Origin of the sequence: Aeromonas sp. 55A, assembly GCF_051919665.1 — a bacterium.
In the GTDB taxonomy this organism is placed as follows: Bacteria; Pseudomonadota; Gammaproteobacteria; order Enterobacterales; family Aeromonadaceae; genus Aeromonas; species Aeromonas veronii.
The window spans coordinates 1,160,001-1,274,102 of the sequence record NZ_JBQBEH010000008.1; the positions used below are offsets into that span (position 1 = coordinate 1,160,001).

The 114,102-nt window shown below is 58.8% G+C and carries 107 protein-coding genes, 4 tRNA genes and 2 pseudogenes (1 of these 113 cut by a window edge); 36 read left to right on the plus strand and 77 right to left on the minus strand.

Going from position 1 to position 114,102, the window contains the following annotated elements:
* Positions 1–81: 81 nt before the first annotated feature.
* The 22 genes and pseudogenes from gmhB to ACTG2G_RS09505 form a co-directional block, all read right to left on the minus strand.
* Positions 82–624, minus strand: a complete 543-nt coding sequence (gene gmhB, locus ACTG2G_RS09400; protein ID WP_421386837.1) for a D-glycero-beta-D-manno-heptose 1,7-bisphosphate 7-phosphatase — start codon at positions 622–624, stop codon at positions 82–84.
* A gap of 113 nt (positions 625–737) precedes the next feature.
* On the minus strand, positions 738–1,922 hold the full coding sequence (tuf, locus tag ACTG2G_RS09405) for an elongation factor Tu (RefSeq protein ID WP_005339879.1): 1,185 nt from the start codon (positions 1,920–1,922) through the stop codon (positions 738–740).
* A 54-nt stretch (positions 1,923–1,976) separates the two neighbouring features.
* Positions 1,977–4,082 (minus strand): elongation factor G, encoded by a 2,106-nt coding sequence (fusA, locus tag ACTG2G_RS09410; protein ID WP_021229318.1) that lies wholly within the window; start codon positions 4,080–4,082, stop codon positions 1,977–1,979.
* Between the two features lie 75 nt (positions 4,083–4,157).
* The gene (rpsG, locus tag ACTG2G_RS09415) at positions 4,158–4,628 is read right to left on the minus strand and encodes a 30S ribosomal protein S7 (protein WP_005339911.1); all 471 of its coding nucleotides are present in this window, start codon (positions 4,626–4,628) and stop codon (positions 4,158–4,160) included.
* 93 nt (positions 4,629–4,721) lie between these two features.
* Positions 4,722–5,096: a 30S ribosomal protein S12 gene (gene rpsL, locus ACTG2G_RS09420; RefSeq protein ID WP_005306278.1), complete on the minus strand. Its 375-nt coding sequence runs from the start codon at positions 5,094–5,096 to the stop codon at positions 4,722–4,724.
* 182 nt (positions 5,097–5,278) lie between these two features.
* Positions 5,279–5,557 (minus strand): sulfurtransferase complex subunit TusB, encoded by a 279-nt coding sequence (tusB, locus tag ACTG2G_RS09425; protein WP_005339909.1) that lies wholly within the window; start codon positions 5,555–5,557, stop codon positions 5,279–5,281.
* A gap of 7 nt (positions 5,558–5,564) precedes the next feature.
* A complete protein-coding gene (tusC, locus tag ACTG2G_RS09430; RefSeq protein ID WP_421386833.1) occupies positions 5,565–5,924 on the minus strand; it encodes a sulfurtransferase complex subunit TusC in 360 nt (119 codons plus the stop codon).
* An 8-nt stretch (positions 5,925–5,932) separates the two neighbouring features.
* Positions 5,933–6,325: a sulfurtransferase complex subunit TusD gene (tusD, locus tag ACTG2G_RS09435; protein WP_421386831.1), complete on the minus strand. Its 393-nt coding sequence runs from the start codon at positions 6,323–6,325 to the stop codon at positions 5,933–5,935.
* 84 nt (positions 6,326–6,409) lie between these two features.
* Positions 6,410–6,790, minus strand: a complete 381-nt coding sequence (locus ACTG2G_RS09440) for a RidA family protein (RefSeq protein ID WP_005339904.1) — start codon at positions 6,788–6,790, stop codon at positions 6,410–6,412.
* Between the two features lie 24 nt (positions 6,791–6,814).
* Positions 6,815–7,531: a helix-turn-helix transcriptional regulator gene (locus ACTG2G_RS09445; protein WP_005339902.1), complete on the minus strand. Its 717-nt coding sequence runs from the start codon at positions 7,529–7,531 to the stop codon at positions 6,815–6,817.
* A gap of 194 nt (positions 7,532–7,725) precedes the next feature.
* A pseudogene (gene rpoC, locus ACTG2G_RS09450) lies at positions 7,726–12,028 on the minus strand (DNA-directed RNA polymerase subunit beta').
* 91 nt (positions 12,029–12,119) lie between these two features.
* The gene (gene rpoB / locus ACTG2G_RS09455) at positions 12,120–16,148 is read right to left on the minus strand and encodes a DNA-directed RNA polymerase subunit beta (protein WP_005339897.1); all 4,029 of its coding nucleotides are present in this window, start codon (positions 16,146–16,148) and stop codon (positions 12,120–12,122) included.
* Positions 16,149–16,372: 224 nt separating this feature from the next.
* A complete protein-coding gene (gene rplL, locus ACTG2G_RS09460) occupies positions 16,373–16,738 on the minus strand; it encodes a 50S ribosomal protein L7/L12 (RefSeq protein WP_005306304.1) in 366 nt (121 codons plus the stop codon).
* Between the two features lie 51 nt (positions 16,739–16,789).
* Positions 16,790–17,290 carry a 50S ribosomal protein L10 gene (rplJ, locus tag ACTG2G_RS09465; RefSeq protein ID WP_005339895.1) on the minus strand — a complete coding sequence of 167 codons (501 nt, stop codon included), beginning with the start codon at positions 17,288–17,290 and terminating at the stop codon, positions 16,790–16,792.
* 256 nt (positions 17,291–17,546) lie between these two features.
* Positions 17,547–18,248 (minus strand): 50S ribosomal protein L1, encoded by a 702-nt coding sequence (rplA, locus tag ACTG2G_RS09470; RefSeq protein WP_005339888.1) that lies wholly within the window; start codon positions 18,246–18,248, stop codon positions 17,547–17,549.
* 4 nt (positions 18,249–18,252) lie between these two features.
* A complete protein-coding gene (gene rplK / locus ACTG2G_RS09475) occupies positions 18,253–18,681 on the minus strand; it encodes a 50S ribosomal protein L11 (RefSeq protein ID WP_005339887.1) in 429 nt (142 codons plus the stop codon).
* 134 nt (positions 18,682–18,815) lie between these two features.
* The gene (nusG, locus tag ACTG2G_RS09480; RefSeq protein ID WP_005306318.1) at positions 18,816–19,367 is read right to left on the minus strand and encodes a transcription termination/antitermination protein NusG; all 552 of its coding nucleotides are present in this window, start codon (positions 19,365–19,367) and stop codon (positions 18,816–18,818) included.
* Between the two features lie 9 nt (positions 19,368–19,376).
* Positions 19,377–19,748, minus strand: coding sequence for a preprotein translocase subunit SecE (secE, locus tag ACTG2G_RS09485; RefSeq protein ID WP_005306322.1), 372 nt, complete (start codon positions 19,746–19,748; stop codon positions 19,377–19,379).
* A 60-nt stretch (positions 19,749–19,808) separates the two neighbouring features.
* A tRNA-Trp gene (locus ACTG2G_RS09490) sits at positions 19,809–19,885 on the minus strand.
* A gap of 53 nt (positions 19,886–19,938) precedes the next feature.
* Positions 19,939–21,123 (minus strand): elongation factor Tu, encoded by a 1,185-nt coding sequence (tuf, locus tag ACTG2G_RS09495; protein WP_005341825.1) that lies wholly within the window; start codon positions 21,121–21,123, stop codon positions 19,939–19,941.
* A 168-nt stretch (positions 21,124–21,291) separates the two neighbouring features.
* A tRNA-Gly gene (locus ACTG2G_RS09500) sits at positions 21,292–21,366 on the minus strand.
* A 38-nt stretch (positions 21,367–21,404) separates the two neighbouring features.
* A tRNA-Tyr gene (locus ACTG2G_RS09505) sits at positions 21,405–21,489 on the minus strand.
* Between the two features lie 263 nt (positions 21,490–21,752).
* Between ACTG2G_RS09505 and coaA the strand changes: the two genes are divergently transcribed.
* Complete coding sequence (gene coaA / locus ACTG2G_RS09510) at positions 21,753–22,691, plus strand: type I pantothenate kinase (RefSeq protein WP_005339877.1); 939 nt, start codon at positions 21,753–21,755, stop codon at positions 22,689–22,691.
* A gap of 80 nt (positions 22,692–22,771) precedes the next feature.
* Here coaA and birA read toward each other — a convergent pair whose 3' ends face one another.
* The gene (birA, locus tag ACTG2G_RS09515; protein ID WP_245097273.1) at positions 22,772–23,737 is read right to left on the minus strand and encodes a bifunctional biotin--[acetyl-CoA-carboxylase] ligase/biotin operon repressor BirA; all 966 of its coding nucleotides are present in this window, start codon (positions 23,735–23,737) and stop codon (positions 22,772–22,774) included.
* Complete coding sequence (murB, locus tag ACTG2G_RS09520) at positions 23,734–24,771, minus strand: UDP-N-acetylmuramate dehydrogenase (RefSeq protein ID WP_158113535.1); 1,038 nt, start codon at positions 24,769–24,771, stop codon at positions 23,734–23,736. Before murB ends, birA begins: the two co-directional genes overlap by 4 nt.
* Positions 24,772–24,898: 127 nt before the next feature.
* On the opposite strand from murB, the gene ACTG2G_RS09525 reads away from it, so the two are divergent.
* Both ACTG2G_RS09525 and ACTG2G_RS09530 read left to right on the plus strand, forming a co-directional pair.
* Positions 24,899–25,552: a potassium channel family protein gene (locus ACTG2G_RS09525; RefSeq protein WP_005339863.1), complete on the plus strand. Its 654-nt coding sequence runs from the start codon at positions 24,899–24,901 to the stop codon at positions 25,550–25,552.
* Positions 25,549–26,903: pseudogene (locus ACTG2G_RS09530) on the plus strand (TrkH family potassium uptake protein). Before ACTG2G_RS09525 ends, ACTG2G_RS09530 begins: the two are co-directional and overlap by 4 nt.
* Before the next feature lie 40 nt (positions 26,904–26,943).
* Here ACTG2G_RS09530 and ACTG2G_RS09535 read toward each other — a convergent pair.
* Positions 26,944–27,774: an AraC family transcriptional regulator gene (locus tag ACTG2G_RS09535; RefSeq protein WP_421386826.1), complete on the minus strand. Its 831-nt coding sequence runs from the start codon at positions 27,772–27,774 to the stop codon at positions 26,944–26,946.
* Positions 27,775–27,875: 101 nt separating this feature from the next.
* On the opposite strand from ACTG2G_RS09535, the gene ACTG2G_RS09540 reads away from it, so the two are divergent.
* Both ACTG2G_RS09540 and ACTG2G_RS09545 read left to right on the plus strand, forming a co-directional pair.
* Positions 27,876–28,409 (plus strand): carboxymuconolactone decarboxylase family protein, encoded by a 534-nt coding sequence (locus ACTG2G_RS09540; RefSeq protein ID WP_421386824.1) that lies wholly within the window; start codon positions 27,876–27,878, stop codon positions 28,407–28,409.
* Between the two features lie 14 nt (positions 28,410–28,423).
* Positions 28,424–28,864 carry a DUF417 family protein gene (locus ACTG2G_RS09545; RefSeq protein ID WP_005357613.1) on the plus strand — a complete coding sequence of 147 codons (441 nt, stop codon included), beginning with the start codon at positions 28,424–28,426 and terminating at the stop codon, positions 28,862–28,864.
* A 40-nt stretch (positions 28,865–28,904) separates the two neighbouring features.
* Here the strand turns inward: ACTG2G_RS09545 and ACTG2G_RS09550 are convergent, their stop codons facing one another.
* The 3 genes from ACTG2G_RS09550 to ACTG2G_RS09560 all read right to left on the minus strand — a co-directional run bounded on the left by ACTG2G_RS09550 (position 28,905) and on the right by ACTG2G_RS09560 (position 33,466).
* Entirely contained in the window at positions 28,905–30,878 is a 1,974-nt protein-coding gene (locus tag ACTG2G_RS09550; RefSeq protein ID WP_439985387.1) for a DNA topoisomerase III, read from the minus strand.
* A 67-nt stretch (positions 30,879–30,945) separates the two neighbouring features.
* Complete coding sequence (locus tag ACTG2G_RS09555; RefSeq protein ID WP_042054822.1) at positions 30,946–31,443, minus strand: response regulator; 498 nt, start codon at positions 31,441–31,443, stop codon at positions 30,946–30,948.
* Between the two features lie 55 nt (positions 31,444–31,498).
* The gene (locus tag ACTG2G_RS09560; RefSeq protein ID WP_421386821.1) at positions 31,499–33,466 is read right to left on the minus strand and encodes an ATP-binding protein; all 1,968 of its coding nucleotides are present in this window, start codon (positions 33,464–33,466) and stop codon (positions 31,499–31,501) included.
* A 276-nt stretch (positions 33,467–33,742) separates the two neighbouring features.
* Here ACTG2G_RS09560 and ACTG2G_RS09565 point away from each other — a divergent pair, with 276 nt between their 5' ends.
* Both ACTG2G_RS09565 and torA read left to right on the plus strand, forming a co-directional pair.
* Complete coding sequence (locus ACTG2G_RS09565) at positions 33,743–34,873, plus strand: NapC/NirT family cytochrome c (protein WP_421386820.1); 1,131 nt, start codon at positions 33,743–33,745, stop codon at positions 34,871–34,873.
* A gap of 23 nt (positions 34,874–34,896) precedes the next feature.
* Positions 34,897–37,377, plus strand: coding sequence for a trimethylamine-N-oxide reductase TorA (gene torA, locus ACTG2G_RS09570; protein WP_439985388.1), 2,481 nt, complete (start codon positions 34,897–34,899; stop codon positions 37,375–37,377).
* Positions 37,378–37,462: 85 nt separating this feature from the next.
* On the opposite strand, the gene ACTG2G_RS09575 is transcribed toward torA, so the two are convergent.
* The 4 genes from ACTG2G_RS09575 to ACTG2G_RS09590 are packed head-to-tail and all read right to left on the minus strand — an operon-like array spanning position 37,463 to position 40,328.
* Positions 37,463–37,924 (minus strand): hypothetical protein, encoded by a 462-nt coding sequence (locus ACTG2G_RS09575; RefSeq protein WP_439985389.1) that lies wholly within the window; start codon positions 37,922–37,924, stop codon positions 37,463–37,465.
* A 41-nt stretch (positions 37,925–37,965) separates the two neighbouring features.
* Positions 37,966–39,315, minus strand: a complete 1,350-nt coding sequence (locus ACTG2G_RS09580; protein WP_439985390.1) for a sensor histidine kinase — start codon at positions 39,313–39,315, stop codon at positions 37,966–37,968.
* Positions 39,312–39,968 carry a response regulator transcription factor gene (locus ACTG2G_RS09585; protein ID WP_005339826.1) on the minus strand — a complete coding sequence of 219 codons (657 nt, stop codon included), beginning with the start codon at positions 39,966–39,968 and terminating at the stop codon, positions 39,312–39,314. Before ACTG2G_RS09585 ends, ACTG2G_RS09580 begins: the two co-directional genes overlap by 4 nt.
* Positions 39,969–39,989: 21 nt before the next feature.
* The gene (locus ACTG2G_RS09590; protein WP_005339825.1) at positions 39,990–40,328 is read right to left on the minus strand and encodes a PepSY domain-containing protein; all 339 of its coding nucleotides are present in this window, start codon (positions 40,326–40,328) and stop codon (positions 39,990–39,992) included.
* A 63-nt stretch (positions 40,329–40,391) separates the two neighbouring features.
* Here ACTG2G_RS09590 and ACTG2G_RS09595 point away from each other — a divergent pair, with 63 nt between their 5' ends.
* Positions 40,392–40,640, plus strand: a complete 249-nt coding sequence (locus ACTG2G_RS09595) for a PepSY domain-containing protein (protein ID WP_128834747.1) — start codon at positions 40,392–40,394, stop codon at positions 40,638–40,640.
* On the opposite strand, the gene msrQ is transcribed toward ACTG2G_RS09595, so the two are convergent.
* Entirely contained in the window at positions 40,637–41,263 is a 627-nt protein-coding gene (gene msrQ, locus ACTG2G_RS09600) for a protein-methionine-sulfoxide reductase heme-binding subunit MsrQ (protein ID WP_439985391.1), read from the minus strand. The two genes, ACTG2G_RS09595 and msrQ, sit on opposite strands and share 4 nt — an antisense overlap.
* Positions 41,254–42,255: a protein-methionine-sulfoxide reductase catalytic subunit MsrP gene (gene msrP, locus ACTG2G_RS09605; RefSeq protein WP_107683261.1), complete on the minus strand. Its 1,002-nt coding sequence runs from the start codon at positions 42,253–42,255 to the stop codon at positions 41,254–41,256. Before msrP ends, msrQ begins: the two co-directional genes overlap by 10 nt.
* Positions 42,256–42,623: 368 nt before the next feature.
* On the opposite strand from msrP, the gene ACTG2G_RS09610 reads away from it, so the two are divergent.
* Positions 42,624–43,106, plus strand: coding sequence for a DUF1097 domain-containing protein (locus ACTG2G_RS09610; RefSeq protein WP_005339809.1), 483 nt, complete (start codon positions 42,624–42,626; stop codon positions 43,104–43,106).
* Position 43,107: 1 nt separating this feature from the next.
* On the opposite strand, the gene ACTG2G_RS09615 is transcribed toward ACTG2G_RS09610, so the two are convergent.
* From ACTG2G_RS09615 to cydH, 4 genes are all read right to left on the minus strand, one after another.
* Positions 43,108–44,388 carry a sigma 54-interacting transcriptional regulator gene (locus ACTG2G_RS09615; RefSeq protein ID WP_005339807.1) on the minus strand — a complete coding sequence of 427 codons (1,281 nt, stop codon included), beginning with the start codon at positions 44,386–44,388 and terminating at the stop codon, positions 43,108–43,110.
* Positions 44,385–44,912 carry a hypothetical protein gene (locus tag ACTG2G_RS09620; RefSeq protein ID WP_409010897.1) on the minus strand — a complete coding sequence of 176 codons (528 nt, stop codon included), beginning with the start codon at positions 44,910–44,912 and terminating at the stop codon, positions 44,385–44,387. The genes ACTG2G_RS09615 and ACTG2G_RS09620 overlap by 4 nt, the downstream gene beginning before the upstream one ends.
* Complete coding sequence (locus ACTG2G_RS09625) at positions 44,909–46,309, minus strand: sensor histidine kinase (protein WP_042657344.1); 1,401 nt, start codon at positions 46,307–46,309, stop codon at positions 44,909–44,911. Before ACTG2G_RS09625 ends, ACTG2G_RS09620 begins: the two co-directional genes overlap by 4 nt.
* Before the next feature lie 103 nt (positions 46,310–46,412).
* Complete coding sequence (gene cydH / locus ACTG2G_RS09630) at positions 46,413–46,505, minus strand: cytochrome bd-I oxidase subunit CydH (protein WP_005339800.1); 93 nt, start codon at positions 46,503–46,505, stop codon at positions 46,413–46,415.
* A 124-nt stretch (positions 46,506–46,629) separates the two neighbouring features.
* Here cydH and ACTG2G_RS09635 point away from each other — a divergent pair, with 124 nt between their 5' ends.
* Positions 46,630–47,205, plus strand: a complete 576-nt coding sequence (locus ACTG2G_RS09635; RefSeq protein WP_421386814.1) for a 2-amino-4-hydroxy-6-hydroxymethyldihydropteridine diphosphokinase — start codon at positions 46,630–46,632, stop codon at positions 47,203–47,205.
* On the opposite strand, the gene ACTG2G_RS09640 is transcribed toward ACTG2G_RS09635, so the two are convergent.
* The gene (locus ACTG2G_RS09640) at positions 47,131–47,835 is read right to left on the minus strand and encodes an SDR family oxidoreductase (RefSeq protein WP_266135208.1); all 705 of its coding nucleotides are present in this window, start codon (positions 47,833–47,835) and stop codon (positions 47,131–47,133) included. The two genes, ACTG2G_RS09635 and ACTG2G_RS09640, sit on opposite strands and share 75 nt — an antisense overlap.
* 162 nt (positions 47,836–47,997) lie before the next feature.
* On the opposite strand from ACTG2G_RS09640, the gene ACTG2G_RS09645 reads away from it, so the two are divergent.
* The gene (locus tag ACTG2G_RS09645) at positions 47,998–48,402 is read left to right on the plus strand and encodes a CBS domain-containing protein (protein WP_021231463.1); all 405 of its coding nucleotides are present in this window, start codon (positions 47,998–48,000) and stop codon (positions 48,400–48,402) included.
* Here the strand turns inward: ACTG2G_RS09645 and ACTG2G_RS09650 are convergent.
* Entirely contained in the window at positions 48,399–48,935 is a 537-nt protein-coding gene (locus tag ACTG2G_RS09650) for a DUF2301 domain-containing membrane protein (protein ID WP_005357578.1), read from the minus strand. The genes ACTG2G_RS09645 and ACTG2G_RS09650 overlap by 4 nt on opposite strands.
* 87 nt (positions 48,936–49,022) lie before the next feature.
* Here ACTG2G_RS09650 and ACTG2G_RS09655 point away from each other — a divergent pair, with 87 nt between their 5' ends.
* Entirely contained in the window at positions 49,023–49,787 is a 765-nt protein-coding gene (locus ACTG2G_RS09655; protein WP_421386811.1) for a substrate-binding periplasmic protein, read from the plus strand.
* 8 nt (positions 49,788–49,795) lie between these two features.
* Here ACTG2G_RS09655 and asnC read toward each other — a convergent pair whose 3' ends face one another.
* Complete coding sequence (gene asnC / locus ACTG2G_RS09660; RefSeq protein ID WP_005339783.1) at positions 49,796–50,257, minus strand: transcriptional regulator AsnC; 462 nt, start codon at positions 50,255–50,257, stop codon at positions 49,796–49,798.
* 154 nt (positions 50,258–50,411) lie between these two features.
* Here asnC and asnA point away from each other — a divergent pair, with 154 nt between their 5' ends.
* Positions 50,412–51,404 (plus strand): aspartate--ammonia ligase, encoded by a 993-nt coding sequence (gene asnA, locus ACTG2G_RS09665; RefSeq protein WP_421386809.1) that lies wholly within the window; start codon positions 50,412–50,414, stop codon positions 51,402–51,404.
* A 300-nt stretch (positions 51,405–51,704) separates the two neighbouring features.
* Here asnA and clpB read toward each other — a convergent pair whose 3' ends face one another.
* From clpB to rluD, 3 genes are all read right to left on the minus strand, one after another.
* A complete protein-coding gene (gene clpB, locus ACTG2G_RS09670; protein WP_421386808.1) occupies positions 51,705–54,278 on the minus strand; it encodes an ATP-dependent chaperone ClpB in 2,574 nt (857 codons plus the stop codon).
* A gap of 202 nt (positions 54,279–54,480) precedes the next feature.
* On the minus strand, positions 54,481–55,218 hold the full coding sequence (pgeF, locus tag ACTG2G_RS09675) for a peptidoglycan editing factor PgeF (protein ID WP_216952251.1): 738 nt from the start codon (positions 55,216–55,218) through the stop codon (positions 54,481–54,483).
* A gap of 112 nt (positions 55,219–55,330) precedes the next feature.
* Entirely contained in the window at positions 55,331–56,311 is a 981-nt protein-coding gene (gene rluD, locus ACTG2G_RS09680) for a 23S rRNA pseudouridine(1911/1915/1917) synthase RluD (protein WP_005339771.1), read from the minus strand.
* 117 nt (positions 56,312–56,428) lie between these two features.
* On the opposite strand from rluD, the gene ACTG2G_RS09685 reads away from it, so the two are divergent.
* Entirely contained in the window at positions 56,429–57,184 is a 756-nt protein-coding gene (locus ACTG2G_RS09685; protein ID WP_019446583.1) for an outer membrane protein assembly factor BamD, read from the plus strand.
* A gap of 143 nt (positions 57,185–57,327) precedes the next feature.
* Here the strand turns inward: ACTG2G_RS09685 and ACTG2G_RS09690 are convergent, their stop codons facing one another.
* The 8 genes from ACTG2G_RS09690 to yqhD all read right to left on the minus strand — a co-directional run bounded on the left by ACTG2G_RS09690 (position 57,328) and on the right by yqhD (position 67,999).
* A complete protein-coding gene (locus ACTG2G_RS09690; RefSeq protein WP_421386806.1) occupies positions 57,328–58,656 on the minus strand; it encodes a CoA-disulfide reductase in 1,329 nt (442 codons plus the stop codon).
* 98 nt (positions 58,657–58,754) lie between these two features.
* Positions 58,755–60,155, minus strand: coding sequence for an L-cystine transporter (locus ACTG2G_RS09695; protein WP_005341918.1), 1,401 nt, complete (start codon positions 60,153–60,155; stop codon positions 58,755–58,757).
* 133 nt (positions 60,156–60,288) lie between these two features.
* Positions 60,289–61,590, minus strand: a complete 1,302-nt coding sequence (locus ACTG2G_RS09700) for an L-cysteine desulfidase family protein (protein WP_203119773.1) — start codon at positions 61,588–61,590, stop codon at positions 60,289–60,291.
* Positions 61,591–61,611: 21 nt separating this feature from the next.
* On the minus strand, positions 61,612–62,280 hold the full coding sequence (locus ACTG2G_RS09705; RefSeq protein ID WP_421386804.1) for a helix-turn-helix transcriptional regulator: 669 nt from the start codon (positions 62,278–62,280) through the stop codon (positions 61,612–61,614).
* A 147-nt stretch (positions 62,281–62,427) separates the two neighbouring features.
* Entirely contained in the window at positions 62,428–63,207 is a 780-nt protein-coding gene (locus ACTG2G_RS09710; RefSeq protein ID WP_139747685.1) for a substrate-binding periplasmic protein, read from the minus strand.
* Between the two features lie 98 nt (positions 63,208–63,305).
* Positions 63,306–64,790, minus strand: a complete 1,485-nt coding sequence (pntB, locus tag ACTG2G_RS09715; protein WP_069526987.1) for a Re/Si-specific NAD(P)(+) transhydrogenase subunit beta — start codon at positions 64,788–64,790, stop codon at positions 63,306–63,308.
* A gap of 11 nt (positions 64,791–64,801) precedes the next feature.
* Positions 64,802–66,328: a Re/Si-specific NAD(P)(+) transhydrogenase subunit alpha gene (gene pntA / locus ACTG2G_RS09720; protein WP_005357557.1), complete on the minus strand. Its 1,527-nt coding sequence runs from the start codon at positions 66,326–66,328 to the stop codon at positions 64,802–64,804.
* Positions 66,329–66,835: 507 nt separating this feature from the next.
* A complete protein-coding gene (gene yqhD, locus ACTG2G_RS09725) occupies positions 66,836–67,999 on the minus strand; it encodes an alcohol dehydrogenase (RefSeq protein ID WP_421386803.1) in 1,164 nt (387 codons plus the stop codon).
* A 157-nt stretch (positions 68,000–68,156) separates the two neighbouring features.
* On the opposite strand from yqhD, the gene ACTG2G_RS09730 reads away from it, so the two are divergent.
* Positions 68,157–69,059, plus strand: a complete 903-nt coding sequence (locus ACTG2G_RS09730) for an AraC family transcriptional regulator (protein ID WP_421386802.1) — start codon at positions 68,157–68,159, stop codon at positions 69,057–69,059.
* 17 nt (positions 69,060–69,076) lie between these two features.
* Positions 69,077–69,589, plus strand: a complete 513-nt coding sequence (locus ACTG2G_RS09735) for a lipocalin family protein (protein ID WP_439985392.1) — start codon at positions 69,077–69,079, stop codon at positions 69,587–69,589.
* A gap of 65 nt (positions 69,590–69,654) precedes the next feature.
* On the opposite strand, the gene ACTG2G_RS09740 is transcribed toward ACTG2G_RS09735, so the two are convergent.
* Both ACTG2G_RS09740 and ACTG2G_RS09745 read right to left on the minus strand, forming a co-directional pair.
* Positions 69,655–71,547, minus strand: a complete 1,893-nt coding sequence (locus ACTG2G_RS09740; RefSeq protein ID WP_005357549.1) for a methyl-accepting chemotaxis protein — start codon at positions 71,545–71,547, stop codon at positions 69,655–69,657.
* Positions 71,548–71,754: 207 nt separating this feature from the next.
* The gene (locus ACTG2G_RS09745; protein ID WP_005357546.1) at positions 71,755–72,252 is read right to left on the minus strand and encodes a lactoylglutathione lyase family protein; all 498 of its coding nucleotides are present in this window, start codon (positions 72,250–72,252) and stop codon (positions 71,755–71,757) included.
* Positions 72,253–72,352: 100 nt separating this feature from the next.
* On the opposite strand from ACTG2G_RS09745, the gene ACTG2G_RS09750 reads away from it, so the two are divergent.
* Positions 72,353–73,225, plus strand: a complete 873-nt coding sequence (locus tag ACTG2G_RS09750) for a LysR family transcriptional regulator (protein WP_421386801.1) — start codon at positions 72,353–72,355, stop codon at positions 73,223–73,225.
* Positions 73,226–73,370: 145 nt separating this feature from the next.
* On the opposite strand, the gene ACTG2G_RS09755 is transcribed toward ACTG2G_RS09750, so the two are convergent.
* Positions 73,371–73,447, minus strand: a tRNA-Trp gene (locus ACTG2G_RS09755).
* Between the two features lie 201 nt (positions 73,448–73,648).
* Here ACTG2G_RS09755 and ACTG2G_RS09760 point away from each other — a divergent pair.
* The 4 genes from ACTG2G_RS09760 (at position 73,649) to ACTG2G_RS09775 (ending at position 76,562) form a co-directional block, all read left to right on the plus strand.
* Positions 73,649–74,191 (plus strand): hypothetical protein, encoded by a 543-nt coding sequence (locus ACTG2G_RS09760; RefSeq protein ID WP_421386800.1) that lies wholly within the window; start codon positions 73,649–73,651, stop codon positions 74,189–74,191.
* Between the two features lie 277 nt (positions 74,192–74,468).
* A complete protein-coding gene (gene pyrB, locus ACTG2G_RS09765; RefSeq protein ID WP_041209522.1) occupies positions 74,469–75,389 on the plus strand; it encodes an aspartate carbamoyltransferase in 921 nt (306 codons plus the stop codon).
* Positions 75,390–75,405: 16 nt separating this feature from the next.
* Positions 75,406–75,870, plus strand: a complete 465-nt coding sequence (pyrI, locus tag ACTG2G_RS09770; protein ID WP_041209521.1) for an aspartate carbamoyltransferase regulatory subunit — start codon at positions 75,406–75,408, stop codon at positions 75,868–75,870.
* A 200-nt stretch (positions 75,871–76,070) separates the two neighbouring features.
* Positions 76,071–76,562: an arginine repressor gene (locus ACTG2G_RS09775; protein WP_005339728.1), complete on the plus strand. Its 492-nt coding sequence runs from the start codon at positions 76,071–76,073 to the stop codon at positions 76,560–76,562.
* 131 nt (positions 76,563–76,693) lie between these two features.
* On the opposite strand, the gene ACTG2G_RS09780 is transcribed toward ACTG2G_RS09775, so the two are convergent.
* The 4 genes from ACTG2G_RS09780 to arcA form a co-directional block, all read right to left on the minus strand.
* Positions 76,694–78,100: a YfcC family protein gene (locus tag ACTG2G_RS09780; protein WP_346197690.1), complete on the minus strand. Its 1,407-nt coding sequence runs from the start codon at positions 78,098–78,100 to the stop codon at positions 76,694–76,696.
* A gap of 123 nt (positions 78,101–78,223) precedes the next feature.
* On the minus strand, positions 78,224–79,228 hold the full coding sequence (gene argF / locus ACTG2G_RS09785; protein WP_005339721.1) for an ornithine carbamoyltransferase: 1,005 nt from the start codon (positions 79,226–79,228) through the stop codon (positions 78,224–78,226).
* Positions 79,229–79,307: 79 nt separating this feature from the next.
* Complete coding sequence (gene arcC, locus ACTG2G_RS09790) at positions 79,308–80,234, minus strand: carbamate kinase (RefSeq protein ID WP_005339719.1); 927 nt, start codon at positions 80,232–80,234, stop codon at positions 79,308–79,310.
* A 62-nt stretch (positions 80,235–80,296) separates the two neighbouring features.
* Positions 80,297–81,517, minus strand: coding sequence for an arginine deiminase (gene arcA, locus ACTG2G_RS09795; RefSeq protein ID WP_005339718.1), 1,221 nt, complete (start codon positions 81,515–81,517; stop codon positions 80,297–80,299).
* A gap of 747 nt (positions 81,518–82,264) precedes the next feature.
* On the opposite strand from arcA, the gene ACTG2G_RS09800 reads away from it, so the two are divergent.
* The 3 genes from ACTG2G_RS09800 to ACTG2G_RS09810 all read left to right on the plus strand — a co-directional run bounded on the left by ACTG2G_RS09800 (position 82,265) and on the right by ACTG2G_RS09810 (position 83,556).
* Positions 82,265–82,441 carry a hypothetical protein gene (locus tag ACTG2G_RS09800; protein ID WP_421172631.1) on the plus strand — a complete coding sequence of 59 codons (177 nt, stop codon included), beginning with the start codon at positions 82,265–82,267 and terminating at the stop codon, positions 82,439–82,441.
* A 97-nt stretch (positions 82,442–82,538) separates the two neighbouring features.
* Positions 82,539–83,186, plus strand: a complete 648-nt coding sequence (locus ACTG2G_RS09805; protein ID WP_421250915.1) for an AAA family ATPase — start codon at positions 82,539–82,541, stop codon at positions 83,184–83,186.
* 1 nt (position 83,187) lies between these two features.
* Positions 83,188–83,556, plus strand: a complete 369-nt coding sequence (locus ACTG2G_RS09810) for a hypothetical protein (protein ID WP_005339715.1) — start codon at positions 83,188–83,190, stop codon at positions 83,554–83,556.
* Between the two features lie 738 nt (positions 83,557–84,294).
* Here ACTG2G_RS09810 and hemN read toward each other — a convergent pair.
* The 4 genes from hemN to ACTG2G_RS09830 all read right to left on the minus strand — a co-directional run bounded on the left by hemN (position 84,295) and on the right by ACTG2G_RS09830 (position 88,193).
* On the minus strand, positions 84,295–85,668 hold the full coding sequence (hemN, locus tag ACTG2G_RS09815; RefSeq protein WP_368193739.1) for an oxygen-independent coproporphyrinogen III oxidase: 1,374 nt from the start codon (positions 85,666–85,668) through the stop codon (positions 84,295–84,297).
* 31 nt (positions 85,669–85,699) lie between these two features.
* On the minus strand, positions 85,700–86,140 hold the full coding sequence (locus tag ACTG2G_RS09820) for a DUF2489 domain-containing protein (protein ID WP_005339712.1): 441 nt from the start codon (positions 86,138–86,140) through the stop codon (positions 85,700–85,702).
* An 11-nt stretch (positions 86,141–86,151) separates the two neighbouring features.
* Positions 86,152–86,739, minus strand: a complete 588-nt coding sequence (gene yihI / locus ACTG2G_RS09825; protein ID WP_421386798.1) for a Der GTPase-activating protein YihI — start codon at positions 86,737–86,739, stop codon at positions 86,152–86,154.
* Between the two features lie 836 nt (positions 86,740–87,575).
* Positions 87,576–88,193 (minus strand): c-type cytochrome, encoded by a 618-nt coding sequence (locus ACTG2G_RS09830; RefSeq protein WP_005339710.1) that lies wholly within the window; start codon positions 88,191–88,193, stop codon positions 87,576–87,578.
* A 142-nt stretch (positions 88,194–88,335) separates the two neighbouring features.
* On the opposite strand from ACTG2G_RS09830, the gene yihA reads away from it, so the two are divergent.
* Positions 88,336–88,992, plus strand: coding sequence for a ribosome biogenesis GTP-binding protein YihA/YsxC (gene yihA, locus ACTG2G_RS09835; RefSeq protein WP_043823173.1), 657 nt, complete (start codon positions 88,336–88,338; stop codon positions 88,990–88,992).
* Positions 88,993–89,768: 776 nt separating this feature from the next.
* Here yihA and ACTG2G_RS09840 read toward each other — a convergent pair.
* The 9 genes from ACTG2G_RS09840 to ACTG2G_RS09880 all read right to left on the minus strand — a co-directional run bounded on the left by ACTG2G_RS09840 (position 89,769) and on the right by ACTG2G_RS09880 (position 96,536).
* The gene (locus ACTG2G_RS09840) at positions 89,769–90,029 is read right to left on the minus strand and encodes a DUF1488 domain-containing protein (RefSeq protein WP_421386796.1); all 261 of its coding nucleotides are present in this window, start codon (positions 90,027–90,029) and stop codon (positions 89,769–89,771) included.
* A complete protein-coding gene (gene aroE, locus ACTG2G_RS09845) occupies positions 90,026–90,847 on the minus strand; it encodes a shikimate dehydrogenase (protein WP_421386795.1) in 822 nt (273 codons plus the stop codon). The genes ACTG2G_RS09840 and aroE overlap by 4 nt, the downstream gene beginning before the upstream one ends.
* A 103-nt stretch (positions 90,848–90,950) precedes the next feature.
* A complete protein-coding gene (gene hemF, locus ACTG2G_RS09850) occupies positions 90,951–91,859 on the minus strand; it encodes an oxygen-dependent coproporphyrinogen oxidase (protein WP_421386794.1) in 909 nt (302 codons plus the stop codon).
* 112 nt (positions 91,860–91,971) lie between these two features.
* A complete protein-coding gene (locus ACTG2G_RS09855) occupies positions 91,972–92,532 on the minus strand; it encodes a Sua5/YciO/YrdC/YwlC family protein (protein ID WP_005356244.1) in 561 nt (186 codons plus the stop codon).
* A gap of 135 nt (positions 92,533–92,667) precedes the next feature.
* Positions 92,668–93,171, minus strand: coding sequence for a 5-(carboxyamino)imidazole ribonucleotide mutase (gene purE / locus ACTG2G_RS09860; RefSeq protein ID WP_005339704.1), 504 nt, complete (start codon positions 93,169–93,171; stop codon positions 92,668–92,670).
* 74 nt (positions 93,172–93,245) lie between these two features.
* Positions 93,246–93,803, minus strand: coding sequence for a DNA topoisomerase family protein (locus ACTG2G_RS09865; protein ID WP_421386792.1), 558 nt, complete (start codon positions 93,801–93,803; stop codon positions 93,246–93,248).
* A 55-nt stretch (positions 93,804–93,858) separates the two neighbouring features.
* Positions 93,859–94,332 (minus strand): DUF494 family protein, encoded by a 474-nt coding sequence (locus tag ACTG2G_RS09870; protein WP_005339699.1) that lies wholly within the window; start codon positions 94,330–94,332, stop codon positions 93,859–93,861.
* On the minus strand, positions 94,325–95,440 hold the full coding sequence (dprA, locus tag ACTG2G_RS09875; protein WP_042054852.1) for a DNA-processing protein DprA: 1,116 nt from the start codon (positions 95,438–95,440) through the stop codon (positions 94,325–94,327). Before dprA ends, ACTG2G_RS09870 begins: the two co-directional genes overlap by 8 nt.
* 1 nt (position 95,441) lies before the next feature.
* On the minus strand, positions 95,442–96,536 hold the full coding sequence (locus ACTG2G_RS09880) for a LysM peptidoglycan-binding domain-containing protein (protein WP_421206321.1): 1,095 nt from the start codon (positions 96,534–96,536) through the stop codon (positions 95,442–95,444).
* Positions 96,537–96,644: 108 nt separating this feature from the next.
* Here ACTG2G_RS09880 and def point away from each other — a divergent pair, with 108 nt between their 5' ends.
* The 5 genes from def (at position 96,645) to ACTG2G_RS09905 (ending at position 102,470) form a co-directional block, all read left to right on the plus strand.
* Positions 96,645–97,157, plus strand: a complete 513-nt coding sequence (def, locus tag ACTG2G_RS09885; RefSeq protein WP_216952294.1) for a peptide deformylase — start codon at positions 96,645–96,647, stop codon at positions 97,155–97,157.
* A gap of 12 nt (positions 97,158–97,169) precedes the next feature.
* Positions 97,170–98,114 carry a methionyl-tRNA formyltransferase gene (gene fmt, locus ACTG2G_RS09890; RefSeq protein WP_421172637.1) on the plus strand — a complete coding sequence of 315 codons (945 nt, stop codon included), beginning with the start codon at positions 97,170–97,172 and terminating at the stop codon, positions 98,112–98,114.
* Between the two features lie 60 nt (positions 98,115–98,174).
* Entirely contained in the window at positions 98,175–99,467 is a 1,293-nt protein-coding gene (rsmB, locus tag ACTG2G_RS09895; protein ID WP_069555587.1) for a 16S rRNA (cytosine(967)-C(5))-methyltransferase RsmB, read from the plus strand.
* Positions 99,468–99,554: 87 nt separating this feature from the next.
* Entirely contained in the window at positions 99,555–100,931 is a 1,377-nt protein-coding gene (trkA, locus tag ACTG2G_RS09900; RefSeq protein WP_005339689.1) for a Trk system potassium transporter TrkA, read from the plus strand.
* Positions 100,932–101,027: 96 nt separating this feature from the next.
* Positions 101,028–102,470, plus strand: coding sequence for a TrkH family potassium uptake protein (locus tag ACTG2G_RS09905; RefSeq protein ID WP_421386790.1), 1,443 nt, complete (start codon positions 101,028–101,030; stop codon positions 102,468–102,470).
* A 239-nt stretch (positions 102,471–102,709) separates the two neighbouring features.
* Here the strand turns inward: ACTG2G_RS09905 and typA are convergent, their stop codons facing one another.
* The gene (gene typA / locus ACTG2G_RS09910) at positions 102,710–104,521 is read right to left on the minus strand and encodes a translational GTPase TypA (RefSeq protein WP_201981586.1); all 1,812 of its coding nucleotides are present in this window, start codon (positions 104,519–104,521) and stop codon (positions 102,710–102,712) included.
* A 351-nt stretch (positions 104,522–104,872) separates the two neighbouring features.
* Between typA and glnA the strand changes: the two genes are divergently transcribed.
* The 5 genes from glnA to add all read left to right on the plus strand — a co-directional run bounded on the left by glnA (position 104,873) and on the right by add (position 110,689).
* Positions 104,873–106,282 carry a glutamate--ammonia ligase gene (gene glnA, locus ACTG2G_RS09915; RefSeq protein WP_005339672.1) on the plus strand — a complete coding sequence of 470 codons (1,410 nt, stop codon included), beginning with the start codon at positions 104,873–104,875 and terminating at the stop codon, positions 106,280–106,282.
* A gap of 115 nt (positions 106,283–106,397) precedes the next feature.
* Entirely contained in the window at positions 106,398–106,976 is a 579-nt protein-coding gene (locus tag ACTG2G_RS09920; RefSeq protein ID WP_021231489.1) for a DUF4124 domain-containing protein, read from the plus strand.
* Positions 106,977–107,062: 86 nt separating this feature from the next.
* Positions 107,063–108,118 (plus strand): nitrogen regulation protein NR(II), encoded by a 1,056-nt coding sequence (gene glnL / locus ACTG2G_RS09925; protein ID WP_005356202.1) that lies wholly within the window; start codon positions 107,063–107,065, stop codon positions 108,116–108,118.
* A 9-nt stretch (positions 108,119–108,127) separates the two neighbouring features.
* A complete protein-coding gene (gene glnG, locus ACTG2G_RS09930; RefSeq protein WP_005339666.1) occupies positions 108,128–109,546 on the plus strand; it encodes a nitrogen regulation protein NR(I) in 1,419 nt (472 codons plus the stop codon).
* 141 nt (positions 109,547–109,687) lie between these two features.
* Positions 109,688–110,689, plus strand: coding sequence for an adenosine deaminase (add, locus tag ACTG2G_RS09935; protein ID WP_368166708.1), 1,002 nt, complete (start codon positions 109,688–109,690; stop codon positions 110,687–110,689).
* Between the two features lie 150 nt (positions 110,690–110,839).
* Here the strand turns inward: add and rmuC are convergent, their stop codons facing one another.
* Entirely contained in the window at positions 110,840–112,180 is a 1,341-nt protein-coding gene (gene rmuC, locus ACTG2G_RS09940) for a DNA recombination protein RmuC (RefSeq protein WP_421386787.1), read from the minus strand.
* A complete protein-coding gene (locus ACTG2G_RS09945; RefSeq protein WP_075116079.1) occupies positions 112,177–112,392 on the minus strand; it encodes a hypothetical protein in 216 nt (71 codons plus the stop codon). Before ACTG2G_RS09945 ends, rmuC begins: the two co-directional genes overlap by 4 nt.
* Before the next feature lie 140 nt (positions 112,393–112,532).
* Between ACTG2G_RS09945 and ACTG2G_RS09950 the strand changes: the two genes are divergently transcribed.
* Entirely contained in the window at positions 112,533–113,054 is a 522-nt protein-coding gene (locus ACTG2G_RS09950; protein ID WP_005339657.1) for a ferredoxin-type protein NapF, read from the plus strand.
* Positions 113,055–113,126: 72 nt separating this feature from the next.
* Here the strand turns inward: ACTG2G_RS09950 and ACTG2G_RS09955 are convergent, their stop codons facing one another.
* On the minus strand, positions 113,127–113,579 hold the full coding sequence (locus ACTG2G_RS09955) for an Rrf2 family transcriptional regulator (protein ID WP_005339654.1): 453 nt from the start codon (positions 113,577–113,579) through the stop codon (positions 113,127–113,129).
* A gap of 344 nt (positions 113,580–113,923) precedes the next feature.
* Positions 113,924–114,102: the final stretch of a PfkB family carbohydrate kinase gene (locus ACTG2G_RS09960; RefSeq protein ID WP_421386785.1), read on the minus strand. The gene runs 661 nt beyond the window's last position; 179 of the gene's 840 nt are visible here — the last part of the coding sequence; the start codon falls outside the window, past its right edge; the stop codon is at positions 113,924–113,926.

The following is a 114,102-nucleotide window of genomic DNA, read 5'->3' on the forward strand; positions in this document are numbered from 1 at the left end:
GCAAGCAGATAATTGCAAAAAGATGGCTTCCGCTGTTTGTTCGCTCACAAAGCCACCAATTGGCATATTAAACCGGCGAAATCAGCTCACTGCAGGCACCGCAACAGCAAAATCGTGCAGATTGTCATAGAGAGCATCGGCCAGCGCACTACCCGTTTCGGTCACCGGTTTACCGGTTCTGACCATGATCTTGTGACCGACCCCGGCATTGACGGCAGCTTTTAGATCGGAAGGCTTGTCACCCACCATATAGGAACGACTCATGTCGATCCCCAGTTCCTGTTGCGCCAACAGCAGCATGCCTGGTTCCGGTTTGCGGCAATCACAGGGGGCGCCGTGATCCGGATGATGGGGGCAGAAGTAGATGCCATCGAGATCCACATCCCGATCAGCCAGTGACCAATCCATCCATTCAGTCAGATTCATGAAGTCATCTTCACTGAAGTAGCCGCGGGCGATTCCGGACTGGTTGGTGACGACGACCAGCAGATAGCCTTTCTTTTTGAGGAGCTGCAGGGCGTCTATGACTCTGGGCAGAAAATGGAAATCATCGACCTGGCTGACATAGCCAGTGTCTTCATTGATGACACCGTCACGATCCAGAAAAATGGCGGGGTTGCTCACGGAAACTACCTCTATCAATGGTTTTGCCCAGTATCTCACAGGCCATAAATAGCCCCAAAAATAAAAGGGGTGGCCGAAGCCACCCCTTTTCATGTTTGTATATAACGAATCGATTAGGCGATTACGCTAGCTACAACACCAGCACCTACGGTACGGCCACCTTCACGGATAGCGAAACGCAGGCCGTCGTCCATCGCGATCGGAGCAATCAGGGTAACAACCATTTTGATGTTGTCGCCCGGCATTACCATCTCTACGCCTTCCGGCAGTTCGATGGTACCGGTCACGTCGGTAGTACGGAAGTAGAACTGCGGACGGTAGCCTTTGAAGAACGGGGTATGACGACCACCTTCTTCTTTGGACAGTACGTACACTTCAGATTCGAACTTGGTGTGCGGCTTGATAGAACCCGGCTTGGCCAGTACCTGACCACGCTCTACGTCTTCACGCTTAACACCACGCAGCAGCGCGCCGATGTTCTCGCCTGCACGACCTTCGTCCAGCAGCTTACGGAACATTTCAACACCGGTACAGGTGGTAGAAACGGTATCTTTGATACCAACGATTTCTACAGTCTCACCTACTTTAACGATACCGCGCTCTACACGACCGGTAACTACGGTACCACGGCCAGCGATAGAGAATACGTCTTCGATAGGCATCAGGAACGGCTGGTCAATCGCGCGCTCCGGCTCCGGGATGTAGGTATCCAGGTGGCCAGCCAGCTCGATGATCTTCTCTTCCCACTGAGCGTCGCCTTCCAGCGCTTTCAGTGCGGAACCACGAACTACCGGCAGGTCATCACCCGGGAAGTCGTACTCGGTCAGCAGTTCACGAACTTCCATTTCAACCAGTTCGAGCAGCTCTTCGTCATCAACCATGTCACACTTGTTCATGAACACGATCATGTACGGGATACCAACCTGACGACCCAGCAGGATGTGCTCACGAGTCTGCGGCATCGGGCCGTCAGTCGCTGCTACTACCAGGATCGCGCCGTCCATCTGGGCAGCACCGGTGATCATGTTTTTAACGTAGTCGGCGTGACCCGGGCAATCTACGTGGGCGTAGTGACGGGTAGCGGTGTCGTATTCTACGTGGGAGGTGTTGATGGTGATACCACGCTCACGCTCTTCCGGTGCCTTGTCGATCTGGTCGAAGGCGAAAGCTTTACCACCGAAGTGCTTGGCCAGCACGTTGGTGATAGCTGCAGTCAGGGTGGTTTTACCGTGGTCAACGTGGCCGATGGTGCCGACGTTTACGTGCGGTTTATTACGCTCAAATTTTTCTTTAGACACGACGTAGTCCTTCTAGGTTAAACCCGCCTACCGTCGTAGGCGGGGAATCTTAAATTACTTGGATTTGCGCTCTTCGATCACGGCTTGTGCAACGTTGGTCGGTGCATCGTGATACTTGGCGAATTCCATGGCGTAGGAAGCACGACCCTGGGTAGCGGAACGCAGTGCAGTTGCATAACCGAACATTTCGGCCAGCGGCACCAGAGCACGTACGATCTTGCCGGACGGGCCATCTTCCATACCTTCGATCAGGCCACGACGACGGTTCAGGTCACCGATAACGTCGCCCATGTAATCTTCCGGAGTTTCAACTTCTACTTTCATGATCGGTTCGAGCAGAACCGGGTTGGCTTTCATGAAGCCAGCCTTAAAGGCCATGGAAGCAGCGATCTTGAACGCCAGTTCGGAAGAGTCGACATCGTGGTAAGAACCGAAGTGCAGACGCACACCCAGATCCATAACCGGGTAACCAGCCAGCGGACCAGATTTGAGCTGCTCACGGATACCTTTATCAACACCCGGGATGAATTCACCAGGAATGACACCACCTTTGATGTCGTTGACGAATTCGTAGGCTTTGCCTTCTTCCAGCGGGTACATGTCGATAACAACATGACCGTACTGACCGCGACCACCAGACTGCTTGGCATGCTTGCCTTCGATGTCTTTAACGGTGGTACGGATGGTTTCACGGTAGGCAACCTGCGGCTTACCTACGTTGGCTTCAACCTTGAACTCGCGACGCATACGGTCAACGATGATGTCCAGGTGCAGCTCACCCATACCAGCGATGATGGTTTGACCTGACTCTTCGTCAGTCCATACGCGGAAGGACGGATCTTCCTGAGCCAGACGGCCCAGAGCCAGACCCATCTTCTCCTGGTCAGCCTTGGTTTTCGGCTCAACCGCGATAGAAATTACCGGCTCCGGGAATTCCATACGCTCGAGGATGATCGGTGCGTTCGGGTCACACAGGGTGTCACCAGTGGTCACGTCTTTCAGACCGATAGCAGCAGCGATGTCACCAGCGCGTACTTCTTTGATCTCTTCACGCTTGTTGGCATGCATCTGAACGATACGGCCAAAACGCTCGCGCTTGTCCTTGACGGAGTTCAGCACGGTGTCACCGGAGTTGATCACGCCAGAGTAGACACGGAAGAAGGTCAGGTTACCAACGAACGGGTCGGTAGCGATCTTGAACGCCAGAGCAGAGAACGGCTCGTCATCAGAAGCGTGACGCTCGTCCTTGGTCTCGCCGTCCATTTTCAGGCCGTCGATAGCAGCAACGTCGGTCGGAGCCGGCAGGTACTCGATCACGGCATCCAGCATTGCCTGTACGCCCTTGTTCTTGAACGCGGAGCCACAGGTTACCAGGATGATTTCGTTGTTCAGCACGCGCTGACGCAGAGCACCCTTGATCTCTTCCTCGGTCAGCTCTTCGCCGCCCAGGTATTTTTCCATCAGGTCTTCAGACGCTTCAGCAGCGGCTTCAACCAGATTCATGCGCATTTCTTGCGCCTGTTCCAGCAACTCGGCTGGGACGTCTTCGTAATCGAAGGATACGCCCTGATCAGCTTCATTCCAGTTGATGGCTTTCATCTTGACCAGGTCAACAACGCCCTTGAAGTTCTCTTCAGAGCCGATGTTCAGCTGAAGGGGAACCGGAGTACCTTTCAGACGGGTCTTGATGTGCTCAACACAGCGCAGGAAGTTGGCGCCGGTACGGTCCATCTTGTTGACGAACGCGATACGGGGAACCTTGTACTTGTTAGCCTGACGCCATACGGTTTCAGACTGTGGCTGTACGCCACCTACGGCACAGTACACCATCACGGCACCGTCCAGAACACGCATTGAACGCTCTACTTCGATAGTAAAGTCAACGTGGCCCGGGGTATCGATGATGTTGATACGGTGCGGTTGGAACTGTTTACCCATACCGGACCAGAAAGCGGTGGTCGCGGCGGAGGTGATGGTGATACCACGCTCTTGTTCCTGTTCCATCCAGTCCATGGTGGCAGCGCCATCGTGAACTTCACCGATCTTGTGACTTACACCGGTGTAAAACAGTACGCGCTCGGTAGTAGTAGTCTTACCGGCGTCAATGTGAGCGGAGATACCGATGTTACGATAACGCTCAATGGGGGTTGTACGAGCCATTGTCATCCTCTTACTAAGGCGCTTGTCCCTAGATAATTAAAGGTGCGCAGAGTCAAAAGACCCTGCGCAAGCGGATTACCAGCGGAAGTGAGCGAAGGCTTTGTTCGCTTCAGCCATACGGTGAACGTCTTCACGTTTCTTGACAGACGAACCCTTATTGTCAGCGGCATCCAGCAGCTCGCCAGCCAGACGCTGAGCCATTGATTTTTCACCACGTTTACGAGCGGCATCAACCAACCAGCGCATTGCCAGGGCATTGCGACGTACCGGACGAACTTCTACCGGCACCTGATAGGTTGCACCACCGACGCGACGAGATTTAACCTCGACCGCCGGACGAATGTTATCCAGAGCTTCTTCGAATACGGCCAGGTGCTCTTTGCCAGATTTGGTGGCAATGATGTCCAGGGCGCCATAAACAATGGCTTCTGCAACAGATTTCTTACCGTCAACCATTACTACGTTGACAAATTTAGCCAGCAGCTCTGATCCGAACTTGGGATCTGGCAGGATTTTACGCTGACCAACAACACGACGTCTTGGCATTTCAAATTCTCCGTAACTTCAGGGATTACCCAAAACTAGAAAGCTATCTAACTAGAAACGAATTAACGTTTGGCCTTACTTAACGGAGAACCATTAAGCTTTAGGACGCTTCACGCCATACTTGGAGCGAGCCTGCTTACGGTCTTTAACACCGGCACAGTCCAACGCACCACGAACGGTGTGATAACGAACACCTGGCAAGTCTTTTACACGACCGCCACGGATCAGAACAACAGAGTGCTCTTGCAGGTTGTGACCTTCACCGCCGATGTAGGAGGTGACTTCGAAGCCGTTGGTCAGACGTACACGGCACACTTTACGCAGTGCAGAGTTAGGCTTCTTCGGGGTGGTGGTATATACACGAGTGCATACGCCACGCTTCTGAGGGCACGCTTCCAGCGCCGGCACGTTGCTTTTCACAACGAGCTTGATGCGTGGCTTGCGAACCAACTGGTTAATAGTTGCCATCAAAAGGCTCCTGATAATGACTTCATAAACGTGTGGAAAATCCTCCCCGCAGATACGGGGACGCGAAATTTTATGCCCTGTTGTCTGGGGAGTCAAGATTTATACAATTTGCGTCACAAAAGGGCAATTCGGATCCGTTTGCTTTCACGACATCACCTTGAATTTTCTTGAAAATATGCTTCTCAGCCACCCCAGGTGCGCGGGGAACCTTTTTGCGCAATCAGTGCCACCAGACCCGCCATATCGAGCACATTGCCCACCCGATGCTGCAAACCGCGAGCTTGCAGATCTTCCTGCATCACATAAAGCGGGATACCCGCCAGCCGCGCGCTCCACTGGGGAGCCGATGCCGCAATCACGGCATCCTGCATCAGTACCAGCTCATCCTCGGGCTGAAGGTATGAGAGCGCCTCTGCCAGAGCCTGACTCTGAAAGGGGGAGTTCAATATCAGATGCAACATGGAGACCTCAAAAGCTGATGTGAGTCGAACACTGTGCCCAGCGCTGAGCCAGTTCCTGGCGCGGCAGACTCTCAACGGGGATCAGCAGATCATCCACTGTCACGCCACGCTCTGCCAGCGAGTCAGCACAAACATAGACCTCTTCAATGTCGTAGAGTTCCAGCATTTTGAAGGTGGGCGCGTAGTGGCGCTGCAAAATGGCAGCTGGTTGCTGATCCTTGAGCAGTTGCAGCACGCCGTCCCCAATCAGGAAGAGGGCCAGCTCATCGGTCATGGCAGAGGTGGCCAACAAGGCATCCAGTCCTTCCCGGCCGGCGGCATGGCCATGGGGGCCACGACTGCAGATAAAGGCGATTTTCTTGCTCATGACTCCCCCTAGAACTGAACCAGCCGATCGGCGGTGAGCGCCGCCTCGGCCAACTGGCCCAGACCGCTCAGACAAAATGGCGGTTGCAGATTGAAGTGTACCTGCCCTGCCCCCTTGGCTTCCTGTTCATCGAGCACACCGCGTCGCATGGCGGCAGCGACGCAGACGTCGATACGGATCCCCTGCTCTTCTGCCAGCTCTCGCCACAGACGCACCAGGTCGGTCTCATCGGATGCAGGCAGATGCAAACCGTTGCCGTTGCAGACCCCGTCCTGATAGAAGAACAGGTGGGACAAGGTCTGCCCCTGTGCCAACAGGGTGCGGGCAAAACGATAGGCGGTGCTGGCCGATTGGGTGCCATAGGCAGGCCCCGTGACCAGGATGGCAAAACTCAGACTCATAGCAGGACTCCTGTGCTGACCCGGTCCATTTTACGCCAAAAACAAAAAAGCCCCTGCCAGGAGGGGCTTGATTCGATCTGTTGATCAGAGATGGGCAATCGCCTCGACCTCGACCAGCACATCTTTCGGCAGACGGGCCACCTCCACGCAGGAGCGGGCTGGCGCAGCATCGCCAAAGTAGCGGGCATAGACCTGGTTGAAGGCAACGAAGTTGTTCATGTCACTCAGGAAGCAGGTGGTTTTGACCACTTTGCTGGCATCGGCACCCGCAGCGTGCAACACGGCAACCAGATTCTTCATCACCCGCTCGGCCTGCTCTTCAATGCCGCCAGCCACGATTTCCATGGTGGCAGGATCGAGCGGGATCTGCCCGGAGGTGAAGATCATCTCGCCAACCTTGGTAGCCTGAACATACGGACCAATCGCGGCAGGCGCCTTGTCGGTTGCAATCACTTCTTTAGCCATTCATCTATCCCCTTCTGGAATGAGTTACTCGTTCTCGTCTTCACCCTGCTTGCGCTGTCGGATGTAAAGATAAACAGTATGTTTTGAAATATTGAGTTTGTCCGCCACCAGATTGATCGAATCCTTGATGTCGAAAATGCCCTTCTCGAACAGCTGGGTCACGATGAAGCGGTTCTTGGCATTGTTGGCCACGGTGGGATCGCGATTGATCTCGTCGATGGTGTTATCCACCGTCTGGGCAACCAGCTCTTCGACACTGTTGGCGAAGGTCTCTGGTGACTGACGCGCCGCCTGCTGGGGCGTTGGGAAAAATTCGGCCACGAACTCGTGGAAAGGCGCATTGATGTGCAGGTTGATGCAGATAAGCCCCACAACTTGCCGCTCGCTGTTGCGAATGGCGATGGTGCTCGACTTCATCAGCGCGCCGGTACGGCTGCGAGCGAAATAGCTCTGGGTGTAATCCTGGCCGGTGCTCTCGATATCCTTGAGCATGCGCAGGGCGAGATCGGTGATGGGCGCCCCGAGGGTGCGTCCGGTATTGAAGCCGTTGGCGATCTTGATCACCGACTCGTGCAGATTTTCCAGGGAGTGGAGAACCACTTCACAATGCTTGCCGAACAGCTCGGCCAAGCCATCGATGAGCCCATCGTATGAGCGCAACAATTCCCTGTCTTCATCTGTAAAAGTGCGGCTGATCAGCTGTTCTTCGGGAAGCATGGCTTCCTCGATACCGACAGTCATGTTCTACCCCTGTAATAACCATTCAACTTTCCCGAGTTTTAAATTGCAGGGAAGTAAAGTCAACTTTTTTTGATTTTTTACTCTACAACTTTGCTCTGGATCATCCTGAAACCCGCGCTGCGTCTACCTTTGCCGAGGAATTGGCCAACAAAAAGGGCTCCTTGAAGGAGCCCTTTTTAATCACGGATGACGAGTTACTCTTCGTCGAAGCTACCGGCTGCGTTCAGCAGATCCGCCAGGTTCTGCTCCGCTTCATCAGCGGTCACCTGCGGGGTACCAACAGCACGAGCTGCGGCAGCACGCTGGTTGATCCGGCTGTGGTGGTAGGCAAAGCCGGTACCAGCCGGGATCAGACGACCCACGATGACGTTCTCTTTCAGACCACGCAGTTCATCACGCTTGCCACCTACGGCGGCTTCGGTCAGAACGCGAGTGGTTTCCTGGAAGGAAGCCGCGGAGATGAAGGACTCGGTGCTCAGAGATGCCTTGGTAATACCCATCAGAACATGACGGTAGGTCGCAGGGGTCTTGCCCTCGGCAACCAGCTTACGGTTGGCAATCTTCACACGAGCCACTTCAACCTGTTCGCCTTCGATCAGATCGGTATCGCCAGCGCTCAGGATCTCGCACTTGCGCAGCATCTGACGAACGATGACTTCGATGTGCTTGTCGTTGATCTTAACGCCTTGCAGACGGTAAACGTCCTGCACTTCGTTGGCGATGTAGTTGGCGACCGGGCTGATACCGCGCAGACGCAGGATGTCGTGAGCAGACTCAGGACCGTCCGCCAGCACTTCACCCTTCTCAACTTTTTCACCTTCGAACACGTTCAGGTTACGCCACTTCGGAATCATCTCTTCGTAGACGTTGCCACCATCGGTCGGGGTGATGACCAGACGGCGTTTGCCCTTGGTCTCTTTCCCGAAGGAGATGGTACCGGAGATCTCGGAGAATTGCCGGTTCCTTCGGTTGACGTGCTTCGAACAGATCCGCAACGCGCGGCAGACCACCGGTGATGTCCTTGGTACCGCCGGACTCTTGCGGGATACGCGCTACCGCGTCACCCACGCCCACGTTGGCACCATCTTCCAGGTTCACGATCGCCTTGCCCGGCAGGAAGTACTGGGCGGCTACATCGGTACCCGGGATCATCACGTCTTTGCCGTTCAGGTCGACCAGTTTCACGGTCGGACGCATCTCTTTACCGGCGCTCGGACGCTCGTTGACGTCCAGAACAACGATAGAAGAGAGACCGGTCAGTTCGTCGGTCTGACGAGTGATGGTCACGCCATCGATCATGTGTTCGAACTGCAGGCGACCTGCCACTTCGGTGATGATCGGGTGGGTGTGCGGATCCCAATTGGCAACGGTCTCGCCAGCGCTCACGGCCTGGCCGTCCTTCACTTCCAGCACGGAACCGTAAGGCAGCTTGTGGCTTTCTTTGGTACGGCCCATGTCGTCCATGATGGTCAGTTCGGTAGAACGTGATGTGATAACCAGTTTGTCATCGCTGTTGTGAACGAACTTGGCGTTCTGCAGCTTGATGGTACCGGTGTTCTTGACCTGGATGCTGCTTTCAGCAGCAGCACGAGATGCAGCACCACCGATGTGGAAAGTACGCATCGTCAGCTGGGTACCCGGTTCACCGATGGACTGGGCGGCGATAACACCTACAGCCTCACCCTTGTTAACCAGGTGACCACGGGCCAGATCACGGCCGTAGCAGTGAGCACAGTTACCGAAGTCGGTTTCACAGGTGATGGCAGAACGTACCTTCACACGGTCAACGGAGTTACGCTCCAGCAGGTCACACAGCTGCTCGTCGAGCAGGGTGTTGCGAGCAACCAGGATCTCGTCCTCGGTACCCGGCTTGATGACATCTTCTGCCACCACACGACCCAGCACGCGCTCACGCAGCGGCTCGACCACGTCGCCACCCTCGATCAGCGGAGTCATCCACAGACCGTCGGTAGTGCCGCAATCGTCCTCGGTGATCACCATGTCCTGCGCCACGTCTACCAGACGACGAGTCAGGTAACCGGAGTTCGCAGTCTTCAGTGCGGTATCCGCCAGACCCTTACGAGCACCGTGGGTAGAGATAAAGTACTGCAGTACGTTCAGACCTTCGCGGAAGTTCGCGATGATCGGGGTCTCGATGATGGAGCCATCCGGCTTGGCCATCAGGCCACGCATACCGGCCAGCTGACGGATCTGGGCGGCGGAACCACGCGCACCAGAGTCGGCCATCATAAAGATGCTGTTGAACGAGGCCTGCTCTTCTTCTTCACCCAGCGAGTTGACGTTACGCTCTTTGGACAAGTTCTCCATCATGGCCTTGGAGACGCGCTCGTTGGCGCTGGCCCAGATATCGATAACCTTGTTGTAACGCTCGCCCGCAGTTACCAGACCTGACAGGAACTGGTCCTGGATCTCGGCAACTTCGGCTTCGGCTGCCGCGATGATGTCTTTCTTGGCATCCGGGATGACCATGTCATCGATACCAACGGAAGCACCGGACAGGGCCGCGTAGTGGAAACCGGTATACATCAGCTGGTCAGCGAAGATAACGGTGTCCTTCAGGCCCTGCTTGCGATAGCAGGTGTTCAGCAGACGGGAGATGAGCTTTTTGCCCAGCGCCTTGTTGGATACGCACTTGATCCAGTTCTGCGGATTGGCATCCAGATCAGCCTGTTCTGCAGCAGTCAGCACCTTCGGCTCGTCGATCAGGGCGTATTCCATACCTTTCGGCAGGATCAGGCTCAGGATCGCACGACCAACGGTGGTGTTCTTCATCTCGGTGTGTTCACGCAGAGAACCGTCTTCCTGACGCAGGTATTCGGTAATGCGTACTTTCACACGAGCATGCAGATCGGCCAGACCGGCGCGATATACTTTCTCGGCTTCTTTCGGGCCGGCCAGCACCATACCTTCGCCTTTGGCGTTGATACGGGCACGGGTCATGTAGTACAGACCCAAGACCACGTCCTGAGAAGGAACGATGATCGGCTCACCGGAGGCAGGCGACAGGATGTTGTTGGTAGACATCATCAGCGCACGCGCTTCCAGCTGGGCTTCCAGGGTGAGCGGTACGTGGACCGCCATCTGGTCACCATCGAAGTCCGCGTTATACGCAGCACAAACCAGCGGATGCAGCTGGATTGCCTTGCCTTCGACCAGAGTCGGTTCGAATGCCTGGATACCCAGACGGTGCAGAGTCGGTGCACGGTTCAGCAGAACCGGGTGTTCGCGGATCACTTCGTCCAGGATATCCCAAACGACAGCTTCCTCGCGCTCCACCATCTTCTTGGCGGCCTTGATAGTGGTCGCCAGACCGCGGGTTTCCAGCTTGCCATAGATGAACGGCTTGAACAGTTCCAGCGCCATCTTCTTCGGCAGACCGCACTGATGCAGACGCAGAGTCGGGCCTACGGTGATAACGGAACGACCGGAGTAGTCGACACGCTTACCGAGCAGGTTCTGACGGAAACGACCCTGCTTACCCTTGATCATGTCGGCCAGGGATTTCAGCGGGCGCTTGTTGGAACCGGTGATGGCGCGACCGCGACGGCCGTTATCCAGCAGCGCATCGACGGACTCTTGCAACATACGCTTTTCGTTGCGCACGATGATGTCCGGAGCAGCCAGATCCAGCAGACGCTTCAAGCGGTTGTTACGGTTGATCACGCGACGGTACAGATCGTTCAGATCGGAAGTCGCGAAACGGCCGCCGTCCAGCGGTACCAGCGGACGCAGGTCCGGCGGCAGCACAGGCAGCACTGTCATGATCATCCACTCCGGCTTGTTGCCGGACTGCAGGAAAGCTTCCATCAGCTTCAGACGCTTGGTGGTCTTCTTGCGCTTGGTCTCGGAGTTGGTTTGATCCAGCTCCTCACGCATGGTTTTGACTTCACCTTCCAGATCGATAGCGCGCAGCAATGCCAGGATTGCTTCGGCACCCATCTTGGCGTCAAATTCGTCGCCCCACTCTTCCAGCGCATCCAGGTACTGCTCTTCAGAGAGCATCTGGCTGCGTTCGAGGTTGGTCATACCCGGCTCGATTACGACGAAAGATTCGAAGTAGAGCACGCGCTCGATGTCGCGCAGGGTCATGTCCAGCAGCAGACCGATACGGGACGGCAGGGACTTCAGGAACCAGATGTGGGCAGTCGGGCTGGCCAGCTCGATGTGGCCCATACGCTCACGACGGACCTTGGTCTGGGTCACTTCAACGCCGCACTTCTCACAGATCACGCCACGGTGTTTCAGGCGCTTGTACTTGCCGCACAGACACTCGTAGTCCTTCACCGGTCCGAAGATGCGGGCGCAGAACAGACCATCACGCTCCGGCTTGAAAGTCCGGTAGTTGATGGTCTCAGGCTTTTTGACCTCACCGAATGACCAGGAGCGGATCATGTCAGGAGAGGCCAGACCGATCTTGATACTGTCAAACTCTTCGGTCTTGGTCTGAGCCTTCAAAAACTTGAGTAAGTCTTTCACGTGTTTCCCCTGTCAGGAGTCTAACCTCGGCGCCCCGGCTGCCAAAACAGCGGGGCGCCCACGTCAATTCTCGAACAATAAGAGCGAGCTCTTACTCTTCGTCCAGCTCGATGTTGATACCCAGAGAGCGGATTTCCTTCAGCAATACGTTGAAGGATTCGGGCATGCCCGGCTCCATACGGTGGTCGCCATCCACGATGTTCTTATACATCTTGGTACGGCCATTCACATCGTCAGACTTGACGGTCAGCATTTCCTGCAGGGTATATGCCGCACCGTAAGCCTCCAGGGCCCACACTTCCATCTCACCGAAACGCTGACCACCGAACTGAGCCTTACCACCCAGCGGCTGCTGGGTAACCAGGCTGTAAGAACCGGTAGAACGCGCGTGCATCTTGTCGTCGACCAAGTGGTTCAGCTTGAGCATGTACATGTAACCAACGGTTACTTTACGCTCGAAGCGGTTACCGGTACGGCCATCGAACAGATCAATCTGACCGGATTCCGGCAGATCGGCCAGCTTCAGCAGGGCTTTGATTTCGCGCTCTTTGGCACCATCAAACACTGGAGTAGCAACCGGCAGACCCTTACGCAGGTTACCCACCAGGGTACGTACGTCGTCATCAGACAGTTCGGCGATGTTCACTTGCTGGGTGTCCTTCTCGCCCAGGTCATAGACCTGTTGCAGGAAGTTGCGCATCTCGTGCAGCTCACGCTGCTCTTTGACCATGCGATCGATCTTCTCGCCGATACCCTTGGCCGCAAGGCCCAGGTGCACTTCGAGGATCTGACCGATGTTCATACGGGATGGTACGCCCAACGGGTTCAGTACGATGTCGACCGGACGGCCGAACTCGTCATGAGGCATATCCTCGACCGGACAGATCTTGGAGATAACACCCTTGTTACCGTGACGGCCCGCCATCTTGTCACCCGGCTGGATGCGACGCTTGACTGCCAGATAAACCTTGACGATTTTCAGTACGCCCGGTGCCAGATCATCACCCTGGATAATCTTGCGACGCTTGTTCTCGAATTTCTTGTCGAACTCGGCTTTCAGCTCAACGTGCTGTTCAGCAATCTGTTCCAGTTCGGTCTGCTTGCCTTCGTCTTCGATGGCCAGTTCAAACCACTTGGAGCGATCGAGCTTGTTCAGACGATCTTCGCTGTAACCGGCGGCCAGCAGCAGGTTGCGGGAGCGGCCGAAAATGCCGTCTTCCAGGATCTTGAACTCTTCGGTCAAGTCCTTCTTCGCTTCCTTCAGCTGCATCTCTTCGATTTCTTTGGCGCGCTTGTCTTTTTCCACGCCATCGCGGGTAAAGACTTGCACGTCAACCACGGTACCGTACACACCGTTCGGCACACGCAGGGAGGAGTCCTTCACATCGGACGCCTTCTCACCGAAGATGGCGCGCAGCAGCTTCTCTTCCGGCGTCAGCTGGGTTTCACCTTTCGGGGTTACCTTACCGACCAGAATGTCGCCGCCCTTCACTTCGGCACCCACGTAGACGATACCGGACTCGTCCAGCTTGGACAGAGCGGCTTCACCCACGTTCGGGATGTCAGCAGTGATCTCTTCCGGACCCAGCTTGGTGTCACGGGAGATACAGGCCAGTTCCTGGATATGGATGGTGGTCAGGCGATCTTCCTGAACAACACGCTCGTTCACCAGGATCGAGTCTTCGAAGTTGTAACCGTTCCACGGCATGAACGCGACGCGCATGTTCTGACCCAGCGCCAGTTCACCCAGATCGGTGGACGGGCCGTCAGCCAGTACGTCGCCAGCCATGACCGGCTCACCCAACATCACGCAAGGACGCTGGTTGATACAGGTGTTCTGGTTGGAACGGGTGTATTTGGTCAGGTTGTAGATGTCGATACCGGCTTCGCCTGGCATCAGCTCATCTTCATTGACCTTCAGGACGATACGGGAGGCATCGACATAGTCGATTACGCCGCCACGCTTGGCCACTACGGTTACACCGGAGTCAACGGCCACAGCGCGTTCCATACCGGTACCTACCAGCGGCTTGTCAGCACGCAGAGTCGGTACAGCCTGACGTTGCATGTTTGAACCCATCAATGCGCGGTTCGCGTCATCGTGTTCCAGGAACGGGATCAGAGCCGCTGCCACAGATACGATCTGCTGCGGGCTCACGTCCATATACTGGATCTGGTCGGCGTTCATAAAGGTGGATTCACCTTTGTGACGGCACGGGATCAATTCATCTTTCAGACGGCCATCTTCGGTGGTCGCGGCGTTAGCCTGTGCGATCACGTACTTGCCTTCTTCAATAGCAGACAGGTAGTCCACTTCGTCGGTGATCACACCGTCAATGACCTTGCGGTACGGGGTCTCGAGGAAACCGTACTCGTTGGTACGAGAGTACACGGACAGAGAGTTGATCAGACCGATGTTCGGACCTTCAGGAGTCTCGATAGGGCACAGACGACCGTAGTGAGTCGGGTGTACGTCTCGGACTTCAAAGCCGGCACGCTCACGAGTCAAACCGCCCGGGCCCAGCGCGGAGATACGACGCTTGTGGGTCACTTCGGAGAGCGGGTTGTTCTGGTCCATAAACTGGGACAGCTGGCTGGAACCAAAGAACTCTTTGACTGCGGCGGAGATCGGCTTGGCGTTGATCAGATCCTGCGGCATCAGGGTGTCCAGGTCGCCCAGGGAGAGACGCTCCTTGACCGCACGCTCGACACGCACCAGACCGACGCGGAACTGGTTTTCAGCCATTTCACCGACAGAGCGGATACGACGGTTACCCAGGTGGTCGATATCGTCCACTTCGTCGTTACCGTTACGGATGTCGATCAGGCGCTTCATCACATCGACGATGTCGTCTTTGGTCAGTACACCTGCACCAGTCTCGTCTTCACGACCCAGACGGCGGTTGAACTTCATCCGACCTACGGTAGACAGGTCGTAACGCTCGGCGGAGAAGAACAGGTTTTCGAACAGCTGTTCTGCAGCTTCGCGAGTAGGCGGCTCGCCCGGACGCATCATGCGATAGATCTCGACCAGCGCTTCCAAACGGTTGGAGCTGGAGTCGACACGCAGGGTCTCGGACATGTAGGCACCGTGATCCAGTTCGTTGGTGAACAGAACCTCGAAATGCTTGAAGCCGGCTTGGGACAGGTTGGCAATCGCTTCCAGGCTCAGCGCCTGGTTGGCGGTCACGACCATCTCGCCAGTTTGCGGATGTGCGTAGTCCTTGGCAGCAACTTTGCCAACAACATACTCAACCGGTACTTCAATCTGGGTAACGGCGTCTTTTTCCAACTGACGGATGTGACGCGCAGTCACACGACGACCGGTCTCAACCACCACGGCGCCATTGGCCACGATGTCAAAGGTCGCAGTTTCACCACGCAGACGCTCCGGCACCAGATCCATCATCAACTTGCCATCTTTTACTTCAAAACCGATGGTCTCGAAGAAGGTGGCCAGGATTTGTTCGGAAGTGAAGTCCAGGGCGCGCAGAATAATGGATGCTGGCAGTTTGCGACGACGGTCGATACGGACAAACAGGTTGTCTTTCGCATCGAACTCGAAGTCCAGCCAGGAGCCACGGTAGGGGATAACGCGAGCGTTATACAGTACCTTACCGGATGAATGAGTTTTGCCTTTATCGTGGTCGAAGAAGACGCCCGGGCTGCGGTGCAGCTGGGAGACGATAACCCGCTCGGTACCATTGATAACAAAGGTGCCGTTCTCGGTCATGAGCGGAATTTCGCCCATGTATACTTCTTGTTCCTTGATGTCTTTGACGGTGCCGGCAGCTGCTTCACGGTCGTACAGAACCATACGAAGCTTGACACGCAGCGGCGCGGAGTAGGTCACTCCACGGATCTGGCATTCTTTTACGTCAAATACCGGCTCACCCAGGCGATAGCTGACATACTGAAGCTCAGCACTACCGGAGTAACTGGTGATCGGGAAAACGCTACGGAAAGCGGCCTCTAGGCCATATTCACCTTCCGGGTCAGCCTCGATGAACTGCTTGAAGGAGTCCAGCTGAATGGACAACAGATAAGGCGTGTCCAGTACCTGGTCTCGCTTACCGAAGTCCTTACGAATGCGTTTTTTTTCGGTATAAGAGTAAACCATAGGGTTCCTCAGCTCGCTGATAAGTGACCCACTCTGTCCCGCGGGACAGCTCTGTCTCAACACCGTTTTGTGTTGGCCCGGACGAAAGAAGACAGTCCGGATTGCTGGTGCACCGAGAGTCGTAAACGGTGTGAAATGCTCTCAGTCTACAGCGCAAAAAGGCTGGTGAACAAAAATTCACCAGCCCTAGCCTGTTTTATCAGGCTAATCTACATAAATGCAGATTATTTGATCTCAACAGAAGCACCGGCAGCTTCCAGCTCTTTCTTCAGAGCTTCAGCTTCGTCCTTGGACACGCCTTCCTTCAGGTTAGCCGGAGCAGCTTCTACCAGATCTTTGGCTTCTTTCAGGCCCAGACCGGTAGCGCCACGAACGGCTTTGATAACGGCAACTTTGTTGGCGCCAGCAGCAGTCAGAACTACGTCGAACTCGGTCTTCTCTTCTACTGCTTCAGCAGCAGCCGGGCCAGCCATTACGGCAGCAGCGGCGGAAACACCGAACTTCTCTTCCATAGCTTCGATCAGCTCAACAACTTCCATTACGGACATGGAAGCAACGGCTTCGATGATTTGGTCTTTAGTGATAGACATGACAAAAATTCCTGATGTTGAATAAACTCAAACAGCCTAAATAGGCGAGAATCAAGCAGCAGCTTGTTTCTGGTCGCGAACAGCAGCGATAGTACGAACCAGCTTGCCAGCAGAGGCTTCTTTCATAGTCGCCATCAACTTCGCAATTGCTTCTTCGTAAGTCGGCAGCGTGGCCAGACGATCAATTTGTGCTGCGGCGATAAACTCACCGTTAAAAGCGCCAGCCTTGATTTCGAACTTTTGGTTCGCTTTGGCAAACTCTTTGAACAGACGAGCAGCAGCGCCCGGGTGTTCGTTAGAGAAAGCAATCAAGGTAGGACCGGTAAATGCGTCGTTCAGGCACTCGTATTCGGTACCTTCTACCGCGCGACGCAGCAGGGTGTTACGCACAACGCGCATGTACACACCGGCTTCACGAGCGGTTTTACGCAGGACGGTCATCTTGTCTACAGTTACACCGCGAGAATCGGCAACAACTGCAGAAAGAGCGCCTTTGGCAGCTTCGTTGACTTCAGCAACAATTGCCTTTTTGTCTTCGAGTCCCAATGCCATTGGCTTAACTCCTGGATTGAATCCGGGTCTATTGACCCAGTACTGACACATCCCCCCTACCTTTACAACAGAGGGGAACGATGCGGTAGCAGGATTCCAGAAGAGAAAGAATCTTTCTCGCTGGGTTTCCGGCACCGTCTACGCAGGAAACATTAAGGCTTTGCAGCCTCCTGCGGTCTTGGACGGAGGTCGAAACCCCCAACCAATCAAGGCGCAAAATTATAGATTAAATTTTGCGCCTTGTAAAACCCATCAATTAGGCCTGAGCTTCCAGAGAAGCTTGGTCTACGGCAACACCTGCACCCATGGTGGTGGAGATGCTGACTTTCTTGATGAATTGACCTTTGGCGGAAGAGGGCTTGCCTTTTTTCAGGGCAACCAGCAGAGCTTCCAAGTTTTCTTTCAGCTGAACTTCGTTGAAAGAAACCTTACCCAGAGTGGTATGGATGATACCATTCTTGTCGTTACGGTAACGAACCTGACCGGCCTTGGCGTTCTTGACAGCTTCGGCAACGTTAGGAGTTACAGTACCAACTTTCGGGTTCGGCATCAGGCCGCGCGGGCCCAGGATTTGACCCAGTTGACCAACAACGCGCATGGCATCCGGGGATGCGATAACTACGTCGAAGTTCATCTCGCCTTTCTTAACCAGATCGGCCAGGTCATCCATACCTACCAGGTCAGCACCGGCAGCTTTTGCTGCTTCGGCGTTGGCACCTTGAGTAAATACGGCAACGCGTACATCACGACCGGTACCGTGCGGCAGTACAGTAGCACCACGTACGTTCTGGTCAGATTTACGAGCGTCGATACCCAGGTTGACAGCAACGTCAACGCTTTCAACGAACTTGGCGGTAGCCAGTTCTTTCAGCAGGGCAATGGCTTCGTTGATGGAGTACTCTTTGGTACCGTCAACTTTTTCGCGAATAACGCGCATACGCTTGGAAAGTTTAGCCATTGTCTTAATCCTCCACTACCAGACCCATGGAACGAGCGGAGCCTGCGATGCAACGTACTTTTGCATCCAGATCGGCACCAGTCATATCCGGCTCTTTGGTCTTGGCGATTTCTTGCAGCTGGGCAACGGTCACCTTACCAACCTTGTCTTTGTTCGGCTTGGAAGAACCAGACTTGATGCCAGCAGCTTTCTTCAGCAGGAAGGAAGCAGGCGGAGTCTTGGTTTCGAAGGTGAAGGAACGGTCGCTGTAAACGGTGATCACGACCGGAGTCGGTGAACCTTTTTCCAGCTTCTCTGTACGAGCGTTGAACGCCTTACAGAATTCCATGATGTTAACACCGTGTTGACCCAGTGCAGGACCAACGGGAGGAGACGGGTTGGCTGCACCAGCAGCAACCTGCAGCTTGATATAAGCTGTGACTTTCTTAGCCATTAGGAAAATACCTCAAAAATGGGTTCTAGCGCCTCGGAGACTTGCTCCTGCAAACGGCTCCCCAACTAATAAAGGGGCAGCGAATTATAGAGATATTCGCTGCCCCTGACAACCGTTAAACGTACAGAATTCAATCAGCCTTTTTCGACCTGACCAAAATCCAGTTCAACAGGAGTAGAACGACCGAAGATCAGTACAGAGACCTTCACGCGGCTCTTCTCATAATCTACCTCTTCAACGGTACCGTTGAAGTCGGCAAAAGGACCATCGGCAACCCGCACCATTTCACCCGGTTCAAACAGGGTTTTCGGACGCGGCTTGTCGTGGGCATCCTGCAGACGGTTCAGGATGGCATCGGCCTCTTTGTCGGAGATCGGTGCCGGACGGTCGGAAGTACCGCCGATGAAGCCCATGACGCGCGGTACGTTACGCACCAGGTGCCATGTGGTTTCATCCATGATCATCTGGACCAGGACATAACCCGGGAAAAACTTGCGCTCACTCTTGCGCTTCTGGCCAGCACGCATCTCGACCACTTCTTCGGTCGGGACCAGTACTTCACCGAACATGTCTTCCATGCCATGCATCTTGATATGTTCACGCAGGGACTTGGCTACACGGCCTTCATAGCCGGAAAAAGCCTGCACGACATACCATCTCATACGTTGTTCACGTTGTTCAGTCATGGCTTATCCTTACACACCGGTAATCAGGTTGACCAACCAGACCAAGGCACCGTCCAGAACGAACAGCAGCAGCCCCATCACGGCGGTCACCGCCAGCACAATCAGGGTTGTCTGAATGGCTTCCTGACGGGTCGGCCATACGACCTTGCGGACTTCCAGGCGAGACTCACGGGCGAATGCCAGTGTTGCCTTTCCCTTGGTGGTTTGCAGGGCTACTGCACCAGCAGCAGCAATGACAACGACCACACCCAAGGCGCGGACGGCAGCGACAACATCGTTGAGCAGGTAATTACCCACTACAGCGGCCGCCAGGATAATGAAAACCAGGCCCCAAAGCAGGGTATCCTTGCTTCCGCCCTGGCTCTCAGAACTAACACTCATACAACCCACCTGTATCTGACGTAACCAAAGACACAAAAGCCCCGTACGAGACGAGGTATATGGCAGGGGCGGCAGGACTCGAACCCGCAACCATCGGTTTTGGAGACCGCTGTTCTACCAATTCGAACTACGCCCCTACACAAGAAAGCCCCTATTATAGGGGCTTTGCTTTATTTATGTAAGCCAAAGATTAAGCGATAACTTTAGCTACAACACCAGCACCTACGGTACGGCCACCTTCACGGATAGCGAAACGCAGGCCGTCGTCCATCGCGATCGGCGCAATCAGGGTAACAACCATCTTGATGTTGTCGCCCGGCATTACCATCTCTACGCCTTCCGGCAGTTCGATGGTACCGGTCACGTCGGTAGTACGGAAGTAGAACTGCGGACGGTAGCCTTTGAAGAACGGGGTATGACGACCACCTTCTTCTTTGGACAGCACGTACACTTCAGATTCAAACTTGGTGTGCGGCTTGATGGTGCCCGGCTTGGCCAGTACCTGACCACGCTCAACTTCTTCACGCTTCACGCCACGCAGCAGGGCGCCGATGTTCTCGCCTGCACGACCTTCGTCCAGCAGCTTGCGGAACATTTCAACACCGGTACAGGTGGTAGAAACGGTATCTTTGATACCAACGATTTCTACGGTCTCACCTACTTTAACGATACCGCGCTCTACACGACCGGTAACTACAGTACCACGGCCAGCGATAGAGAATACGTCTTCGATCGGCATCAGGAACGGCTGGTCAATCGCACGCTCCGGCTCCGGAATGTAGCTGTCTAGGTGGCCAGCCAGTTCCAGGATCTTCTCTTCCCACTGAGCTTCGCCTTCCAGCGCTTTCAGTGCAGAACCGCGAACTACCGGCAGGTCATCACCCGGGAAGTCGTACTCGGACAGCAGTTCACGAACTTCCATCTCGACCAGTTCCAGCAGCTCTTCGTCATCTACCATGTCACACTTGTTCATGAACACGATGATGTACGGAACGCCTACCTGACGACCCAGCAGGATGTGCTCACGAGTCTGCGGCATCGGGCCGTCAGTCGCTGCTACTACCAGGATCGCGCCGTCCATCTGGGCAGCACCGGTGATCATGTTTTTAACGTAGTCGGCGTGACCCGGGCAATCTACGTGGGCGTAGTGACGGGTAGCGGTGTCGTATTCTACGTGGGAGGTGTTGATGGTGATACCACGCTCACGCTCTTCCGGTGCCTTGTCGATCTGGTCGAAGGCGAAAGCTTTACCACCGAAGTGCTTGGCCAGCACGTTGGTGATAGCTGCAGTCAGGGTGGTTTTACCGTGGTCAACGTGGCCGATGGTACCCACGTTAACGTGCGGTTTATTACGCTCAAATTTTTCTTTAGACATGATCGTCCCTCTAAACTAACGCTGAGTACGCGGTGGCAAGCTAACCACAGAACAGTTTATATGATGGATTTGAATCTGGTGGGAAAGAGAGAGGTACTGATGGCTGGTTCGCTTGCCGAACTCACCCTAGGGTGCGGCTCTGCTAACGCCTGAGCCATATCAGCATCTTGGAGCGGGCAGCGGGAATCGAACCCGCATCATCAGCTTGGAAGGCTGAGGTAATAGCCATTATACGATGCCCGCATTTCTCTAACCCAAAGAACTCAAACCGCAGAGAAATATGGTGGAGGGAGAAGGATTCGAACCTTCGAAGGCAGAGCCGTCAGATTTACAGTCTGATCCCTTTGGCCGCTCGGGAACCCCTCCAGACGCCAGATTGTCACAACGGTAATTCTGCTTGCACCCGTTGTGTTTATCGCTTTTGCACGGCAAATAGACGACAGACAGTCAAGCGTCGCGCATTTTATTGTAAGGTTTTGGGGGATGCAACCATTGAACCCGGCAAAATATGCTTTATTGCTGGGAAGTTTGCAAAAAAGCGGGGGCAAACAAGCCAATCCTGCTGCGTCCCTTGTCGCTCCCCCACCCTTGGTGTATGGTCGCCGTGCCCAAGAAACAGTGATGACACCATGACGACAGAGCATAACCCCTATCTGCAATTCACCCGCGAACAATGGGCGTTATTGCGCGATTCGGTCCCCCTGACCCTGACCGAACACGATCTGCAGACCCTGCGCGGGATCAACGAGAAGGTGTCATTGCGGGAAGTGGAAGAGATCTATCTGCCTCTCTCCCGCCTGCTCAATCTCTATGTCAAAGCCAAACAGCGTCGCAGCCGGGTGCTGGAGCAGTTTCTCGGCCAGTCCCGCGGCAAGGGCACCTATATCATCAGCATTGCCGGCAGTGTGGCCGGGGGCAAAAGCACCACGGCCCGTATTCTGCAGGCCCTGCTGGAGCGCTGGCCGGAACACCCGCGGGTGGAGCTGGTCACCACCGACGGCTTCCTCTACCCCAACAAGGTACTGGAAGAGCGCGGCCTGATGCGCCGCAAGGGATTCCCGGAATCCTACGATATCCGCCATCTGGTGGAATTTGTCGCCAATATCCGCGCCGGTCACGAGAAGGTCGAAGCGCCGGTTTACTCCCACCTTATCTACGACATCATTCCCGATGAGAAGAAGGTGGTGGAGCAGCCGGACATCCTGATCCTGGAAGGGCTCAATGTACTGCAAAGCGGCATGGACTACCCTCAGGAGCCCCATCGGGTCTTCGTGTCGGACTTCGTCGACTTCTCCATCTATGTGGATGCCGATGCCGAACTGCTGCGCACCTGGTATATCGAACGCTTCCTGAAATTCCGCAGCGGCGCCTTCTCGGATCCCGACTCCTACTTCCATAACTACGCCAAACTGGCGGAGAGTGAGGCGACCCAGATCGCGAGCAACATCTGGCAAGATATCAACTATCTGAATTTGCAAGAAAATATCCTACCAACGCGTGAGCGAGCCAACCTGATCATGACCAAGGGCCATGAGCACGCCATCGAGCAGATCAAACTGCGCAAATGATGACAGCCATTGCCGGATAACGAAGAGGGGGCCCGCAGGCCCCCTCTTCAGTTTGGCATCATGAGCGGCCTTGCTGACCCTCAATCACCCCGGCGCAGGGAGAGTTCGCCACCCAGATAGAACTTGGTGCCCTCCTCCGTCTCCAGCCGCAGGGCGCCGCGATCGTCGATGCCACGGGCGATGCCGCGGATTTCCTGATCTCCCATCAGCAGGCGCACCGGGCGACCGGCAAAGTGATCGAGCCGGTTCCACTCATCGACAAAGCTTGCCAATCCCTGTTGCTCAAAGGTGTGCAGCGCCCGCTGCAGATGGACGATCATCCGGGCCGCCAACTGATTGCGATCGACCAGCTCGGGATTGATGTGGCGCAGCTCGGCCCAGGCCTGATCGATCTTCTCCCCTTCGCGGGCAGGCATCGCCAGATTGAGGCCGATGCCGATCACCAGATGACAGCTGGCCCCGGCGCTACCACTCATCTCTACCAGAATGCCCGCCAGCTTGCGGCCCTGATAGTAGAGGTCGTTCGGCCACTTGAGCTCGACCCCCTGATAACCAAGGGACTCCAGCGCTTCAACCACTGCCACGCCGACCGCCAGACTCAGCCCCATGGCCGCCGCCATCCCTTGTTCGAGTCGCCAGTACATGCTGAGGATCAGCTGGCAACCGAACGGCGAAATCCAGGGTTTGCCACGACGCCCGCGCCCGGCTGTCTGACACTCGGCCAGACAGCTCTCGCCGGAGCGCAGCTCATTGACCCGATCCAGCAGGTGTTGATTGGTCGAGCCAATTACAGGAAAACAGTGCACCGGCGCCATCGGGGCCAGTGCCTGCAAGGTAGCCTGATCATAGAGCGCCATCGGCACCGCCAGCCGGTAGCCCTTGCCGGTCAGGCTAAAGAGATCCAGCCCCAGCTCCTTGAGCGCCGCCATGTGTTTGCTTACCGCAGCCCGGCTGATGCCGAGCTGCTCGCCCAGCTGTTCGCCGGAGTGAAACTGGCCGTCGCTAAGCAAGGTGATCAGGGTCTGTCTGATGGGAGTCAACGTCATGAAAGCACCTCGTCGAGCCAGGTTTCACCGTGCGCGCCCATAAAGCGCACCTCATGCTCCAGTGCCACTCCAAACTTTTGTTCCACGCTATCGCGGACATGGGCCGCCAGCGCGATCAGCTCCATGGCACTGGCGCCCCCCAGATTGACCAGCACCAGCGCCTGCTCCTGATGAACGGTGGCACGGCCAATGGCGAAACCTTTCAGACCGCACTGATCGATGAGCCAGCCCGCCGCCAGCTTGGCCAGCCCTTCTCCGGCCGGATAGCAGGGCATCTGCGGGTAGCGCGACTTGAGCGACTCCGCCAGCGCGGCAGGCACCACCGGATTTTTGAAGAAGCTGCCCGCATTGCCGAGCACCGCAGGGTCCGGCAGCTTTGCCATGCGGGTGGCACAGACGGTATCGAAGATGGCCTGCGCCGAAGGCGCGTCACCGAGCGCCGCCAGTGGGCCATAGCCCAGCACAGGTTGCCACGCCTTGGGCAGTTTGAGCCCGACGGCAGTGATCAGGTGGGAATCCTGATACTCGTGTTTGAAGATACTGTCGCGATAACCGAAGCGGCACTCTGCCGCCGCGATCCGTTCAATCTCGCCACTCTGCCAGTTGAACGCCTCGACATAGGAACAGAAGTCGGCCAGCTCAACGCCATAGGCACCGATGTTCTGCACCGGCGCTGCACCGACCGTGCCGGGAATGAGCGCCAGATTCTCCAGCCCGAACCAGCCCTGTTGCAAGGTATGGCGCACCAGCTGATGCCAATCTTCACCGGCCGCCACATGGAGCAACCAGTGATCGCCACCATCTTCAGCGGTAATCCCCTTGAGCCGGTTGAGCACCACCAGGCCGAGAAAATCCGTGGTGAAGAGCATGTTGCTGCCGCCGCCCAGATTGAGGCGTGGCAACGGGTTGAGCTGTGGATCGGCACGCAGGGTTGCCAGATCGGCAACCTGCTCCACCTCGGCCAGCCAGAGGCAGTACGCATCGAGGGCAAGGGTGTTGAGCTTCAACAAGGAGGCGTTGGCATTCAGTTTCATCGGTCTATCCCGGCTTGGTGCAAGGGCGCAGTCTACCTCAAGTTGCCCCATGACGAAAAACCCGAGCCCTTTTCGGGGGAATAACAGTGGTTTAGAGTAGGCGACTTCAACTGCTGAGGAATAACTCATGAACAACCAGTTTGCCGTCATCGGCCTGGGCCTGTTTGGCAGCGCGCTGTGCGAAGAGCTGCAACGGCAAGATGCCGAAGTACTGGCCATCGATATCGACGAGAGCAAGACCCGGCAAATCGCCGCCCTCTGCAATCACGTCATCGTGGCGGATGCCACCGACGAGGCCACCGTGGCCGAGCTGGGACTGGCCAATTTCGATATCGTCTTCGTTGCCATCGGTGACAACCTGGAGACCAGCATTCTCACCACCCTCGTCTTGAAAGAGGCAGGCGTGAAGAAGGTGTGGGTCAAGGCGCGCGACAAGTTCCACGCCAAGATCCTGCAGAAAGTGGGCGCCGACAAGGTGATCAACCCGGAGTGGGACATGGGCCGCCGGGTCGCCCAGAGCATGCTGGACAACCGGCTGTTCGACTATCTGGAGCTGGGCCACGACATGGTGCTGACCGAGTTCGTGATTGGCCTGCAACAGAACGGCCGGGAACTAGGCGACTTCCACCTGCTGCAACAGAGCGATTTCCAGCTGCTCGCCATCAAGCGTGGTGATGTGCTGCACAACGTGCTGACCGGCAAGATGGAGCTGCAACTGGGCGACATCCTGATCCTGGCGGGCAACAAGCACGCTATCGACCACTGGCTCGAAACTCTATGATCAACTGGCGCAGCAGCTACGCCTTCGCCCTCCATCGGGAGCAGGACTCTCGCTGGAGCGAAGCCCGGCTGATCCTCGGCAGCTTTCTGATCATTCTGCTGATTGGCACCATCTTTCTGGTGCAACCCTCCAGCCACAATGGCGAGGTTACCTTCGTCAACGCCCTGTTTACCGCCACCTCGGCCATCAGCGTGACAGGTCTTGGCGTGGTGGATACCGGCACCGCCTTCACCCTGCAGGGGCAGATTTTCCTGTTGATGCTGATGGAGATCGGCGGTCTGGGCCAGATGACCATGACCCTGCTGCTGATCGCCATCTTCAGCAAGCGGGTCGGTCTGCGCCAACAGGTGCTGGCCAAGGAGGCGCTGGGACAGGAGGGCTCGGTCAACATCATCCAGCTGGTCAAACGGATCGTGCTGTTCGCCTTTATTGCCCAGCTGATCGGCACCGGCATCATGGCGATCCGCTGGGTGCCCGAGATGGGGTGGGTGCACGGCCTCTATGTCAGCTTCTTCCACGCAGTATCGGCCTTCAACAACGCCGGGTTTTCGCTGTTTGCCAACAACCTGATGGACTATAGGGACGACCCCATCATCAGCCTGACCATCGCCGGTCTGCTGATCCTGGGGGGATCGGCTTTACCGTCATCGTCGATCTGGTGCGCAACCGCCGCTGGCGCAAGCTGAAGCTGCACAGCAAGCTGATGCTGCTGATGACCCCGGCGCTGCTGCTGGCCGGTACCCTGATGTTCTGGCTGCTGGAACACAACAACCCCGGCACCCTCGGCAAGGCCGGTGTCGGTGGCCAGCTGCTGGCTGCCTTCTTCCAGTCTGCCAGCGCCCGTACCGCCGGTTTCAATACCATAGATATCGGGCTGATGACCCCGGCGGCGCTGCTGTTCCTGATGATGCTGATGTTTATCGGTGCCGGTGCCACCTCCACCGGTGGTGGTATCAAAGTCACCACCTTCGCAGTCGTGCTGCTGGCGACCAAGGCATTTCTGACCAAACGACCCCATGTCACCGCTTTTGGCCGCACCCTGTCGCCCCAGATCGTGACCCGCTCGCTGGCCATCATCATCGTCAGCACCATGGTGCTGATGCTGGCGATGTTCCTGCTGATGGTGACCGAGGATCTGCCGTTCGACAAAATCATGTTCGAGACTATCTCGGCATTTGCCACCGTCGGCCTATCCACCGGCATCACCGCCTCCCTGAGCGAGCCGGGCAAGCTGATCCTGGTGCTGGTGATGATCTGCGGCCGTCTCGGCCCGCTGACCCTGGCCTTTATGCTGGCCCGCCCGGTCGAAACTCGCATCCGTTATCCGGAAGAGAACGTCTATACCGGCTGACCGGTTATGAACACGGGGCAGCCACTGGCTGCCCCGTTTTTTATTCGGCTTGTTGCTGCGCCTTGAGCCAGCGCCCCGGGCTCACCCCCAGCTCCCGCTCGAATGCCCGACCAAAGGCGACACTGCTGCTGTACCCCGCTCCCAGCGCCACCTGTACCATGGGCTCCCCCGCCAGCAGTTGCTGGCAGGCGCGCGCCATGCGCCAGCGGGTCAGATAACCAAGCGGCGCTTGACCAACCCGCTCCTGAAACCTCGCGGCAAAGCGGGCCCGCGACATGCCGGCCTCCCGCGCCAGCGTGGCCACCGTCCAGGGTTCATCCCCACGCTGATGCATCACCGAGATCGCCTTGGCCAACTGGGGATCGGAAATACCTGCCAGCATCCCCTGCTGACACACCCCTTGCTCGACCAGATGACGCAGCAGCAGGATCAACAGTACCTCCAGCAAGCGGGAGATCAGCGGCTCCTGCCCATAGCGGGGGTGAAACGCCTCGTCAAACAACCGGTTCAGCACCGGCGTCAGGGCAGGCAACTCACGTAGCGGCAGCACCAGCGAGCCCGGTAATGCCAGTTGCAACGGCGATGCGCCCCCCTTGCCGAATGCGACATTGGCGCACACCAAATCACAACCCCCCAGCGTTCTGGGTTCAAGCTTGTGGGGACGTCCCCGAGGGAACAGGATCAGGGTCGGCTCCTCGAGCAGCAAGCTGGTTCCCCCCTCTTCACGCAGCATGACGGCACCGCTGCGCAGCAGATGAAGATGTCCGCCACTCGGATAATCATCACTGGAGGAGTTCTGGCACAGGTTGCCGGCGAAGAAGATCTTGGCTTCAGGGGAGGCATGAACCAACAGGGCAGAGAGCGGATCCATATTTGAGACGAATAGTATTTATTTGCAGACGATGAGTGATAAAACGTATCACGAATGACGGCACACTGTCTCCCGTACCTTCACTACCACAGGAGAAGATCATGAGCCGTATCCAACCCGTATCCCAACCGCAACCCGCAGCCGCCCAGACCCTGACCACCCTGCAACGCAATCTGGGTATGGTGCCCAACCTCTACGCCACCCTGGCCCACTCGCCAGCCCTGCTCAATGGCTTCCTGGGCTTTGCCGAGGCGCTTGGCAAGGGGCGCCTCACTGCCCCACAACGGGAATTGCTGGCACTGGCCATAGGTCAAACCAACGCCTGTCAATACTGTTTGTCTGCCCACACACTACTGGCGGGCAAGGCCGGATTCTCGGCCCAGGAGATCCGGGCTGCCCGGCTCGGCCAGTCCTCGGCTCCCCTTGATCACGCCCTGCTGCAACTGGCAACGGCACTGGTCAGTCAGCACGGGGTGATCAGTGACGAGCAGCTTGCTAGCGCCCGTGCCGCAGGCGTAGATGACGAGCTGCTGCTGGAGGTACTCGGCCAGGTGGTGGTCAATACCCTGACCAACTATGGCAACCACCTGGCAGCGACCGAGATCGACTTCCCGCCCGTCACTCTGACCCCTTAAACAAGGAGCCCCCCATGCAGCAACATGACAAAGGCTTTCTGGTCGCCCTGGCGGGCGTGGTATTGACCCTGCTCTGGATCGGGGTCTTCAAGTTTACCCCGACAGAGGCAGCCGCCATCAAACCACTGGTAGCCAGCCACCCCTTGATGAGCTGGCTCTATGGCCCCCTGTCGGAACAGAGCGTATCGAACCTGATCGGGGTGGTCGAGATAGTGATCGCCATCGGACTGGTCGTGGGTCTATGGCAACCTCGCATCGGTTACTGGTGCAGCATGGGGGCTATCGTCACCTTCCTGGCGACGCTGAGCTTCCTGCTAACTCTGACAGGTGTCTGGAAGATGGTTGACGGCGTGCCAGTCACCGAGTTCTTCCTGTTCAAGGATCTGGTGTTTCTCGGTGTGGTTCTGCACTACCAGCACAGGATCCGTGCCAGCTTGTCCACTCAGGCAGCCTGACAACAATGCCTTTGGCGCCCGGGATGGGCGCCTTTTTTCGTTATGCCGCCCTGGGCTGGCGCTTGCTGGCCGTCTTGCGCGGTCGGGGCCCGCCAGTCGTGCTGGCCGCCGGACTCTTGCGCTTGGTAAAACGCCGCTTGCCGGCACCCGGCGCCTCCTTGGGCAGGGCGCTGAAGCTGGCGCCGGAGTCCTGCCGCGCCCCTTCAATCAGGCCGTTGAGCTGCTCGGTGAGCGGCCCCATAAACTGCTGGTAGCTGCCGTGACGCTCGGCGATCTGGCCTAGGCTCTGCTCCCACAGCGCCGTCATATCCGGCGTGGTGGCCGTCGCAGGCAGCGCCTGCACCAGCGCCCGCCCGGTCGGGGTCGCCTTGATGCTCTTGCCCTGACGCACCAGAAAGCGGCGCTTGAACAGTAGGTCGATGATACCGGCACGGGTCGCTTCTGTGCCGAGACCATCGGTGTCGCGCAGGGTCTTCCGGATCTCGGGATCCTGCACATAGCGGGCGATGCCGGTCATGGCCGCCAGCAGGGTGGCATCGGTGAACGACTTGGGCGGCTGGGTCATCTTTTCCAGCAGTTCGCCCCGCTCGCAGAGCAGTTGCTCCCCCTCTTTGAGAGCCGGCAACGTGCCCGCCTTCTCTTCATCGTCATCCTCTTCCACCCCGAGCAGCGCCTTCCAGCCTGCCTTGAGAATGCGCCGCGCCTTGGCCTGAAACAGACCACCGGCGATGCGCAGCAGCACCTTGCTGTCGTTGTATTCGAACGGGGGATAGAACTGCAGCAGATACTGGCGGGCAATCAGGCCGTAGAGCTTCGCCTCGTCGGCCCCCAGCGTGGCGGGGTTGCCCTGCTTTTCGGTGGGGATGATGGCGTGGTGGGCATCCACCTTGCTGTCGTTCCACGCCTTGCTGCGGATCTTGCCGTCTGCCTCGCTCACCGCCTTGGCCAGCGCAGGCGCTGTGGCGGCGATGGCACCGCGCACCTGTTCGGCCCGCTTGAAGTGGTCGGTCGGCAGATAGCGGCTATCGGAGCGCGGATAGGTGATGAGCTTGTGACGCTCGTAGAGGCTCTGGCAGATGTCGAGCACTCGCTTGGCATCCATGCCGAAGCGTTTGGCGGCATCGATCTGCAGGCTGGAGAGGTTGTAGGGCAGCGGCGCCGCCTGCTTGCGGGCCTGCTCCTCCACCGATGCGACCTGAGCGGGCTGGCCGTTGATCCGGCTCACCACCTTGTCGGCCAGCGCCCGATTGAGCACCCGCCCCTCCTCATCCTGCCACGGCAGGCAGGCTTCCGATGGCAGCCACTTGGCGGTGAAGCGCTCGTTGCTATCGGTCAGCAGATGGGCCAGCACCTCGTAGAAGGGTTTAGGCACGAAGGCCTCGATCTCGAGATCCCGCCGCACAACCAGCCCCAGCAGCGGGGTCTGCACCCGACCGACCGAGAGCAGCTCGCTGCAACCCGCCTTACGCCCGAGCAGGGTGTAGGCGCGGGTCATGTTGATGCCATAGAGCCAGTCGGCCCGACTGCGGGCCAGCGCCGAGACCGCCAGCGGTACGAATTCCTTGTTGTCCCTCAGCTTCTCGAGAGCGCGGCGCACCGCAGGCGGGTTGAGATCGCTGATGAGGCAGCGCTGCACCGGCTTGGTTTTCGGGTAGCCGAGAAAGTCGATCACCTCGTCCACCAGCAGTTGCCCTTCCCGGTCCGGGTCACCGGCGTTGACCACACAGTCGGCCTGTTTGATCAGCCGCTTGATGACGGTGAGCTGGGTTTTGGTCTTGGGCTTGGCCACCAGCTGCCACTGGGCGGGGATGATGGGGAGATGCTCCATCCGCCACTGCTTGAAGGCAGCGTCATAGGCATCGGGCTCGGCCTGCTCCAGCAGATGGCCGATGCACCAGGTGACCACATCCCCCTGGGCTGTTTCGATAAAACCGTCGCCCTTCTTGTGGGGCTTGGGCAGGGCATCGGCAATGGCACGGCCCAGCGTGGGCTTCTCGGCGATAAAGAGTCGCATCGGTGGCTACCTGCAATACTGTATATGTAGACAGTATACAACTGCCACCGCGAAAGCCCAACTGCCTCTACTCGTCGAACGGGTGATCGTGGATGGCGGCAAACAGCCGCGCCTGATTGAGCAGCGGCGCATAGTGGAAGGCATTTTCGCCATCTTCCGCCAGCAGGTAGTCGGTCAGCTGTTCGCGCACCGCCTCTTGCAGGGTCTCCAGCTTCCACGGCTTGGCGAGGTAGTAGTGCAACCCCCCGCGATTGACCGCTTCGACGGTGGCCTCCAGCCCCGCTTGTCCGGTCAGCAGCAATTTGCGGCTGGCGCGGGTGGTGGCACGCCGGTTCAGCTCCACCAGAAAATCGACCCCCAGGGTTCCCGGCATGATGTGGTCACAGAGGATCAGCGCCAGCTTGTTGCCGTCGCGCTCCCACTCCTCCACCACCGCTCGCGCCTCATCAACGCTCTCGGCGGCTTCCAGTTCGAAGTGGGAACGGAACGGGGCGAGATCGTGGATCACCGCATCCAGCACCTCCCGCTCATCGTCCACACACAGGATCAGATAGTGTTTGTTCATTGCTCCTCCTTGGCGACATGGTTTGGCACGCCGCGCGATTGATGCTGGCGACGGCTCAGGCCGCATGCTCCTTGTTGTGATGAGGTTCGCCCCCGTAACCGGCCTGCCCCATGCCGTCCATCGGCAGACAGACCCGCATCCGGGTGTAACGGCCAGGCTCCGAGGCCACCTCAATCCGGCCGTGGTGCTGCTGAACTATCTGCAGCGAAACGCTCAGACCAATCCCGAGGCCGAAATGGCCCTCCCGCTTGGTGGTGAAGTTGAGATCGAAGATCCGCTGCCACAGCTCGGGCTCGATGCCGCAGCCGCTATCCTCCACCTCCACCATCACCCAGCCGGGCTCCGGCAGGCCGGTGCGCACCGTCAATCTTCCCGGCTCGCTCATGGCATCCAGACTGTTGGCGATCAGGTTGGTCCATACCTGTTGCAGGGCGATGGGGTGACAGCGCACCAGCGGCAACGGCTGGTACTCCTTGCAGAGCTCATGATGCTTGAGGCGGTTTTCGAAAATCATCAGGGTATCTTCCAGCCCCTCGTGCAGGTCCACCAGCGAGGGCTCGGCCCGATCCTGCCGGGCATACTGCTTGAGGCTCTTGACCAGATCGCCAATGCGACGGGCACACACTTCGATATTGCGCAGGAAGCTGCCGGTCTGCTGGAACAGCTCCAGCCGGGAGAGCAGGGCCTCCCGCTCGTCGGCAGTGCGGCCGGCAAACCAGCGCTGCCAGTTCAGCTCGTCATCCAGATTCATCTGCACCGCCAGCCGCGCCTGCTGGCGATCGCCAAAGCGCCCCTCAGCCTGCCGGGTCTTGTCACGGATTTCGCTGGTCGAGACCGGCTGGGAGGAGAGCGCCTGACAGAGGGTCTGGTTGCCCAGCCCCTTGATGGTTGCTGGCAGCTCGAGATTGACCAGATCGGGGATGGCGGCGCGCAGGGTCTCGCTGCCACGGATAATGGCCGCCACCGGGTTGTTCAGCTCGTGGGCGACACCGGCCACCAGTTGACCCAGCATCGCCATTTTTTCGCTCTCCACCAGCTGGGCGTGAGCGGCGTCGAGGGAGTTGAGGGTCTGTTGCAGCCGCATCTCGGTGCGGATGCTGTTTTGCAGGCGACGGTTGAAGTGGCGCAGCAGCAGGTTGGTAAAGGAGGGGAGCAGTTCGCTGCGCGCCTGCATCACCCGGGAGAATTGCAGCTTGTCGAGCTTGATCACCTCGGCGCCGGTCAGGGTCACGCCGGTGGTGAAGGCGGGTTCGCCGGTGACGAAGGACATGCCCCCCACCAGCGAGCCGGTACGGTAGTGCACCACCTCCTGATCGATCCCCTGCTCGTCCCGCTTGCGCAGCACCACCTCCCCCTTGGCAATAAACCAGAGAAAGCTGTTGGGCTCCCCCTCGCGGGTCAGCACATGGCCCGGGCTGTAGTGGCGGCAGACCCGCTCCTCGTCATTACCCTCGAAAAACTGGTAGAGACCGTCGATCACCACCCGCGACAGCTCTTCATCGCTGCAGTGGGTGTAATCCATAAAGCCCTGCCGATAGGCAGCCAACTGGCGATCGACGTGGGCTCGCAGCAGCTTCTGGTTGTCGAGCACGGCGGCATAGTTCAGCAGGTCCGCCTCGGGACGCTGCAATACAAAGTGGCTCGCCTGCTCGATCACCGCCCGGCGCAGGCTGCCATCGCGCCAGGGGCGTTGCAGGTAGTAGTCGAGGCGACCGAGATTGACCGCCTCGATGATCGATTTCATCTCCGGCTGGCTGCCCAGCAGGATCTTGCGGCACGCCTCGTGACGGCTGCCGAGGCGGATCAGAAAATCGGCCCCTCGCCCATCCCCCAGCTCGCTGTCACACACCACCACGGCGGGTGGCTGCCCCTTGCGATCCAGCTCGTCCAAGGCCAGCTCCGCCGACCCCTGACCGACCACCACCACCAGCGCGAAATGGCCGAGCAGCGGAGCCAACTCCTGTTCGAATTCGGCCAGCAGTTGCACATTGGCGGCGACACACAGCAGTGAGAAAGGGCTCATCAGCGACACTCCGTTGAGGCTCACTGCTCACTATATCAGCGAATCTTGTGGGGTTTTGCGAGGGGGCTAACAGCTGTCGCGGAAAGTGCACAAATAGATAAAACAGAAAACAACTGAATTTAATTCGATAAATGCGTCAATAACAAAACAAAAGACAAAATGTGACAACAATAAAAAATATAAACCATGATGGAGGTCAACGCCTTATCCCTGTCATTACTACTACTATTGGACTAGTACTATGTAGGTAATTATTGACCGTAGGAAAACGCCGCCATGATTGGAAAACTGATAAGAAAAACCTGGTTCTGGCTCCTGCTGCTCGGGGCCCTGCTGGGTGTCGCGGCACTGGGTGTCACCGTGACCGTGCTGCACAAGACCAGCTCCACCGAATTCTGCGTCTCCTGCCACTCCATGCAGACTCCGCTCGCCGAGTATCAGGGAAGTGTCCACTTCCAGAACACCAAGGGGATCCGCGCCGAGTGCGCCGACTGCCACATCCCGGGCGACCCCACCTCCTACCTGTGGACCAAGATCCGCGCCGTGAAGGATATCTATCACGAGGCGATCGGCACGCTGGATACCCCGGAAAAGTATGAAGCCCACAAGCTGCGGATGGCCCAGTCCGTCTGGGACGAGCTGAAAGCCAACGACTCCGCCACCTGCCGCAGCTGCCACAGCTACGAGGCGATGGACATTCTGGCCCAGCGCCCCAATGCCCGTGCCGAGCACCCGGTCGCCATCAAGGAAGGCCAGACCTGTATCGACTGCCACCGCGGTGTCGCCCACATCATGCCTGACATGAGCGGTCTGGCTGCCGCCGGTGCCAGCGAGCTGGCGCAGGCTGCGGCCCAGACCCCGGCCAATGTCACCACCCGCTACGCCATCGCCACCACCCCGCTGTTCCTTGATGCTGCAGCCAAGACCGACGAAGGTACCCTGATACCCTCCACCAAGGTGGAAGTGCTGACCAACGAAAACGGCCGCGCCAAGGTGCAGATCGAAGGCTGGCAACAGGATGGTGTGAGCGAAGTATTCTACGCCGCACCGGGCAAACGGATCCTCAGCGTACTGGTCGGCGATGCCGCCAAGAAAGCGCTGGTCACCGGCCAGAGCGAAACCGACAGCGCCACCAACCTCACCTGGCATCAGGTCAAGCTGACCGCCTGGGTCGACCAGAGCCAGCTCATCGGCGATCAGGGCAAGCTGTGGCAATACGCCTCCACCCTGATGTCCAACAACTGTACCGGCTGCCACGGCCTCACCGCGCTGGATCACTTCAATGCCAACCAGTGGATCGGCGTCATCAAGGGGATGGAATCTCGCACCTCCCTGACCCCGGAACAGGCTCGCATGTTGACCCAGTATGTCCAGAAACACGCCAGTGACATGAGCGCGGCCCACTAAGGCTGGCACAGAGGAAAACCGTTATGACTTTTTTCAATGACAAGAAGACCAATCTGTCCCGCCGCAACCTGCTCAAGGGGCTCGGCGCCTGCGCAGCCCTACCCCTGCTCGGCGGCATTTTTCCCAAGAGTGCGCTGGCACAAGCCATCAGCACCGCATTGAGCCAGTTCCCGACTCTGGTGCCCGCCCAGAAGGGCATTCTGACCGGCGCCCACTGGGGTGCCTTCGAGGCGATCGTCGAAGATGGCCGCATGGTGCGCGTCCAGCCGGTAGCCGATGATCCGGCGCCGAACGATCTCATCGACATGGCGCCGTTCCAGGTGCACGCCAAGAACCGCATCAAATACCCCATGGTACGCAAGAGCTGGCTGGAGCACGGCCCGGGCGCCAAGCCGGAGCTGCGCGGTGCCGACCAGTGGGTGCGAGTGAGCTGGGACAAGGCGATCGAACTGGTAGCCGGTGAAATCCAGCGAGTGCAGAGTGACTTTGGCCCGCAGGCGATCCACGCCGGTTCCTATGGCTGGAAAAGCGTCGGCATGTTCCACAACAGCCGTACCCTGCTGCACCGCCTGATGAACCTCTCCGGCGGTTTCACCGGTTATGCCGGTGACTACTCCACCGGCGCGGCCCAGGTGATCATGTCCCACGTGATGGGCTCCATCGAGGTGTACGAACAGCAGACCGCCTGGCCCAACGTGGTGGAGAACGCCGAACTGGTGGTGCTGTGGGGGGTCAACGCTCAAGTGACCCTGAAGAACAGCTGGAACATGCCGGATCACGAAGGTCAGGCCGGTTTCATGGCGCTGAAGGAGAAAGGCACCCGCGTCATCAGCATCGATCCCATCTACAACGAGACCGCCAAGCTGGTCGGCGCCGAGTGGATTGCGCCGAACGCTTACACCGACGTGGCCATGATGCTGGGTGTGGCCCACACCCTCTACAGCGAGAAGAAGCACGATCAGGCTTTCCTCGATCGCTACACCGTCGGTTTCGACAAGTTCCTGAACTACCTGCTCGGCAAGGATGACGGCCAACCAAAGAGCGCCGAATGGGCGAGCACCGTCTGCGGCGTCGATGCCAAGGTGATCCGCCAGCTGGCTCTCGACATGGCCGCCAAGCGCACCATGATCATGGCCGGTTGGGGCATGCAGCGTCAGCAGCACGGCGAACAGCCGAACTGGATGCTGGTCACGCTGGCCTCCATGCTGGGCCAGATCGGCCTGCCGGGCGGCGGCTACGGCTTCAGCTACCACTACTCCTCCGGTGGCAGCCCCACCGCCAAGGGCGGCATTCTGGCGGGTATCTCCGCCGGCAACGCACCGAAGAACAGCCCGGCACCGATCCCGGTGGCCCGCATTGCCGACTGTCTCGCCAACCCGGGCAAGACCATCGACTTCAACGGCCGCAAGGTGACCTATCCGGACATCAAGCTGGTCTACGTGGCGGGCGGCAACCCCTTCCACCACCATCAGGACACCAACAACTTGCTGCAGGCGTGGCGCAAGCCGCAGACCGTGATCGTTCACGAGCCTTACTGGACCGCCACCGCCAAGCACGCCGATATCGTGCTGCCGGTCACCACCAGCTACGAGCGTAACGATCTGGAGATGGGGGGTGACTACTCCCAGCGCTATGTGTTCCCGATGCACCAGTGCGTGCCCCCCCAGCACGAGTCCCGCAACGACTTCGACATCTTCAGCGCCATCGCCGCCAAGCTGGGCGTGCAGGAGCAGTACACCGAAGGCAAAGACGAGATGCTGTGGCTCAAGCAGATGTACGACGGCATGGCGGCGCAGGCCCGCGGTGCCCGCGTGGCGCTGCCGCCGTTCAACATGTTCTGGGAGTCCAACAACTACATCCGCTTCCCGATCCCCGAGGCCAACCGCCAGTGGATCCGTCACGCCGATTTTCGCGAGAACCCGCTGCTCAACCCGCTCGGTACCCCGTCCGGCAAGATCGAGATCTTCTCCAACACGGTGGCGGGGATGGGTTACGCCGACTGCGCCGGCCATCCCAAGTGGTATGAGCCCAAGGAGTGGGTGAAAAGCGAGGTGGCGGCGCGCTATCCGCTGTCCCTCAACACCTCCCACCCGACCCAGCGACTGCACTCCCAGCTCGACAACACCCCGCTGCGGGACAAGTTCGCCATCGCCGACCGCGAGGCGATCATGCTCCATCCGCTGGATGCCAAGGCTCGTGGTATCGCCCAGGGGGATCTGGTGCGCGCCTTCAACGAGCGCGGCCAGATTTTGGTGGGCGCCCTGCTCTCCGAGGATGTGCGCCAAGGGGTGGTGCGGATCTGCGAAGGGGCCTGGTATGACCCGGCCAAGCCGGGTGAAGCGGGCAGCATCTGCAAGAACGGCAACGTCAACTGCCTCACCTTCGACGAAGGCTCGTCCAGTCTGGCGCAGGGCAACTGCGGCCACATGGCCCAGCTGCAGATCGAGAAGTACACAGGCCCTGTGCTGGCCAACACCGCCCACGCGGTACCGGCCAACGGCTAAGGCGATTGCCACCCAATAAAAACGGCGCCATCAAGGCGCCGTTTCTTTATCTGTCTGCCAAAGCGCAGGCATGGTCGGGACGGGTTTAGAACTCCCCCTCCTCCATATACTCCTGCGCGCACTCAACTAGCTGCGGCCACAGCTCTTCCGGCACCCAGGCGTCCGGGTCATCTTCGTCCCCGTCGTACTGGCTCCAGAAATAGCGGCGCAGGCCGGAGGCAAACTCGTCGCTGATCTCGGCCAGCTCCGAGAGCGGCCCCAACCAGGCGATGCGACGCAGGCCGGAGGCGAGATCGTTGATGGCATCCATCAGGGTGCGATCGTCGAAGCTCTGCTCCACCAGCAGGGTGAAGCGCTCGCGCGCCTGCTCGGTCTGCTCCTCGTCCAACTCGCCCACATCGGCCAGCAAGTCGACAAAATCTTCCAGCAGGAACGCGATCAGGCCATCCCTGTCTTCAAACCACTGGATCTGGGCGCCCTTGACCCCCAGCACAGAGGCATCAAACGAATCTTCAAGGTGACACAGTGCCCACGGATCGTCGGTCATGCTTCTCTTCCTCAGGCTAAAACAAATGCCATATGTTATGCCTAGCTCTCGACTCTTGCCACCTTGGGCAACGAGAGGGAGGCGGCCAGACCGCCCAGTTCGGCGCGGCCCATGATGAAACTGCCCCGATAGGCTTCCGCCAGACCGGAGACGATGTTGAGACCCAGGCCCGAGCCCGGCACCTTCTCGTCGAGCCGCACCCCGCGCAGTACCGCCTTGGCGATCTGATCCTCGCTCATACCGGGGCCGTCATCCTCGATGCGCAAGGTGATCCAGCCTCCCAGCTCGGCGCTGGAGATGCGCAGCTCGCTGGCGGACCACTTGAAGGCGTTCTCCAGCAGGTTGCCCACCATCTCGTCGAAATCCTGCTCTTCCACCCCGACCGCCAGATTGGCGGGCACCTGCAGATCCACCGTTTTGCCCGGATAGAGGCGGGAGAAGGCGCGGCAGATGTACTCCACCCGCGCCCGCACCGGGGTCGAGACCCCGAGGATCTTGGCAGCACCGGTCACCCGTGCCTTGCCGAGGTGGTAGTCGATATGGCGCTGGATCTGGTCGAGCTGCTCGCCGATGGCGGTCTGATCCTCCGGCGGCAACTGGGCCACCTGATTGCGCATGATGCTGAGCGGCGTCTTGAGGGCGTGGGCCAGATTGCCGGTGTGGGATCGCGCCCGCTGCAGCAGCTCGCCGTAGTGGTGCAGCAGCCGGTTGATATCCTCAACCAGCGGCTGGATCTCCAGCGGATAGCGCAACCGGAACCCCTCCTGATGACCCTCGTGAACCCGCCCCAGTTCGCGGCGCAGCAAGTGCAGCGGCCGCAAGCCGTAGACGATCTGGAACATGAAGCCGAGTACCAGACCGGCGGCGGCAAAGCCGAGGCCGAGGAACAGGCTGATCCGAGTCTTGTTGAGGGTTTGGGTCAGGGCGCTGCTGTCCTTGGCCATCACCAGAGTGAACACCCGATCCGAACCGGGCAGCAGCACGGTGCGGGTCATGATCAGCAGCGGCTCCTTGTTGGGCCCCTTGCCGACGAAGAGGTCGGGATCGCCAAAGGCGGACTTGAGGCCATCGCTCTTCAGGTTGGTATCCCACAGGGAACGGGAGCGCCCCACCACATCGCGGCCCAGCTCCAGCTGCCAGTAGTAGCCGGAGTAGGGTTGATTGAAGCGGGGGTCGGAGAGGGAGCCGGTGACCACCGGCAGGCCGGTTTTGGCCACTTCCAGCCGGGAGAGCAGATCATAGAGCTGCAGGCGCAGACCGTCGGCCTCCGCCTCCTGCCAGTAGTTGCGCATCATGGTCTGCAGGCTGAAACCGGTGGCGAACAGAAACAGCCCGCACCAGACCAGCGCGATGGCGACCAGTCGCCCCCGCAGGGTTCTGACCAGCCTCATTCGTTGATCCGGTACCCGAGGCCGCGCACTGTCTCAATCAGATCGGGGTTGGTTTTCTTGCGGATCCGGCCGATGAACACCTCCACGGTATTGGAGTCGCGGTCAAAATCCTGAGCGTAGATGTGGTCGATCAGCTCGCTGCGTGATACCACCTTGCCCCTGTGCTGCATCAGGTAACCGAGCACCCGGAACTCGTGGGCAGTCAGCTTGATGGGAGTCCCTTCGTACCACACCTGCGACGCCGCCATGTCAAGCCGCACCCCGCCAATCTCCAGAATGGAGCTGGCGTTGCCTGCCGCCCGGCGCACCAGCGCATGGACCCGCGCCACCAGCTCGGCCACCTGGAACGGCTTGGTCAGGTAGTCATCGGCACCGGCGTTGAGCCCTTCGATCTTCTCGTGCAGCTGACCACGGGCGGTCAGCACCAGCACAGGGGTATCGATCCCCTTGCTGCGCCACTCTTTCAGCACGCTCAGGCCATCGCGCCCCGGCAGGCCGAGGTCGAGAATGATGGCATCGTATGGTTCGGTCTCGCCGAGAAAACCGGCCTCGTTGCCATCGTGGCAGAGGTCGGTGACAAAGCCGGAGAGGCGCAGCTGTTCGGCCAGCTGACCAGCCAGAATTTTTTCGTCTTCAACAATCAGAATTCGCATGAACAGGCTTCCACACAGGGGTTATTCATCATCCTCGACCGGGGGCTTTGGCGGTTCGAACAACCGCTCCAGATGGTGGCCCTTGGCCCACACCAGCTCAAGGTTGTCGGCCCGATAGGCTACCTTGATCACGCTGTTTTCCCGATCGATGACTCGCAGTTCATAGAGCCAGATACCATCCTCTTCCCCCAGATCCACCCGCAACACCCGCACCGGCAATCTGGCCGCCACCTCCATCATTTCATGGAAGGGCCGAACCCGTCCCTCATGGACAGCTTGCTGCAGCATGGCTTCATCAGGCGTGACCGCCTGTGCCAGCAACGGCAGCAATAACCCAAGCAGAGGGAGCGCTCTATTCATGGATGATTCATCTCCAAAAACCTAACATAATGGCGTTTATAGTCTGCCAGCCATGAATCCGGAATGAATATGATCCCGCGCAGTTTCCTGCTGATCCTTTGCCTGTTGAGTGCCACAAGCTGGGCGGCCCAGAGCCGTCTCGACATGGCCGGGCTGGTCAAACTCCTGCTGGCGCAAGGGTATCACGACATTCGGGAAGTGGAGCTGGAAGGGGACAAATTCGAGGTCAAAACCCTCAATCGCCGGGATCAGAAGGTGCATCTCATCGTCGATGCCTACACTGGCGAGATCAAACAACAAGAGGCCGATTAGGCCTCTTTTGCATTCCAGCGTCCCCGCATGGGGCGCAGCAGTTTCTCCCGCCTCGGCCAGAGCAGGGCGCAGGCCAGCAGCAGGTAGATGAGGGGCTCACCCCAACCGCTCTTGAGCGACCACCAATAGTGCACCGGCACCAGCAGGGCGATGGCATAGACCCAGTTGTGCAGCTTCTGCCATGCGGCGCCCATGCGGCGCTGCAATGCGGGCAGCGAAGTGATGCTGAGGGCGGCCAGCAGCAGCAATGCCACCATCCCCACCACGATATAGCTGCGCTTGACCAGCTCGCCGCCAATCAGACCCCAGTCAAACTGCAGATCCAGCCCCAGCCACGCCATGAAGTGGAGCAGCGCCCAGACAAAACACCAGAGCCCGAGGGGGCGGCGCAGCTTGATGAGCTGCCCCTGCCGCCAACGCTTGGCCAGCGGCGAGACCAGCAGGGTGAGCAGCAGCAGATTGAGCGCTCCCTTGCCGAGGTAGTGGATAAGCTCGGGCACCGGATCCCCCCCCAGCAGGCCTGCCGGGATGGCAAAAACCAGCCAGAGCAGGAAGCCGAGGGAGCACAGATGCACCAGCGCCCGCAAGCCGCGGATATGGGCCGGTTTCAATCTCAGTACCATTGGCGCAGATCCATCCCCTGATAGAGCGAGGCAACTTCGTCACCATAGCCGTTGAACATCAGGGTCGGCTGACGCTTGGCGCCAAACACTCCGCCCTCGCCAATAAAGCGCTCGCTGGCCTGACTCCAGCGCGGGTGATCCACCTGCGGGTTGACGTTGGCGTAGAAGCCATATTCGTTGGGCGCCAGCAGGTTCCAGGTGGTCGGCGGCATCTCCTCCACCAGCCGGATCGAGACGATGCTCTTGATGCTCTTGAAGCCGTACTTCCACGGCACCACCAACCGGATCGGCGCGCCATTCTGGGCGGGCAGGGTCTTGCCGTAGAGCCCCATCGCAAGGAAAGAGAGAGGGTGCATCGCCTCGTCGATACGCAACCCCTCCACATAGGGATACTCGATGCCACCCCCCAGACTGGAGGCCTGCCCCGGCAGCTGTTTCGGATCAAACAGGGTTTCGAAGGCAACAAACTTGGCGCGACTGGTGGGCTCGGCACGGCGGATGATCTCCGCCAGCGAGATGCCATTCCAGGGCAGCACCATGGACCAGGCTTCGACACAGCGCAGTCGGTAGATCCGCTCCTCCAGCTCGCTCTTGTTGATGAGGTCCCACACATCGAGGGTAAAGGGCTTGGCCACCTCCCCCTCCACCTTGAGGGTCCAGGGTTCGGGCTTGAGGTAATGACCGTTGCGAGCCGGGTCGGACTTGTCGGTGCCCAGCTCATAGAAGTTGTTGTAACTGGTGGCCTTCTCTTCCGGTGTCAGCACCAGATTGGTCGGGCGCTCGGCAGGCTTGCTGTTGAGCGGTTTGGTGGCTAACTGGGGAGCATCCTCTTTACCGCGCAGCAGATCGAGTACACCGGCCTGAGTGGGAAACGCCAGGGTGGCTGCGCCCAGACCCAGCCCTTTGAGAATAAGGCGGCGGTCCTGATAAACGGCTTCCGGGGTGACATCCTGTTCGGTGAGGGGGTGGGCGGTACGACGCTTGATCAACATGAAAAACTCCCGGGGCTGAGTGAGGCGGTATGGATAAGACCCGCCCCGGCAGATTTTTATTTCACACAAATTTACATCATGTGGTGCAGGGGCAGTGCCTTGGCCATGGTGCCGACCAGAAACAGGACTACGAACACCAGCAGGGGAACGATCACATTTGGCGCCATCAGACTCACTCCATGAGCAGGACAGGGCCTCTAACTATGGCCGACTGTCAGGCCGGTCACCAATGAATTTTTTTCGCGAGCGCAAGCGTATTCCTGAGTTGAAAAGGGTGATGAAGATCACACACAATTCCGCCCCCGCTTGCCGCCCCGATTGCCGGGGGTAGGCTGCCCATTTTGCGAAGCCAACTGAAGAGTCGCCCCATGAGCCCACTGATCGCCATCGCCATCACCACTGGAATTCTCTCCGCCGTCTGGGGCTGGATTGCCGTCGCGTTCGGCCTTATCTCCTGGGTCGGCTTTCTCGGCTGCACCAGCTATTTCGCGTCAAGCGGTGGCTACAAGGCGCTGCTGCAGACCATCTTCTGCAACACCAGCGGCATGCTGTGGGCACTGCTGCTGATCCATGGCGACAGTCTGTGGGGAGCGGGTGTGGCGGGTTATGTGATGACGGGGGTGGTCGCCACCCTGATGTGCGTACAGGCCAAGCAGCAGTGGCTCGGCTACATTCCCGGCACCTTTGCCGGTTGCTGTGCCACCTTCGGGGCGGCTGGCGAGTGGCGGCTGATCCTGCCCTCCCTCATCATTGGCGCCTTGTTCGGTTACCTGATGAAGGCGAGCGGCCTCTGGCTCTCCCATAAAACCCAGAAAGCTGACGCCGCTCCGGCTGTGGTTGATCCCGCCTGATTTATCCCTTCGATTTGAAGTTTGCTGCTTCAATACCGTGCCGATTCAATAACTTGTAGAAATCGGTACGGTTTCTTCCCGCCATGTTGGCCGCCAGGGTCACGTTGCCCTCGGTGGTGCGCAGCAAACGGATCAGATACTCCTTCTCGAATTCGGCCCGCGCCTCGTTGAACGAGGGGATGCCGCCGCCACCGCCGCTCAGGGCGGACTCCACCATGGATACTCCGATCACCGGGCTGCAACAGAGGCTGGCGAGCTGCTCCACCACGTTGCAGAGCTGGCGCACGTTGCCGGGCCAGGCAGCGGCCGCCAGCATCGCCAGCGACTCGGGCGAAAAACCCATGGCGGCGCAGTCGCTGTGGCGGCTACGGTAATCATCGAGCGCCTGTCGGGCCAGCAGGGGGATATCCTCGCTGCGGGCACTGAGAGACGGCAAGGTGATATTGGCAACGTTGAGACGGTAGAAGAGATCTTCCCGAAAGCGCCCTTCCTCCATCGCCTTGACCAGATCCTGATGGCTGGAGCTGAGCACCCGCACCTCCGGCGTGCCCTGACCATACTCCTCCATCACCTGCAGCAGCTTGGCCTGCAGGGATTCGGAGAGGCTGCCAATCTCGTCGAGAAACAGGGTCGCCCCCTTGGCCTGCTCGAACAGCCCTGACTGGCCATCTTCACCAAACAGCTGCAGGTCGAGTGACGCCCACGGAATGGCGGCACAGTTGATGGTATGGAGCGGCTTGTCGCGCCGCTGGCTGGCCTGGTGCAGCGCCTGCGCCATCGCACCCTTGCCGGAGCCTGACGGCCCCATGATCAGCACCGGCACCTCCATGGTGGCAATGCTATGGGCCTGGATCAGCAGCTGTTCCAGCTGGGGATTGCGGGTCAGGATCAGCGACTGCCACTCCTGCTGCTGTTTCGGCCGGGTCAGACTCAGCGCATGTTCGATGGTGGCGAACAGCTCATCCTTGTTGATGGGTTTGGTCAGGAAGCTGAATACGCCGGATCGGGTCGCCTGAATGGCATCCGGGATGGTGCCGTGGGCGGTCATGATGATCACCGGCAACCCCAGCCACTGGGCCTGGATCCGCTCGAACAGCGCCAGACCGTCCATGCCAGCCATCCGCAGATCGCTCAGCACCAGATCGGCCCGTTGCTGACGCAACCGGTCGAGGGCCCCTTCCGCACTGTCGGCGGTATCCACTTCATAACCCTGACTGCGCAGCCGCATACTCATCAGTTTGAGCAAGCTGACGTCGTCATCCACCAACAGGATCCGGCTCATGGTATTACCTCACGATTCTCGTTCAGCTTGCGCTGGTTGAGCTGGTCGTCGATAGCGGTCAGCTGCTCGATCTGGCGGCGCAGCCGCTGGATCTCCTGACTCTGGTCCTCGCGACGGCTGTCGCGGGCCAGCAGCTGCTCGCCGAGGGCGATCCAGCTACGTAAAAAGGCCTGCGCATCGAGACCCAGTTCGGGCAGCATCTGCTTCAGGCGCGCCAGACCGGCGGTGCGATTGGCCACCGATTCGGCGGGGTGGGAGTCCACCATGGCCAGACTGACCCGACTCTCCAGATCGTCAGCCCCTTTCAGACGCTGACGCTCCTGCACCCGTTGCTGGGGGTGACTGGCCAGCAGCCAGTCGGAGTATTGCAGACGCACCTGCATCTCCTTGTTGGCAAACTCCATCCGCTTGGCAAAAGCGATATCGGAGGACTCCCGCTGTGCCTGTTGCGGCAGCAAGGAGCAACCCGCGAGCAGCCCTGCCATCAGAGCTGGAAATACGCGTTGTATCTTCATAGTCCTCATTTCAACGTCAACCTGAAACAGACATCCGCCTGTTCATCCTCTACCAGAACCAGTTCCCCCCCCAGGCTGTTGGCAGACTCGCGGGCGATGGAGAGGCCCATGCCCGAGCCTTTCAAGAGACCTTGCCGCACTGTGCTGCCCTGCTCGAAGGGTTCAAAAATGCGTTGCTGATCGGCCACGGGGATCTTGGGCCCCTCGTTGGCCACTTCCAGCCAGCTTATCTGTTCATTCTGCCCTGCCCTGATCCAGATATTGCCCCCGCTGGCGCCGTAACTGACGGCGTTGGAGAAGAGGTTATCGAGGATCAGCCGTAGCCGGTAGGGCTCCGCCCACAGGGTAACCGGCACGGTCGGCAAGTGTACACGGATCTGCTTGGACTCCAATGCCAGCCGGTACTCTGCAGAAAGTTCCGACAACATCGGCAGCAGGGGGACGGGCTCCAGTTCGAAGGCCTCCTGCTGACTGAGTCGATTGAAGTCGAGCAGCCGCTCGATCAGGGTCTGCAAACGCCGACTGTTCTCGTCGAGCATCTGGCAGATCTCCAGCTGATCCGGCGTCAAAGGCCCGACCAGCTGCTCGCAGAGCAGGTCCGTCCCCTCCCGCAGCACCGCCAGCGGGGTCTTGAGCTCGTGAGAAACATGACGCAGGAACTGGTATTTCTGCAGCTCCAGCTCCTTGAGTTTGTCGTGCAGCCAGACGATCCGCTCCCCCAGCAATACCAGCTCGGCAGGGCCGTCAACCGGCTTGGGATCGGGTTCGACCCCGGCCCCCAGACTCAAGATGCGCGACTCAATCTGTCGTACCGGGTGGATGATGAGGTAGGTGAAGATAAAGACCATCAGCAGGCTGAGCGCCGCCACCGCTCCGCTCACCCACCAGAGCTCGCTGGTCAGTCCGGCGATGGTGAGCTGCACCCGATCCATGTGTTCGTCAACCCGGCTGCGGGTGACTATTTCGAGCTGCTTGTTGGCATCGTTGAACTGCTCGAGCTTGTCCCCCGCTACCGCCGCCCGGGCCAGCGCGGCATCCTGCAGGCTATCGAGCCAGGCCAGCCCCTGATCGAGCCCGCTGTAGAGCTGGCCGTCGGTGATGGAGTTGCGGTGTTCCGCCAGCAACACCCGATAACCATCGAGTTGCTGCTGGTAGCTGGTGAGACTGCGGCGATCCCCCAGCACCGCGAAGCGGCGCAAGGTACGTTCGATATCGATGGCTTGCGCCGTCAGCAGGGTGGCGCGGCGGGTATCCTTGACCGCCCGCTCCATCTCGTCGCTGGTGAGCTGACTGAGGTGGGCAAGGGAGGTGCTGTTGTGCCAGATCATGCCGCCCAGCGGCATCAACACCAGCACAAATCCCATCAATACTACCTGCAGCAGGGAGCGTGGGCGAACCTTGGTCATCATCTCTTCTCTTGCATTCTCACCGGTGCGCCAGCATAGCCGCACCGCCCCAAAAAACAAAACCGGCCAACAGGCCGGTTTGTATTATCTGGATTGTGGTGATTCACGCCAACGCGACAGAGGCCAGACAGATAATCATGATCATCGCCAGCGCGCCCGAGGCGGTCAACAGCGCCCATTTCAGCTCCACACTCATGCAAACCTCCTTTCTGCCAATCAGTGCCGGATCACAATAGATAAGACAATGTTAAGCCATAGTTAATCCGATAACCGTGAGCTGCGTATACATTTCAGATGAGCCCAACCCCGGGAAGGTGAGCATGTTCTATCTGTGTAGCATTGGTTCCAATATTGACCCGCATATCCATGTCAGCCGGGTGCTGGCCGAGCTGCTTGCGAACGTCGGCCCCCTGCGGCTGAGTTCGGTGATCCGCACCAAGCCGGTGGGAATGCACTCCAGCCACGACTTTCTCAACTGCCTGCTGGTAGTGGAGAGCCCGCTCGATGCCGCCCGCCTCAAGCAGCACTTTGTCGCCCTCGAGGTGGCTCACGGCCGGGATCGCAGCGATCCGCTCTGCAAGGTGCACGACCGGCCGCTCGACATCGATATTCTGGCCAGCAACAGGAGCGGTGACTTTGCCTCGGCAGAGGTCGATTCCTATCTGGCGGAGCTGCTGGCCGAGTTCTACGGCCATGGCGAGGTGCATGACCCCAAGGTGGCGCTGCAAGTGACGCTCCCCGCCCCGTCGGGCAAGCTTAAACCCGGCAAAGGCTTGCTGACCCGGCAGGTCGGGCTGGAGCCGCTGGTGCTTGGCAAATCTTCAGAGAGTGGCCAGCGCGCGCCCGCCATCTACCTTGATGCTGGCCCCCGTCATATAACTGTTCCCCATCAGTAACTGCACCGCCTGCCAGATGGGCTCCAGTCCCCCCTCCCGCGCCAGCGGCGTTTTCGCCAACACCTGCTGGCGCCACGCCTCGTCATGCTCGTCGAGAAACAGAATGGGGCCCGGCTCTATGGTGTTGACCCGAACCGCTGGCGCCAGCTCCCGGGCAAAGCTCATGGCCAGCGAATGGGCCCCTGCCTTGGTGGCCACATAGCTGGCAAAACGGGGGGCCGGGGCATGGATATAGATATCGGTGATGTGAATGATGCTGGCGTTGGGATTGCTGGCCAGTCGGGGGGCCAGCGCCCGGTTTAGCTGGAAGGGGGCCGCCATGTGCACCCGGTAGAACTGCTCGAACTGGGCCAGTTGCGCCGCCGGATCAGTTGCCTGCGGCTCGAAGGCCGAAGCGTTGTGGATCACTAGCGCCAGATCCTGATGGGCAGCCAGCACATCGATCAGCTTGCCAACGTCATCTTCCCGGCCAAAATCCGCCGGCACCAGTTCGACCCCCAATGCAGCCAACGTGGCCAGCTCCGGCCGCTCTCTGCGATAACTGCCCGTCACCTGCCAACCCGCTGCCACCAGCTGTTCACAGAGATAAAATCCGAGTCGACGGCCGCAGCCCGTAACCAATGCACGCATACGATCTCCTTTCCCTTTCATGGTCTTGCATGAACGAAGCCCGCCTGCCAGCGGATCACCGCCGATGGCTGGTGCCTATCAATCCCTGCGGCACAAGCCATTGGTCGCGAGCTACCCGCCCGCGTCATAGTGGCGGCATCCCCCTCTTGCGGAGTCACCACCATGCTGAAAGTACACCACCACATGGGTCGCCTGACCCACACCCTCACTGCCGGACTCGGCCTGGCCGAGGCGCTGGATCGCCTGCATCAATCGGGTCTTGGCGGCCTGCCAGTGCTGGATGAGCAGAAACGGCTGATCGGCTTTCTTTCCGAACAAGATTGCATCCCCAGCCTGCTCACCGGCAGCTACCACTGCGATACCCGCACCCGGGTGGAGGATCTGATGAACCGCTCGCCCCTCTCGGTCGGGCCGGATGAGAGCATTCTGGATCTGGCTCGCCAGATGGCCGATGCCAAGCCCAAGATCTACCCGGTGCTGCAACAGGGCAAGGTGATCGGCATCATCAGCCGCCGTCAGGTGATGCAGGCCCTCAACCAGCAGATGAAGGTGTGCCAGCAGACCTAAATCTGGTAACGCCCCTTGTCACCGATATCGAAGTGCAGGGGCATCCGCCACTTGGCCAGCGCCAGCAAGGTCAACAGGGCCCCGCAGACCAGCGCCACCAGTGCGGCGGCCCACTCCACCCGCAACCACTCCAGCAGCCATAACGCCGGCAGCAATACGGGCACCAGCTTGATGCCGGGAATGGCGAAACAAAACTGCTCCTTGAACGCCAGCCCGGAGAGGGTCGCCAACGCAGCCCCCAGCACCAGCGCATCCGGCGCCCCCACCGCAGCCAGGGCCAACGCGCCCCACCCAAATCCCTGCAGAATCAGGCGAATCCGCTTGTCGTAGATATGCAGCGAGAAGCCGCAGATTGCGCTTGCCACTGCCAGAGACATCAACCATTGTGCCGACGGAAGCAATGCCATCCCGCTCAGCAGCGCCGCACCGCGGCAAAGCAGCAACAGGGCAGCCGCACTCAAGCCAAGGCGGTAGAGCGAGACGGTCAACTTGTCGATCCCGTCCAGCGGGCTCTCGATTTCAGGATTTGCCATAAACAGTCGCTTCTAACGGATCAGGTGCCATCCAATATACTGGAATCAGGTCTTGGAATATCTTCAAACGGGCTCAGGAGACGTAGTTTGCGTGTGATCCCCCTGTTTTGGTTGCTGTTTCCACTCGGATTGCCCGCCAAGGAGCTGGTGATCTGCGGCACCATGGAGCCCCCGCTCAAGTATCTCGATGCCGATCAGAAACCCCATGGGCTCGATATCGATATAGTCACCGCCATATTCGACAAGCTGGAGACGCCCTTTCGGGTCGAGCTGGCCGACTCCGGTGCCCGCCTCACCCGCAATGCCGAAACCGGCGCCTGCGATCTGGTGATGACCCACTCCTACAAGGCAGAGCGGGAGAGTTATCTCATCTATCCCCAACAGGCCCATCTTCGCCACAGCTGGCACTTCTTCGTGCGCAAGGCGGACCTGATGAAGATCCGCTACGAAACGCTGGCCGACCTCAAACCCTGGCGCATCGGCGTGACCAAGGATTTCTCCTACACCCCTGAACTGGCAGCGGCCATGACCGACCCGACCTATCAGTTCCAGGAGATCACCATGAACCAGCTGCAACTGCGCAAACTGCTGGCCGGACGGATCGATACCGTGCCCATGCCGCTGGTCACCGCCTTCACCCAGATCAAGGAGGAGGGGCTGACAGGCAAGGTCGATTACCTGCCCAAACCGCTCAAGAGCAGCCCCTACTTCAACACCTGGGCCCGCGCACGAGCGGATGCACAGACCCCGGCCCTGATGGCGGCCTACGATGCCGAACTGCTGCGCATGAAGCGAAACGGCAGCCTCAAGGCCCTCTACGACAAGTACGCCATCCCCTATATCGAACCCTGATCAAGGGGTCAGGGTTTCACATCCCGCAGGATAGGGTTTTGCAGCGAAATCAGAGTTTCAGTGGACTGGATCTCGTCGATGGTCTGGATCTTGTTGATCAGCACTATCTGCAGCTCGTCGATGGAGCGGGTCATCACCTTCATGAAGATGCTGTAGTGGCCCGTGGTGTAGTAGGCCTCCACCACTTCGTCCAGCGCCTGCAGCTTGGCCAGCGCCGAGGGGTAATCCTTGGCACTCTTCAGATTGATCCCGATAAAGCAGCAGACGTCGTAACCCAGCTTCTTGGGGTTAACCTGCACCCGTGTCCCCTCGATGATCCCCGCCTGTTTCATCTTCTCCACCCGCACATGGATGGTGCCCGGGCTGACCGCCAGTTGTTTCGCCAGTTCGGCGTAAGGGATCCGCGCATTCTCCATCAGAGCGGTGAGGATGGCCTGATCGAGATTATCGATCCGGTAATTTTCCGGCATTTTTTTGCACTCCCGCTAACGATACCTCATTAAATGACGGCTTATTTTGAAGAAAAAAATACACAAAGCCTATTTCTATTATCGATTATTGAATTTAGTTGGCAATCCGTTGAAGAATCACCACATCCAACGGGGTTTGAAACAGGAATTCAGCATGAAACAGCACTACATTCGCAGCCAACAGCAGATCAGCTTCGTCAAAGAGATGTTCTCCCGCCAACTCGCCCAGCAACTGGGTCTGATGGAGGTGCAAGCCCCCATTCTGAGCCGGGTCGGTGATGGTACTCAGGACAACCTCTCTGGCCACGAGAATGCAGTGCAGGTCAAAGTGAAGACCCTGCCGGAGCACAGCTACGAAGTGGTCCATTCACTGGCCAAATGGAAGCGTCAGACCCTGGGTCGCTTCGGCTTCGGCCCGGGCGAAGGGATCTACACCCACATGAAGGCGCTGCGTCCGGATGAAGACAAGCTCACCCCCATCCACTCCGTCTACGTGGATCAGTGGGACTGGGAGAAGGTAATGCCGAGCGAGCGCCGCGATCTGGCCTATCTGCAGGAAACCGTGCGTGGCATCTGGGCCGCCATCAAGGCCACCGAGCGCGCCGTCTGTGCCGAGCATGAGCTGACCTCCTTCCTGCCGGCCGAGATCCAGTTCCTGCACAGCGAAGAGCTGCTGACCCGCTACCCGGACCTCGATGCCAAGGGGCGCGAGCGTGCCATCGCCAAAGAGCTGGGTGCTGTGTTCCTGATCGGTATCGGCGGTGCCCTCTCCCACGGTGAGCGCCACGATGTGCGCGCCCCGGACTATGACGACTGGAGCAGCCACAACGAGCTTGGTCTGGCGGGTCTGAACGGTGACATTCTGGTGTGGAACCCGGTGCTGCAGGACAGTTTCGAGATCTCCTCCATGGGGATCCGGGTCGATGCCGAGGCACTGCGCCGCCAGCTGGCCATCACCGGCGATGAAGATCGCCTGCAGTATGACTGGCATCAGGATCTGCTGGCCGCACGGATGCCGCAGACCATCGGCGGCGGCATCGGCCAGTCCCGTCTGGCCATGCTGTTGCTGCAAAAAGAGCATATCGGTCAGGTACAGGTTGGTGTGTGGCCCTCTGAAATGAAGGCCGCTATCCCTGGCATACTGTAAACGCGTTGATTTCATCGGTCTGGCCTGTGCGCAATGGCACGCGGGTCAGCCCTGAAGGTGTGTGGCGGTGCGGACTGAACGAGCGCAGTCCGGACATGCTGTAAGTCGCGTGGTCATCCCTGATGGCACGCGGCGAAACCGGGGCTTGCCCCTGCGATCCGCTCAACCCACGCAAGGTCGCGTCACTACATTCCTCCCGGCAATCTTCGGATTGCCGTTTTTTTTGCGCCCGAATCCCCGCCACCAGATATGACAACGCCAGCCCGAGGGCTGGCGTTGCAAACATCGACACGAGATCGGTTACTGGGTCATGGTGAGGCCGTTGCTGTCGGCCCCCAGCACCAGTTTTTTGCCCGGAACGATGCGACCGGAGAGCAGCGCCTGCGCCAGCGGGTTCTCCACCTTCTGCTGGATCGCCCGCTTGAGGGGACGCGCCCCATAGACGGGGTCGAACCCGGCATGCACCAGCTTCTCGAGCAGCGCTTCGCTCACCTCCACCTCGTAGCCCTGAGCCTCCAGTCGCCCCATCAGGCTCTTGAGCTGGATGCGGGCGATGGACTTGATGTGATCCTCGCCGAGCGGATGGAACACCACCGTCTCGTCGATCCGGTTGATAAACTCCGGTCGGAAACTGCGGGCCAGCACATCCATCAGCATGGCCTTCATCTCGTCGTAATCCTTCTCGGAGTGGTGCTCCTGAATCAGATCCGACCCGAGGTTGGAGGTCATGATCACCACCGAGTTACGGAAATCGACGGTGCGACCCTGACCATCTGTCAGGCGGCCATCATCGAGCACCTGCAACAGGATGTTGAACACATCCGGATGCGCCTTCTCCACCTCGTCCAGCAGGATCACCGAGTAGGGACGACGGCGTACCGCCTCGGTCAGATAACCGCCCTCTTCGTAACCCACGTATCCGGGAGGTGCCCCCACCAGACGGGCCACGCTGTGTTTCTCCATGAACTCGGACATATCGATCCGCACCATGGCATCCTGGGTATCGAACAGGAACTCCGCCAGCGCCTTGCACAGCTCGGTCTTGCCCACCCCGGTGGGCCCCAGGAACAGGAAGGAGCCGATGGGGCGGTTAGGGTCGGAGAGACCAGCACGGGAGCGACGAATGGCGTTGGAGACGGCATCGACCGCCTCTTCCTGACCAATCACCCGGCTGTGTAGCTGATCTTCCATCCGCAGCAGCTTATCGCGCTCCCCTTCCAACATACGGGCGACCGGAATACCGGTCCAGCGGGCCAAGACGTCTGCGATCTCCACGTCAGTGACCCGGTTGCGCAGCAGACTGGTCTCCTGCATCTCGGCTTGAGTGGCGAGATCCAGCTGTTTCTCCAGCTCCGGAATGCGGCCATATTGCAGCTCGGACATCCGGCCCAGGTCGCCTGCGCGGCGCGCCACATCGAGATCCTGACGGGCCTGCTCCAGGGCCGCCTTGATATGCTGGGTGCCGGCAAGGGCAGCCTTCTCGGCCTTCCACACTTCGTCCAGCTCGTTGTATTCCCGATCTTTTTCGCCAATCTCCTGATTGATCAGCTCCAGACGCTTGCGGCTGGCGTCGTCGTCCTCCTTCATCAGCGCCTGCTGCTCCAGCTTGAGCTGGATGATGCGCCGCTCGAGACGATCGAGCGCCTCGGGCTTGGAGTCGATCTGTAGCCGGATGCTGGCCGCCGCCTCGTCGATAAGGTCGATGGCCTTGTCCGGCAGCTGGCGATCTGCAATGTAACGGTGCGACAGCTGGGCCGCCGCCACGATGGCAGGATCGGTGATCTGCACATGGTGGTGCAGCTCGTAACGCTCTTTCAGGCCGCGCAGAATGGCGATGGTGTCCTCCACGCTCGGCTCTTCTACCAGCACCTTCTGGAAGCGACGCTCCAGAGCGGCATCTTTCTCGATGTACTGACGGTACTCATCCAGGGTGGTGGCGCCGACGCAGTGCAAGTCACCACGGGCCAATGCCGGTTTCAGCATATTGCCCGCGTCCATTGCCCCTTCGCCCTTGCCGGCGCCGACCATGGTGTGCAGCTCGTCGATAAAGAGGATGACGTTGCCCTCCTCCTTGGCGAGATCGGTCAGCACGGCTTTGAGCCGCTCTTCAAACTCACCGCGATACTTGGCCCCCGCCACTAGCGCCCCCATGTCCAGCGACAGCACCCGCTTGTTCTTCAGCCCTTCCGGCACCTCGCCGTTGATGATGCGCTGGGCCAGCCCTTCGACGATGGCAGTCTTGCCGACGCCGGGGGCACCGATCAGCACGGGGTTGTTCTTGGTACGGCGTTGCAGCACCTGAATGGTGCGGCGGATCTCGTCATCCCGGCCGATCACCGGGTCGAGCTTGCCGAGTTCGGCCCGCTCGGTCAGATCGATGGTGTACTTCTCCAGCGCCTGACGGTTCTCCTCGGCGTTGGCATCCTCAACCTTCTTGCCGCCACGCACCTTGTCGATGGCCGCTTCGAGTTTCTCTTTGGTCAGCCCCTGAGCGCGCAACAGCTCGCCCAGCGTCCCCTTCTCGTCGAGGGCCGCCAGCACGAACAGTTCAGAGGAGATGAACTGGTCCTTGCGCTGCTGGGCCAGTTTGTCGCAGACGTTGAGCAGGCGGCCGAGGCCGTTGGAGAGCTGCACATCCCCTTCCACACCGCTGACACGCGGCAGGCGATCCAGCTCCTCGCCAAGGCGGGAGCGCAGGGCATTGATATCCATCCCGGTCAGAGTGAGCAACGGACGGATGGAGCCGCCATCCTGATTGACCAGTGCGGTCATCAGGTGAACGGGTTCGATGAATTGGTGGTCACGACCCAGTGCCAAAGACTGGGCATCGGAAATAGCAATCTGGAATTTGCTGGTAAGGCGATCGAGGCGCATTGCACTCCCCCTTCAAACAGGCAGACGCCGCTTGCGCGGCAAACAACATAACTTTCTGAGATGAAAGATGAGGCCCGTACGGGCTATTTCAAGGGCATGGGCTGGTTATTTTTTCTGCAAGACGGGACAAGAACAGGATCCCCGCCTCTCTCATACGACTCTGGTCTTGAGAGAGACGGGCTATTACTTGGCGGGTGATTGCTTAGCGGGCCAACCAGATGAGGGAGGCCATCCGGCCGGTCTGGCCGTCGCGGCGATAGGAGTAAAACTGCTCGCTGTCGCTGAAGGTGCAGTATTCGCCACCATAGATGGCGGTGACGCCGGCGCGGGCAAGGCGCAGCCGGGCCAGCTGGTAGATATCCGCCAGCCATTTCCCCTCATTGGACGAAGGGATGAACGCCGCTTCTGCTTCGGCCTGCTCGGCCATAAAGGCCTCGCGCACCTCGCCACCCACTTCAAACGCAGTGGGGCCGATGGCCGGGCCCAGCCAGGCCAGGACCTCGCCCGGCTCGCAGCCCATGGCGACGATGCTCGCCTCCAGCACGCCCTCTTTCAGTCCACGCCAGCCAGCATGTGCTGCGGCCACCACGGTACCGGCCCGATCGCAGAACAACACCGGCAGACAGTCGGCGGTCATCACGATGCAGGCCTGATCCGCCTCATGGGCGCAGGCGGCATCAGCATCCGGCGCCTGCTGATAATGGCTGCTGACCTGATGAACCACGGTGCCGTGTACCTGATTGAGCCAGTTGAGGGGCCCCGGGATGGCGGCCGCCTGCTGCAAGCGGGCGCGATTGGCCTCGACTCGCGCCGGTTCGTCACCCACGTGGGCGCCCAGATTGAGACCGGCAAAGACCCCTTCACTGACGCCGCCATCCCGGGTGGTCGACAACGCCCTGACGCTCGCCGGGGCTGGCCAGTCGGGTTCGATCCATTTCATCTGTGACTCCTTCAATTCACCGATATAAAAACGGGGCTCCTGCAAGGGAACCCCGATTGGCATCTATTCGGGCCGGATGACGCCAGAAACCGACGCAGCAGGCCCTATCACATCAGTTCCAGACCAGATCATCCGGATTGGCGAGCGTATCCGCGCGCAGCACTTCCATCAGCTCCACCATGTCTTGCGGTGTAGCTGAATGCCACTGCATCACTTCACCCGTGATGGGGTGAGCCAGTTGCAGCATGGTGGCATGCAGCGCCTGACGGTTGAAGTTACGCAGTGCCTGAGTCAGCTCAGGGGTCGCGTTGCGCAGCGGGCGCAGACGGCCACCGTAAGCGGGATCACCCACCAGCGGGTGTTTGATGTGCGCCATGTGGACACGGATCTGGTGGGTACGGCCGGTCTCCAGACGCAGACGCAGACGGGTGTGGCCACGGAACTTCTCGTGTACCCGGTAGTGAGTCACGGAGGGGCGGCCATTGGGCACCACTGCCATATGAGTACGCTGGGTCGGGTGACGGCCGATGGGCGCATCGACGGTGCCACCTGCGGTCATGTGACCGATGGCGATCGCTTCGTACTCACGGGTGATCTGGCGCGCCTGCAACGCTTCCACCAGATGGGTCTGGGCGGGTACGGTTTTGGCAACCACCATCAAACCTGTGGTGTCTTTATCCAGACGGTGCACGATACCGGCGCGGGGTACCTCGGCAATGCCGGGGTAGCGGTGCAGAAGGGCGTTGAGGATGGTGCCATCCGGCGTACCTGCGCCCGGGTGAACCACCAGACCGGCCGGTTTGTCGATCACCAGAATGTGTTCATCTTCATAAACGATGTTGAGCTCGATATCCTGGGCATCCCAGCGAGTATCATCTTCCAGCTCGACATTCACATGCACCTGCTGCCCGGCCAGAATCTTCTCGCGCGGGGTGTTGGCAACCTGACCGTCCAGGGTCACTCTGTCCTGTAAAATCCACTCCTTGATGCGGGTGCGGGAGTAGTCTGGAAACAATTCGGCCAGGGCCTGGTCGAGTCGCTGCCCGAATTGGTGATCCTGGAATTCGCCTGTCAGTTCAATATGCTGGCTCATGTATGGTCTCTTGAGCGGGGGGTATCAATTCGAAATAATCCGGGTATTCTAGCTTTTCTTTTAGCCAAGCATAACGGATACTTTGCCAATTTCGTGGAAATGGACCGGATGTTGTTGATGGGAAAGAAGTCTCACCTGCTGATGTCGCTCGCCTTGGTCGCTACCTTGATCACAGGCTGTTCCAGCACCAAACCCAAGGTACCCGACGAACCGCCGGAGACCCTGTACCAGAAAGCACGCCTCAAACTGGACGTTGGCAATTACGTGCAAGCCACTGAATTGCTGGAGGCTTTGGACTCTCGCTACCCGTTCGGCGCCTACTCCAACCAGGTGCAGCTTGACCTCATCTATGCCTACTACAAGCAGGATGATACTGCTCAGGCGATCGCCAATATCGACCGTTTTATCCGCCTCAATCCGGCGCATAAAAATATCGATTACGTCTTCTATATGCGCGGCCTGACCAACATGGCGGCGGATTACAACTTCTTCCAGAGCCTGTTCGGTATCGATCGGGACGACAAAGACCCGGCTTATGCCCGTCAGGCATTCCAGGACTTCAAGACCCTGTTGCAAAACTACCCCAACAGCGTCTATGCCGCCGATGCCCGCGCCCGCATGATTGGCCTGAAAAATCGTCTGGCCCGATATGACCTGAGCGTGGCCGAGTATTACGTGAAGCGTGATGCGCTGGTTGCGGCCGCCAACCGGGCCAAGCTGATTGTCGAAACCTACCCCGACACAGCCGAAACCGAGAAGGCGCTGGAGATCATGGTCGAGTCTTACGACGCTCTGAAGATGCCGCAGTTGGCCAAGCATGCCCGCGAAGTGCTGGCCAAGAACTACCCGGAGAACCGCCTCGGCCGTGGCTGAGTGATACGGATAAACCGGTAATAAAAAACCGATGCCTTGGCATCGGTTTTTTATCGCTGCAATTTAGCCACTGATATTACCCGCAGAGGCTCTGCAGACCAGGGCAGCGTAACGGCGCCTTCCCAACGCCGTCATCGCAACGCTTACTTCGCGACGTTACCCGCCACGTTCAGGGCATCCCAGGTGCGGGAAAAGGGCGGCGCGTAAGCAAAGTCCAGCATGCCGAGCTGCTCGGTAGTCACCCCCATGGTGATGGCGACCGCCAGCGCGTCAATGCGGTGGACCGCCCCCTTGCGACCGAGGATCTGACCACCCAGCAGCCGCTTGCTGCCCGCCTCATAGACCAGCTTGACGTGGATGTCTGACTGACCCGGGCAGTAGTTGGTGTGGCACTTGTCCTTGATCACCACGGTGCGGTAATCGATGCCCATCGCCTTGGCTTCCTGCTCGGAGAGGCCGGTACGGCCCACCTCCAGCCCCAGCACCTTAAGCGCGGCAGAGCCGAGGGTGCCCGGGAACTCCTGCTCAGCCCCGGCCAGGTTCTCACCCACCATACGACCCAGCTTGTTGGCGATGGTGGCGAGCGGCACATAGACCTGCTGCTGCTTCACGCTGTGCCAGACGCTGGCACAGTCACCGGCCGACCAGACATTGGCCAGCGAGCTGCGTCCCTGACGATCCACCTTGATGGCGCCGTTGCCGAGCCGCTCGATACCGGTATCGGCCAGAAAGTCGGTGTTGGGCTTGACCCCGGTGCAGACCACCACGATATCGGCCTCGTACTCACCCTGGCTGGTGCGCACGCCGGTCACCCGGCCATCCCCCAGCAGCGCTTCAACTCGCTCACCCAGATGGAGAGAGACCCCCTGCTCGCGCAGTTCGGTTTCGATGTGCTGGGTGATCTCGCCATCAAACGCGTCGGGGATGACCCGATCCGCCAGTTCGATGAGACGCACCTCTTTGCCTTGATGGACCAGCGCCTCGACCACCTCCAGCCCGATAAAGCCGGAGCCGATCACCACGGCGCGGCGATTGTTCTTGTCTTGTACCGCAGCCTTCAGCGCCAGTCCGTCGGCCATCCGGCGCAGACCGAATACCCCTTGCTGCTGCAAACCGGGGATGGGGGGCATCACTTCACGGGCTCCGGTGGCGATCATCAGCCGATCGTAGCGATCGGTGAAGGTGTCGCCGTTGTGCTCCACCTGCAGGGTCTGGGCAGTTGCGTCAACGCTCAATACCCGATGGCCAATCTTGACCTCGATCCCCTTGGCGGCGAACTGCTCGGGGGTGAACTCGGCCATGTAACCGGGCTCCTGAAACTCGTCACCGACGAAGTAGGGCAGGCCGCAGGCACCGAAAGAGATCACCTCGGAGGCCTCATACACCACGATTTCGGCATCGATGGCCAGACGGCGTGCCTTGGCGGCCGCGCTCATACCGGCGGCTTCGCCACCGATGATCAGAATTCTCATAGTTTTTCCTCTCAATGGCGCAGGGAGGGCATGCCCTCCCTGCGGTCTATGACGGGAAAGAGTCGCCCCTTCCCACGTCCAGATCAACCGACAGCAAATCAGACGGTGGACTCTTCGCCGTCCAGACTCACTTCGTGATCGCTGTTGAACACATGCATGTCAGTCTCGCCCATCAGGCGGCTGGTCACCGTCCCTGCGGTGATGGAGCCGGAGACGTTGAGCGCGGTACGACCCATGTCGATCAGCGGCTCGATGGAGATGAGCAGCCCGGCCAGCGCCACCGGGAAGTCCAGCGCAGAGAGCACGATCAGCGCGGCAAAAGTGGCGCCACCACCAATCCCGGCCACCCCGAAGGAGCTGACGGTGATGATGGCGATCAGGGTCATGATAAAGCCGGGATCCATCGGGTTGACCCCGACAGTCGGTGCAATCATCACAGCCAGCATGGCAGGATAGATACCGGCACAGCCGTTCTGGCCGATGGTGGAACCGAAGGAGGCAGCGAAGTTGGCGATCCCCTCAGGAATACCCAGCGACTTGGTCTGGGTCTGCACGTTCATCGGAATGGAGCCCGCACTGGTACGAGAGGTGAAGGCAAACGCCAGCACCGGAGTGATCTTCTTGAGGAAGCGCAGCGGGTTGATGCCGACCATGCTCACCAGCAGCAGGTGCACGACAAACATGATGGCGATGGCGCCGTAAGAGGCCATCACAAAGCTGAGCAGGTTAAGAATATCCGCGTAGTTGGAACCGGAGACCACCTTGGTCATCAGCGCCAGTACGCCAAACGGGGTCAGGCGCAGCACCAGAGTCACCATCCGCATCACGATGGCATGAGCCACGGCCACGAAGTGGCTGAAGCTGGCGAAGATCTCCGGCTTCTTGCGGGCGATGCCGGTAGCGGAGAGGCCGATGAAGATGGAGAAGATCACTACGGCGATGGTGGAGGTCTTGCGCGCCCCGGTCATGTCGAGGAAGGGGTTGGCCGGAATGAACTCCAGCATCATCTTGGCGAACGACATGCTCTCGACGCTACCGAGGGTGGTCTGCAGCGCAGCGCCACGGGCGCTCTCGGCGGCACCGGAGGTGAGCCCTTCAGCGGTCAGGCCAAACAGGTTGGACATCAGGATGCCTGCCCCAGCGGCGATGGCGGTGGTGAAGATCAGCACGCCTATGGTCATGGCACTGATCTTGCCCAGCGCGGTGCCGCCATTGAGCTTCAAGATAGCGCTGATGATGGAGACCATGATGAGCGGGATGATGATCATCTGCAGCAGCTTCACATAGCCGCTACCCACGATATCCAGATAGTCGATGGTCTGAACAATGACGGGCGAACCTGCACCGTAAAGCAGTTGCAACGCGGCGCCGAACAGAATACCGAGCCCCAGACCGGCAAATACCCGGCGGGTGAAGCTCACATGTTTTTCCTGTAAGCGGTAGAGAAAGAACAGCAAGATGGCGGCGATGGCCAGATTGCCGATAACGCTAAATGTCATGGTATGACTCCCCAAAAAGCGGGCTTGGGCCCGAGAAACAAGAGCAAGCGCCATGCTTGCCCTGGCAACCGTGTCAGACGGTCTGCGCCGTCGTGACAAGAACAAGGGGGTCTATCGCCCCCTTGTCACAGATTCACTGCTTCTGCTGTTTCGCTCGCATGATGTTGATGATTTCGATGTCGGTATCCAGCATCCCCTCTTTGGAGAGGCGGCCCAGATTGGCGATGGTCTGGTCCACATCGTCGGAGACGATCCCCTCGCTCTGGGGGACATGCAGGTTGTTGATAGCCATCAGGGAAGACTTCACTGCGGCCGAGGTGGAGGTGGAGACCTTCATGGAGCAGGCGCTGCCCGCACCGTCGCAGATGATGCCGGAGACATCGCCAATCATGTTGTTGATGCAGTGGCTGATCTGCTGATACTGGCCGCCCAGCAGCCAGGTGATGGCGGCACCGGCCCCCATGGCGGCTGTACTGGCGGCGCAGAGGGCCGACAGCTTGTTCTGATAGGTCTTGATGTAGATGGCCACCAGATGGCTCATCACCAGTGCCCGGGTCAGCTGCTCGTCGCTCGCCTTGAGGAAGCGGGCAGCCGCGACCACAGGCATGGTGGCGGCAATGCCCTGATTGCCGGAGCCGGAGTTGGACATGGCGGGCAGCATGGCACCATCCATCCGTGCATCGGAGGCAGCGGAGGAGAGGCGCATCGCCAGAGTCATCAGGTCATCGGAGAGCAGCTTGCGCTCCACCTGTTCGGTGAGGATCTTGCCGATCTTCAGGCCGTAACCCTGTAATCCTTCATCTGCCAGCGCCTGATTCATGGTGGCGGCCTCGCGGATAAAGTCGATCTCCGCCAGCGGCACTTCCAATGCAAAATCGACGATCTCCCGCAGGGTCATGGCCGGTTTGGCGGATTTGGCTGGCTGGATCTGCACACCGGGGGCACTGGCCTGCTCCATCAGCACCTCGCCATCCTTCTCCATCAGGATGATGCGGGTGTGGTCGGTACAGATCACCACCCGGGCACTATGACCCCTCACTTCGGCCAGCACCTCGGCGTAGAGCACATCCGGCACATCCTTCACATCCACCTTGATCACCGGCAGCAGCGCCTTGGCCGCTTCCACCTGTTCTGGCGTGAGGGTCTTGAGCACCTCCAGCCCGGCATCGGGATTGCCGCCGGTGATGCCGACCGCAGCGGCCACCGGCAGACCGATCATGCCGGTGCCCGGCACCCCGACTCCCATGCCGTTCTTGAACAGATTGCCACTGACCCAGACGCTGATGCGGGTCGGGGTCTCCCCCAGCAGCTTGCGGCAGTTGGCCGCCGCCAGCGCCACCGACATCGGCTCGGTACAGCCCAGGGCCGGCACCACTTCACGCTTGAGCAGGGTAATAAAGTCGGTCCATTGTGCTTTCATCGCAGTGTTTCTCATGTTCAGGGTGCCCGCAGGCAGTTATTGCTTGTTCAGATCCGCCTTGTGATTACGGATATGCAGATAAACAGTATGACGGGAGATGCCGAGCATCCGGGCAACCAGCTGGGCCGCCTCCTTGATCTCGAAGATCCCCATGTCGAAGAGCCGGGTCACTATCTCCTTGTTGCGCACCGTGCAGGAGAGCGAATCATCCCGATCCACCTTCTCAATCACCTGGGTCACCAGATCGTCCACCGAGCTGGCAAAGGTCTCGTTGTTGAGCGGCGCCGGTGCCGCTGGCAACGCAAAGGTATCGAGCAGGCTGCCAAGGGAGGTATCCAGACTGAAGTTCACGCAGAGCATGCCGATGGGCTTGCCCTGCCGGTTGCTGATAGTGATGGAGGAGGACTTCATCAGCGTCCCGTCGCGGGTACGGCTGAAGTAGCTGCTCCACTGGCTGCCCGCCTCCCCCTGCAAGCGGTTGAGGGCAAAGTCGGTGACCGGCGCCCCCTCCCGACGACCGGTGATATGGCCGTTGGCAATCTTGATGACCGATGCATCCAGCGTATCGAACGCATGCAACACCACCTCGCCCCCTGCGCCAAACAGCGCGGCCAGCGCCTCGACCGCAGGCTCGAAACTGGCGATCAGATGACGTTCTTCATCCGTTAACGAATTGATCTGGTCAGTGGTGGCTGCTGTGGACATATATGAGTAACTTTGAGTAAACCGCAGTTGATTCTACTATCAACAAGATCAACTAATGTTGAGCGGCATTCCCTTTTTGCTCGCCATTATGCCCACCTTTTAACAAAGTGCGACAAATTGTGAAGCGGCGCACAGCCGGGCGGCAACTCAGAGGTGATAGCGAGCCAGCAGCTGCTTGTAGGCGGGGGTCTGTTTGAACGCCTTGAGGGCAGAGGAGAAGCGGATAGCCAACTGGTCGTGGCCGGGCTTGTGGGTAAACGCGAGGAAGTTGCGGTTGTCGTCGGTCAGCAGGCGCGAGCCGTGGCTCACCTGATCCTGCAACCCCTGGGTATGCAGCAGATAACGACCGACCCGCTCGTTGAGCACTACCCCGTCCAGCCGACCTGCCATCATCAGATGCAGCTGTTTGATGGCATTCCCCTCCCCCGTCATCGGCATCCGGATCACCCCGGGATCGATCAGAAAATCGGGACTGTAGGCATAATCTTCCTGAATACCTATCCGCAGACCCTTGAGGTCGGAGAGCTGTTTGAAATCCACCGGACGGGCCGATGGATAGAAGAGCACTTCGCCGCTGTAAGAGAGCGGCTCTTCGGGGTAGTGGAGCCAGTGCTGGCGGGAAGGTTCAAAGAAGACATCGAGCACCGCATCCCCCTGCCTGAGACGGGCCTGCTGCAGAACCCGCTTCCAGGGCAGCACCCTGATTTCAGTGCGATAACCCATCTGGCGCAACACGGTACAGGCCAGATCGAGATCGGCGCCGGCCAGCTCGCCATTGTCACCACGCATCACATAAGGGGGCCACAGCTCGGTCAGCAGCGTCAGAGTCGGCGGCTCGTCTGTCGCCACAGCCGAACCAGCACCAAACAGGGAGGCCAGCAGCCAACCGTACAACCCGATCCTTCGCCAACCCTGACACCACATCATGGAGATCCCTCATGGTCCGTATGGATTGAGGATATACAAGGGATGGGCAATAAAAAAGGAGGCCGAAGCCTCCTTGATATCCACTCTCTGAATGGCACTTACAGTGCTTTCAGGATTGCCTCGACGCTGGCCTTGGCATCGCCAAACAGCATCTGGGTATTTTCCTTGAAGAACAGCGGGTTCTGGACACCGGCGTAGCCAGTGTTCATGGAGCGCTTGAAGCCGATGACATTCTGCGCTTTCCACACTTCCAGCACCGGCATACCGGCGATCGGGCTGCCCGGATCTTCCATCGCGGCCGGGTTGACGGTGTCGTTGGCACCGATCACCAGCACGGTGTCGGTATCGGCGAAGTCCTCGTTGATCTCGTCCATTTCCAGCACGATGTCATACGGGACTTTCGCTTCCGCCAGCAGCACGTTCATGTGGCCAGGCAGACGACCGGCAACCGGGTGGATACCGAAGCGCACCTTGACGCCGCGGTCACGCAGCTTCTGGGTGATCTCGGCAACCGGATACTGAGCCTGTGCCACCGCCATACCGTAGCCCGGGGTGATGATGACGGAGCTGGAGTTCTTCAGCAGGTCAGCCACTTCCTCGGCGCTGGTTTCGCGGTATTCGCCCATCTCCTGATCAGCCGTGGAGGCCACGCCATCGGAGCCGAAGCCACCGGCGATCACGGAGATGAAGGAGCGGTTCATCGCCTTACACATGATGTAGGAGAGGATCGCACCGGAGGAACCCACCAGGGCACCGGTGACGATCAGCAGGTCATTGGAGAGCATGAAGCCCGCCGCCGCCGCCGCCCAACCGGAGTAGGAGTTCAGCATGGAGACCACCACCGGCATGTCTGCGCCACCGATGGAGGCAACCAGATGCCAGCCGAAGGCGAAGGCGATCAAGGTCATCACCAGCAGGGCGAAGGTAGAGCCGCCCGCGTTGACGAAGTAGACCATCAGCGCCAGAGAAGCGACCACGGCCAGCAGGTTCAGCTTGTGGCGGTGCGGCAGCATCAGCGGCTTGGAGGAGATCAGACCGCGCAGTTTGCCGAAGGCAACCACGGAACCGGTGAAGGTCACGGCACCGATGAAGACGCCCAGGAAGATCTCGACCAAATGGATGTTCAGCATGGCGCCGGTCAGGTGCTCGACCTGAGCAACGCTGTTGGCCTGCTCGAACGCCGCACGGGCGGCTGCCAGGGTGGCATCCAGGTTGGAACCGACGGAGACGACCACCTCAGCAGGTGCAGAGGGGTGCAGATCGATGAAGCTGTTGAAGCCCACCAGCACTGCCGCCATACCCACGAAGCTGTGCAGCACGGCCACCAGCTCGGGCATCTCGGTCATCTCGACCTTGAGTGCCAGACGCACGCCGATGGCACCGCCAATCACCATGGCCAGGATGATCCAGTGAACACCGCTGGTCTCCGGGTTGAATACGGTAGCGAGCAGGGCGATAGCCATACCCGCGATACCGAACAGGTTGCCATGCTTGGCCGTTTCTTGCTTCGACAGTCCCGCGAGACTGAGGATGAAGAGCACGGCGGCAACGATATAGGATGCTGTTACCAGTCCTTGAGACACGTTAAACCCCCTTAATCCTTACGGAACATCTTCAGCATGCGCTGAGTGACGGTGAAGCCGCCGAAGATGTTGATACTGGCAATCAGCACGGCGACGAACGCCAGCGCGGTGACCAGGGTCGACCCTTGCCCGATCTGCAGCAGGGCACCGACCACGATAATGCCGGAGATGGCATTGGTGACCGACATCAGCGGCGTATGCAGGGCGTGCGATACGTTCCACACCACGTAGTAACCGACCACACAGGCCAGGATGAATACGGTGAAGTGGGAGAGGAAGGCTGCCGGGGCAACGGAGGCGATCCAGCCGAAGGCGGCGATGCCGAGGGCACCGAACACGAACTTCTTGTTGGAAGGCTTGGCCTCTTCCTTCTTGGCTGCCGGTTTGGCGGCGGCCGGTTTCTGCGGGGCAGCAGAGACGGAGATGGCGGGCGGCGGGAAGGTCACTTCACCGGCCTGGATCACCGTCATGTTGCGCTGAACCACATCTTCGAAGTCGATGGCAACGTTGCCGTCCTTCTCCTTGCACATCAGCTTCATCAGGTTGACCAGGTTGGTACCGTAGAGCTGGGAGGATTGGGCAGGCAGACGGCCCGGCAGATCGGTGTAACCGATCACCTTGACGCCGTTGTCGGTGACATGCAGCTCACCCGGCACTGTGTATTCACAGTTGCCGCCAGCCTGAGCGGCCATGTCCACGATGACGGAGCCCGGCTTCATGCTGTCGACCATCTCTTTGGTGATCAGCTTGGGAGCCGGCTTGCCCGGGATCAGAGCGGTGGTGATGATGATGTCCACCTCTTTGGCCTGCTGGGCGAACAGCTCCATCTCGGCCTTGATGAACTCATCGGACATGACTTTGGCGTAACCATCGCTGGATGCACCATCTTCGCCACCGAAGTCCAGCTTGAGGAATTCCCCACCCATGGATTCGATCTGCTCGGCCACTTCCAGACGGGTGTCGAAGGCACGCACGATGGCACCGAGGGAACCGGCCGTACCGATGGCAGCCAGACCGGCAACACCGGCACCGATCACCAGTACCTTGGCAGGCGGCACTTTACCGGCTGCGGTGATTTGACCGGTGAAGAAGCGACCGAACTGGTGCGCAGCTTCAACCACAGCGCGATAGCCACCGATGTTGGCCATGGAAGAGAGGGCATCGAGGGACTGGGCACGGGAGATCCGCGGCACCATATCCATCGCCATCACATTGATGTTGCGCTCGGACAGCTTCTTGACCAGCTCAGGGTTCTGGGCAGGCCAGATGAAGCTCACCAGAGTGGCGCCATCTTTAATTTGTGCGATCTCGGCATCGGTCGGCGCATTGACCTTGAAGATAAGGTCGGCTTGCCAGACATTCGGCACCACGCTGGCACCGGCAGCCTCGAAGGCGGCATCATCGAAGCTGGCCGACAGGCCTGCGCCGGTCTCGATGGCGACCTCGAAGCCGAGCTTTTTCAGCTGCTCGACGGTAGCCGGGGTCGCTGCGACCCGGGTCTCACCGGCGAGACTCTCTCTCGGTATTCCAATCTGCATGACTATTCCCTGATGGTTAATAAACAATCGCTGCCCAGTGTCTCACTTCTGACGAAACAAGACATGACCAAAGTGCAGGTCCAGGGCTCTTTGTTATGAAAATCAGTAGGCTTTACCTCAACCTCCTGTCATGGTCAGGCCCCCGCTTTTCAGGCGCGAAGGTGATTAGTATCAAATTTTGGAGTTTTATTACAACCGCAGTCCCGACGGCACTCGTACAGAATTCAGCCCATCCCTAGCTACGATTAAAAAAAACAAACCAAATTAGAGGCTTATACCAGTAAAAACGGCTGAAAAAAGTGATCCAACCAGTCAAAAAAAATGTTTTACCGGCCCTCTATCTTAGCGTTTTTTGTTCTTACGAAATCCGCTTTCGTCGCACTTCTCGCAGCGAAACGCCGAAAAGTAACATTTTCCCAACAAAAGCGGGGCCGCTCAGCCGCCAGATGGCGGAAGAGGACCCCGGCAATTCAATCGTTTCGCCCGTTTGGCACCGATTGGCGGCCCTTACCAGGCCGCTTCATAAATATGCTGGCTCTGCACCAGATCGATATCGCCGTGCTCGCCGATGGCAGTCATACCGTGCTCCCCCAGCTTGCCGATCAGGGTGTCGATACCCAGATCTTTCAGACCGTAGTCGCGCAGTCGGGTCTTGACCCCCATCCGCTCGAAGAAGTCGCGGGTCGCGGCGATGGCATCGTCGATGCGTTCCGCTTCGCTGCCGCTGTTCAGACCCCACACCCGCTCTGCGTATTGCAGCAGCTTGGCATGCTTCTGTTTGCGCTTGGCCTGCAGCAGGGCAGGCAGCACCACCGCCAGAGTCTGGGCATGGTCAAGGCCGTGCAGAGCGGTCAGCTCGTGACCCAGCATGTGGGTGGCCCAGTCCTGCGGCACACCGGCACCAATCAGGCCGTTCAGCGCCATGGTGGCACTCCACATGATGTTGGCGCGCACCTCATAGTTGTGCGGTTCGGCCAGCGCCTTGGGGCCCTCTTCAATCAGGGTCAGCAGCAAGCCTTCGGCGAAGCGATCCTGCACCTTGGCGTTGACCGGATAGGTGAGGTACTGCTCCACGATGTGGACAAAAGCATCCACCACCCCGTTCGCCACCTGACGCTCAGGCAGAGTGTAGGTGAGCACCGGATCCAGCACGGCGAAGCGCGGCATCACGAACGGCGAGAAGAAGTGCACCTTGTCGCCACTGCTGCGACGGGTGATGACGGCGCCCATGTTCATTTCGGAACCGGTCGCCGGCAGGGTCAGCACGGAACCAAGCGGGATGGCGGAGCGCACTTCGCTGCCGACGGTCTCGAGAATGTGCCAGGGATCCTTGGCCAGCTCGTAGTGCGCGGCAGCAGCGATAAACTTGGTGCCATCGAGCACGGAACCACCACCAACGGCGAGCAGGAAGTCGACCCGCTCGGCACGGGCCAGCTCCACGGCGCCCATCAGGGTCTCGTAGGCCGGGTTCGGTTCGATGCCGCCAAATTCAAACAGGGTCATGCCAGCCAGCTCGTTACGGATCTGCTCCAACAAGCCGCTGCGTACCACGCTGCCACCACCGTAGGTGATCATGACGCGGGCATCGCTCGGAAGCTGCTCGCGCAGCTGGGCGATCTGCCCTTGGCCGAACAGGATTTTGGTCGGGGTATGGAGAGTAAAGTTGTTCATCGACATTGCCTTCTTCTGATAGTCAGGGCGGCCTGGCCGCGAAATCGTGATTGCATTTTTCTCCAGAACAACACTACCATCAAGACAACATCCTGCTTGATTCTTGCCTATTTCTACAAAGCAGCGAAAACCGGAACTGTCGAATCAAAGAGCACCCATGCAAAACCGTTACAGCGACCTCGCCGCCAGATTGACCCGCCACGTCACCGCACCCGGCATCACCCCATCACCGGTGAAACAGGTCAACCTCATCTATACCACCGAGCACCATGGCCGCACCCCGGTGCTCTACCAACCGCGGATGATCGTTATCCTGCAGGGACACAAGGTGGGTTATCTGGCGGATCAGGTGTTTCGCTACGACCCCAACCACTATCTGCTGATGACCCTGCCGCTGCCCTGCGAGTGCGAGTGCTTCGCCTCCCCCGAGCAGCCGCTTATCGGTTTTACCATCGAGATCGATCTGGTCACCCTGCAAGAGCTGCTGCTGGAGCTGGGCGATGCCCTGCCCGCCCCCGCGCCGCAAAAGAGCGGCGTCCACTCGGTCCCCCTGTCGGAAACCATGTTCTGCGCCGCCGAGCGACTGATCGAGCTGATGGACAACCCGTTGCACGCCAGGGTGCTGGGGCCGCAGACGGTGCGGGAGATGCTGTTCCACGCCCTCACCGAGGGGGGCGGCCCGGCGCTGCAGGCGCTCGCCAATCGCCACAACCATGTGGGCCAGATCGCCCGGGTGCTGCGTATGATAGAGTCCCGTTATGCCGACAACCTCACCATGGAGGAGCTGGCGCGGGAGGTGAACATGAGCGTCTCCGCCTTTCACCACCACTTCAAGGCGGTCACTGCTACCTCGCCGCTGCGGTACATCAAGTCGTTTCGCCTGCACAAGGCGCGGATGATGATGCTGCACGACGGCATCAAGGCGGGCACCGCGGCGGCCAGAGTCGGTTACGAGAGCAACTCCCAGTTCAGTCGGGAGTACAAGCGCTTCTTCGGCAGCACGCCGACGGATCAGGCCTCCCGCTTCCGGGATGGCCAGCTGCGCATCATCGAGGGATAACAAGAGAGGGATTACTTATGCGTTCACTGCTTTGCCTGTTCACCGCTTTACTGCTGACGGCCTGTACCGGGATTGCCGACGGCATTCGCCCCGTTACCGGCTTCCAGCTCGATCGTTATCTTGGCACCTGGTATGAGATTGCCCGCCTCGACCACAGCTTCGAGCGGGGGCTGGAGCAGGTGAGCGCCACCTACAGCCTGCGGGACGATGGTGGCGTCAAGGTGCTCAACCGCGGCAAGCAGAGCGATGGCAGCTGGCGCGAAGCCGAGGGCAAGGCCTACTTCGTCGATAGTCCTGACGAGGCGCGGCTCAAGGTGAGCTTCTTCGGCCCCTTCTACGGCGGCTACAACGTCATCGACCTCGATCCCGATTACCAGCTCTCGCTGGTGACCAGCTACAACCACGACTATCTCTGGATCCCCTCCCGCTCACCCAACCCGCCCAAGGCAAAGGTGGATGCGCTGGTCGCCAAGGCGAAGTCGCTGGGCTTTGCCACCGACCAGCTTATCTGGGTCAAGCAGAACCCTTAAGCCAGTCGTGAAATGACAAAGGGCAGCCCGCGGGCTGCCCTTTTTCATGGAGAGTAGGCGGAGGATCAGAGCCGGAAGCGGCCGATCTCCTGCTCCAGCCGCTCGGTCAGCGACTTGAGTTCGGCCGCCTGCGCCGCCTCGTTGCCCGCCTGCTCGGCAAGCTCTTGCGAGACGTGGCGGATATTTTCGGTATTGCGGCTGATCTCGCCGGTCACCGAAGTCTGCTCCTCGGCCGCCGCGGCGATCTGGGTCGCCATGTCGCTGATGGAGCCGATCGCCTCGTTGATCCGGGCAAGGCTCTGGTTGGCCGCTTCCGCATCCTCGACGCTGGTACCCGCCAGCTGACGGCTGGTCTCCATGCCACCCACGGCGCGGCGGGTGGTCTGCTGCAGGGTTTCGATCATCTGCTGGATCTCGTCGGTGGAGTCGTGGGTACGGCGTGACAGCACCCGCACCTCGTCCGCCACTACCGCAAAACCGCGGCCCTGCTCACCGGCCCGGGCCGCCTCGATGGCGGCGTTGAGCGCCAGCAGGTTGGTCTGCTCGGCGATGCCGCTGATGGTCGCCAGAATGCCGCTGATCTTCTGGGCATGGCTGTCGAGCTCATTGATGATTTGGCTGGCATCGGCCACTTCGTCCGCCAGACCGGTAATGCTGCGCTGACTCTGGCCAACCTGGGATTGACCGGCGACCGCCAGTGCGACCGCATCGGTGGCGGTGGTGGCGGCAAACTCGGCGTTGCCGGCGATCTCCTGGGTAGCGGAAGCCATCTCGGTCACCGCGGTCGCCACCATCACGATCTCGTCCTGCTGCTGGCGCACCCGCTGACTGCGAGCCTGCGCCCCGGCCGCCTGGGCACGGGACTGTGCCGCCAGCTCGACGGTCACATCCCGCAGCCGGCTGACGATACCGTGCAGCCGCGCCACAAACTGGTTGAAGTTCTGGGCCAGCTGACCCACCTCATCCTTGCTGTGAGTGTTGATGTGAACGGTGAGATCCCCCTCGCCGTGGGCAATGTCGTGCAGGGCGTGCGCGACCCGACCGAGATCGGCGAACAGGTATTTGAAGGTGGCGGTGAGCAGGGCGCTGAACACCAGCATCAGCACCAGGGTCAGCCCCACCAGCTCCCACAGCAGACTGCTGAGCGGCGCTTCCAGCACATCGCGATACATCACCATGGCCAGCAGCCAGTCGGTGCCCGGCACCGGTTGTACCGCCAGCAGCACATCCCGCCCGTCGAGGGTGGCGGCGTGCAGCTCGCTGTTTTCGCGGCCCCACTGCTGGAAGGTGGCGGCAGAGAGTCCCGGCGCCAGCTCGGCGATGGGCTTGAGTGCTAGATCCTTCTGCGGATGGCCGACGATGAGGCCACTGCTGTCGAGCAGCATGGCGTAGCCCTCACCCTGCACCTTCATCGCCAGCACCTCGTCAATAAGCTTGTCGAGCGCCAGGTTGGCCCCCACGGCGCCGACCAGCTCGCCCTGATGGCGTACCGGCTCGGAAAGAGTGACCACCAGCTTCTGCATGGTGACGCTGACATAGGGGGCAGTGACGATGAGCTGCCCCGCCTTCACCGCATCCTGATACCAGGGGCGCTCGCGTGGGTCATAGTTGCCGGTGTTGAGGGAGGGATCCTGCCGGGTCATCACCCCCTGCGCGGAGCCAAAATAGGTGAGCCCGAACCCACCGGAGGTATAGGCCTGCTTCAGGTGGGGCACCAGCTCGGCTTGGGGGTTATCGCTGATCAGGTTGACCAGCGCATGGACGGTGTTCTTGCGATCCGTCATCCATTCGCCGATGGCGACCGAGTAGGCGTGGCCATAGTTGACCGCCTCGCTCTGGATGGCGCTCATGGTGCGGGATTTTAGGGTGTGAAAGGCAACGATGCCGAGCAGTGATGCCATCAGCAGCACTACGCCAAGACTGGTGGCCAGCAGCTTGCCGCGCAGAGAGAGGGTCATGACGACGAATCCTTGTTGTTGTGTCAGGCAGGGAAAACCCTGATGTATCAAAGGCTATCGGCCGCAATATGAACAGACTTTAGTGAATCTGTATATTTTCCCATCTATCAACAACAGAACGCGCTATTCGTGTGAACCAGATCGCTATTCCATGCTACTGACTCTTGTAACAACAAAGCAGCAGGCCGCCCGAAGGCGGCCTGTCACTTACCCCTGATATGCACCGGCGGAGTAGGTCAGCTCATAGCTGTGGCTGTAGATCTCGACGATATTGCCGAAGGGATCTTCCATGTAAACCATGCGGTAGGGCTTCTCGCCCGGGTAGTACTCGCGCACCGGCATCCGCTGCTTGCCGCCCGCCGCGACGATGCGCGCCGCCAGCCCCTCGACATCCGGATCCTGCACGCTGAAGTGGAACACCCCGGTCTTCCAGAATTCGAAGTTGTTCTCACGGCGCTCGCTGTTGGGGAACTCGAACAGCTCGATGCCGATCTTGTCGCCGGTGGAGAGGTGGGCGATGCGGAAGGAGCCCCAACCCGGGCCAAACACGTCGTTACACATCACGCCGATGGCAGAGTCATCCTCGCTGATGGTGGTCGCTGGCATGATGAGATACCAGCCCATCACCTTGGTATAGAACTCGACCGCTTTGTCGAGGTCAGTCACCGTGATGCCGATGTGGGAGAAGTTGCGTGGATAGGTCATACGTCACCTTGAAATTGTGTGTGGGAAACAGGTGACATGATAGGAAGGGGCGACATAATGAAAAATAAGGTCAAACTAATGGAAGGCATAAATTAAATTTATGGTTAATCCGCTCTGGCTCCACACCCTGGTGGTGGTGCATGAAACCGGCAGTTTTACCCGTGCCGCCGAGCGGCTGGATCTCACCCAAGCCGCCGTCAGTCAGCATATCTCGCGCCTCGAGGCCGAATTTGGCACCCTGCTGCTGCGCAAGCCCCGTCAGCTGGAGCTCACTCCGCGCGGGCTGGTGCTGCTCGACTTCGCCCGCCAGCAGGCGCAGGCCGCCGAACAGCTGCGGGCGCGCCTCTCGGACGATGACCCTCACCACGGCGCCATCACCCTGTCCACCCCGGGTAGCATCGGTCTGCTGCTCTATCCCCTGCTGCTCGACCAGCAACAGGAGCACCCCGGACTCACCATCCAGCACCGTTTCGCCCCCACCCCCGACATAGTGCAGGCGGTGCTGGCGGGGCGCAGCGATCTGGGACTGGTGGATCAACCGCCGAAGCACCCCAGCATCGCCGCCGAGCCCTTCGCCCGCGAACCCCTCTGTCTGGTGGTGCCCAACGATGGCGAGGAGCCGAGCTGGCAGCACCTCTGTCAGCTCGGCTTTATCGATCACCCGGATGGCCGCAGCATGGCACAACGCCTGTTGGGACGACGCTACCCCGGCCAGCGCGTTGACGAGATCCCGCAGCGCGGCTTTACCAACCAGATCGGCCTGATCCTGGAGCCGGTCGCCCGCGGCCTCGGCTTTACCGTGCTGCCCCGCTTCGCCGTCACCGCCTTTGCCCAGCAGGAGAAGATCCGGGTGCTCCAGAGCAGCATTGCAGTGATCGACACCCTCTGGCTGATCTACCGCGCCGAGTGGCCGCTCCCCGCCCGCCACCAGCGGCTGGTCACCGTCTTGAAACAGCGGGTTGCTGCACATTGAACGCTCTTGCGGCAGACATAGAGATCAATGTGGCCACAGTCACCGGACTGCTAACGGCAAGAAGGAGAAGAGAAAGGAGAGAGGGATAAATTGGCGAACGCCGGAAATGCGAAAGGCCAGCTCAATGAGCTGGCCTTTCTGAAAATGGCAGGGGCGGCAGGACTCGAACCCGCAACCATCGGTTTTGGAGACCGCTGTTCTACCAATTGGAACTACGCCCCTGCAACAAACGAGGCGTAGTATACAAAGTGGAGATCAAAGGTAAAGGCTTTTTTTACGCTTTCGATGTGATTGCACAAATCCCGAACAAGTCGCGGTTGTTTGTGCAGCAAAGCGGGATAACTTGCTGTATTTGCAGCCCTGCCGGGGTAGGAATGGGACATAAATGGGGGTAGGGTGAAATCAGGTACCGGGAGGCTGCTTATGCTCAATTACCGATTGCTCCAACAACTGGCGCCCCTCAATTTCAGGGATGAACGCAAGACAGAGGCCCTGCCCGCCTATCTTGAACGGGTCGCGCCGCTGGTGCCCTTTATTCCTGAAAATGTGCTCTCCCAGTGGATTTACCGTCATTGGCGCGGTTTTGAGTCCAACTGGAGCTTTATCGATCTCGCCAGCCATCAATTCACCTGTGAAAGCTGGCCCACCGCGCAACTGGTGGATCAGGTGGACTCCCGCCATATGGAGGTGATCGAGCGCTGGGGGGAGATGCTGCGCAGCAACCGCTATGTCCGCCGCTCCTGGCTCGGCGAGAAGATGCTGAACGAAGGCACCTGGCCCGAACCTGTCATCGTACTGGCGCCGGAGGAGGGTGCCAGCTACCCGAACGGCCATCCCCTGCCCCGCCCCTACTGCCTGCTGGAAGGGCACCACAGACTCGGTTATTTGCGCGCCATGGCCCGCGATGGGGAATCGCTGCAAGAGACGCACAAGGTGTGGGTTTGCCGTCCCGTTCGCACCACTTAAACGTTTTTCAGGCCAAAACAGGCATGGAAAATAAAATTTTGACAATTAAAAATGCAGCCCTATAATCTGTCCGGTTTTGAACAAGGTCGGGACAGGAAGATGCCGTTTTTGATGAAAAAAACAGCTTTGCAAACGGGTGGAGCGCACCAGAGCGGCCCCGTTGTTTCCGGTTTCCGACCCGATGTTCCCCAGTTATTTTTAAAAAAAGCCCCTGTTTCCAGGGGCTTTTTTTTTTGTGCCCGAAAAACCTCCAATGATGTCAAAGGGAATGCAGACGATGACCAATCCACTCTACAAGAAACATGTCATCTCCATCACGGACCTGACCCGGTCTGAAATGGAACTGGTAGTCTCAACCGCACAACGGTTGAAGGCCGAGCCCGACACCCGCTTGCTGAAAGACAAGCTGGTTGCCAGCTGCTTCTTCGAAGCCTCCACCCGCACCCGCCTCTCCTTCGAGACCGCGGTGCAGCGCCTCGGCGGCAACATCATCGGCTTCGCCGACGGTGGCAACACCAGCGCCAAGAAGGGCGAAACCCTGGCTGATTCCATCAAGATCATCGGCTCCTACACCGATGCCGTGGTGATGCGTCATCCGAAAGAGGGGGCTGCCCGCCTCGCCTCCGAGTTCTCCCGCGTGCCGGTCATCAACGGCGGCGACGGCTCCAACCAGCATCCGACCCAGACCCTGCTCGACCTCTTCTCCATCCGCGAGACCCAGGGCAAGCTGGACGGCCTCAACGTCGCCTTCGTCGGTGACCTCAAGTACGGCCGCACCGTCCACTCGCTGGCGCAGGCTCTCAGCCTGTTCAACTGCCGCTTCTTCTTCATCTCCCCGGAAGCGCTGGCGATGCCGGATTACATCTGCGAAGAGCTGGAAGAGAAGGGCATTCAGTTCAGCATCCACGAGACCATGGAAGAGGTGATGCCGGAGCTGGACATCCTCTACATGACCCGCGTCCAGAAAGAGCGCTTCGACGAGACCGAGTACAAGCACATGGCCGCCAAGTTCATCCTGGAGCTGGCGACCCTGGAAGGGGCCAAGCCCACCATGAAGATCCTGCATCCCCTGCCCCGCGTCGACGAGATCGATGTGGCGGTCGACAAGACCCCCCACGCCTACTACTTCCAGCAGGCGGAGAACGGGGTCTATGCACGTCAGGCTCTGCTGGCACTGGTACTGAACGAAACTGTCTAAGGGAAAGGGGAACAACATGTCTGACAAGAACCAACTGCAAGTCGAAGCCATCCGTCACGGCTCCGTCATCGACCACATCCCCGCCGGCCAGGGCATCAAGATCCTCAAGCTGTTCCAGCTGGTGGAGACCCAGGAGCGGATCACCGTCGGCTTCAACCTGAAATCCGGCGCGCTGGGCAAAAAGGATCTCATCAAGATCGAGAACACCCGCCTGACCGAGCAGCAGGCCAACCAGCTGGCGCTGTTCGCCCCGAAAGCGACCGTCAACATCATCGAAGACTTCAATGTGGTGAAGAAGCATCAGCTGGAGTTGCCGGAGTTCATCGCCGGGGTGTTCCACTGCCCCAACTCCAACTGCATCTCCCACAACGAACCGGTTGAGAGCTACTTCCGGGTACGCGAGGTGAAAGGCGCGGTGCGGATGAAGTGCAAATACTGCGAGAAGTCCTTCACTCAGGACATCGTCAGCGAGCGTTACTGATATCTGATTGGGCCCCGCGGGGCCCATTTTTGAACCCTGTCACATCACCAAATTTCCAGTTAGCTATAATTTGCCATCGCAAGATGGTAATGCCCGCTCATTCCCTGCATATAGATGGATTATCAGTGTTTTTGCCTGATAACTGACTGCTATGGCAGATATCGCGCGTTTACCTCCGGTCATCATCAAAGGAATTCGCCGTGGTCAAAACCCTCAGTCGTCCCGTTGCCCAAGAGCCCGACCTGGCCCAGCTGGATGCCTGTCGCCAGATCATCGGTCAGCACTGCTACAGCACCCAGGAAGAGATCCGCCGCGAGCTGTCGGAGCGCGGCTTTGCCGACATCAGCCAATCCACCATCTCCCGCCTGCTGCGCCGTCTCGGCGTGGCCAAGGCCCAGAATGCCAACGGCAAGAAGGTCTACACCCTGGTCGATGAGCAGCTGGAGCCCGCCGGCAGTACCCGCTCGATCCACGACATGGTGCGCGAAGTGGTACACAATCAGCAGATGGTGCTGATCCACACCACTCCGGGGGCCGCCACCGTGGTGGCTCGCCTGCTGGATCGCAACGCCAATCCCGAGATCATGGGCGCCGTCGCGGGCAACGATGTAGTGCTGGTCGCGCCGCGCCATATCAGCCGCACCCGTCAGGCCCACGCCGCCGTGGTGCGCACCCTGGCGCAGGCCCGCTAACCCCTTCCATCGAATGCATCGAGGCGACCTGCGGGTCGCCTTTTTGTTGCCTGCTACTTTGTGTCCATCACTTCTTGCGCCTATAAAAAACGGGAGCCCGCAGGCTCCCGTTTCATCTTGCTTGTCACCCCTCAGGAGAGCACGGCGCCCAGGCTCAGGCAGACCATGATCAGCACGGTCAGGATACCGAGCAGCGGAGCCACCCACTTCAGCCAGCGCACATAAGGCACCTTGGCGATGGCCAGACCACCCATGACCACGGCGGAGGTCGGGGTCACCAGATTCACCAGACCGGAGGCAGACTGGTAAGCAGTCACCACCAGATCGCGGCCTACGTTGGCGAAGTCGGCCAGCGGCGCCATGATCGGCATGGTCAGTACGGCCAGACCGGAGGAGGATGGCACCAGGAAGGAGAGCACCACTTCCAGCACGAACATCACGTTGATAAAGACGATGGTGGAGAGGCCGGTCACGATCCCTTCTGCACTGTGCAAAATGGTGTGAGTGATCATGCCGTTATCCATTACCACCACGATACCGCGGGCGATACCGATGATCAGCGCCACCCCCAGCAGGTCACGCGCACCGTCGATAAAGTTGGAGGTCAGCTCCTCTTCGCTCATGCGGGAGATGAGACCGACTATGATGGCGGCAGCCAGGAACACGCCGGAGATCTGCGCCATCCACCAGCCCAGCACGGCCACACCGTAGATCATCACGGCGAAGGCGGCGACGAAGATACCCAGCACAATTTTACGGGTCAGGGTGAACTCCAGCATCTGGTCGCTCTTGTTGCCAAGGAAGTGGGCACGGTTCTCTTCCCACTTGTCAGCCACCAGGGATTTGCTCGGATCGCTGCGCACCATCTTGGCGTAACGCATGACGTAGGCAACGCAGAGCAGCCAACCGGCGACCAGCATGGCGACGCGCAGCCAGATACCGTCGGTGAAGGAGATACCGGCGGCGTTGGCCGCAATAACGGTCGCAAACGGGTTGATGGTGGAACCGAGAGTACCGATACCGGCACCCAGCAATACGGTTGCAGCCGCCACCACAGGGTCGAAGCGTGCGGCCATCATCACCGGTACCAGCAGGGTGTAGAAAGGCAGCGACTCTTCGGCCATCCCGTAGATGGTGCCGCCTGCGGCGAACAGCGCCATCAGGATCGGGATCATCCACTCTTCCCGGCCGCGCAGGCGGTCGGTCACACGTTCAATACCGGCATCGATGGCACCTGTCTTGGTTACAATGCCAAGAAAACCACCGATGATCAGGATAAAGAGGGAGACGTCGATGGCGCCTGCCTCATAGGTGTCGTGGTTGTAGAGGCCATCGATAGGTGCCAGCAGCACGTCGACGATCCCCTGGGGATTCCCCTCCACCAGTTTGTAGGTACCTGCCACCGGCACTTCTTTGCCGAGGGCTTCGTTCATGGTCATCTCGTATTTGCCGGCCGGCACTATCCAGCTCAGGGCGGCCACCAGGGCGATCAGCACAAACAGTATCGTGTAGGCTGACGGGAACTTGAATTTGGTCATGGTCCAGCTTCCTTCTGTGGGTGTGGTATCCATGCAGGCTGCGGGTTGTAGGGTTAGAGGTATTATGCCGCTGTCACATGGTCGAAAAGCCGGGGGTCGCCCCCCGGCACCACTACTGCGACCTTAGTCGCCCAGCGTAGCAACCATCACTGCCTTGATGGTGTGCATCCGGTTTTCGGCCTCGTCGAACACGATGCTGTGCTCGGATTCGAACACGTCCTCGGTCACTTCCAGGCCTTTCATGCCATATTTGTCAGCCACTTCCTTGCCCATGGTGGTCTCGTCGTTGTGGAACGCGGGCAGGCAGTGCATGAACTTCACATCCGGGTTCTTGGTGGCATTGATGACATCCATGTTGACCTGATAAGGGGTCATCAGTTTGACGCGCTGATCCCAGGCTTCTTTCGCTTCACCCATGGATACCCAGACGTCGGTGTAGAGGAAGTCCGCACCCAGCACCCCCTCTTTCACATCTTCGGTCAGGGTGATGCGGGCGCCGGTCTCTTCGGCGATCAGGCGGCACTTGGCAACCAGCTCCTCTTCCGGCCAGAAGGCTTTCGGCGCGACCAGACGGATGTCCATGCCCATTTTGGCGGCGCCGACCATCAGGGAGTTACCCATGTTGTTGCGGGCATCACCCAGGTAGGCGAACTTGATTTGATCCAGACGCTTGCCCTTGCCGTGCTCCAGCATGGTCATGAAGTCAGCCAGGATCTGGGTCGGGTGGAATTCGTTGGTCAGGCCGTTCCAGACCGGGACTCCAGCGTAGGCGCCCAGCTCTTCCACGATCTCCTGACCGTAGCCGCGGTATTCGATACCGTCATACATGCGACCCAGTACACGGGCGGTGTCCTTCATGGACTCCTTGTGACCGATTTGGGAACCGCTTGGGCCAAGGTAGGAGACTTGTGCGCCCTGGTCGAAGGCCGCCACTTCAAACGCACAACGGGTACGGGTGGAGGTCTTCTCGAAAATCAGGGCGATGTTCTTGCCGACCAGATGCTTGCGCTCGTAGCCACCGTATTTGGCTTTCTTCAGGTCGATGGCCAGGTCGATCATGTATTGGATTTCGCGCGGGGTGAAGTCCAGCAGTTTCAGGAAGTTACGGTTACGCAGATTAAAAGCCATGATGAGTTCTCTCTATATATGTTTCAGACCAGTTCGGGCAGTAGTGTTGACTACGCATTCTCAGTACAGATATCGGTAATTACGCATGTACGGTGCGGGTGGCGACGATATTGGTGCCGGCTTCCCCCTTGAGGATGGCGAGGCCATCTTCCAGCGAGCCGATGCCAACCATGCCGCCGGTCGCTTTGACAAATTCACAGGAGGCTTCGACTTTCGGCCCCATGGAACCGGCGTCGAACTTGACCCCGGCCAGCTCGTCCGGGCTGGTGACCCGCAGCGGACGCTGGGTCGGTTTGCCCCAATCCAGATAGACGGCATCGGCATCGGTCAGGATCAGCAGGGCGTCGGCCTTGATCTGCTTGGCCAGGTAGGCGGCAGACATGTCCTTGTCGATGACGGCTTCGATACCGGTCAGGCTCTGGCCATCCCAGGTCACCGGGATACCGCCACCACCGGTACAGATGATGAGGTGGCCCTGGGCAATCAGGGTTTCGATGGCATCGCCTTCAACGATGCGCTGGGGCAACGGGGACGGCACTACGCGGCGGAAGAACTTGCCGTCAGCCTTGACCACCCAGTGCTTCTCTTCTGCCAGGGTGCGGGCTTCAGCCTCTTCGTAGACGGGGCCGATAAATTTGGTCGGATTGGCAAACGCCGGATCCTTGGGATCGACCTGCACCTGAGTCAGCAGCGCGGTGACGTTGCGGCTCGGCATCAGGTTTTTCAGCTCCTGGATCAGCATGTAGCCGATCATGCCCTGGGACTCGGCACCCAGCACATCCAGCGGATAGGGGGATACCTTGGTATAGGCGCTGTTTTGCAGGGCCAGCAGGCCGACTTGCGGGCCGTTGCCATGCACCAGCACCACGTTGTACTCCTGAGCGATCAGGGCGATGGTCTTGGCGGCAGTTGCGATGTTCTTGCGCTGGATATCCGCTTCCAGTGGCTCACCACGACGGAGCAGTGCATTGCCACCCAGAGCGACGACGACAGTTGGTTTTTTCATAGTGGTTAATCTCGAGTTTGGTTCTGTGTGGCGCCAGCTTCTGCCGGCGCCACGCCGTCTCATCAGATGCTGTCGCGTTCCATCGGGCAGCTCATGCAGCGGGCGCCGCCGCGGCCACGGCCCAGTTCATCACCCGGAATGGAGAGAACTGTGATACCGGCTTTGTCATACTTCTCGTTGGTGTAGGTATTGCGCTCGTAACCCACCACCACGCCGGGACGTACGGTCAGTACGTTGTTGGCGTCGTTCCACTGCTCGCGTTCGGCTTCGAAGCTGTCACCGCCAGTGGTGATGATCTTCAGCTGATCCACGCCCAGTGCTTTCTCGATGGCGGTGACGAAGTAACCCTCTTCCTTGATGTTCATGCCGGTGGCGCCGCCCGGAGTCAGGCTCCAGCACTGCACATCCTTGCGGATCACTTCCGGATAGACGGAGAAGGTGTCGATGTCCATGTGAGTCATGACGGTATCCAGGTGCATGCAGCTGCGATGTTTCGGCAGCTCCATGGCGATGACCTGCTTGGCCTGACCATGTTTGAACAGGCTGCGAGCCAGGTGCTCGACACCTTGCGGGGTAGTGCGCTCGGACATGCCGATCAGCACGGCGCCGCGGCCGATAACCAGTACGTCGCCACCCTCGATGGTGGAGTTGTCGTAGTCACGCTCCTCGTCACCGAAGTACTTGATGAAGTCCTGGCCGGCAAACATCGGGTGCCAGCGGTAGATGGCCTTCACATGGTTGGTCTCGCGGCGACGAGCCGGCTTGGCCATCGGGTTGATGGAGACGCCACCGTAAACCCAGCAGGAGGTGTCACGAGTGAAGAGGTGGTTGGGCAGCGGCTCGATGATGAAATCGGTCGGAGCGTGCATGCCCACTACCATGTTGACGCCGCTGTAGGGCATCTCGGAGTAAGTGAGGCCGCCGGAGAGAATGCGGGCCAGTTCGCGGTGCGGCATGTCAGCCAGGAAGCAGCGCACGTCGTTGGCAAAAGAAGAGCCGAGGCGGTAGTCGGAGACCTGATGTTGCAACAGCCAGGTTTTGGCTTCCGGCACATCCAAGGTTTCCGCCAGCAGATTGGTCAGCAGGAAAACTTCGACATTCTGATCGCGCAGTACCTGAGCGAATTTGTCGTGCTCCTGACCGGCACGCTCAACAGACAGGACGTCATCGAACAGCAGATCCTGGCAGTTGGAAGGAGTCAGACGCTTCAGACTGAGGTTGGGGCGGTGCAACATGACACGGCGCAATTGGCCAACTTCAGAACCTACATAAAATTTGCTCATGATTATATTCCGTCTAGCAGTGGTCCCTGCGAGTGATTGAATAGATTCCTTCTATTCATGCTCGTGGCTAAGGCGGGATATGCTTTATGTAGGGTAATCGGCTTATGTTCTATCCTGCCCTTGCCTTTCGAAGCCGAGGTTAGACCTGCCAATAGCAATAAACTTAGACATTGATCACATTCACTTTGAACTGAATATATTCACCTTTCAATCTATGACTCCAGTAGCAATTTACGCATTTTCCTCCCAGCAAACCCTGAATCCTCATGCAAAACCACCCCGATATATTTCAGGTTGATTCAACTTTTATTCATGCCAACTCACTGGAAAGATTAAAAGAAAAAACAAAAACCCATTAAAAAACAATGAAATGGGCGGCAACTAAAATAATATCTGAATATTACTACCTGTGTATTGAATACATCGCCGTAACGAGAGGAACGCGGGAGAAATAAATACTCACATCGACCACATTCATTGCATAAATCTTTTCTTGTTCCAGATCATGGCATTGACGCCAACCCCATCAGGCCCAGCCTCATAAGTCACCGCCTCTTTTTGCGGTTCAACTTAATATGCACAAAGTCCGCATCAAGGTGGGCAGCCATCCTCGTCGGTCACCACAACGCCTTTTGATACTTTTTTCATTAATTGAATTTATTCACCTCACCTTGCGCTGGCGCCAACCTCGACTTAACTCAGAAAGTGATCCGGATCACACAGGAATGACACTACCAAGGAGTTGTTATGAAGATGAAACCCATGCTGTTGCTCGCGACTTTGCTGCTCTCTGCGCTCCCCACCCTCAGTCAGGCTGAAGGAGCCCCTGCCATACCCATGGTGGTCTGCCATGTCGACAAGGCTCCCCAGATGCTGGTGCCCGACTATGTCTGCCGCTGGCATGGCGGCAGTGTTCACTATTAACCTGCAGAACGAGAGGAGCATCACTCCTCTCGCCTTGTGATGAGCCAACCCCCTCCTATACTGAAATCAGCGGTTTTCTCATGGATAGGGGAACGTCATGATCTTGTTGGTCGGTGGGGAGAAGGGTGGCAGTGGCAAGAGCTGCCTGGCGCAAAATCTGGCGGTCTACCTCAGATCCCAATTTCAGGGAGAGGTGTTACTGGTCGACTGCGACCCACAACGCACTACCTCGGACTGGATTCAGGAACGCAACGACAACCCGGATCTGCCACAAATCAACTGCGTTCAGCTCTATGGCAATATTCGCAACGATCTGCTTAGCCTGAAAAATCGCTATGACTACGTCATCGTCGATTGCGGCGGGCAAGACAACCGGGCACTGCGCTCCACCATGGCTGTCGCCACCCACGCCCTGATCCCCTTGCGCCCGAAACGCCGCGACCTCAAGACCCTGCCCCATATGGAAGATCTGATCACCACCTGCAAGATGGTCAATCCGACCCTCAATGCAGCCGTTGTGTTGACCCAATGTCCATCTTTGCCCAATCAGGTAAAGCGGATTCTCGAGGCCAAAGAGGTATGTGCCTCGTTCGGAGTCGATGTACTGAATTCCATCACCTATGGCCGCAACGTCTACGACGATAGTGAGGAAAAGGGATTATCGGTGATGGAGATAGAACCGGATGGCAAATCTGCCGAAGAGATCCGGGCCATCGCCAAAGAGTTCCTGCAAGTGGGGGTGTGAGATGGGTCTGGCCGATCTGAAGAAAAAGCACCAGCTGCATCACCAGAAAAAGTTCACCGTCGACGAATTTATCGAAGATGCGGAGTTCTACGCCAAGGGCAAACCCAAGGTGGTCAGCCTTGAACTGGGCCTGCATCGTGACGAGGCCTTGTCGGCGCTGGCCTTTATCGAGAGTGGTGAGCACCTGAAGCCCAGCTACAAAAAAGCCACCTTCTCCATGAGCACGGTGGCCATCGACGAGCTGGGTAACCTGACCCAGCAAGACGGCATGAACAAGTCCCTGTTGCTGCGCCTTTTTACCCACTACTTCTCTTCGCTCACCCCGGAAGAGCGCCAGACCATCTATGAGCGGCTCAACCAGCGCTCATAATTTCTCCATTCAACCGCTCTTTGTGTGCCTCACCAACTCACCCTGAATGACCATCATCAGACTGCAACATCTGTTTCTGAAGCAACCAAAACGCCATGTAAGATATCTGCCATTCCAAATGTAAGCCAACAGCCGAAAAGATCCCCGAGATAATCGGAAGATAAGATCTTAAAACATGAAGATGAGCAACTTAACTAGCTGTTTATAAATGAATAAATCGAAACTCACCACTTTCGAAATAGCTAATTACAAAAACGTTTTCCAATCTGGCGTTGTAGCCGGTTAGAAAATCCTTATAGTTACTCATGCACGGACGCAATGAAGTCGGTCAGGAAGACTGGCTGCCAGGGTTGGGCAAATGGACTCACCACAGGATGTGGTAAAGGACACCTCCCAGGACGGAGAAAGTGCGACGGGACAGGATGACTCGTCAGGCCAAGATGGCTAAAGGACACCCCAAAGGATTGGGAAGGGGAAACCTAAAGGAAGAGGTAAACAGTCAGGGATTGCAGGGAGCAACTTCGTTCAAGGATCTGAGCGATACGACTACCGGGGGCGACGCAAGTCGCCCCCATCTTTTTATCTGCGTTTCACCGCGACCATTGCTTGATTCCCAATTGCTTGCCTCAGCGCAGAGACTTCTTACCAGAACCTTCGCGATCCGCTGCCTAAGCAAAAATACATATGAAAAGGGCGCCACGATGGCGCCCTTTTCTGTTTTCTAATCGGCAAACAAGCTTATATCACGCGAGAGAACTGCTGCTGACGTGCCTTGTTGCGCAGGTACACGTCGAAACACATGCAGATATTGCGGATCAACAGCTGTCCTGTGGAAGATACCTCAAGCCCGGCATCAGTCATGCGCACCAGCCCATCATCGATAAAGGTCTGTAGCAGCTTGAGATCCTCGGCGAAGTACTCTTTGAAATCCAAGCCAAATGTCTGCTCAATGGTGGTGAAGTTCAAACGAAAATCGCAGATAAGGCGCTTGATAACTTCACGGCGGATCAGGTCATCCTGATTGAGCGAGCAGCCTTTCCACTGGGCATGCCCCAACTCCTCAACCTGACCGTAATAGGTTTTGAGCTCTTTCTGATTCTGCGAGTAGGCATCCCCGATCATGCTGATGGAGGAGACCCCCAGCCCCAGCAGATCGCAATCACCTTGAGTGGTATAGCCCTGGAAGTTGCGGTGCAGCTTACCCTCGCGCTGCGCGACCGCCAGTTCGTCATCTGGTTTGGCAAAATGGTCCATGCCGATGAACTGGTAACCCTGACCGGTGAGGAAGGCTATGGTGTCCTGCAGCATGGCCAGTTTCTCCTGCGGCGCAGGCATATCCAGCTCTTTCAACTTGCGCTGGGCGGCAAAGCGGCTCGGCAGATGGGCATAGTTGAAGATGGAGAGGCGCGCCGGATCCGTCTTGAGCACCTCTTCCAACGTATGGTGGAAGCTGGCACGATCCTGATGCGGCAAGCCATAGATAAGGTCGAGGTTGGTCGAGCGGAAGCCAAGTTCACGGGCTCGTTCCAACATGGCTTTAATAAAGTCGTTGTCCTGCTCGCGGTTGACCGCGACCTGTACATCCTTGTTGAAGTCCTGCACCCCAAGGCTGATGCGATTGAAGCCGACGTCTCGCAGCACATCCAGCATGGTAATGGCAATCTCGCGCGGATCGACCTCGATGCTGAACTCCCCCTCTTCGGCGAAATGGAAGTGCTCACGCAGCATGGCCATCAGACGGCGCGTTTGTGCTTCATCCAGATAGGTGGGTGTTCCACCCCCCCAGTGCAGCTGGGTGACCAGACGGTGCTTGAAGAGCGGGGCTTGCGCCTTGATCTCCTGCTCCAGGTAGTCGAGATACTCGTCAGCCTTGTGCTGATGGCGGGTAATGACCTTGTTGCAGCCGCAGTAGTAGCAGAGCTTGTGACAGAAAGGGATATGCACGTAGAGCGACAGATTGCGCTCGGGATACTGGCCGGCAGCGCGGACAAAATCCGGATAGCCGAAGCTCTCGTTGAACTCCAGCGCAGTGGGATAAGAGGTGTATCGCGGGCCACTGTAGTTATATTTTTCGATCAGGGCCTGATCCCACACAATCTGTTCTGCTTGCACGCTCGCTTCCTCTCTTGTTGTTATTGTTGGCTCACCGACCTAACTGAAAATCCTTCAGCTGGGCCACATCCTTGAGGATCTGAGCCTCCAGCTCGGCCTCGTAGCCGCTGCGTTCGAGATCCATCTTCATCACTTCATTGCGCTTGAGGGCACGTCTGGCCTCATGAGTCGGCATATCCTTCACCTTCTCATACAGCCCGTACAGACCCGGGAACTCGGCAACGAACGCTCGCCCCCCCTTGATCTGCAACGCATCCAGCAGATTGGTCAGCCGAATGGCGCCTTCGGAGTAATCGCACTGCCCCTCCTGAACCGCATGAGCAATGACCCGTACGCTCTCCAGAATTCGTTCATTGCGAGCAGTTATAGCCTGCCACTGCATCGCTTGCTGTCGCCTCAGTCTGGCCAGCAGCATGCCTGCATAGATGGCCAACCCTGACAAAATCAGGCCGCCCAACAGGGCGGCCAGCATCCATCCACTCATCACTTTTTCTTCGGCTCAGGCTTGGGTTCCGGCTTGAAATCGACCTGGTTGAAACGGTCCCACAACTCCTCTTCGGAGGCTGGTTTCTGCTCGTCGAACTCGGCGTCATCGCCATCATCAAACGGCAGCTCATCATCTTCATCATCGTCGTTGTCGATGATGCCCAGCTCATCCATCAGCTCCTGATAACGGTCGACACGCTGATCAACCCAGGCCTGCTCGGCCGCTTCCAGGGTTTCACCGGCATCAAGACGATCCAGCAGATCATTCAAGCGGTCATCGTTTTCGATGGAAGCAAGCTCCTGCTCGGGGGTCATCACCAGCTTCTTCTCTTTCACCGCCTTGGGTGCTGCCGGCTTCTTCTGTTTGTCATCTACCACCAGTGCTACCGGCTTGCGGGAACCGATACGCGGATCTTTGGACTGGCTGTTGCCAGACTTGTTCTTCGGCTGTTCAACTTGCTGACGAGAACCAGCCTTCAGGCCCTTGCGCTTGGCAGCCCGTTTACGCTCACGGCCTTCCTGAGCACTGACATCAGATTCTTTACGCTTGCCAGTAGGCTTGCGAGTGGGTTGTTTGGCAGACATGAATGGCTAACTCCGAAAATAACTGGTTTGACCCGTACCCGGGATGATCTCACCCGGTGGGATACGATGCGAGGAACAGTAAGGCTGGAACAAGAGCAGGATCCCGCACCAATCAGGCCCAATCAGGCCACTGAACACCGCAGGATCGGTATCCTCTGGGCATGTTGCTGGTATTTTGACACAGAATGGCTGATCGGGTTAATGACCCAAAAGAAAAAAGGCAGCCGAAGCTGCCTTGATATGTTCATGCGTGCGCCATCCTGAATGGCAAAACAATCTGTTTCGTCCTCTCCATGACAACTTGTCGCCGCATCATATCGTTGTGTGGTCATCCTGACCTTATATTGGTCGTTCCTGAATGTGCGTGTGCTTGTTTGACCCGTCTCGACCGCATCCTGCCATCGTGCCGGGGAGTCTGCATCCCGCAACCCCATCCCGCTCCGGAGATGGTCACCATCCTGATCCTTCAATCCTTTGCCAGCTCATCCGAGCCCATGGCATCCCGCCACGCCAGCCATCCTCTGCTCACAACACCCTGTCGTGAAACCGCCACCCAATCCGTGAGTGAATCCATTAAGCCTACTGTACCAACTCTATAAAGCGGCTCAATCCACTCAAAACATTCTCAACATGTCGAAAAATATCAATACTTATATAATCTGTTGATAAATAATGATTATTTAATATTTTATGCAATTTTATGAGCCTTGGCCTGCCTTGAGAATGGGAGATCTCTTACAGAACGGGGGGATTAAACCGAGAATTATCTGAAAGCCATAAAAACAACGGGGAGCCCAAGCTCCCCGTTTCAACTTAAATCGACCGTATCGACTATATCAGTGCAGACCCGCCACATATTTGGAGAGGGCTTCGATATCCTGATCAGTCAGTTTCTTGGCAACGTCCCGCATCATGCCATTCGGATCGTTGTCACGCGTCCCGGCACGGAATGCGGTGAGCTGAGCCTTGATATAGGCAGGATGCTGGCCGGACAGGTTTGGATACTTCGCCTGTTCGACACCCGAGCCACGGGGACCATGGCAAGCCGTACAAGCTGCCAGACCGCGACTCATGTCACCACCCATATAGAGTGCCTTGCCCGCTTCGACCACGTCGTCAGGGACAGCGATAGGGGTAACCTTCAGGCTGGAGAAATAAGCCGCCAGGTCATCCATGTCCTGTTCCGACAAAGGTAACGCCATCGGCCCCATCACTGGCGCAACCCGGCCAATTTGACCAGAAGCGGCAGCCTTCAGTTCAACTAACTGCTTTTTGATATATGATGCGTGCTGACCAGCAATTTTGGGGTACATATCAACCAGGCTGTTTCCGTCCGGTCCATGACAAGCCGCACAAACGGCAGCCTTGGTCTGTCCCGCAGCGGCATCGCCCTTGGCTTGTGCCATCCCCGTTACGCCAACCATCAGAGCAAGAGTAATGACTAGGTTCTTCATGGCGTTCCAACTTTTCGTTATTAGGCTTCCAGATCCCATGCCGCTGAAGGCATGTTAAAATAAACGCGTTTAAGCGACGCTATTTTACACCATTTTACAAAAAAGTAACTCTATAACCCTCTATCTCCATGGGGAATTTACGTTGGATACACAAACTCTAAATTTCAATAAGGTGCATTTTGTGACCAGCGCACCCGACATCCGTCACCTGCCAAATGATGGGGGTGTCGAGATCGCGTTTGCCGGCCGTTCCAACGCCGGTAAGTCATCTGCATTGAACACCTTAACCAAACACAAGAACCTGGCGCGCACCAGTAAGACTCCCGGTCGTACCCAGCTGATCAACCTGTTTGAGCTGGAACCGGGCAAGCGTCTGGTCGACTTGCCGGGTTATGGTTATGCGCAAGTTCCGCTCGAAATGAAGCTCAAGTGGCAAAAGTCACTGGCAGAGTATCTGCAGCGCCGTGAGTCATTGAAAGGTCTGGTGATCCTGATGGACATCCGCCACCCGCTCAAAGATACCGATATGAACATGCTGGAGTGGAGCTCGCACCGTCAGTTGCCCGTCATGCTGCTGCTGACCAAGGCTGACAAACTGAGCCCCGGCCCTCGCAACAACCAGGTAATCAAGGTGCGCCAGGCCGTTGCCAACCTCGGTTCCCAGATCCAGGTCGAAGCATTCTCCTCCCTCACCCATATCGGTGTGGAGAAGCTGGCACAAACCCTGACCGAATGGTACGTCAGTGGTGACGATACCGACCTGCTGGACGCTGACGAACAGCAACCTGCCGAGGAGTAATCTACTCCTCGCTCTCCTTGCAATTGGCGGAGCACTCCTCCGCTGATTGAAAGGGTTTCAGATTGCCGCTTTCACCTGCCTCACGACCAATACCCCGCATTCGGCTCCCTTGCTATATCCATTACCGCTTACAGTTCATATAGATAGGCAGTTAATTCACATAAAGAATTAACTTAAGTAGGCGTTGATAGCGTTTTCAAATTCGTTCTTTCAAAACGAACCAAAATTACAAAAAGAGACAAAAATGAAATTTAATTACAAGATCTAACCAAAAGGGATAAAAATGAGGCCGGACGACAGTGATGCCATCCAGCCTGAAATAATAAGTTCAAAAAATTGGGAAGAAGCTGAATCTTGAGTACCAGACGACAGGTATTCCTCAAGAAGCAGCCTCATTCTATCAAATACATCGCCAATTTAAAGCATTTACTCTAAATGGCGCGCATAAAAAAACACCCCGACGAGAACCTCATCGGGGCAGCTATTCAGCCACATTCAATTACGTGAAATAAAAGGTCTGAAAGATAGAACATCTTACCTCTGTACCCTACGCAGACAACTGTACAGCAAAGCAGCAGAAAGTGAAAGTAATTTATGTAATTTAGTTTCACAACTTACAGATTAAGAAAAAATCTTTTATTTTCATACAGATAAAAAAATCCCCAGTACGAATACCGGGGAGTTATAAAGGTGACTCGCTAGCACTTCCTCAACTATCTAGTTAGTCAGCGCCATTTCAAAGTAGTTCCGCTACAAAACAAAAAAACTTTAAAAAATCAGAGATAGATAGCGCCATCTTCAGCAAACTCTTGTTCTTCAATGAGTTTTTCAGCCATGCCTTCAATATCAAAACGTACACTTTCGAAGGCTCTGACGATGTCATCCTCCCTCGTCAGCGCCAGACCTGTCATTCTCTCCAGCCGCCGCTGACTGATGTAACAATCTATCAGCGCCCCCATCTGCTGGGCAGGAAAACGCACCCGCTGTTCGTCAGCCTGCCACTCCATCAGGTCGGGAAACAGAATACCCTGGTTCATATCACCCCCAAGTTACGCTTCAACTCTCTCAATACCTGTTTAGTCCCGGGACGAATTCCGCGCCACACGGTAAACGCTTCGGCGGCCTGTTCCACCAGCATGCCGAGTCCATCCATGGTTTGACGGGCCCCATGCTGCTTGGCCCAACTGATAAACGCCGTATCCGAGGCGCCATACATCATGTCGTAGATGGCAATATCAGTGTGGATCAGGGCAGGGGCCAACGGCGGTAGCTCTCCTTGCAGGCTGGCAGAAGTCGAATTGATGACGAGATCGAACGGACCAGCCAACTGCTCATAGGTCTGGGCAGTCACAGGCCCCAGATCGCAGAATTCGGCAGCCAACTGTTGCGCTTTTGTGTGGGTACGGTTGGCGATCACCAGCTCGCTCGGCAACTCAGCCAGCAGCGGCGCCAATGCACCACGAGCCGCGCCGCCGGCACCCAGCAGCAGGATCCGGCTATACGCCAGCGTCACACCATGGGACTTGAGATCGGCGACCAATCCAGCGCCATCGGTATTATCCCCCAGCAACACGCCATCATCGGTCAGCTTGATGGTATTGACCGCACCCGCCCGCTTGGCCCTCGGGCTCAAGCGATCGACCAGAGTGAATGCCTGCTCCTTGAAGGGAACGGTGACATTGCATCCCTTGCCCCCTTGGGCAAAGAAGGTGCGCAGGGCTTGGGCAAACTCGTCGACGGCGGGTTCAGCCAGCCCATACTCCAGCTCTTGCTGGGTTTGTCTGGCAAACAGGGTGTGAATGAAGGGGGACTTGCTGTGGCGCACCGGGTGGCCAAAAACCAGATAACGATCCATCAAAGAGTTCCATCAGAGGGCAATATTCCGATTTAACGGGTTTTCGCACTCGGGAACAAGCCGAATAACGGCCAGTAAAAAGGGACCATCATGGTCCCTCTGGTCACAGCCACTCTCGCGGCGTTAGGTAATCGGTGTAGAGCAAGGCTTCAGGAGTGCCCGCCTCCGGCTGCCAGTCATACTCCCAACGTGCCAGCGGTGGCATCGACATCAGGATCGACTCGGTACGTCCGCCGGTCTGCAGCCCGAACAGGGTGCCACGGTCATACACCAGATTGAACTCCACATAACGGCCGCGACGATAGAGCTGGAACTCCCGCTCCCGCTCGCTATAGGGCAGCGCCTTGCGTCGTTCGATGATCGGCAGGTAAGCATCAAGATATCCCCGACCTACCGCCTGCATAAAGGCAAAGCAGTCGGCAAAAGGCCAGCGATTCAGATCGTCGAAGAAGAGGCCGCCCACCCCTCGCGTCTCGTTGCGGTGCTTGAGGAAGAAGTAGCGATCGCACCAGGATTTGAACTCGGGGTAGATCTCATCACCGAACGGCTGGCAGAGATCACGGGAGACCTGATGCCAGTGCTGCACATCCTCGGCAAACGGATAGAAGGGCGTCAAATCGAAGCCACCGCCAAACCACCAAATGGGCTCTTCGCCTTCCTTCTCGGCGATGAAGAAACGGACGTTGGCGTGGCTGGTCGGCACATAGGGGTTGTGCGGATGGATCACCAGCGACACGCCCATCGCCTCGAACTTGCGACCGGCCAACTCTGGCCGATGTGCTGTAGCAGAGGCAGGCATGGCATCGCCATAGACATGGGAGAAGTTGACGCCCCCCTGCTCGATCACCGCGCCGTGGCGCAGCACACGGGTGCGACCACCGCCACCGCCTTCACGGCTCCAGGCATCTTCCACAAAGTGTCCACTGCCGTCGGCCTGCTCCAGACCCCGGCAGATCTCGTCCTGCAACTGCAACAGGAAGGCCTTGACCTGGGCCACATCCGGTTTGCTCATCTTGTCTCCAGTCAGGCAGGATCGTGAACGCCCTGTCCATTTTTATAGTTAAATCAATCCGATGAGCTCACCGCTCAGCGGATTGATAGCAAATCATGACGTATCCGCCTGCTCAGGAGGGGCGAATAATGGCGCCGGTTCGGGCGTCCTTGATCTCGGATGGGTTAGCTTGACCACCCACTTCACCGGGCAGGATATAGGCTAACTTGCTTGCCAGCCGCTCACCGATATCGGCCACCCGACGGGCAGGCTCCTCACCGGTCAGGTTGGCGCTGGTAGAGACCAGCGGCTTGCCAAAGGCACGGCACAACGCCTGTACCTGAGGATGAGCCGTCACGCGTACCGCCAGGGTCTCGAACTGCCCGGTCAGCCAGGCCGGCGTCGTCGCACGGGCAGGCATGATCCAGGTAAAGGGGCCGGGCCAGCTGGCTTCAACCCGAGCCAGTTGTTCACCGCTAAGTTGGCTCAGATCGATGTAATCCTGCAATTGCTCTACGTCGGCAGCAATCAGGATCAACCCCTTCTCCACCGGACGCTGTTTGATGGCCAGCAGTCGCTGCACCGCAACTTCGGAGTCGGGATCACAACCCAGACCAAACACGGCCTCGGTCGCATAAGCAATCACCCCTTCCTGTTGGAGGGCGGCAACCGCCTGTTCAAATTCATTTGGCATAGGAAAAATGCGGCAGCCAGGCTGCCGTCTCGTCACTTAGTAGCAAGTTGAATCCATACGGCGGCGACCACAACAAAGTGACGTTTTGCTGTAGCACAGGAAAAATACGACACATCCGGATCGCCACCCGTTCACTTACTTGAGTTGAGCCTGCAGGGCGGCATCCTTGGCCATCACCTCTTCGGCATTCTTCTGGCGTTCGGCCCGAACCTTGGCCGCCAGTTCATCATCGGCTACTGCCAGCATCTGGGCTGCCAGATAACCTGCGTTCTTGGCACCGGCTTTGCCGATCGCCACGGTCGCTACCGGCACACCACCCGGCATCTGCACGGTGGAGAGCAACGCATCCAGCCCCTTGAGCGGGCCACCATCGATGGGCACCCCGATCACGGGACGAGTCGTGATGCCGGCTACGGCACCCGCCAGATGCGCCGCCAGACCGGCAGCACAGATAAAGACCTTGCAGCCACGGGCCTCGGCATCGGTCACATACTGATGGGTCGCAGCCGGCGTGCGGTGCGCGGAGGTGACTTTGACTTCCACTGCGATATCAAATGACTTGAGCACCTCGAGGGTGGTCTGCATCACGGGGAAATCAGAATCAGAGCCCATCAATACGGCAACAAAGGGTTTATTCATGGTGGGAATTTCCTTACTCCAAGTGGGGGGTTGAAGTTCACCGAAAACGTTTCAATCCGGTTGCGGCGGCGGGATTATACCTGCTCACTTTGGTGGCCGCATTTCTTTTGCGGACAGACCCAACGCAGAGTTCCCCTCACTTTTTTCTCTACAATGATGCCCCAACCACACGCGGGGCAAGGCATGGGGATCGGCTTGTCGTTCACCACATATTTGCAATGGGGATAGCCATCACAGGAGTAAAACTGCTTGCCGTAGCGGGAGGTGCGGCTCACCAGATGACCCTTGCCGCACTCGGGGCAGAGGATCTGGGTATCGTCACTCTCCTGCAGGGATTCGATGTGCTGACAGGCCGGATACTGGGTACAACCGACAAACAGACCATAACGCCCCTTCTTGATCGCCAGCGGCTCTCCGCAATCGGGACAGGCAGAGCCTTCGAGCACCTTTTCGATGTCGCGGCCGGATGGCGTCAGGGAGCGAATGTAATCACAGGCAGGATAGGCAGAACAGCCGAGAAAGGGGCCATGTTTGCCCTGGCGGATCACCAGCTCGGCCCCGCACTGCGGGCACGGCTCGCGCTCGAAGGCATGTTCGTGGGCTGAAAAGAGGTGATGATCGATTTTTGACATGGGCCGCGCCTTGAAATCCAGATGGCCTGAATTCTACCAGCGCGGCACCGGACTGTCAGTGAATGACGCCGTCTGACTCATCAAACACCAGCTCTTCCATCTGCTGGTAGGCATTTTCACTGCCCGGTACGTTGAACAGCACCATCATGACGACCCACTTCAGGTCATCCAGCTCGATATCCGGCTTGTCCAGCTCGAGCAGGCGCTCGATACAGATCTCGCGGGTTTCGGCATTCAACACCTGGGCCTGTTCCAGAAAGAGCAGGAAGCCGCGGCACTCGGTGCTGAGGCGTGCCAGCTCTTGCGGAGCATAGATACGCATCGAGCCTTGCGCGCTGGCGGTAACATAGACCTCCCGCTCGCTATCGTGCAGATTGGCCAGCCGCTCCAGCCAGTCGAGCGCCTTGTCGATCTCTTCTTTATCGAAACCGGCCCGGCTCAACTCGTCGGTGAGCTCATCCTGCTCGACCATCACATCTGCATCGCTGTGGATGTAGGTCTCGAAAAGGTACATCAATACATCAAACATGATTCGCCCTCCTCGCTCTGACGTATCCACCGGCTACCGCCATCACTGCACCGGCCAGCTCCAGCTCTACCAACCTGCCCAATACCACTTCGACAGGAAGCTGGGCCCGCTCGGCAACGGTATCCACGCTCGTGGTCTCATAATCTACGTTATCCAACAAATCGGCATAAGGCAATTCGCTATTATTCGGTTGCTCAGATGGTATGACCGACGAATGTGGCCGTGCGACCCACTCTGGCAGCTCTTCCACTATATCGGCCGCACTCAGCACAAGTTTGCCCCCCTGCTGAATTAATCTGTTGCACCCTATCGCCTGGGCGTTTTGCGGGGCGCCGGGTACCGCAAACACTTCGCGCCCCTGTTCAAGCGCATAGCGAGCGGTGATCAGCGAACCGCTCTGCTCGGTCGCCTCCACCACCAGAGTTCCCAGCGACAGACCACTGATAATACGGTTGCGACGAGGAAAATGTTCAGCCAGCGGCCCTTTATCCGGCGCCAGCTCGGAGATAAGCAAACCACCACTCTCCAGAATCTGTCCTGCCAGCCCCTGATGGCGTTTGGGGTAGAGGCAATCCAGCCCGGAACCCAACACGGCAAGGGTGATACCGCCACAAGCCAGCGCTTGCTGATGGCAAACACCATCGATACCGAGCGCAAGGCCCGAGGTGATGGCTAACCCGCATCCAACCAGCTCGCTACAAAGGCGGGAGGCATTATCTTTGCCTGCATAGGTAGGATGGCGTGTCCCCACCATTGCCAGCTGGGGTAGCGACAGCGCAGCAAGATCGCCACGACAGTAGAGCAACAGGGGGGCCGCGGGAATTTCCCGCAACAAGGGTGGATAAACCGGGTGATCTTGCGGAATAAGGAGATTGTCAGGCAAAGCGGCCCAAGCCAGGCTCTGCTCAACCACCGGCGAGGGCCAGCGCAGTTGTTTGATCTGCTCTGACGACAACCCCATACCATGCAGTTGTGCTTCATCGCTCTGAAACAGGGCCTCAATACTTCCCCCAGCCCGTTCCAACAGACGTGCAGCGGTCACCGGACCAATACCGGTGACCGCATCGAGAGTTAGCCAGAGCGCCAGACGCGCGTCGGGGTAGTTCACCTCAGAAGTGAGTGACCTGATAACCCGAGCTCACCATGTCCTTGCTCTGCATGATGAGGCCATAACTCAGCTTGTCATACACCTTGAACAACATGACGCGGGCAATCGCTTCAGAGGGCAGTGGTGCCTTCTGGTTGCCACTACTGTAGAACACCTTGTCGTAGACAGAGGAGAACTCCTTGTATTTCACTGCACCATTCTTGGTGACCAGCGCAGCCCCCGGACGCCGAACATCGAGCACATCGCCCGCGGAGAGTTGATCCCGAGCGCCTTTGTTAATCAAGACCACATCAAACTTGCCCCCTCCCCTGGCTTTGCTCGGCAAGTCGATGATGTAGCCAGGGGCAATCGCCGGGGCAGCCTTGGGCATGAAAACCGCAGGCATGTTCTCCTGAGGGGGCAGCTCCATAATCTTGTCACCCTGCAATACTTCACGCTGGTTGTGGGTGAGAGTAACTTCGGTCCGATCACCATCCAGCAGCGCTACCGCACGCACCACGCCTGCAAAGATGGCCTCCTGACCCAAAAGCTCACCTGTCTCGCGATCCTTGTAGACCACCCCGGGATGATAGATGCCATACATCTTGCCCGGTATCAGAGCTCCCTGCACATAGAGGGTGTCCCCCTCAAGCATTCCAATGTGCTTTTCGTCTGAACCCAGCAAATAGGGCAGCATTTTCTGCTGCTGACTGTCGGCCAAAATATGGTCCGTCTGCAAAAAGGGACCTATCTCGCTGAAGGGCAGAGTAGGGATAGGATTTGCCTTGCTCTCATAACGGGTTTTCGGGCCGAGACGGATGACCTGTTTGTCCCCCTGCATCGCTTTGCCCAGCCGGGGCTCACCATTGACCCAGCTCAGGTGCAGCACGTCCCCTGGGTAGATCCAGTGCGGATTGGCAATCTGTGGATTGATGTTCCAGAGCCGGGGCCACAGCCATGGCTCAGAGAGATATTTGCCGGAGATATCCCACAGGGTATCGCCTTTTTGCACTACATAGCTTTCGGGATAACCCGCTTTCAACCTCAGCTGATCGGCCAGAGCAGCTTGGCTCATGGTCACCAGCAGGCAGGTGAGGATGGTTTGCTTCAGATACATAACACTCCCTGTTACCTCTGCGCGCAAAGTGTTGCTGTTTTTTGTCGGCGTAAATGACTAGAATTACGCCAATATTGACTGTATTTATACGAAACTAAAGAAAAAACTATGGCCATTCTAGATGTATTGCGTTTTCCCGATGAGCGTCTGCGTACTATCGCAGCCCCTGTCGAGACCTTTACACCCGAGTTACAACAAATTGTAGATGATATGTTCGAAACCATGTATGCGGAGGAAGGCATTGGCCTAGCCGCAACGCAGGTGGATATTCATCAACGCATCATAGTGATCGATGTCTCTGAAAACCGTGAAGATCCTCTGGTATTGATCAATCCGGAAGTGATCTCCCAGTGTGGCAGCACCGGCATTGAAGAGGGTTGTCTCTCCGTGCCTGGCAGCCGCGCTCTGGTACCGCGCGCTGAGCAGATCAAGATCCGCGCCCTGGATCGCCACGGCAAACCGTTCGAGCTGGAAGCGGACGACCTGCTCGCCATCTGTATCCAGCACGAGATGGACCACCTGATGGGCAAGTTGTTCGTGGATTACCTGTCCCCGCTCAAGCGCCAGCGCATTCGCCAGAAGCTGGAAAAGATGGCCCGTGAAGATCGCAAAGTCCTCTGAGGATCTGCCCCATTGAATAAGCTGAAACTGATTTTTGCCGGTACTCCCGACTTCGCCGCCCGTCACCTGGCGGCGTTGTTGTCTTCCGACCACGAGGTCGTTGCCGTTTATACCCAGCCCGACAAGCCCGCCGGCCGTGGCCAGAAGCTCACCGCCAGCCCGGTCAAAGAGCTGGCACTGGCCCACAACCTGCCGGTTTACCAGCCCGCTACCCTGCGCAAGGAAGAGGCGCAAGCCGAACTGGCCGCCCTTGGCGCAGACCTGATGGTCGTGGTGGCCTATGGCCTGATCCTGCCCAAGGCGGTACTCGATACCCCGCGTCTGGGCTGCATCAACGTCCATGGCTCCCTGCTGCCCCGCTGGCGTGGCGCGGCACCGATCCAGCGCTCAATCTGGGCGGGCGATAGCGAAACCGGCGTCACCATCATGCAGATGGATGTGGGGCTGGATACCGGCGCCATGATCCGCAAGGTAAGCTGCCCCATCGCCGCCGACGAGACCTCTGCCAGCCTCTATGACAAGCTGGCAGAGCTGGGTCCGCAGGCGCTGGTCGACACCATCGATGCCATGGCTGCCGGTGAAACCGCTGCCGAGGCGCAAGATGATGCGCTGGCCAACTACGCCGAAAAGCTCTCCAAGGAAGAGGCCCGCATCGACTGGTCGATGGAGGCTGTTGCCATCGAACGCTGCATCCGCTCGTTCAACCCCTGGCCCATCAGCTGGTTTGAAGTAGCTGACCAGACCATCAAGGTATGGCAAGCCGCCGTCATCGACATCGACCACGGCCAACCCGCCGGCACCCTGCTCAAGGCCGACAAGCAGGGGATCGATATCGCGACCGGCAAAGGGGTACTGCGCCTGCTGACCCTGCAACCGCCCGGCAAGAAGGCGATGTCCGTTTCGGATCTGCTCAACTCTCGCCGCGACTGGTTTGAACCCGGCACGCAATTGAATTGAACTGGATTGAATTGACACAAGCGGGGCCCAGGCCCCGACTTGCGCATCTAAGGTAACTCTATGAAAACACGTGCACAGGCCGCTCTCGTTATTCAACAGGTGCTGGATCAGGGTCAATCCCTCTCCGCTGTTCTGCCTGCTGCCCAGGAGAAGGTCGCGCCTCGCGATCGTGCTCTCCTGCAAGAACTCTGCTACGGCACCCTGCGCTGGCTGCCCCGCCTCGATGCGGCAGTCAACGAGATGATGGACAAGCCGCTCAAGAACAAGAGCCGCATTTTCCACTACCTCATCCTGGTCGGTCTCTATCAGCTCATCTACACCCGCATTCCGGCTCACGCCGCGGTGGCCGAGACCGTCAACGCCGTCAAACTGCTCAAAGGCACCTCACTGCGTGGCCTCATCAACGGCGTGCTGCGCAACTTCCAGCGCAGCGCCGAAGTCATTCTGCTGCGCATCGACCGCGTTCCCAGCATTCGCCTCGGTCATCCGGAGTGGCTCACCAAGCGCCTGCGTCAGGCCTATCACGATGAGTGGGAATTCATCATGGAGGCGAACAACCAACGCCCTCCCATGTGGATCCGCAACAACAGCCAGCGCCAGAGCCGCGATGCCATGCTGGCTCGCATGGCTGAAGTCGGCATCAATGCCGTGGCCGGTGAAGAGGGCGAGGATTGCATCCTGCTGGAGCGACCTTGCGATGTGACCAAGCTGCCCGGCTTCGAGGTCGGTGACTGCTCGGTACAGGATGGTGCCGCACAACAGGCCGCGGCACTGCTCGACCCACAACCGGGTGAGTGGGTACTGGATGCCTGCGCGGCACCCGGTGGCAAGACTGCCCACCTGCTGGAGCGTCAGCCCAAGCTGGCTGGCGTGGTCGCCGTCGATGCCGACGAAAACCGCCTCAAGCGAGTGCAGGAGAACCTGGACCGCATCGGCCTCACCGCCAAGGTGATCCATGGCGATGCCGCGGCACCGGAACAGTGGTGGCCGGAGGGTCAGTTCGACCGCATCCTGCTGGATGCCCCCTGCTCCGCCACCGGCGTCATCCGTCGCCATCCCGACATCAAGTGGTTGCGCCGTGATCAGGACATCCGCGAGCTGGCCGAGCTGCAGCGCCGTATTCTCAATGCCCTCTGGGGCAAGCTGAAAAGCGGTGGCACCCTGCTCTACGCTACCTGCTCCGTCCTGCCGGAAGAGAACCGCGAACAGATCCGCGCCTTCCTTGCCGCGACCAAAGATGCCAAATTGGTACCGCTGCACGAACAGGACACCCCGGACTGCCCGGGCCGCCAGTTCCTGCCGGGTGAAGCCGAGATGGATGGCTTCTACTACGCCAAACTGGTCAAGCTCTGAGCCGGGCATGACAAACCTCATTCGGGAGAGCCGCCAGCTCCGTTCTGGCGCTCCCCTTTACAGCCTCAACGTGAGTAGACGTTCCCTATGAAAATCATCATTTTGGGAGCCGGCCAAGTCGGCGGCACCCTGGCCGAGAACCTGGCCGGGGAGAACAACGACATCACCATCGTCGACACCGACAGCGAGCGCCTGCGCGAACTGCAGGACAAGTTTGACCTGCGGGTAGTCAACGGGCACGGCGCCCACCCCAAGGTGCTGCGCGAAGCGGGGGCTCAGGATGCCGACATGCTGGTCGCCGTCACCAACAGTGACGAGACCAACATGATCGCCTGTCAGGTGGCCTACTCCCTGTTCAACACCCCGAACAAGGTGGCGCGGATCCGTTCGCCCGCCTATCTGACCGAGCGGGATCGCCTGTTCCTGCCGGAATCGGTGCCGGTGGATCACCTGATCGCGCCGGAGCAGTTGGTGACCGACTATGTGCGTCGCCTGATCGAATATCCGGGTGCCCTGCAAGTGGTTGATTTCGCTGGTGGCCGCGTCGGTCTCGTGGCGGTCAAGGCCTACTACGGCGGCCCGCTGGTAGGTAACGCCCTCTCCACCCTGCGCGAGCACATGCCCAACATCGAGACCCGGGTAGCGGCCATCTTCCGTCAGGGCCGCCCGATCCGCCCGCAAGGTACCACCATCATCGAAGCGGATGACGAGGTCTTCTTCGTCGCCGCCGCGGGCCATATCCGTGCCGTGATGTCTGAGCTGCAGCGCCTAGAGAGCCCCTACCGCCGCATCATGATCGTCGGTGGTGGCAACATCGGCGCGGGTCTCGCCCGCCAGCTGGAGAAGCGCTACAGCGTCAAGCTCATCGAGCGCAACCAGAAGCGGGCGGAGCAGCTCTCCGAACTGCTGGAGAACACCATCGTCTTCTGCGGCGATGCGGCGGATCAGGAGCTGCTGGCAGAGGAGCACATCGACCAAATCGACGTCTTCATCGCCGTGACCAACGAGGATGAGGCCAACATCATGTCGGCGCTGCTCGCCAAGAAGATGGGTGCCAAGAAGACCATGGTGCTGATCCAGCGCGGCGCTTACGTGGATCTGGTGCAGGGTGGCTCCATCGATATCGCCATCTCGCCCCAACAGGCCACCATCTCGGCCCTGCTGACCCATGTGCGCCGAGCCGATATCGCCAACGTCTACAGCCTACGCCGCGGCGCTGCCGAGGCGATCGAGGCAATTGCCCACGGTGACGAGAACACCTCCAAGGTGGTCGGCAAGACGGTGGGCGAGCTCAAGCTGCCGCCGGGTACCACTATCGGTGCCGTAGTGCGCGGGGATGAGGTGCTGATCGCCCACGATCGTACCAAGATCCAGCAGGATGACCACGTGGTCATGTTCCTGGTGGACAAGAAGTACATCCCGGAAGTGGAGCGGCTGTTCCAGCCAAGCCCCTTCTTCCTGTAACGTCTTCATGCGCACAGGCTGTCAAACCAGACCCGGCTCAGCTCCTCCAAGGGGATGGTCCGGGTCTTTTGTTAATCAACGACCAGGTTATCGAACATGATCAAACTGCGTCCCATTATCTTCACCCTCGGGCTGGTGCTCTCCAAGCTGGCGCTCTTCATGTGGCTGCCCACCTTGCTGGCACTGCTCACCGGGTCAGAGGGATTTGTCGAGTTTCTCAAGTCCGTGCTGATCACCCACGGCGCCGCCCTGCTCTGCCTCCATTACGGCCGCAAGGCGGAGTTTCATCTGGGGGTGCGGGAGATGTTCCTGCTCACCACCTCGGTCTGGGTGGTTGCCTGTATCTTCGGGGCGCTGCCCTTTGTCTTCATCACCCACATCAACTTTACCGACGCCTACTTCGAGACCATGTCGGGGGTGACCACCACGGGCTCTACCGTGCTATCCGGCCTCGACAACATGGCCCACAGCATCCTGTTGTGGCGATCCATCCTACAGTGGCTGGGGGGGGTCGGCTTTATCGTGATGGCGGTTGCCGTACTGCCCTATCTCAACGTCGGCGGCATGAAGCTGTTCCAGACCGAGAGCTCGGACTGGTCAGACAAAAGCGCCCCGCGTGCCAAGACGGTCGCCAACAACATCGTTGTGGTCTATCTGGTGCTCTCCATGCTCTGCTTCATGGCCTACTGGGCCAGCGGCATGAATATGTTCGAGGCGATCAACCACGCCATGACCACCCTCAGTACCGGCGGCTACTCCACCTCCGATCAATCCATGTCCCACTTCTCCAACTCGGCACACTGGATTGGCACCCTGTTCATGTTCCTCGGCGGCCTGCCCTTTCTACTCTATGTGCAGAGCCTGAATCACAGGGACTACAGCCTGCTCAAGGATGCCCAGGTGCGCGGCTTCTTCTGGCTGGTGGTGTGGGTCACAGTCATCATGACCTTCTATCTGTGGGAGAGAGATCTGTTCGGCTTCTGGGATGCCCTGCGCATCAGCTGCTTCAACATCGTCTCGGTACTCACCACCACCGGCTATGGTCTTGGTGACTTCGGCACCTGGGGGCCGCTCGCCAGCATCGTCTTCATCGTGCTGCTGGCTCTTGGGGCCTGCTCTGGCTCCACTGCGGGCGGCCTCAAGATCTTCCGGGTACAGGTGGCCTTTGCCCTGTTCAAGAAGCAGATGCGCCAGCTGATGCACCCTTCCGGCGTATTTCCCCAGAAGTACAACGGCCGGACAGTCAATGACGCCATCATCCGCTCAATGATCTCCTTCGTGCTGGCCTACTTCGCCATCATTCTGATGATAGCCGCACTGCTGGGCGCCATCGGGCTTGACCCCCTGACAGCCATATCCAGCTCCATCACCGCCGTTGCCAACGTCGGCCCGGGCATGGGCCCGGTGGTCGGCCCCAGCACCAACTTTGCCAGCCTGCCCGACTCGGCCAAATGGCTGCTGTCATTCGGCATGCTGCTGGGACGACTGGAGATCCTGACGGTCGCCGTGCTCTTCTTCCCCTCCTTCTGGCGCCAGTAACGCTCACCGTAAGCAAGCAAAAAGCCGCAGCGTTCACCCGCTGCGGCTTTTTTATCTCGTCCATCCCCACGACTTTCCCTCAACGCTCATCAGCCCCATTACCGGTGGCCTGAACGACCTCATCGGCATGGCCAGAGCGGATCACAAGCATAAAAAAACGGACCCAAACCAGAGGTTTGGGTCCGTTTATCAGTGAACCGTCAGCGGCCGCAAGGGCTGCCGAGACTCAGCACATGGCATTAACCACGGCCAGAGCGTTTGCGATCCAGCTCGGTCAGCAATTTCTTGCGGATACGGATGTTCTTCGGAGTCACTTCTACCAGTTCGTCGTTGTCGATGAACTCGAGAGCCTGTTCCAGAGTCATGCGGATCGGCGGAGTCAGCACCTGAGCTTCATCGGTACCGGAGGCACGCATGTTGGTCAGCTGTTTGCCTTTCAGGCAGTTAACAGTCAGGTCATTGGAACGGGAGTGGATACCGATCACCTGGCCTTCGTACACCTCGGTCGCGTGACCGATGAACAGACGACCGCGGTCTTGCAGACCGAACAGGGCGTAAGTCAGTGCCTTACCGGTTGCGTTGGAGATCAGCACACCGTTCTGACGCTCACCGATGCTGCCACCCTTGTGCGGACCGTAGTGGTCGAAGGTGTGGTACAGCAGACCGGTACCGGAGGTCATGGTCATGAACTCGGTCTGGAAGCCGATCAGGCCACGGCTCGGGATCATGAAGTCCAGACGGACACGACCCTTGCCATCCGGGGTCATGTTGGTCATTTCGCCCTTACGCAGACCCAGTTGCTCCATCACGGAACCCTGGTGCGCTTCTTCAACGTCCACAGTTACAGTTTCGAACGGCTCTTGCAGAACGCCATCAACGGTACGCAGGATTACTTCCGGACGGGACACAGCCAGTTCGTAACCTTCGCGACGCATGTTTTCGATCAGGATGGAGAGGTGCAGTTCACCACGACCGGATACGCGGAACTTGTCCGGATCATCAGTCTCTTCCACGCGCAGGGCCACGTTGTGGACCAGCTCCTGGTTCAGACGCTCCAGAATGTTGCGGGAGGTCACGAACTTGCCCTCTTTACCGGCGAACGGTGAAGTGTTGACCTGGAAGGTCATGTTCACGGTCGGCTCGTCAACGGAGAGCGGCGGCAGGGCCTCAACGGCACCGTTGTCACAGATGGTGTCGGAGATTTTCAGCTCGCCCAGACCGGTGATAGCGATGATGTCACCCGCTTGCGCGTCGGCAACTTCAGTACGGGACAGACCCAGGTAACCCAGCACCTGACCGACTTTACCATTACGGGTCTTGCCGTCAGCACCAACGATGGTGACTTGCTGGTTGGTCTTGACGCGACCACGGGTGATACGGCCGATACCGATAACGCCCACGTAGGAGTTGTAGTCCAGCTGGGAGATCTGCATCTGGAAACCACCTTCGGCATCAGCCTTCGGCGCTTCAACGTTGTCAACGATGGCCTGGAACAGCGGCTCCATGTTTTCGGACTCGACGTCCTGATCCATGGTGGCCCAACCGTTCAGTGCAGAGGCGTAAACAACTTTGAAATCCAGCTGTTCGTCAGTCGCGCCCAGGTTGTCGAACAGGTCGAATACCTGATCCATTACCCAGTCAGGACGAGCACCCGGACGGTCAACCTTGTTGATGACCACGATCGGCTTCAGACCCTGAGCGAACGCTTTCTGGGTCACGAAACGGGTTTGCGGCATCGGGCCGTCTACGGCGTCAACCAGCAGCAGCACGGAGTCAACCATGGACAGTACGCGCTCTACTTCACCACCGAAGTCGGCGTGACCCGGGGTATCAACGATGTTGATGCGGTAGTCATTCCAGCGGATCGCAGTGTTCTTGGCGAGAATGGTGATGCCACGTTCCCGTTCCAGATCATTGGAGTCCATGATCCGTTCCTGGCCTTCCGTGGAGCGGTCCAGGGTGCCGGACTGCTGCAGCAGCTTATCAACCAGAGTCGTTTTGCCGTGGTCAACGTGCGCAATAATCGCAATATTGCGTAAATTCTCTAACATTCTCGCCTCAATCACCGGGTAAAATTGGGCGCTAATTGTACTCTTGCCTTTGTGATCTGCCTAGCAGAATTGCAGTACATTCGCGCATAACAACAGATCTGGATCATAGACCTCTCTGACAAACCCTGCTTAGATGGGCGGTGACCGTATTTCGCGCACCATTACAGTGCACCAAAACGATCCACCATCGCACTAAATTGATGCAACGCGAGTCGAGATCGCCTGATTTTGGGGAGCCTCTTCAGCGAGATTGCCCTGAAATCAAGCTGTCACAAACTTGGCACGATACTGGCTTATGTGAATACGACGACGCATTCACCCAGAGAGTTTTAACACCGGAGGTTACTTAGCATGTCAGCCCAGAACGTTTTGGCCCTGATCCAGGAACACGAAGTCAAGTTTGTTGATCTGCGCTTTACCGACACCAAGGGTAAAGAGCAGCATGTATCCATCCCTGCTCACCAGGTTGATGAAGATTTCTTCGAAGACGGCAAGATGTTCGATGGTTCCTCCATCGGCGGCTGGAAGGGCATCAACGAATCCGACATGGTACTGATGCCGGACGCAGCCTCCGCCAAGCTGGACCCGTTCACCGAAGAGACCACCCTGAACATCGTTTGTGACGTACTGGAGCCTGCCACCATGCAGGGCTACGACCGCGATCCGCGCTCCATCGCCAAGCGTGCAGAAGATTTCCTGAAGTCCAGCGGCATCGCTGACACCGTGCTGTTCGGGCCGGAGCCGGAATTCTTCATGTTCGACAACATCACCTTCTCCAACACCATGGGCCACAGCTTCGTGAAAATCGAATCTGAAGAAGCCGCATGGAACTCCGGCACTGCCTATGAGCATGGCAACAAGGGTCACCGTCCGTTCGTGAAAGGCGGTTACTTCCCGGTTGCACCGGTCGACTCCTCCCAGGATATCCGTGCCGCCATGTGTCTGGTGCTGGAAGAGATGGGCCAGGTCGTTGAAGCTCACCACCACGAAGTGGCCACTGCCGGTCAGAACGAAATCGCTACCCGCTTCAACACTCTTACGCTGAAAGCAGATGAAGTACAGGTACTGAAGTACGTGATCCACAACGTGGCCCACGCCTACAACAAGACCGTCACCTTCATGCCGAAACCCATGTTCGGTGACAACGGCTCCGGCATGCACTGCCACCAGTCTCTGGCCAAGAACGGCGTCAACCTGTTCGCCGGGGATCTGTATGGCGGTCTGTCCGAGATGGCGCTGCACTACATCGGCGGTATCATCAAGCACGCCAAGGCCATCAACGCCTTCGCCAACCCGACCACCAACTCTTACAAGCGTCTGGTTCCGGGTTATGAAGCCCCTGTCATGCTGGCCTACTCTGCCCGCAACCGCTCTGCCTCCATCCGTATCCCGGTGGTACCGAGCCCGAAAGCCCGTCGTATCGAAGTGCGCTTCCCGGATCCGGCTGCCAACCCGTACCTGGCCTTCGCAGCCCAGCTGATGGCCGGTCTGGACGGTATCATCAACAAGATCCATCCGGGCGATGCCATGGACAAGAACTTGTACGACCTGCCGCCAGAAGAAGCCGCAGAAGTGCCGACCGTTGCCGGTTCTCTGGACGAAGCCCTGGCCGCTCTGGATGCTGACCGCGAGTTCCTGACCCGTGGCGGCGTGTTCAGCGATGACTTCATCAACTCCTATCTGGAACTGAAACAGCAGGATGTTGACCGTGTGCGCATGACCCCGCACCCGCTGGAGTTCGAACTGTACTACTCCGTCTAAGTCTCAGCAGACTGGCCGATTAAATCAGGTCAGCTTGCTTAATCGTGACAAAACCCGCCATCTGGCGGGTTTTTTCTCTGATAGGATTAAGCAAAATACCGTCAAGGAGAGATGGATGAACAACAAGCATGGCATAGGGGTGCTCAGCCTCCTGTTGCTGACCTCGTTCGCTGCGGACGCGGCCAAGGTCTACTCCTGGGTCGATGGCAATGGCATCACCCACTACTCGGATGCGCCACCACCCGGCAAAAACGCCAAAGAGGTCGATCTGCGGGTCGCCCCGCTGCTGGGCAGCAGCGCGCCCAGATCGGTGCAGGTGGATAACTTCAACAGCCTGACTGGCGCCGATGCCAAGAAAGAGAAAGAGGCGGCCAAGCTGACCATCGAACTGCTCTCCCCGGAACAGGGCAGCACCCTGCGCGACAACACAGGCAACATCGTCTTTCAGGGCACCATCAGCCCCAAACCTCCGACCCAGTATGATGTGCGCCTGACCCTGGATGGCAAAGCCGCCCCCATCGTCAGCAACAGCCTCTCTGTCCGCGTCGAAAACGTCGATCGCGGCGCCCACGAGGCTCAGCTCGAGCTGCTCGCCAAAGACGGTACGATCCTTGCTAAATCCAGTGCAGTCACCTTTTACCTGCATAGAGCGAGCGTGACGCCGGCTCCCAAACCCACCCCCAAAGCCGACTAGGGGTGATATAGCGCACCGATGCGGGTAAACTCTATGCACCATATCGGTGCATAACAGGTGTGTAGCACCGTTTTAGGGAGAAACCTGTGCCAACCCGCTCGGACAACGCCAAAACACTCTTGGATAATTTGCTGACCGCAGTGATCCTGATGGATGAGCGGCTCTGCATCCAGTTCGTCAACCCGGCGGCTGAACAGCTGCTCTCCCTCAGTGAACGCCGGCTGATCGGCATCGAACTGCCCCATCTGCTGGAACATATCTCCCTCGATTTGCAGCGGCTCAAGCAGTGCCTCGTGTCAGGGCAAGGCTTTACCGATAGCGAAGTGACTCTGGTGGTAGAGGGAGAACCGCGACTGGTGGAGCTGAGCGCAACCCCGATGGCCGACCACGAACAGCGTCTGCTGGTGGTGGAGCTGCGCAAGATCGACCAGCAGAAGAAGATCAGTCAGGAGCAGCAGCAACATGCCCAACAGCTGGCGGCCAAGGAGCTGGTGCGCGGGCTTGCCCACGAAATCAAGAATCCCCTCGGCGGCCTGCGCGGCGCGGCCCAGTTGCTGCAAAAAGAGCTGCCGGATCCGGCCCTGCGCGAATATACCGGCATCATCATCGAACAGGCCGATCGGCTGCGGGTACTGGTCGATCGGCTACTCGGCCCCCAGCGCCCCGGCCGTCACCAGATGCACAATGTCCATTCGGTGCTGGAGCAGGTACGCCGACTGGTGGAGCTCGAACTCCCCCCCTCTGTTCGCATCGAGCGGGATTACGACCCCAGCATCCCCGAATTCGAGATGGAGCCGGATCAGCTGCAGCAGGCGTTTCTCAACATAGTGCGCAACGCGGCCGAAGCACTGGGCGATCAGACCGGGCTTATTCGTATCAAAACCCGCACTGCATTCCAGATCACCATCCACGGCCAGCGCTACCGGCTGGCGGCGGAGATCAAGATCATCGACAACGGCCCCGGTATTCCCGATGCCATTCGCGACACCCTGTTCTACCCGATGATCACCGGCAAGGAGGGGGGAACCGGGCTCGGCCTCTCCATCGCCCAGAACCTGATCGATCAGCACAAGGGGCGAATTGACTGCATCAGCTGGCCGGGTCACACCGAATTCACCATTTTTCTACCGCTTCGCAAGTAAGGGAACCCCATGACCGCCAAAGTGTGGATCGTCGATGACGACAGTTCTATCCGCTGGGTGCTGGAGCGCACTCTCGGCAGCGAAGGCTTCAACTGCGAGAGCTTTGCCGATGGCGAAGCCCTGCTGCACGCCCTTGAGCTGCGCTCGCCCGATGTGATCCTCTCCGATATCCGGATGCCCGGCATCGATGGTTTGAGCCTGCTGGAGCAGATCCACCGCCGTCAGGCCGATCTGCCCATCATCATCATGACCGCCCACTCGGATCTCGACAGCGCGGTCAACGCCTACCAGCGCGGCGCCTTCGAGTACCTGCCCAAACCGTTCGACATCGACGAAGCCGTGACCCTGGTGCGCCGCGCCGAGAATCATCTCAAGGAACAGCGCACCAAGCGCAAGTCTCGCCAGCAAGAAGCCACCGCCACTCCCGAAATCATCGGTGAGGCACCGGCGATGCAGGAGGTGTTTCGCGCCATCGGTCGCCTGTCACGCTCCAGCATCTCGGTATTGATCAACGGCCAGAGCGGCACCGGCAAGGAGCTGGTCGCCCACGCCCTGCACAAGCACAGCCCGCGCGCCCACAAGAACTTCATCGCCCTCAACATGGCGGCTATCCCGAAAGATCTCATCGAATCGGAGCTGTTCGGTCACGAGAAGGGGGCCTTCACCGGCGCCAACAACATCCGCCATGGCCGCTTCGAGCAGGCCGACGGCGGCACCCTGTTTCTCGACGAGATCGGCGACATGCCGCTGGATGTGCAGACCCGGCTGCTGCGGGTCTTGGCCGATGGCCAGTTCTATCGAGTCGGCGGCCACCAGCCGGTGCAGGTGGATGTACGGATCATCGCCGCCACCCACCAGAATCTGGAGAAACGGGTCGCCGATGGCGAGTTTCGCGAGGATCTGTTCCACCGCCTCAACGTCATCCGAATCCACATCCCCGCCCTCAAGGAACGTCGTGAGGATATCCCCCAGCTGGCTCGTCACTTCCTGCTGCGCGCAGCCAAAGAGCTGAACGTCGAGGCCAAGAGCCTGCACCCGGATACCCAGGCCTATATCAGCCGCCTGCCCTGGCCGGGCAACGTGCGCCAGCTTGAGAACGTCTGCCGCTGGCTTACCGTGATGGCCTCGGGGCAGGAGGTTCTGGTGGGCGATCTGCCTGCCGAGCTGCTCACCCCCATCACCCACAACGCCGAACCGGGTCAACCGGCGTTGCCCGGTTGCTGGCAGCAACAGTTGCAGGAGTGGGTGGCCAGCAAGCTGGCGCTGGGAGAGACAGACATCCTGGCCGATGCCATGCCCCAGTTCGAGCGGATCATGCTGGAGACGGCGCTGGAACACACCCACGGCCACAAGCAGGAGGCAGCCCGCCTGCTCGGTTGGGGCCGCAACACCCTGACCCGCAAGCTGAAGGAACTCGATCTCTCCTGAGTCCCGGGGAAAAACGATTCCCATCACGCCCTGACAAATCACCGCCCGCCAGAACCCCGTTTAACCATAAACGGGGTATCTTTTTTGAAAGCCCCGCCTAGAATGGCAGGCTTTCAAACCTGACTCGACGAGGGCGCCCCCATGATTGACAGATCTCTCCCCCTGACCGACCTGCACCGCCATCTGGACGGCAACATCCGCCCGCAAACCATCCTCGAGCTGGGTCGCCAACACAATATCCAGCTGCCCGCCTTCGAACTGGAAGCGCTGCGCCCCCACGTACAGATCGTCGAAAACGAGCCGAGTCTGGTTGCCTTCCTGAAGAAGCTGGACTGGGGTGTTGCCGTGCTGGCTGACTATGATGCCTGCCGCCGGGTCGCCTACGAGAACGTGGAAGATCTGCTGCACGCCTGTATCGACTATGCCGAACTGCGTTTCAGTCCGGCCTATATGGCGATGGCCCATAAGCTGCACCCGCAAGGCGTGGTTGAAGCCATCATCGACGGCGTGGCCGCAGGCAGCCGCGACTTCGGTATCAAGACCAACCTGATCGGCATCATGAGCCGCACCTTCGGCACCGAGCAGTGCAATCAGGAGCTGGCCGCCTGCTTGGCTCACCGCGACAAGCTGGTCGCCATCGATCTGGCCGGTGACGAGCTGGGCTTCCCGGGCGAACTCTTTGTCGACCACTTCCGCAAGGTGCGCGATGCAGGCATGCGCGTCACCGTACACGCCGGTGAAGCCGCTGGCCCCGAGAGCATGTGGCAGGCCATTCGCGAGCTGGGCGCCGAGCGTATCGGCCACGGCGTCAAAGCGATTCAGGATCAAGCCCTGATGGCCTATTTGGCCGAACACCGCATCGGCATCGAATCCTGCCTCACCTCCAACGTCCAGACCACCACGGTAGCGAGCCTGACCGAGCACCCGATCCGCCAGTTCCTGGCCGCCGGCGTGCTGGCCTGCCTCAACACCGATGACCCGGCGGTGGAAGGGATCGACCTGCCGCACGAATATGAGGTGGCTGCCCCGGCCGCGGGTATGACCGCCAGCGAAATCCGCACTGCCCAGCAGAACGGCCTGACCCTGGCCTTCCTGAGCGATAGCGAGAAAGCCGAACTGAGCACCCGCGCAGCCAGCCGCTGATCCACACCTGCACTGCAAATAAAAACGGCCCACTTCGGTGGGCCGTTTGCTTTGCGGATTTCAGATGATAGGTAAGCACTGGGCAAGCAGGCAGATAGCAAAAGGCCCAAACCGGGTTTGGACCTTGGCTGATGACGGTGCAGGTAAAAACTACTCCTGCTCCTTGTCACGCTCCAGTGCCCGCTCCACCAGCGGCTCGGGCAGGCTCTTGGTCACCTCCACCCCCAGCTCGCGGAAACGCTCGACCTGCGCAATCAGGTTGCCACGGCCGTTAACCAGCCGTCCCATTGCCTTGTCGTAGCTCTCCTGCGCCTTGTGCAGGCTGCCGCCCATCTGCTGCATCTCCTCGACAAACAGCCGCAGCTTTTCGTAGAGGCGACCGGCCCGCTCGGCAATCTGGCGGGCATTCTGGTTTTGCCGCTCGTAACGCCACAGGTTCTCGATGGTACGCAGCGCTACCATCAGGTTGGTGGGGCTCACCAACAGGATGTTGTTGTCGAGACCGTAACGCACCAGCGAGGGATCGGCCTCCATCGCGGTGAGGAAGGCGGGCTCCACCGCCACGAACATCAGCACATAGTCGAGGGTGCGCACTCCGGGCAGCTGCTGGTAATCCTTGCGGCCCAGCTCGCGGATATGGTTGCGCACCGAGGCGACGTGCTCTTTCAGCGCCACCGCCTTCTCCAGCTCGTCATCGGCGTTGTACCAGCGCTCGTAGGCGGTCAGCGACACCTTGGCGTCGATGATGATGTCCTTCTCCTGCGGCAGGTGGACAATCACGTCGGGCTGGTAGCGCTTGCCCTTCTCCACCTCGATATTGACCTGGGTGTGGTACTCGTGGCCCTCGCGCAGGCCGCATTCGCTGAGGATCCGCGCCAACACCACTTCCCCCCAATTGCCCTGTTGCTTGCTGTCGCCCTTGAGGGCGCGGGTCAGCGCCGCCGCCTCTTCGGTCATGCGGGCGTTGAGCTCGGCGAGACGCTCCAGCTCGAACTTGAGGCTATGGCGCTGGGCCGTCTCCTGAGCGTGGGTCTCACCTACCTGACGGCGAAAGCCCTCGAGCTGCTCTTTGAGCGGTGTGAGCAGTAGATCGAGGCTATTCTGGTTCAATTCGCGGAAGTTGCCGGAGTTTTGCTCGAAGATCCGGTTGGCGAGATTCTCGAACTGCTGGCTTAGGCGCTGCTCCGTCTCCTGTTGCAGTTGCAGCTTCTCGGCGGCAGCCAGCCGCTCGCTGCGCAGGGTCGCTTCCGCATCCTTGAGGCGGGCGGTGAGCTTGATCAGCAGGGTCTGTTGCTGATCAAGCTTCTGCTGGCCCTGCATCCGCTCATCCTGCAACTCGTCGAAGCGATCCTGCAGCGCCTGATAACGCTCCTGCACCAGCATCAGCTCCTGAGCCTGCGCCGTGGCGGCCCGCCGCCCGATCAGCCAGCCCAGTCCGAGGGCCAGCACGGCGGCAGGCAGCAAGATCCCCCAGAGTCCGGGGTCGATCATTTGCGGCTCCGCTGACGCAGGAAGAGCTCAAGATAACGGTTAACCAGGATCCAGAGCACCACGTAGATGAGGTAGGCGGCCAGCACCACCCACTTGTGGGTGTTGACGCCGGTATCGAGCTCGGCGAACTCGATACCCTTGATGCGGCAGTAGGCCCACATCAGCAGAGGAAAGACATAGAGCAGGGACGCACGCCAGAGAAATAGCCACATATGTTTTCATTCAACCACGTAAAAAGACCCGCCTAGCTTACACAAGGGCAACTGCGCTTGCGATCCTGACGACCGCTATTCTCTGGCCTGCTTCCCGAAACTTCGATAAAATTAACCCCTAATAGGTATCAGGGGCGAGCATGACTCACTATTTCCTCCGTTGGCTGACACAAGGTTGGCAAGCTTCCCGCAAGCCTGCCGTGGTTTGCCATGAAGCGCGCCCGCCGTGGGCCATCGAGGAGTCCCAGTACCTCTCCCTCTGCACCCGCTGTGGCGAATGTTTCAAGGCCTGCCCGCGCGGTCTGCTCAAACCGGCCACCCAGGAGGAGTACGAGGGGAGTCCCATCGCCGGTACGCCAGTGCTCGATCTCGCCTGCGGCCAGTGCAGCTACTGCGGCAGCTGCGCCAGAGCCTGTCCCACCGGCGCCCTCGACCTTCAATTGGGCCGTCAGGTGCAGACCCGGGTGCAGATTGAAGAGAGTTGTCAGGCACGGCAGGGCTTCTACTGCCTGCTCTGTGAAGATGCCTGCCCGCAACAGGCGATCAAGGCCACGGCCGACGGCATCAACGTCAATATGGATGCCTGCAATGGCTGCGGTGCCTGTGGCCTCGCCTGTCTGCACGGCGCCATCACCCTGATCCGCCAGCCGGGCAGTCGTTAAAAACCACCTGCGTACAAAAGCAAAAGGGGCCATCAGGCCCCTTTCACATCTTGTTCGATATTCCACGCCCCGTCAGGCCATGGTCACAATAGTCTCTTGCTCGATACCCAGCAGGTGGCAGAGACGATTGGGATCGCGCACCGCATCGGCCAGAGTGTACTCACCCAGCACTTCGAGGAAGGCGTTCATGGCGCGGCGCAGAATGCCCTGAATGCGGCAGCCACCGGAGAGACGGCAGTTTTCGCGCTTGCAATCGACCGGACAGAGCACATGCTCCATGTCCATCACCACATCCCGTAAATTGATGGAGACCGCCGAGCGACCGAGGCGAATACCACCGTGCTTGCCGCGTACCGTCTCGATGTACCCCTTGATGCCAAGCTGGTGCACAATTTTGACCACGTGGTTGCGAGAGATGCCGAAGGTATCGGCCACTTCGGTAATGGTCGACAGACGATCCCCCGGCTGAACCGCCAGGAAGGTCAGGGTACGCAGGGCGTAGTCGGTAAATCGTGTCAGTTGCATGGTCGCACTTGCCTCTTACTACAAGCCAGGAATCAGGACGACAACATTGAGCTAAGAGGCAGGAGACAACCGGTTTGCCTCTGTTTGCCCATTGGTTCGCCAGAGGAGGCCTGTCTCTTAATCTGAGTTGCGGAGTGACAGGTTAAGAGCAGCACAACCGGGTGTCGATGAAGATGCACATAAATCGACACTTTCTTTGATTGATCGCAAACTTGCCGGGTTAGCCCAGCGTTTACCCGCTTTATAGCGGGTAAATCTCCCGAATAGTTCCCCTTACCAAGCCCCTTCGACCTGCAGTCATATGGCCCGCAAACCGCCCCTCAATCGACCGTCAAAGAGATGGTTCAGTGGGATTGTTTCAGCCAGTTTTTCAGGGCAACCGAGGGGATGGAGCTCTCTGAGGCGACGGCAAATGCGCCCCAGTCCACCGCGCACTGTAGCGCATCCTTGATCGCCATGCCCCTCGCCAGACCATGGATCAATCCGCCGGCGAAGGCATCTCCCGCCCCCGTGGTATCGACCA

Excerpts from the sequence above, each read along its gene's own strand:
- fusA (WP_021229318.1), bottom strand. The coding sequence starts at position 4,082 with ATGGCTCGTACAACCCCCATTGAGCGTTATCGTAACATCGGTATCTCC.
- rpsG (WP_005339911.1), bottom strand. The coding sequence starts at position 4,628 with ATGCCAAGACGTCGTGTTGTTGGTCAGCGTAAAATCCTGCCAGATCCC.
- rpsL (WP_005306278.1), bottom strand. The coding sequence starts at position 5,096 with ATGGCAACTATTAACCAGTTGGTTCGCAAGCCACGCATCAAGCTCGTT.
- tusB (WP_005339909.1), bottom strand. The coding sequence starts at position 5,557 with ATGTTGCATCTGATATTGAACTCCCCCTTTCAGAGTCAGGCTCTGGCA.
- tusC (WP_421386833.1), bottom strand. The coding sequence starts at position 5,924 with ATGAGCAAGAAAATCGCCTTTATCTGCAGTCGTGGCCCCCATGGCCAT.
- tusD (WP_421386831.1), bottom strand. The coding sequence starts at position 6,325 with ATGAGTCTGAGTTTTGCCATCCTGGTCACGGGGCCTGCCTATGGCACC.
- ACTG2G_RS09440 (WP_005339904.1), bottom strand. The coding sequence starts at position 6,790 with ATGGCTAAAGAAGTGATTGCAACCGACAAGGCGCCTGCCGCGATTGGT.
- ACTG2G_RS09445 (WP_005339902.1), bottom strand. The coding sequence starts at position 7,531 with ATGACTGTCGGTATCGAGGAAGCCATGCTTCCCGAAGAACAGCTGATC.
- rpoB (WP_005339897.1), bottom strand. The coding sequence starts at position 16,148 with ATGGTTTACTCTTATACCGAAAAAAAACGCATTCGTAAGGACTTCGGT.
- rplL (WP_005306304.1), bottom strand. The coding sequence starts at position 16,738 with ATGTCTATCACTAAAGACCAAATCATCGAAGCCGTTGCTTCCATGTCC.
- rplJ (WP_005339895.1), bottom strand. The coding sequence starts at position 17,290 with ATGGCATTGGGACTCGAAGACAAAAAGGCAATTGTTGCTGAAGTCAAC.
- rplA (WP_005339888.1), bottom strand. The coding sequence starts at position 18,248 with ATGGCTAAACTTTCCAAGCGTATGCGCGTTATTCGCGAAAAAGTTGAC.
- rplK (WP_005339887.1), bottom strand. The coding sequence starts at position 18,681 with ATGGCTAAGAAAGTCACAGCTTATATCAAGCTGCAGGTTGCTGCTGGT.
- nusG (WP_005306318.1), bottom strand. The coding sequence starts at position 19,367 with ATGACTGAACAACGTGAACAACGTATGAGATGGTATGTCGTGCAGGCT.
- secE (WP_005306322.1), bottom strand. The coding sequence starts at position 19,748 with ATGAGTGTTAGTTCTGAGAGCCAGGGCGGAAGCAAGGATACCCTGCTT.
- tuf (WP_005341825.1), bottom strand. The coding sequence starts at position 21,123 with ATGTCTAAAGAAAAATTTGAGCGTAATAAACCGCACGTTAACGTGGGT.
- coaA (WP_005339877.1), top strand. The coding sequence starts at position 21,753 with ATGACGACAGAGCATAACCCCTATCTGCAATTCACCCGCGAACAATGG.
- birA (WP_245097273.1), bottom strand. The coding sequence starts at position 23,737 with ATGACGTTGACTCCCATCAGACAGACCCTGATCACCTTGCTTAGCGAC.
- murB (WP_158113535.1), bottom strand. The coding sequence starts at position 24,771 with ATGAAACTGAATGCCAACGCCTCCTTGTTGAAGCTCAACACCCTTGCC.
- ACTG2G_RS09525 (WP_005339863.1), top strand. The coding sequence starts at position 24,899 with ATGAACAACCAGTTTGCCGTCATCGGCCTGGGCCTGTTTGGCAGCGCG.
- ACTG2G_RS09535 (WP_421386826.1), bottom strand. The coding sequence starts at position 27,774 with ATGGATCCGCTCTCTGCCCTGTTGGTTCATGCCTCCCCTGAAGCCAAG.
- ACTG2G_RS09540 (WP_421386824.1), top strand. The coding sequence starts at position 27,876 with ATGAGCCGTATCCAACCCGTATCCCAACCGCAACCCGCAGCCGCCCAG.
- ACTG2G_RS09545 (WP_005357613.1), top strand. The coding sequence starts at position 28,424 with ATGCAGCAACATGACAAAGGCTTTCTGGTCGCCCTGGCGGGCGTGGTA.
- ACTG2G_RS09550 (WP_439985387.1), bottom strand. The coding sequence starts at position 30,878 with ATGCGACTCTTTATCGCCGAGAAGCCCACGCTGGGCCGTGCCATTGCC.
- ACTG2G_RS09555 (WP_042054822.1), bottom strand. The coding sequence starts at position 31,443 with ATGAACAAACACTATCTGATCCTGTGTGTGGACGATGAGCGGGAGGTG.
- ACTG2G_RS09560 (WP_421386821.1), bottom strand. The coding sequence starts at position 33,466 with ATGAGCCCTTTCTCACTGCTGTGTGTCGCCGCCAATGTGCAACTGCTG.
- ACTG2G_RS09565 (WP_421386820.1), top strand. The coding sequence starts at position 33,743 with ATGATTGGAAAACTGATAAGAAAAACCTGGTTCTGGCTCCTGCTGCTC.
- torA (WP_439985388.1), top strand. The coding sequence starts at position 34,897 with ATGACTTTTTTCAATGACAAGAAGACCAATCTGTCCCGCCGCAACCTG.
- ACTG2G_RS09575 (WP_439985389.1), bottom strand. The coding sequence starts at position 37,924 with ATGACCGACGATCCGTGGGCACTGTGTCACCTTGAAGATTCGTTTGAT.
- ACTG2G_RS09580 (WP_439985390.1), bottom strand. The coding sequence starts at position 39,315 with ATGAGGCTGGTCAGAACCCTGCGGGGGCGACTGGTCGCCATCGCGCTG.
- ACTG2G_RS09585 (WP_005339826.1), bottom strand. The coding sequence starts at position 39,968 with ATGCGAATTCTGATTGTTGAAGACGAAAAAATTCTGGCTGGTCAGCTG.
- ACTG2G_RS09590 (WP_005339825.1), bottom strand. The coding sequence starts at position 40,328 with ATGAATAGAGCGCTCCCTCTGCTTGGGTTATTGCTGCCGTTGCTGGCA.
- ACTG2G_RS09595 (WP_128834747.1), top strand. The coding sequence starts at position 40,392 with ATGAATATGATCCCGCGCAGTTTCCTGCTGATCCTTTGCCTGTTGAGT.
- msrQ (WP_439985391.1), bottom strand. The coding sequence starts at position 41,263 with ATGGTACTGAGATTGAAACCGGCCCATATCCGCGGCTTGCGGGCGCTG.
- msrP (WP_107683261.1), bottom strand. The coding sequence starts at position 42,255 with ATGTTGATCAAGCGTCGTACCGCCCACCCCCTCACCGAACAGGATGTC.
- ACTG2G_RS09610 (WP_005339809.1), top strand. The coding sequence starts at position 42,624 with ATGAGCCCACTGATCGCCATCGCCATCACCACTGGAATTCTCTCCGCC.
- ACTG2G_RS09615 (WP_005339807.1), bottom strand. The coding sequence starts at position 44,388 with ATGAGCCGGATCCTGTTGGTGGATGACGACGTCAGCTTGCTCAAACTG.
- ACTG2G_RS09620 (WP_409010897.1), bottom strand. The coding sequence starts at position 44,912 with ATGAGGACTATGAAGATACAACGCGTATTTCCAGCTCTGATGGCAGGG.
- ACTG2G_RS09625 (WP_042657344.1), bottom strand. The coding sequence starts at position 46,309 with ATGACCAAGGTTCGCCCACGCTCCCTGCTGCAGGTAGTATTGATGGGA.
- cydH (WP_005339800.1), bottom strand. The coding sequence starts at position 46,505 with ATGAGTGTGGAGCTGAAATGGGCGCTGTTGACCGCCTCGGGCGCGCTG.
- ACTG2G_RS09635 (WP_421386814.1), top strand. The coding sequence starts at position 46,630 with ATGTTCTATCTGTGTAGCATTGGTTCCAATATTGACCCGCATATCCAT.
- ACTG2G_RS09640 (WP_266135208.1), bottom strand. The coding sequence starts at position 47,835 with ATGCGTGCATTGGTTACGGGCTGCGGCCGTCGACTCGGATTTTATCTC.
- ACTG2G_RS09645 (WP_021231463.1), top strand. The coding sequence starts at position 47,998 with ATGCTGAAAGTACACCACCACATGGGTCGCCTGACCCACACCCTCACT.
- ACTG2G_RS09650 (WP_005357578.1), bottom strand. The coding sequence starts at position 48,935 with ATGGCAAATCCTGAAATCGAGAGCCCGCTGGACGGGATCGACAAGTTG.
- asnC (WP_005339783.1), bottom strand. The coding sequence starts at position 50,257 with ATGCCGGAAAATTACCGGATCGATAATCTCGATCAGGCCATCCTCACC.
- asnA (WP_421386809.1), top strand. The coding sequence starts at position 50,412 with ATGAAACAGCACTACATTCGCAGCCAACAGCAGATCAGCTTCGTCAAA.
- clpB (WP_421386808.1), bottom strand. The coding sequence starts at position 54,278 with ATGCGCCTCGATCGCCTTACCAGCAAATTCCAGATTGCTATTTCCGAT.
- pgeF (WP_216952251.1), bottom strand. The coding sequence starts at position 55,218 with ATGAAATGGATCGAACCCGACTGGCCAGCCCCGGCGAGCGTCAGGGCG.
- rluD (WP_005339771.1), bottom strand. The coding sequence starts at position 56,311 with ATGAGCCAGCATATTGAACTGACAGGCGAATTCCAGGATCACCAATTC.
- ACTG2G_RS09685 (WP_019446583.1), top strand. The coding sequence starts at position 56,429 with ATGGGAAAGAAGTCTCACCTGCTGATGTCGCTCGCCTTGGTCGCTACC.
- ACTG2G_RS09690 (WP_421386806.1), bottom strand. The coding sequence starts at position 58,656 with ATGAGAATTCTGATCATCGGTGGCGAAGCCGCCGGTATGAGCGCGGCC.
- ACTG2G_RS09695 (WP_005341918.1), bottom strand. The coding sequence starts at position 60,155 with ATGACATTTAGCGTTATCGGCAATCTGGCCATCGCCGCCATCTTGCTG.
- ACTG2G_RS09700 (WP_203119773.1), bottom strand. The coding sequence starts at position 61,590 with ATGAGAAACACTGCGATGAAAGCACAATGGACCGACTTTATTACCCTG.
- ACTG2G_RS09705 (WP_421386804.1), bottom strand. The coding sequence starts at position 62,280 with ATGTCCACAGCAGCCACCACTGACCAGATCAATTCGTTAACGGATGAA.
- ACTG2G_RS09710 (WP_139747685.1), bottom strand. The coding sequence starts at position 63,207 with ATGATGTGGTGTCAGGGTTGGCGAAGGATCGGGTTGTACGGTTGGCTG.
- pntA (WP_005357557.1), bottom strand. The coding sequence starts at position 66,328 with ATGCAGATTGGAATACCGAGAGAGAGTCTCGCCGGTGAGACCCGGGTC.
- yqhD (WP_421386803.1), bottom strand. The coding sequence starts at position 67,999 with ATGAACAACTTTACTCTCCATACCCCGACCAAAATCCTGTTCGGCCAA.
- ACTG2G_RS09730 (WP_421386802.1), top strand. The coding sequence starts at position 68,157 with ATGCAAAACCGTTACAGCGACCTCGCCGCCAGATTGACCCGCCACGTC.
- ACTG2G_RS09735 (WP_439985392.1), top strand. The coding sequence starts at position 69,077 with ATGCGTTCACTGCTTTGCCTGTTCACCGCTTTACTGCTGACGGCCTGT.
- ACTG2G_RS09740 (WP_005357549.1), bottom strand. The coding sequence starts at position 71,547 with ATGACCCTCTCTCTGCGCGGCAAGCTGCTGGCCACCAGTCTTGGCGTA.
- ACTG2G_RS09745 (WP_005357546.1), bottom strand. The coding sequence starts at position 72,252 with ATGACCTATCCACGCAACTTCTCCCACATCGGCATCACGGTGACTGAC.
- ACTG2G_RS09750 (WP_421386801.1), top strand. The coding sequence starts at position 72,353 with ATGGTTAATCCGCTCTGGCTCCACACCCTGGTGGTGGTGCATGAAACC.
- ACTG2G_RS09760 (WP_421386800.1), top strand. The coding sequence starts at position 73,649 with ATGCTCAATTACCGATTGCTCCAACAACTGGCGCCCCTCAATTTCAGG.
- pyrB (WP_041209522.1), top strand. The coding sequence starts at position 74,469 with ATGACCAATCCACTCTACAAGAAACATGTCATCTCCATCACGGACCTG.
- pyrI (WP_041209521.1), top strand. The coding sequence starts at position 75,406 with ATGTCTGACAAGAACCAACTGCAAGTCGAAGCCATCCGTCACGGCTCC.
- ACTG2G_RS09780 (WP_346197690.1), bottom strand. The coding sequence starts at position 78,100 with ATGACCAAATTCAAGTTCCCGTCAGCCTACACGATACTGTTTGTGCTG.
- argF (WP_005339721.1), bottom strand. The coding sequence starts at position 79,228 with ATGGCTTTTAATCTGCGTAACCGTAACTTCCTGAAACTGCTGGACTTC.
- arcC (WP_005339719.1), bottom strand. The coding sequence starts at position 80,234 with ATGAAAAAACCAACTGTCGTCGTCGCTCTGGGTGGCAATGCACTGCTC.
- arcA (WP_005339718.1), bottom strand. The coding sequence starts at position 81,517 with ATGAGCAAATTTTATGTAGGTTCTGAAGTTGGCCAATTGCGCCGTGTC.
- ACTG2G_RS09800 (WP_421172631.1), top strand. The coding sequence starts at position 82,265 with ATGAAGATGAAACCCATGCTGTTGCTCGCGACTTTGCTGCTCTCTGCG.
- ACTG2G_RS09805 (WP_421250915.1), top strand. The coding sequence starts at position 82,539 with ATGATCTTGTTGGTCGGTGGGGAGAAGGGTGGCAGTGGCAAGAGCTGC.
- ACTG2G_RS09810 (WP_005339715.1), top strand. The coding sequence starts at position 83,188 with ATGGGTCTGGCCGATCTGAAGAAAAAGCACCAGCTGCATCACCAGAAA.
- ACTG2G_RS09820 (WP_005339712.1), bottom strand. The coding sequence starts at position 86,140 with ATGCTGGCCGCCCTGTTGGGCGGCCTGATTTTGTCAGGGTTGGCCATC.
- yihI (WP_421386798.1), bottom strand. The coding sequence starts at position 86,739 with ATGTCTGCCAAACAACCCACTCGCAAGCCTACTGGCAAGCGTAAAGAA.
- ACTG2G_RS09830 (WP_005339710.1), bottom strand. The coding sequence starts at position 88,193 with ATGAAGAACCTAGTCATTACTCTTGCTCTGATGGTTGGCGTAACGGGG.
- ACTG2G_RS09840 (WP_421386796.1), bottom strand. The coding sequence starts at position 90,029 with ATGAACCAGGGTATTCTGTTTCCCGACCTGATGGAGTGGCAGGCTGAC.
- aroE (WP_421386795.1), bottom strand. The coding sequence starts at position 90,847 with ATGGATCGTTATCTGGTTTTTGGCCACCCGGTGCGCCACAGCAAGTCC.
- hemF (WP_421386794.1), bottom strand. The coding sequence starts at position 91,859 with ATGAGCAAACCGGATGTGGCCCAGGTCAAGGCCTTCCTGTTGCAGTTG.
- ACTG2G_RS09855 (WP_005356244.1), bottom strand. The coding sequence starts at position 92,532 with ATGCCAAATGAATTTGAACAGGCGGTTGCCGCCCTCCAACAGGAAGGG.
- purE (WP_005339704.1), bottom strand. The coding sequence starts at position 93,171 with ATGAATAAACCCTTTGTTGCCGTATTGATGGGCTCTGATTCTGATTTC.
- ACTG2G_RS09865 (WP_421386792.1), bottom strand. The coding sequence starts at position 93,803 with ATGTCAAAAATCGATCATCACCTCTTTTCAGCCCACGAACATGCCTTC.
- ACTG2G_RS09870 (WP_005339699.1), bottom strand. The coding sequence starts at position 94,332 with ATGTTTGATGTATTGATGTACCTTTTCGAGACCTACATCCACAGCGAT.
- ACTG2G_RS09880 (WP_421206321.1), bottom strand. The coding sequence starts at position 96,536 with ATGTATCTGAAGCAAACCATCCTCACCTGCCTGCTGGTGACCATGAGC.
- def (WP_216952294.1), top strand. The coding sequence starts at position 96,645 with ATGGCCATTCTAGATGTATTGCGTTTTCCCGATGAGCGTCTGCGTACT.
- rsmB (WP_069555587.1), top strand. The coding sequence starts at position 98,175 with ATGAAAACACGTGCACAGGCCGCTCTCGTTATTCAACAGGTGCTGGAT.
- trkA (WP_005339689.1), top strand. The coding sequence starts at position 99,555 with ATGAAAATCATCATTTTGGGAGCCGGCCAAGTCGGCGGCACCCTGGCC.
- ACTG2G_RS09905 (WP_421386790.1), top strand. The coding sequence starts at position 101,028 with ATGATCAAACTGCGTCCCATTATCTTCACCCTCGGGCTGGTGCTCTCC.
- typA (WP_201981586.1), bottom strand. The coding sequence starts at position 104,521 with ATGTTAGAGAATTTACGCAATATTGCGATTATTGCGCACGTTGACCAC.
- glnA (WP_005339672.1), top strand. The coding sequence starts at position 104,873 with ATGTCAGCCCAGAACGTTTTGGCCCTGATCCAGGAACACGAAGTCAAG.
- ACTG2G_RS09920 (WP_021231489.1), top strand. The coding sequence starts at position 106,398 with ATGAACAACAAGCATGGCATAGGGGTGCTCAGCCTCCTGTTGCTGACC.
- glnG (WP_005339666.1), top strand. The coding sequence starts at position 108,128 with ATGACCGCCAAAGTGTGGATCGTCGATGACGACAGTTCTATCCGCTGG.
- add (WP_368166708.1), top strand. The coding sequence starts at position 109,688 with ATGATTGACAGATCTCTCCCCCTGACCGACCTGCACCGCCATCTGGAC.
- rmuC (WP_421386787.1), bottom strand. The coding sequence starts at position 112,180 with ATGATCGACCCCGGACTCTGGGGGATCTTGCTGCCTGCCGCCGTGCTG.
- ACTG2G_RS09945 (WP_075116079.1), bottom strand. The coding sequence starts at position 112,392 with ATGTGGCTATTTCTCTGGCGTGCGTCCCTGCTCTATGTCTTTCCTCTG.
- ACTG2G_RS09950 (WP_005339657.1), top strand. The coding sequence starts at position 112,533 with ATGACTCACTATTTCCTCCGTTGGCTGACACAAGGTTGGCAAGCTTCC.
- ACTG2G_RS09955 (WP_005339654.1), bottom strand. The coding sequence starts at position 113,579 with ATGCAACTGACACGATTTACCGACTACGCCCTGCGTACCCTGACCTTC.